At 43.7% G+C, this 87,500-nt stretch carries 69 protein-coding genes, 3 tRNA genes and 2 rRNA genes (1 of these 74 running past the window's edge); 35 read left to right on the forward strand and 39 right to left on the reverse strand.

The features are described 5' to 3' along the window. Both D2V05_RS12625 and D2V05_RS12630 read right to left on the reverse strand, forming a co-directional pair. A partial coding sequence (locus D2V05_RS12625) for a hypothetical protein (RefSeq protein ID WP_147378254.1) occupies nt 1-210 on the reverse strand: 210 nt, incomplete at its 3' end. A gap of 30 nt (nt 211-240) precedes the next feature. Further along, nucleotides 241-1,197, reverse strand: a complete 957-nt coding sequence (locus D2V05_RS12630; protein WP_119647215.1) for a tetratricopeptide repeat protein — start codon at nt 1,195-1,197, stop codon at nt 241-243. Nucleotides 1,198-1,387: 190 nt separating this feature from the next. On the opposite strand from D2V05_RS12630, the gene D2V05_RS12635 reads away from it, so the two are divergent. The 5 genes from D2V05_RS12635 (at nt 1,388) to D2V05_RS12655 (ending at nt 6,447) form a co-directional block, all read left to right on the forward strand. Beyond that, nucleotides 1,388-1,927, forward strand: a complete 540-nt coding sequence (locus D2V05_RS12635) for a hypothetical protein (protein ID WP_119647214.1) — start codon at nt 1,388-1,390, stop codon at nt 1,925-1,927. 18 nt (nt 1,928-1,945) lie between these two features. Next, nucleotides 1,946-2,956 carry a hypothetical protein gene (locus tag D2V05_RS12640; RefSeq protein WP_119647213.1) on the forward strand — a complete coding sequence of 337 codons (1,011 nt, stop codon included), beginning with the start codon at nt 1,946-1,948 and terminating at the stop codon, nt 2,954-2,956. Between the two features lie 66 nt (nt 2,957-3,022). Further along, the gene (locus D2V05_RS12645; RefSeq protein WP_119647212.1) at nt 3,023-3,991 is read left to right on the forward strand and encodes a hypothetical protein; all 969 of its coding nucleotides are present in this window, start codon (nt 3,023-3,025) and stop codon (nt 3,989-3,991) included. Between the two features lie 16 nt (nt 3,992-4,007). Beyond that, complete coding sequence (locus D2V05_RS12650) at nt 4,008-5,195, forward strand: hypothetical protein (RefSeq protein WP_147378253.1); 1,188 nt, start codon at nt 4,008-4,010, stop codon at nt 5,193-5,195. Nucleotides 5,196-5,199: 4 nt separating this feature from the next. Continuing rightward, nucleotides 5,200-6,447 (forward strand): hypothetical protein, encoded by a 1,248-nt coding sequence (locus D2V05_RS12655; protein ID WP_147378276.1) that lies wholly within the window; start codon nt 5,200-5,202, stop codon nt 6,445-6,447. A 907-nt stretch (nt 6,448-7,354) separates the two neighbouring features. Here D2V05_RS12655 and D2V05_RS12660 read toward each other — a convergent pair. After that, nucleotides 7,355-7,427 (reverse strand) — tRNA-Met (locus tag D2V05_RS12660). Between the two features lie 113 nt (nt 7,428-7,540). Here D2V05_RS12660 and D2V05_RS12665 point away from each other — a divergent pair. Both D2V05_RS12665 and era read left to right on the forward strand, forming a co-directional pair. Further along, nucleotides 7,541-8,902, forward strand: coding sequence for an alanine/glycine:cation symporter family protein (locus D2V05_RS12665; protein ID WP_119648017.1), 1,362 nt, complete (start codon nt 7,541-7,543; stop codon nt 8,900-8,902). Then, nucleotides 8,895-9,773 (forward strand): GTPase Era, encoded by an 879-nt coding sequence (gene era, locus D2V05_RS12670; protein ID WP_119648018.1) that lies wholly within the window; start codon nt 8,895-8,897, stop codon nt 9,771-9,773. Before D2V05_RS12665 ends, era begins: the two co-directional genes overlap by 8 nt. Before the next feature lie 6 nt (nt 9,774-9,779). Here the strand turns inward: era and D2V05_RS12675 are convergent, their stop codons facing one another. Then, nucleotides 9,780-10,283 (reverse strand): GTP-binding protein, encoded by a 504-nt coding sequence (locus D2V05_RS12675; RefSeq protein ID WP_119648019.1) that lies wholly within the window; start codon nt 10,281-10,283, stop codon nt 9,780-9,782. Nucleotides 10,284-10,359: 76 nt separating this feature from the next. Here D2V05_RS12675 and der point away from each other — a divergent pair, with 76 nt between their 5' ends. After that, nucleotides 10,360-11,661, forward strand: coding sequence for a ribosome biogenesis GTPase Der (gene der, locus D2V05_RS12680; protein ID WP_119648071.1), 1,302 nt, complete (start codon nt 10,360-10,362; stop codon nt 11,659-11,661). Nucleotides 11,662-11,665: 4 nt separating this feature from the next. Here der and pbpC read toward each other — a convergent pair whose 3' ends face one another. Both pbpC and D2V05_RS12690 read right to left on the reverse strand, forming a co-directional pair. Further along, entirely contained in the window at nt 11,666-14,038 is a 2,373-nt protein-coding gene (gene pbpC, locus D2V05_RS12685; protein WP_119648020.1) for a penicillin-binding protein 1C, read from the reverse strand. 10 nt (nt 14,039-14,048) lie between these two features. Beyond that, the gene (locus tag D2V05_RS12690) at nt 14,049-19,598 is read right to left on the reverse strand and encodes an alpha-2-macroglobulin family protein (RefSeq protein ID WP_119648021.1); all 5,550 of its coding nucleotides are present in this window, start codon (nt 19,596-19,598) and stop codon (nt 14,049-14,051) included. A gap of 270 nt (nt 19,599-19,868) precedes the next feature. On the opposite strand from D2V05_RS12690, the gene D2V05_RS12695 reads away from it, so the two are divergent. Then, nucleotides 19,869-22,658, forward strand: coding sequence for an outer membrane beta-barrel protein (locus D2V05_RS12695; protein ID WP_235855456.1), 2,790 nt, complete (start codon nt 19,869-19,871; stop codon nt 22,656-22,658). Nucleotides 22,659-22,668: 10 nt separating this feature from the next. Here D2V05_RS12695 and D2V05_RS12700 read toward each other — a convergent pair whose 3' ends face one another. The 6 genes from D2V05_RS12700 to D2V05_RS12725 form a co-directional block, all read right to left on the reverse strand. Next, nucleotides 22,669-23,142, reverse strand: a complete 474-nt coding sequence (locus tag D2V05_RS12700; protein WP_119648023.1) for a hypothetical protein — start codon at nt 23,140-23,142, stop codon at nt 22,669-22,671. Nucleotides 23,143-23,206: 64 nt separating this feature from the next. Next, on the reverse strand, nt 23,207-23,995 hold the full coding sequence (locus tag D2V05_RS12705; protein ID WP_119648024.1) for a TPM domain-containing protein: 789 nt from the start codon (nt 23,993-23,995) through the stop codon (nt 23,207-23,209). Continuing rightward, nucleotides 23,976-24,413: a TPM domain-containing protein gene (locus tag D2V05_RS12710; RefSeq protein WP_119648025.1), complete on the reverse strand. Its 438-nt coding sequence runs from the start codon at nt 24,411-24,413 to the stop codon at nt 23,976-23,978. The genes D2V05_RS12705 and D2V05_RS12710 overlap by 20 nt, the downstream gene beginning before the upstream one ends. An 11-nt stretch (nt 24,414-24,424) precedes the next feature. After that, nucleotides 24,425-25,024, reverse strand: a complete 600-nt coding sequence (locus D2V05_RS12715; RefSeq protein ID WP_119648026.1) for a LemA family protein — start codon at nt 25,022-25,024, stop codon at nt 24,425-24,427. A 20-nt stretch (nt 25,025-25,044) separates the two neighbouring features. Next, nucleotides 25,045-25,374 (reverse strand): MerR family transcriptional regulator, encoded by a 330-nt coding sequence (locus tag D2V05_RS12720; protein ID WP_119640027.1) that lies wholly within the window; start codon nt 25,372-25,374, stop codon nt 25,045-25,047. Further along, nucleotides 25,374-26,351 carry a M23 family metallopeptidase gene (locus D2V05_RS12725; RefSeq protein ID WP_119648027.1) on the reverse strand — a complete coding sequence of 326 codons (978 nt, stop codon included), beginning with the start codon at nt 26,349-26,351 and terminating at the stop codon, nt 25,374-25,376. The genes D2V05_RS12720 and D2V05_RS12725 overlap by 1 nt, the downstream gene beginning before the upstream one ends. Before the next feature lie 102 nt (nt 26,352-26,453). Here D2V05_RS12725 and alaS point away from each other — a divergent pair, with 102 nt between their 5' ends. Genes alaS through D2V05_RS12745 form a run of 4 tightly spaced genes read left to right on the forward strand, consistent with a single transcriptional unit; the run spans nt 26,454 to nt 32,378 of the window. Then, on the forward strand, nt 26,454-29,066 hold the full coding sequence (gene alaS, locus D2V05_RS12730) for an alanine--tRNA ligase (RefSeq protein WP_119648028.1): 2,613 nt from the start codon (nt 26,454-26,456) through the stop codon (nt 29,064-29,066). Continuing rightward, nucleotides 29,066-30,025, forward strand: coding sequence for a GSCFA domain-containing protein (locus tag D2V05_RS12735; protein WP_119648029.1), 960 nt, complete (start codon nt 29,066-29,068; stop codon nt 30,023-30,025). The genes alaS and D2V05_RS12735 overlap by 1 nt, the downstream gene beginning before the upstream one ends. After that, entirely contained in the window at nt 30,026-30,640 is a 615-nt protein-coding gene (locus D2V05_RS12740; protein WP_119648030.1) for a DUF4230 domain-containing protein, read from the forward strand. A 55-nt stretch (nt 30,641-30,695) separates the two neighbouring features. Further along, nucleotides 30,696-32,378 carry a M61 metallopeptidase family protein gene (locus D2V05_RS12745; protein ID WP_119648031.1) on the forward strand — a complete coding sequence of 561 codons (1,683 nt, stop codon included), beginning with the start codon at nt 30,696-30,698 and terminating at the stop codon, nt 32,376-32,378. On the opposite strand, the gene D2V05_RS12750 is transcribed toward D2V05_RS12745, so the two are convergent. The 3 genes from D2V05_RS12750 to D2V05_RS19710 form a co-directional block, all read right to left on the reverse strand. Continuing rightward, the gene (locus D2V05_RS12750) at nt 32,375-34,126 is read right to left on the reverse strand and encodes an aromatic amino acid hydroxylase (protein WP_119648032.1); all 1,752 of its coding nucleotides are present in this window, start codon (nt 34,124-34,126) and stop codon (nt 32,375-32,377) included. The two genes, D2V05_RS12745 and D2V05_RS12750, sit on opposite strands and share 4 nt — an antisense overlap. A 194-nt stretch (nt 34,127-34,320) precedes the next feature. Beyond that, nucleotides 34,321-34,887, reverse strand: coding sequence for a DUF4136 domain-containing protein (locus tag D2V05_RS12755; protein ID WP_119648072.1), 567 nt, complete (start codon nt 34,885-34,887; stop codon nt 34,321-34,323). 63 nt (nt 34,888-34,950) lie between these two features. Further along, a complete protein-coding gene (locus D2V05_RS19710; RefSeq protein WP_182859164.1) occupies nt 34,951-35,112 on the reverse strand; it encodes a DUF5522 domain-containing protein in 162 nt (53 codons plus the stop codon). A 174-nt stretch (nt 35,113-35,286) separates the two neighbouring features. Between D2V05_RS19710 and D2V05_RS12760 the strand changes: the two genes are divergently transcribed. The 5 genes from D2V05_RS12760 (at nt 35,287) to D2V05_RS12780 (ending at nt 39,589) form a co-directional block, all read left to right on the forward strand. Further along, entirely contained in the window at nt 35,287-35,616 is a 330-nt protein-coding gene (locus tag D2V05_RS12760) for a hypothetical protein (RefSeq protein ID WP_119648033.1), read from the forward strand. A gap of 9 nt (nt 35,617-35,625) precedes the next feature. Continuing rightward, nucleotides 35,626-36,531 (forward strand): 1-aminocyclopropane-1-carboxylate deaminase/D-cysteine desulfhydrase, encoded by a 906-nt coding sequence (locus D2V05_RS12765; RefSeq protein WP_119648034.1) that lies wholly within the window; start codon nt 35,626-35,628, stop codon nt 36,529-36,531. Then, nucleotides 36,528-37,391, forward strand: coding sequence for a glucosaminidase domain-containing protein (locus D2V05_RS12770; protein ID WP_119648035.1), 864 nt, complete (start codon nt 36,528-36,530; stop codon nt 37,389-37,391). Before D2V05_RS12765 ends, D2V05_RS12770 begins: the two co-directional genes overlap by 4 nt. A 464-nt stretch (nt 37,392-37,855) precedes the next feature. After that, entirely contained in the window at nt 37,856-39,133 is a 1,278-nt protein-coding gene (hemL, locus tag D2V05_RS12775) for a glutamate-1-semialdehyde 2,1-aminomutase (protein ID WP_119648073.1), read from the forward strand. A gap of 156 nt (nt 39,134-39,289) precedes the next feature. Continuing rightward, the gene (locus tag D2V05_RS12780; protein WP_119648036.1) at nt 39,290-39,589 is read left to right on the forward strand and encodes a GIY-YIG nuclease family protein; all 300 of its coding nucleotides are present in this window, start codon (nt 39,290-39,292) and stop codon (nt 39,587-39,589) included. A gap of 185 nt (nt 39,590-39,774) precedes the next feature. Here the strand turns inward: D2V05_RS12780 and D2V05_RS12785 are convergent, their stop codons facing one another. The 8 genes from D2V05_RS12785 to D2V05_RS12820 all read right to left on the reverse strand — a co-directional run bounded on the left by D2V05_RS12785 (nt 39,775) and on the right by D2V05_RS12820 (nt 48,534). Next, nucleotides 39,775-40,650 carry a hypothetical protein gene (locus tag D2V05_RS12785; protein WP_119648037.1) on the reverse strand — a complete coding sequence of 292 codons (876 nt, stop codon included), beginning with the start codon at nt 40,648-40,650 and terminating at the stop codon, nt 39,775-39,777. A gap of 84 nt (nt 40,651-40,734) precedes the next feature. Further along, entirely contained in the window at nt 40,735-41,562 is an 828-nt protein-coding gene (locus D2V05_RS12790; protein WP_119648038.1) for a DUF3800 domain-containing protein, read from the reverse strand. A gap of 296 nt (nt 41,563-41,858) precedes the next feature. Then, nucleotides 41,859-42,173: a hypothetical protein gene (locus D2V05_RS12795; protein ID WP_119648039.1), complete on the reverse strand. Its 315-nt coding sequence runs from the start codon at nt 42,171-42,173 to the stop codon at nt 41,859-41,861. A 291-nt stretch (nt 42,174-42,464) separates the two neighbouring features. Further along, a complete protein-coding gene (locus D2V05_RS12800; protein ID WP_119648040.1) occupies nt 42,465-43,577 on the reverse strand; it encodes a DUF748 domain-containing protein in 1,113 nt (370 codons plus the stop codon). A 2-nt stretch (nt 43,578-43,579) separates the two neighbouring features. After that, nucleotides 43,580-45,121 carry an AsmA family protein gene (locus D2V05_RS12805; protein ID WP_119648041.1) on the reverse strand — a complete coding sequence of 514 codons (1,542 nt, stop codon included), beginning with the start codon at nt 45,119-45,121 and terminating at the stop codon, nt 43,580-43,582. 47 nt (nt 45,122-45,168) lie between these two features. Next, nucleotides 45,169-45,567 (reverse strand): arsenate reductase family protein, encoded by a 399-nt coding sequence (locus D2V05_RS12810; RefSeq protein ID WP_235855457.1) that lies wholly within the window; start codon nt 45,565-45,567, stop codon nt 45,169-45,171. Between the two features lie 208 nt (nt 45,568-45,775). Beyond that, entirely contained in the window at nt 45,776-46,417 is a 642-nt protein-coding gene (locus D2V05_RS12815) for an HmuY family protein (RefSeq protein WP_119648042.1), read from the reverse strand. An 11-nt stretch (nt 46,418-46,428) separates the two neighbouring features. Continuing rightward, nucleotides 46,429-48,534 carry a TonB-dependent receptor plug domain-containing protein gene (locus D2V05_RS12820; protein WP_119648043.1) on the reverse strand — a complete coding sequence of 702 codons (2,106 nt, stop codon included), beginning with the start codon at nt 48,532-48,534 and terminating at the stop codon, nt 46,429-46,431. 102 nt (nt 48,535-48,636) lie between these two features. On the opposite strand from D2V05_RS12820, the gene D2V05_RS12825 reads away from it, so the two are divergent. Next, nucleotides 48,637-49,563: a DUF6607 family protein gene (locus D2V05_RS12825; RefSeq protein WP_119648044.1), complete on the forward strand. Its 927-nt coding sequence runs from the start codon at nt 48,637-48,639 to the stop codon at nt 49,561-49,563. After that, the gene (locus D2V05_RS12830) at nt 49,547-50,101 is read left to right on the forward strand and encodes an FMN-binding protein (protein WP_183114833.1); all 555 of its coding nucleotides are present in this window, start codon (nt 49,547-49,549) and stop codon (nt 50,099-50,101) included. Before D2V05_RS12825 ends, D2V05_RS12830 begins: the two co-directional genes overlap by 17 nt. A gap of 63 nt (nt 50,102-50,164) precedes the next feature. Here D2V05_RS12830 and D2V05_RS12835 read toward each other — a convergent pair whose 3' ends face one another. From D2V05_RS12835 to D2V05_RS12845, 3 genes are all read right to left on the reverse strand, one after another. Continuing rightward, a complete protein-coding gene (locus D2V05_RS12835) occupies nt 50,165-50,890 on the reverse strand; it encodes a DUF3307 domain-containing protein (protein ID WP_119648046.1) in 726 nt (241 codons plus the stop codon). Then, nucleotides 50,887-51,486: a transcriptional regulator gene (locus D2V05_RS12840; RefSeq protein ID WP_119648047.1), complete on the reverse strand. Its 600-nt coding sequence runs from the start codon at nt 51,484-51,486 to the stop codon at nt 50,887-50,889. The genes D2V05_RS12835 and D2V05_RS12840 overlap by 4 nt, the downstream gene beginning before the upstream one ends. A 114-nt stretch (nt 51,487-51,600) precedes the next feature. Further along, entirely contained in the window at nt 51,601-52,407 is an 807-nt protein-coding gene (locus D2V05_RS12845) for an SH3 domain-containing protein (protein ID WP_119648048.1), read from the reverse strand. A 154-nt stretch (nt 52,408-52,561) separates the two neighbouring features. Between D2V05_RS12845 and D2V05_RS12850 the strand changes: the two genes are divergently transcribed. After that, nucleotides 52,562-54,865: a glycoside hydrolase family 3 protein gene (locus tag D2V05_RS12850; RefSeq protein ID WP_119648049.1), complete on the forward strand. Its 2,304-nt coding sequence runs from the start codon at nt 52,562-52,564 to the stop codon at nt 54,863-54,865. A gap of 66 nt (nt 54,866-54,931) precedes the next feature. Here the strand turns inward: D2V05_RS12850 and D2V05_RS12855 are convergent, their stop codons facing one another. From D2V05_RS12855 to D2V05_RS12865, 3 genes are all read right to left on the reverse strand, one after another. Then, a complete protein-coding gene (locus D2V05_RS12855) occupies nt 54,932-55,378 on the reverse strand; it encodes a hypothetical protein (protein WP_119648050.1) in 447 nt (148 codons plus the stop codon). Nucleotides 55,379-55,487: 109 nt separating this feature from the next. Then, nucleotides 55,488-55,676 (reverse strand): hypothetical protein, encoded by a 189-nt coding sequence (locus tag D2V05_RS12860; RefSeq protein WP_147378277.1) that lies wholly within the window; start codon nt 55,674-55,676, stop codon nt 55,488-55,490. A gap of 163 nt (nt 55,677-55,839) precedes the next feature. Further along, nucleotides 55,840-58,338 carry a zinc-dependent metalloprotease gene (locus tag D2V05_RS12865; protein WP_119648052.1) on the reverse strand — a complete coding sequence of 833 codons (2,499 nt, stop codon included), beginning with the start codon at nt 58,336-58,338 and terminating at the stop codon, nt 55,840-55,842. A 266-nt stretch (nt 58,339-58,604) separates the two neighbouring features. On the opposite strand from D2V05_RS12865, the gene D2V05_RS12870 reads away from it, so the two are divergent. After that, nucleotides 58,605-59,339: a hypothetical protein gene (locus D2V05_RS12870; protein ID WP_119648053.1), complete on the forward strand. Its 735-nt coding sequence runs from the start codon at nt 58,605-58,607 to the stop codon at nt 59,337-59,339. Nucleotides 59,340-59,793: 454 nt separating this feature from the next. On the opposite strand, the gene D2V05_RS12875 is transcribed toward D2V05_RS12870, so the two are convergent. Then, nucleotides 59,794-61,224, reverse strand: coding sequence for an SLC13 family permease (locus D2V05_RS12875; protein ID WP_119648054.1), 1,431 nt, complete (start codon nt 61,222-61,224; stop codon nt 59,794-59,796). A 203-nt stretch (nt 61,225-61,427) separates the two neighbouring features. On the opposite strand from D2V05_RS12875, the gene D2V05_RS12880 reads away from it, so the two are divergent. Next, entirely contained in the window at nt 61,428-62,276 is an 849-nt protein-coding gene (locus tag D2V05_RS12880; protein WP_119648055.1) for a tetratricopeptide repeat protein, read from the forward strand. Between the two features lie 31 nt (nt 62,277-62,307). Here the strand turns inward: D2V05_RS12880 and lysS are convergent, their stop codons facing one another. The 4 genes from lysS to D2V05_RS12900 form a co-directional block, all read right to left on the reverse strand. Next, nucleotides 62,308-63,999, reverse strand: a complete 1,692-nt coding sequence (gene lysS, locus D2V05_RS12885) for a lysine--tRNA ligase (protein WP_119648056.1) — start codon at nt 63,997-63,999, stop codon at nt 62,308-62,310. A gap of 64 nt (nt 64,000-64,063) precedes the next feature. Continuing rightward, nucleotides 64,064-64,606: a thioredoxin family protein gene (locus tag D2V05_RS12890; protein ID WP_119648057.1), complete on the reverse strand. Its 543-nt coding sequence runs from the start codon at nt 64,604-64,606 to the stop codon at nt 64,064-64,066. 99 nt (nt 64,607-64,705) lie between these two features. Further along, nucleotides 64,706-64,987, reverse strand: a complete 282-nt coding sequence (locus D2V05_RS12895; RefSeq protein ID WP_147378278.1) for a response regulator transcription factor — start codon at nt 64,985-64,987, stop codon at nt 64,706-64,708. A gap of 96 nt (nt 64,988-65,083) precedes the next feature. Next, entirely contained in the window at nt 65,084-65,752 is a 669-nt protein-coding gene (locus D2V05_RS12900; RefSeq protein WP_119648059.1) for a hypothetical protein, read from the reverse strand. A 90-nt stretch (nt 65,753-65,842) separates the two neighbouring features. Between D2V05_RS12900 and D2V05_RS12905 the strand changes: the two genes are divergently transcribed. From D2V05_RS12905 to D2V05_RS12920, 4 genes are all read left to right on the forward strand, one after another. Beyond that, nucleotides 65,843-65,998 carry a YqaE/Pmp3 family membrane protein gene (locus D2V05_RS12905; RefSeq protein ID WP_119639993.1) on the forward strand — a complete coding sequence of 52 codons (156 nt, stop codon included), beginning with the start codon at nt 65,843-65,845 and terminating at the stop codon, nt 65,996-65,998. 141 nt (nt 65,999-66,139) lie between these two features. Then, nucleotides 66,140-66,880, forward strand: a complete 741-nt coding sequence (locus D2V05_RS12910; protein WP_235855458.1) for a hypothetical protein — start codon at nt 66,140-66,142, stop codon at nt 66,878-66,880. Between the two features lie 32 nt (nt 66,881-66,912). Then, complete coding sequence (gene lipB / locus D2V05_RS12915) at nt 66,913-67,629, forward strand: lipoyl(octanoyl) transferase LipB (RefSeq protein ID WP_119648060.1); 717 nt, start codon at nt 66,913-66,915, stop codon at nt 67,627-67,629. A gap of 169 nt (nt 67,630-67,798) precedes the next feature. Next, nucleotides 67,799-69,292 (forward strand): alpha/beta hydrolase, encoded by a 1,494-nt coding sequence (locus D2V05_RS12920; protein WP_119648061.1) that lies wholly within the window; start codon nt 67,799-67,801, stop codon nt 69,290-69,292. Between the two features lie 237 nt (nt 69,293-69,529). Here the strand turns inward: D2V05_RS12920 and D2V05_RS12925 are convergent, their stop codons facing one another. The 4 genes from D2V05_RS12925 to D2V05_RS12940 all read right to left on the reverse strand — a co-directional run bounded on the left by D2V05_RS12925 (nt 69,530) and on the right by D2V05_RS12940 (nt 74,756). Continuing rightward, nucleotides 69,530-70,222: a TapB family protein gene (locus D2V05_RS12925; RefSeq protein ID WP_119648062.1), complete on the reverse strand. Its 693-nt coding sequence runs from the start codon at nt 70,220-70,222 to the stop codon at nt 69,530-69,532. A 15-nt stretch (nt 70,223-70,237) separates the two neighbouring features. Continuing rightward, complete coding sequence (locus D2V05_RS12930) at nt 70,238-71,554, reverse strand: OmpA family protein (RefSeq protein WP_119648063.1); 1,317 nt, start codon at nt 71,552-71,554, stop codon at nt 70,238-70,240. Between the two features lie 119 nt (nt 71,555-71,673). Then, nucleotides 71,674-74,130, reverse strand: a complete 2,457-nt coding sequence (locus tag D2V05_RS12935; protein WP_119648064.1) for a ribonuclease HII — start codon at nt 74,128-74,130, stop codon at nt 71,674-71,676. 29 nt (nt 74,131-74,159) lie between these two features. After that, nucleotides 74,160-74,756: a ribonuclease HII gene (locus D2V05_RS12940; protein ID WP_119648065.1), complete on the reverse strand. Its 597-nt coding sequence runs from the start codon at nt 74,754-74,756 to the stop codon at nt 74,160-74,162. Between the two features lie 232 nt (nt 74,757-74,988). Here D2V05_RS12940 and D2V05_RS12945 point away from each other — a divergent pair, with 232 nt between their 5' ends. The 3 genes from D2V05_RS12945 to D2V05_RS12955 are packed head-to-tail and all read left to right on the forward strand — an operon-like array spanning nt 74,989 to nt 80,344. Then, a complete protein-coding gene (locus D2V05_RS12945; protein ID WP_119648066.1) occupies nt 74,989-78,033 on the forward strand; it encodes a SusC/RagA family TonB-linked outer membrane protein in 3,045 nt (1,014 codons plus the stop codon). Between the two features lie 13 nt (nt 78,034-78,046). After that, nucleotides 78,047-79,510: a RagB/SusD family nutrient uptake outer membrane protein gene (locus D2V05_RS12950; protein WP_119648067.1), complete on the forward strand. Its 1,464-nt coding sequence runs from the start codon at nt 78,047-78,049 to the stop codon at nt 79,508-79,510. Between the two features lie 18 nt (nt 79,511-79,528). Further along, nucleotides 79,529-80,344, forward strand: coding sequence for a hypothetical protein (locus D2V05_RS12955; protein WP_147378279.1), 816 nt, complete (start codon nt 79,529-79,531; stop codon nt 80,342-80,344). 78 nt (nt 80,345-80,422) lie between these two features. Here D2V05_RS12955 and D2V05_RS12960 read toward each other — a convergent pair whose 3' ends face one another. Beyond that, nucleotides 80,423-81,109 (reverse strand): hypothetical protein, encoded by a 687-nt coding sequence (locus D2V05_RS12960; protein WP_119648069.1) that lies wholly within the window; start codon nt 81,107-81,109, stop codon nt 80,423-80,425. 316 nt (nt 81,110-81,425) lie between these two features. Between D2V05_RS12960 and D2V05_RS12965 the strand changes: the two genes are divergently transcribed. The 5 genes from D2V05_RS12965 to D2V05_RS12985 all read left to right on the forward strand — a co-directional run. Continuing rightward, entirely contained in the window at nt 81,426-83,441 is a 2,016-nt protein-coding gene (locus tag D2V05_RS12965) for a putative porin (RefSeq protein WP_183114834.1), read from the forward strand. Nucleotides 83,442-83,747: 306 nt separating this feature from the next. Beyond that, a 16S ribosomal RNA gene (locus tag D2V05_RS12970) occupies nt 83,748-85,265 on the forward strand. 115 nt (nt 85,266-85,380) lie between these two features. Next, a tRNA-Ile gene (locus tag D2V05_RS12975) sits at nt 85,381-85,454 on the forward strand. A gap of 122 nt (nt 85,455-85,576) precedes the next feature. Beyond that, nucleotides 85,577-85,650 (forward strand) — tRNA-Ala (locus tag D2V05_RS12980). Nucleotides 85,651-85,866: 216 nt separating this feature from the next. After that, nucleotides 85,867-87,500: ribosomal RNA gene (locus D2V05_RS12985) — 23S ribosomal RNA — on the forward strand; it runs 1,186 nt beyond the window's last position. Together the 16S and 23S rRNA genes with 2 tRNA genes alongside form the textbook arrangement of a ribosomal RNA operon.

Here is an 87,500-nt window from a genome sequence, read left to right on the forward strand (position 1 = left end):
GGCCTTGAGTTCTGTCTCGGCTACCTTGGCATTGAATTCGACCACCTTTCTTTTTTCCAAGGCATCACGTCTGCGTTTATATAGAAAATAACTTGCAATTGAGATCAGTGCCAGAAGGATGGCCCCAGCCAAATAACCATTTTTGACGAGATGTTGCCGTTTGATTTCCTCCTCGGCCTCGGCCTGTTGCCTCTCCATTTTGAACTGCATTTCCTTCCGGGTCAGCTCAGATTTTTTTTCTTAGCTCAACACACTGTCCTGAAGACGTACATGCTCTTTGTAAGCATGGAGGGCTTCTGCCATTTCTCCTTCATGTTCGTATACCTCACTCAATACTTTCCAGGAATCCGCTTGCCATTCCACGGCTTCGATCTCTTGGGATAGGTCAAGGGCTTTCCTCCCATTTAAGGCAGCCAAGTCATAGTTTTTCAATATGATATTGACCATTCCTATGCTGTTCAGGGCAGAAGCTTCAATGTATTTGTTCCCGATCTGGTGGGCAAGATCCGCCGCCTCCTGATAATACAAGAGTGCCTTTGGGTAATCTTCGAGTTTTTTGTAAGCTAGGGCCAAGTTATTGGTAATGGCGGCCACAAAGAGGTCATTTTCTTCCTGTTTGGACAATTTTAGGGCCTTTTCAAGATTGGCCACTCCTTCTTCATATTTTTTAGTGTCGTTGTAGATGATTGCAATGTTTGACAGTGCTTTTATTTCATCAGGGACATTGCCCAACTTTTGTGCAGAGGTCAAATAGGCTTCATAATTTTCCAAGGCCCTATCGTACTGTTTTAAATCGGCAAAAATGTTTCCGATATTGCTCAACAACGACGCTTCAAGTGACCTGTCCCCTATGGATTCGGCAAGATGTTGCGCTTTTTGGTAGACATCCAGTGCGGCTAGGTCGTCTCCCATAACATAATGCAGGTTTCCCTTCTGTCTCAATGCGTAACTCTCCCCCTTGATCCAATCTGTTTCGGAGGATATGGCAATGGCCTCATCTACCAAAGGAAAAGCTTCCTTGGGATTGGAATAGGTCATTTCCCCAGCAGTTTTTATCAATAAAGAAACGCGGACAGAATCTTTTGCCGAATGGGTGGCCAATTCCTGTTGTAACGAATCCAATACGCTTTGTTGGGAAATTCCCCAAAGGGGAAAGAGCAATAGGACTAAAAAGATCTTTTTAAAGGAATCTGGCATGGCGGGTGATTGGTCAAAACCAAATTTAAAGGTTTTGACTCAATATGCTGCCCCGTTCATTGTGTATTGCGGTAATTCAACAAAAGACAACGCTCATGTTCATATTTACAACGGTGAATAAGTGGTCGTGGCATAGGCTATGGGGAATATATAGCTTGGTGTTTTCTACGCACCATAACCATTTTATACTATGAAAAAAATGCAGTTGTTTTTCCTTTCCATTTTTACACTTACCATGTTCACAAATTGTAATTCTGACGATGGCGATGAACCAGAGGATGGGAAATCCGGAAAGGTTGAGGGAATCATCCAGTTGTCCGGGGAGGAGACTGGGGTTTTGGGGACTTCTTTGACCGTAGGGAACATTGAGGTCGGAAATGCATCATTGACAGGAACGGACAAATCTGTCATATTACTTTCCGATAATATTACAGTGGTAGATAACGAACTGGTCTATAGTAATGACCAGAGCGGTTTTGTGATCGTGGCTGCGGATTTTTCCACTGGGGGGTCACCCGATATCGACAAGACCATTTCCATGACCATTGTAAAGAACGGGGAAGAATATCCACATGCGTGTTCCTCCCCCTATCAAGGATTCTTTATGGCCTGTGGAGATGGGTTTGAAGTTGATTTCGAAGCCAAAAAAGTCACTTTTGAAGGTACCACGGTAATCAATACCGATGATGACAAGCTTTTGACTATGGATGGAGTGATAACGTGGGAGTAACGGTTCATATTGAAGAAAATGATACATAAGATAAGTTTGGGGGTATTGTTGGCTATCTTGGGGTTGCTTGAATTAGAGGCACAGGCCCCAAGTGCCAACAATCTGATTGTGTTCGATCCACCTTCCGAGAAGTTTGCTCCCGTTAAACTACAGGCCCATATGGGCCTTCCTCGGTTTGGGGCATTTAACAGTCATATGGTTAAGAATACGGGTGCCACGCCCGCGATGAGACCCGCACGGGGAAATGATGGGGCCCATGTGATGGAACAGAACAAAAAGGAAAGAAACGGTCTCTTGAATTTTTCCATTTTGGTGGGGTTGAAATATTTGGAGCCCTTTATGAGTGATCTGGACCGCGGGCGTTTGACCGTGGCCAGTTCCAATACATCACAAGAACAACGGAATTCCGCATTTCTACAGCAGTTTTTACGGACCCAAGTCGGTCCGAATCTTTGTTTGGACAATGCCTGCAACCAAACCAATCAAGGAAAAAACGAGTTTGAGAGGCTTCGCAATTATACCTCTTTTGTTGAGGTATGTTTGGAGCCACTTCAAAGGTGGGGCCAATCGTTTTTCAAAAATGATGAAATGGTAGGATACCATGTATCCACACTTCATGTTGGAAGGGGGTATGACTTTGACAAATTAGGGTATTGGGTAGGACATTATCTTAATCTGAACGATGTTTTTACCCCAAAGCAAGGTGGGGCCAAAAGAGTGGTCTTCGAGCCTGTTGCGGCATATGAGCATGAACTTTTGAAGAAAATCAACGGAAAGAACAATCTTCAATTTTTTCTCAAAATCGACGAACAGACCGCCGAACGGTTCTTGAAGGAAGACATCAACCGGTTGTATTTGGTGAAGAAGATAAAATTGAAACGTTCGGGCAAACCGATGGCCTTTCCTTATGACCCTGTGGAGTTCAACTATTCCCATGTGGACAGCGATGTGGAAATTTATGAGGACGAAGCCCTTACAGAACATTTTATGACGCTTTCCCTTGCCAACCTCACGTTAAAAACCAATTGATCTATGAAGAATTTGCTTTTTGTAATTATAATAATTGTTTGCCAAGGAGTAGGGTGGGGCCAACCAATGGAAAAGGTTTTTGATCCACCCAGTACCGATTTTATTTCCCTATCCTTACAGACCCACAAAGGGAAGCTCCGCTTTGGGGTACAGGATGAATATTTTGTGAAGGCCGATGGCACCTATATAAGCTCTAGGGAAGAAGGGTATTTTGAAATGGACAAACGGTCCAGCCACCATATGGCCAGTAAGCACGCCTTTATGGAGCTTTTGAAGATGAGGTTTAAGGAAGACATGTTTGCGGTAATGGACAAAGATCTTTTTACCGAACGAAAGCAAAATATGTATGAGGAAGAGTTGAAATCCCTCACCGCCCAGCAGCATGTACTGGCCTTGGCAAATGCATTGTGCAATACACAACAGTTGATTCGGTTTTTCTGCAACCCAAAAGAAGAGGATTGTGTTTCCGGGTTTCCACAAGAAGGGTATTACAACGAACCAAGGAACCAAAGGCCATGGGGAGGCAGGGGGGCTTCGGAGTTTCAGAAATTGCGTGCGTATACCGCTTTTGTGAAGGAAAAATTTCCCATGTTAGAAAAGTGGGCAAAGACCCTTTATACAGACAATACCTTGGAGGGATACTATGTGGCCCGAACCAATTTGGGCACCTACGATTTTAAGGATGGGGGTTATTGGTTCAATACCAATCAATTTTACAACACTGGCTTTTTGTTACATTGGTATGGACTTCAACCATCCAACTCCACCGAAAGAAATTTGATGCATCCCAATGGCACTTCTATCCTCTTCAAAATGTCTCCGGAAGAGGCAGAGCACTTTTCTGAAAAGCACCAATACCTCTATTTGGTGTTGGATGTGACCGGCTACCTGAATGGAGTGGAAAATTATCGTGCAGATCAGCTCAAGACCACCTTCAGTTTGAACAGCCCTGTCATAGAACTGTACTCGGATGATGGCCTTACCCAAAAAGTGGGGGAAATAGACATCAATTCCATGGTGTCCAAAACCAGATAAAATCTAAGCTATGAAAATGAAAGATATAAAAACCAAATCCATATTGCTTGTTGCGGTTTTTGGTCTGTTGGCGCCAATCTCGGTCCAAGGACAGTTTTTAAAAAAACTGAAAAAGAATGTGGAGGATAAAATCGTAAATAAGGCCAGTGAAAAAACCGATGAGTTATTGAATGGGGAAGGGGAAAAGACATCGGCTCCAGAAAAAGAGAAACCAAGTCCAAAGACTGGGCCTGCATCAACAAACAAAACATCCCCAAACAGCATACCGATAGGAAATCAAACCCAGAATAAATCGCCTGAAATTAAGGACGATAATATTATCACCTATAAGGCCCCCAACAAGGATTTTATGGATGTGGTCATACAATCTCACAAGGGACTTCCCCGCTATGGAGATGTTTATTATCATAGGGGGGTTACGGCCCCGACCCATAGCAAAGCCTATCGGGCACTCTTGGAACTTAAATTTATGGAAGACCTTTTCAAGGATATGGACCGGTCAAAACTCACTTCATACAATTATGCGGACAATGACCTTAAGGCAAAGAACTCCAATAAGGCCCAACATCATTTGTTGATGCTCGCAAAGGATGTTTTTTCGGATGAAAATATGCAAGAATACTTTTGTGACCCCGAAGCAAAGGCCCCGTGTAATTTTACCAATGCCGTGGGTGAACGAACCATTGTACCTAGCTGGGGAGGGACACGGAACAATGAATTTGCCCAAAATCGCAGTTACTCCAAGTTTATCAAGAATCATTTTGAGACCCTTCGGGATTGGAGTGAAACATTCTATGAAAATGGAAGCCAAGTCGCCTACTTCGTGGCTAGGGGAGCGGTAGCTGAAAAATATGATTTTAAGGATAAAGGCTATTGGATTGGCAATATATTCTCCATAGGAGGGGACTTTATACTTCATAATTCCAATTTTTTGGCCTACTCTGAGAATGAAAAAACCTTGAAGAACACATCAAAAAAGGTTTTTTTGTCCGTAGACCCAACAGCGGCCAAAGAATTTAACCTCCAATCCAGATCACCCGTATTTGTGGTGTTCAAGGTGAAGGTGACACCTCGTATTACAAATCCTACCCATGTGGATTGGGAGTTTGAGTTGGAAAGTACAACAATGGAGTTTTATAAGGATGCCCCCCTAACCAAAAAAATGGGAGAGGTGGATATGAAGACCGTTAAATTTAAAGATTGATCAAATGAAATGTAATCGTACGAAACAAGTTTTATGGATTGTAGGGGTATTGCTGATGACATTGCCTCAGAACATGAACGGTCAGTTTTTTAAAAAATTGAAGCAGCAGGCCGAGGAAAAAATAATTAAAAAGGCCGATAAGAAAGTGGGTGATATTTTGGATGGGAAACAAGATTCGGCGAATGGAACGAATACGCAAACTGAGGCCATAACACTACCCGAGGCCCAAAAAACAGAGCAAAAAGCTACACAACAGAATACCGCCATAGCTTACAATGAGGATGATTACCTGGTTTATAAATCCCCTAACCAAGCCTTTAAGGATATTGTGGTTCAGAAATTCAAGGGCCTTCCCCGATTTGGGGCCATAGATTCCTATATGATGCAGGACAATCCCAAAAAAGTGGACCTTTCCAAGGAAGCCGGTGAAAAAAGGAATCTGACGGGTACCGGGTATGCTGGGTTTGCCCACTTGGTGCGTATCCATAGTTTGAAGGAGCATTTTAAGGTGATGGACAGGACTGCCCTAACGCAGCAGACAAAAGGAAAGATCATTGAGGAAGAAGCAAAGTCGAGCTTGGCCCAAAAAGTATTGAAGGAATTTGCATTTGATATGGGAACCGATGCCCTGAAAAAGGAATATTTTATGAACGATTGGAGCGGAACCGGTAAGAGTGCCTTGGTCCGTGAATGGGGAGGTCACCAAGCGGACGATTTTACGGAGAATGAGCGGTATGTATCTTTTGTAGAAAAGTATCTGGATATCATTTTAAAATGGAGCAAAAGCTTTTTTAGTGATGGAACCGAGGATTTTCAATTGGTCCATGCCATAAAGTTCCAAGGCCAATATGATTTTGACAAAGGAGGTTTTTGGATACGGTTACCTATCAAAAGACCCCCATTTGGGGTTTCCTCAGTGGAATATTTTGGTGAATTCCTACCTAATACGCCATATGGGCAACAGTTTTTCAATAAAACCGAACAAGTGGATTACATCAATGGGGATGTATTGTTCAAAATGGGCCCCGATAAAGCCGAAGCCTTGATTAATGATAAAACTGTGCTGCTACAGATGACCATGAAGGTCAGGTCTGTTTTTAAGGGTTTTGACAAGGCTAATCCTTTTGTCTATAGCGCCAATTATACCTACCATTTTTTAGACCCCATCCTAGAACTGTATTCGGATGCCCAACTGACCAAGAAGATAGGGGAGATTGATTTGGAAAGGTTATATTTCAAAGGCCAAGAATAATAAAGTCTTTTGTGAACTACAGGTAGATGGGGCGGATAATGAGGACCACCAGGAACGGTTAATTTGAACCATCTTAATATTTTACTTTAGATGAAGCGGGACATTTACTTATATGTAATTTCACTGTACTCTATTTTTTCCGGTTTTGGTGGTATACCATGACTGTTTTTTGCATTTTAAATGAACATTGACAATATCCGGTCTATTCCAAATGAATTTTTGCATCCGAAATTTTTACTTTCTGGTATTATACCACATGGTAAAATGAGATTCATGTTCCGTAATGGAAGCTATATGATGCTGTTTCTTTTGGAATCTTAGCTTCGAGTGGAAAAATATAGGAGGGACGTTTTACAATAGGGATTGATGGTACAACCATGTTCATACCATGATTTCCCATTTTTGGGGAGGAAATTCTTCACACTTGGATTACTTAACAAGTATTTTTTTTATTAGTAAGTAAACCCAACACAAACTGAAACAGGATTTTAAAAGAGTTACGAGGATAAAGAAACATTCAAGAACTGTATGCGCTTTTGTATGCGGTATCGTATGCGCTTTTATGACCTGAAATTATTGTTTTCATTCATATATAGTTGATAATAAATTGATTATAGTGTATTCATGTGATTAGGGGTCGTCGGGTCGGGCGAAACGAGGAGGAGTAAGAAGGGGAGTAGTGTTGCTTAGATGTTTTATTAAACATCTGATAATCAATTTATTGATGATTTTCTGAAGAATTGGATTCCTATATCGGACCTTCGGGTTGTGAGCGTGTTATTAAATGATTGAAAATCAGTTAATTGACATGATTTCAATATCAAAACAATACGGTACCGCATACGGAATTTTCTAAAATAAAAAACCTGATTCTAAACATAAAACGCTTAAAATCAGGTTTTTATAGTAGCGGGGACTGGACTCGAACCAGTGACCTTCGGGTTATGAGCCCGACGAGCTACCTACTGCTCTACCCCGCGATGTGGACGGCAAATATACAACGGTTTTCTGATCATTTCCAAACTAAAAGTAATATTCCTGTTTCATTGGGGACTATCCAGCCTAAAATCCATAAATTCGGGATTTTGACTTTATGGAAAGTATCAACGATTTTCTGACCACTATTTTACCCTATACGGAATGGCCCATGTTCATCCTTCTTATAGGTGGTGGACTCTTTTTGGTTTTCTACTCCAAGTTTGTTCCCTATCGCTACTTTGGGCATGCTCTTGCCGTAGTATCGGGAAAGTACGATGATAAAAATGCCAAAGGGGATGTAAGTTCGTTTCAGGCCTTGTCCGCAGCCGTGGCTGCAACAGTTGGTTTGGGCAATATATCTGGAGTGGCCATTGCCATCCATGATGGGGGACCGGGCGTTGTTTTTTGGATTTGGATGACAGCACTTTTGGGTATGGGCATTAAATTTTACTCCGGTAGCTTGGCCATTATGTTCCGTGGAACGGATTCAGAGGGTAAACTACAAGGGGGCCCCATGTTCTACATTACCAAAGGAATGGGAAATTGGGCAAGACCCATGGCCGTATTTTTTAGTATTTGCGGAATGTTCGGGTTTTTGGGAGTGTTTACCGCCAATCAGTTTACCGAAGCGTTTATGGGAGTGGTCAAACCACACGAAACCTTGTTGGTCACCAGCGAATATAATTGGAAGTTGGCCATTGGGTTCTTTTTGGCCATCGTTACCTCCGGGGTCATTTTTGGGGGATTGAACAAAATCGCCAAAGTGGCATCCGCCATTGTGCCCTTTATGGTGGGGGTTTACCTATTGGCCGTAATTTTTGTGATGGCCAGCAATGCAGGTGATATTTTCCCTGCCCTTAAAATGATTTTTGTGGAAGCATGGAATTTTGATACCATGGTAACCGGAGGTTTTTGGGGATTGGTGATCATCGGGGTCCGAAGGGCCATGTTCTCCAATGAGGCGGGGTTGGGTAGCGCACCCATGTACCACGGCCAATCCCGTAATGATGAGCCAACCAAGGAAGGCCTTGTGGCCATGTTGGGCCCGTTTATAGATACCATCATGGTATGTACCTTTACCGCAGTGGTCATTATTTTGAGCGGAGCCTATTTGGAAGATGGTAGCGGCATCACCATGACCATGTCCGCTTTTGAAAAAACATTGTATGGCATTGGGGATACCTTGTTGATGGTCATCGTGGCCGCTTTTGCACTTTCAACCCTGTTTACCTATTCCTATTACGGGGTGAAGAGCCTTTCGTTTTTGACCAACCCTAAAATTGGCAAATGGTATAATGTATTTTTCGTGGTCATGATCGTATTTGCAGCGGTGGCCTCCTTACAACTCGTGAAAAATCTTATCGACCTATCTTATGCCTTAATGGTGATACCGAATATGATCGCGGTGTTGTATCTTTCGCCCAAGGTAAACGCAGCCTCCAAAGAATATTTTCAAAAAATGAAGAAAGGTGCATAGATCGGGCTTTGTAAATATCATCGGAAATCCGAATGTGGGAAAATCCACGTTGATGAATGCCTTTGTAGGAGAGAAACTCTCTATCATCACCTCCAAGGCTCAGACCACCCGACATAGGATTTTGGGTATTGTGAACGGGGAAGATTTTCAAATGATACTTTCCGATACTCCTGGAATCATTAAACCTGCCTACGAGCTACAGACCTCTATGATGGATTTCGTGAAATCCGCTTTTGAGGATGCCGATGTGTTGTTGTATATGGTAGAGATTGGTGAAAAAGCTTTAAAGGACGAAGAATTCTTCAAAAAAATCAAGAACAGCAAAATTCCTGTGTTGTTGCTCCTTAATAAAATTGATACTTCCGATCAACAGGTTTTGGAAGAACAGATCCAATATTGGCAAGAGCAATTGCCCAATGTGGAGATTCATCCGATTTCAGCCCTGGAGAATTTTAATGTAAAGGAAGTGTTCGAACGCATATTGGAATTGCTACCCGAAGGGCCACCCTATTATCCTAAAGATCAGCTAACGGACAAGCCCGAACGTTTTTTTGTGAACGAGACCATCCGCGAAAAAATCCTGCTCCATTATAAAAAGGAGATTCCTTATTCCGTGGAAGTGGAAACCGAGGAGTTTTTAGAAGATGAGGACATCATCCGAATCCGCTCTGTAATTATGGTAGAGCGAGATACCCAAAAGGGAATCATTATCGGTCACAAAGGGAGCGCCCTAAAAAAGGTTGGGGTGGAGTCTAGAAAAGACCTCGAAAAGTTCTTTGCCAAACAGGTACATATAGAACTGTATGTAAAAGTCAACAAAAACTGGAGGAGCAATGCCCAACAGTTAAGACGATTTGGCTACAACGGATAGGTTACCTCAAATTTTTTGAAACCCAGCAATGGTTTCCCTGAACAGCGTTTTAAGTTGTTCCATTTGTCCTTCTCCTTTCGATTTTCCCAATCGCCCAAAAGCGTATAGGGCAAACCAGAGCAACACCAAAAAGAACATTCCCACCATTAAAAAAGTAATGTCCTTGCCCAATGAATGGTTGGAGTAGGCAAAAATGCCCAAGATCACAAACAGGGTGCCCACCCCAAAATGAAGGAACATGAAAAATGTCCAAAGGGTAGGGTTAGGACCAAAAACCCCTCGGATATTGCTCACACCCTGTTCATACGATGAAAGCTCAAGGTGAAGTTGAGGCGTCCAAAAATTGGTATCCGCCTTCCGGAACTTAATAAAAACATGCTCATCGAGCCTATTGATCAAAAAACCATCCTTTTTTAGAGTGTCGTAACTATGTTTCAATGCTTCCACATCGGTCCTCAATGAAACATGGAAACGAGGTCTCAAAACAATCTCATTGGTCAGGTCGCTCATAACAGTTTGAAAATGATAAAAAAAGGTATCATTTTTTCTTCATAATAAATGGTACTTTTGCCAAAATTTAATGCAGATGGGAGCTATTGTAGCTATCGTAGGGAGACCCAATGTGGGCAAATCCACTTTTTTCAACCGATTGATCCGTCGTCGTGAAGCGATCGTGGACGCCGTGAGCGGTGTTACCCGTGACCGTCATTATGGAAAGAGCGATTGGAACGGCAAGGAATTTTCCTTGATCGATACCGGTGGATATATAGTGGGAAGTGATGATGTTTTTGAAAAGGAAATCGATAAACAAGTGGAACTGGCCATCGGGGAAGCAGATGCCATTATTTTTATGGTGGATGTAGAATCGGGCGTGACCGGGATGGACGAGGATGTGGCCAAATTGCTTCGCAAGGTAAATAAGCCTGTCTTTTTGGCCGTAAACAAAGTCGATAATGCCCAACGTATGGCCGATGCCGTAGAATTTTATGCTTTGGGATTGGGCGAATATTTTCCACTTTCTAGTATCAACGGAAGTGGTACAGGGGAGTTGTTGGATGCCTTGGTAGAAGTGTTGCCCGATATCAAGGATGAAGAAAGTGAACTGCCCCGTTTTGCTGTGGTGGGGCGCCCTAATGCAGGGAAGTCCTCCTTTATCAATGCATTGATCGGTGAAGACCGATACATCGTCACCGATATTGCCGGAACCACAAGGGATAGTAACGATACTCGATACAATCAGTTCGGATTTGAATTCAATTTGGTGGATACGGCCGGTATCCGAAAGAAATCCAAGGTGAAGGAAGATCTGGAATTTTACTCCGTGATGCGTTCCGTTCGGGCCATTGAACATTGCGATGTCTGTATTTTGTTGTTGGATGCCACTCGTGGTTTTGACGGACAGGTGGAGAACATTTTTTGGTTGGCCCAACGTAACAATAAAGGAATTGTGATCTTGGTGAACAAATGGGATTTGGTGGAAAAGGATACTAATTCCGTAAAAGAATATACGGCCAAGATCAAAGAAGCCATTTCACCTTTTGAAGATGTACCGATCCTGTTCATATCAGTGTTGAACAAACAGCGCATCTATAAGGCCATCGAGACAGCAGTGGAAGTGTTCAAAAACCGTTCAAAGAAGGTCCCGACCCGAAAGTTGAACGATATCATGTTGCCCATTATTGAGCATACTCCACCCCCGGCGTACAAGGGTAAGTATGTAAAGATCAAGTTCTGTACCCAGCTGCCAACACCGTATCCGCAGTTTGCTTTTTTCTGCAATTTGCCGCAATATGTACGGGATCCCTACAAGCGGTTCTTGGAAAATAAGTTGCGGGAGAATTTCGACTTTACGGGTGTTCCAGTGACTATTTTTATGAGGAAGAAGTAGCGTTTTACTGCTCCGAGGCCAAAAGTACTTCCAGTTTTTGCTGAATCCGGTTCCCTGAGTTGTCAACGGCCGTAAGAATATATTCCCCAGGTTCAATATCCAGAATAAGCTCGTGGAAGTTTTCCGTTTTGCCCATATAGGTATCATCCAAATACCAATACACCGTGGCATTGTTTTGTTGATGTGCCAATTTTAATAGGATGTCCTTGGTTTTGGTTCCCAGGTCTTTTGGGAGCAATACCACTTCATTTGATTTTGGATAGATAAATTCCATCAATTGATTTTCCATTTCCGAACAATTGCCCATATAGGGAGGCAATTCCTTGTAATTGGGGTTGGAAAGCGCATAATAGTACTCGATGGTGGGAGGAAGCACAAACCAGTTTTTGGCCACCATGTTTTCCAAAGGATAGCATTCCGAGTTTACCCGATAGGTTTCCGAAGCATCCAAAAACAATTGTTGGTGGAAAGGGCAAGGGCCGCTTCGGGTTCCATGGGTGGGCACGTATTCTTTTTTTACATCGTCACAAAAGACCGAAGCCCGATAACCACTTTGCGAACAGACTTCCACTTCCACCAAATCATCAAAAGGTTCTTGGAACCATCCACTATGTGGAAGGGCATCCAACACATCGAACAATAGAGGGGCGGCTGCTGTGATTCCGGTCAGGCCGGGCCTTCCTTCACCATCGGCATTGCCAGCCCACACCCCAATGGCATACTTGGGCGTTACCCCAACGGCCCAGGCATCCTTAAAGCCAAAACTGGTCCCGGTTTTCCAGGCAATGGGTTGGGAAGAATCAAAAAAGTGCCAGTTTTCATCTCCTTCTGGGCGGTTCACTTCATACATGGATTGAAAGGTGGAGTAAATGGCCCCGGCCCCAAAAATGGGAGGGTCAAATTGTGGGGTTCCCAAATCGATTTCTGTTTCAGACAGGTATGAAGGTTTTACAAATTCGTTGGTGCGATAGGTGCTGGAATGGGTCACGAAATAGTTCAAAGTGGAAGCCATAGCCGCATAGGATTCGGTTACTTCCCAAAGAGAACTTTCAGCTCCACCCAATATCAAGGAAAGACCATAATAGGAGGATGGCCTGTCCAATGACTCCAACTTCATTTTTTTGAGTTTGTTATAGAATTTTTGAAGACCATATTCCCGTAGCAATCGCACAGCTGGAACATTCAGTGAGCGGGAAAGGGCCCTGCTGGCCGGTACGGCACCCACATGTTTTTTGTCAAAATTTTGGGGATGGTACCCATTGATCACGGTCGGTACGTCTTCAACCAAACTATGCGGCAACAACTGTCCTTCATCCAATAGGGAAGCAAACAAAAATGGTTTTAAGGTACTTCCTGTACTTCGGTTCTTGGTGATGATGTCTACATAATTGGCATGTTCTTTTCCAGAAGGGGAATTCCCCACATAACCCAAAACTTTTCGGGTTTCCACATCGAGCACTAGAATGGCCAAATTGTGTATTTCATTTCCTTTTAATTGGTGGTAGTGTCTTTCGGCCAAGATGTTCAATCGTTGTTGCAAGGCTCTATCAATGGAAGTTGTGATGCGTTCCCCTGAATGTTCGTTTCGGATGCGTTCCGTGAGGTGGGCGGCCACATCTGGCAAGGGAACCGGTTTTTTGGGAAGGGGTTCTGCAATGGCCAGTTCATAGGTAGTCTCATCAATGGTGCCTTTGTCCTTTAATTTTTCCAACAACCGATTTCTTTTTTCAAGAAATGTCCGCTCATTTCTTCCTGGAAAAATAAGAGCCGGTGCATTGGGCAAAACAGCAAGGGCCGCGGCTTGGCCCCAACTCAGTTCGTGCGCAGGAATGCCGAAATAGCGCCAAGCCGCGGTTTCAAGTCCCACTACATTACCACCGTATGGGGTGTGGGAGGCATAAAGGCGTAAAATCTCTTTTTTGGAGTACCTCAATTCCAATCGGGTGGCCATAAAGATTTCGACCACTTTTTCTGCATAGGTCCGTGATTTGTTCTTTCTGCTCAACCGGATGACCTGTTGGGTGATGGTACTGCCACCCCTTCGGGATTTTTTGGTCAGGTTATGACCAATGGCCTTAATAATAGAAACAGGATTGAAACCGGGATGTTGGTAAAAATATTCATCCTCAAAAAGGAGGATACATTCTTCAAAACGTTTGGGAACGGAGTCCATTTCGGGAAACCGCCATTGACCGTCATCTGCAATCCGCGCCCCGATCAAAGCGCCATCGGAACTGTTCACCACGGTTGAGTTGGGGTCATCAAACAAATTTTTGGGCAAACAGAACAACCACAAGACCAAAAAGGCCATAAAAATGGCCAGCTTGATCTTATGTCTATATGCAAACCTTTTTAATCGTTCCCAAAAATTGTTCATTCCAAACACATCACTGTACCACTTTGATCCAATTCCCTTTGTTTCGTGCTTGGTAGTTGTTGTCGTACATGGCTTCTACTTGGGCTCCCGGCAAATAATAATCGCCCAGGAAAGAAGCATTGAGTTTAACGGTAAATGTGGCCGACTTCCGTGCCCCAAGGTTAAAATACAAATGGGTGCGATCGTCACGGGTATCCATATAATCCGCTTTTGTTGCATTCGGATTGTCCCCACCTGCAAAGGAAGTGTCCACAATCTCCCAACCACTGGGCACAATATGCGTCAATGCCAGATTATCGATGTAGTCGTTAGAGCTGTTGAATACCGTAATCTCCGCTTGGAATTCCGTTCCTTGTCGTAATTCGGAAACATCTAATGTATTCCCCAAAGCATCTTTATATACTACATTGAGGTTGAGGTTTTGTTGTTGTGCTAACTCTTGTCCCACTGGCAATTTTCCGGTCTGGGTCAGGGTGGCATAAACAGTATTCCCCTGTTTGTTCGTTACCTGTATTTCATTTTTGAAGGAGGTGATGGTGAGCCCTCTTTGCGCAATTGCTCTATCTGTTTTTACTGAAATTTCCTTTCCGTTGTTGGTATAGGTAAGGTCGATGGATTTCCCTCCGTTTTTCATCACCATTTTGGAAAGGGACAATAAGGCAAATGCTGTTTCCTGCGTACTGTACCAATTCTGGGAAGAAAGGTCCTTGGCAAGGGAAATGGACAAATCCCTTTGTTTGGAATTCCCTAAGATCACCATCGTTTCCAACGCCATGGCCCTACTCCTGAAAACGGAACCATAGGTTCGGTAGTCATAGTTGGTTGGAGTGAAGTTGATATTGGCCTTTTGGGCGATCTCTTGGGCCACTTCTTTTTTCCCGGCCAGTGCATATGCAGCGGCCAAACGCCATTTGGCTTCATTGCTCAAGTTTTTGGCTTCCCGAAGTCGGTTCATTGCAGCCAACTCGGGCTGTTGCGCCAAAGCCAAGGTGTACAGGCGATACGCTTGGGAAATATCATCGTTATAACCAGAGCTTTGATTGCTCCATTGACGGGCTGCCGTCTTTTGATATTTCAACCAATTAGTCAAGAACGTCAACGGTAACTGATAGCCCTGTTGTTTGGCTTCCAGCATAAAATGACCTGCGTACGAGGTGCCCCAATCATCAGCATGGCCATAACCAGGCCAATAGCTGAGTCCCCCGTTCGGGGTTTGGAAATCGCCCAGTTTTTTGATGGCCGCTTTTACGTTTTTCTCAATCTCCTTTTTCTTTTCAAAAGTGATATCCAGCACATCGGCCAAATACAATTGTGGGAAAGCCGCCGAAGTGGTCTGTTCCACACAACCATGGGGATATCTCAACAGGTAATCCAATCGCTTGCTGAAATCCATAGGAGGCAAAGTGGAGAATTCGATAAAGGCTTCATTGGTGCCAGAAGTACCAAACGTTTCAAAAGGAATGGTCATGCTACCATTGGCATCAATGGTATATAAATCACTTTTGGTGGTGATGGGGTTCGGGTTTTCCACATCGATCTCCGTTTTGCTGCTCGCACTTTCCCCGGCACCACTTGCTGTTACGGTAATGGTCTGGAATGAGGAAGCGGGCTTCACCTTAAAGTCGAAATTCACGATCTGTTCCCCAACGGCATTGAACGTGATGTTCTTGGTTGTTTCTCCAATAGCCTCCAAGGCCTTGCCTGCATCGATGGAAACTTTTACATTTTTCACTTTGGGTTCCATGGCAAAAACGGTAACCGGAATGGTCACGGTTTCTCCAGGGGACAATTTTCTGGGGATGGACGTCAACACCATCAAAGGTTTACGCACCGGAGTGGTTTTTTCGGCATTGCCATAAGCACTGTTCAAGTTACCGGCAACGACCATAGTACGTACAGAACCTACATAATTGGGCATTTCAATGGTGTGGGATGCTTTTTCGCCAGCCTTCAAAGTAAAGGGACCCAAATAGGTGACCACAGGCTTGAAACGTTGGGCCTTGCGGTTTTTCGCCCCAGCCCCGATGCCACCCCCACCGATGGCGTAGATATTGTCCACGCTCACGGAGTAGGCACCCATCACATCATCAAAAATATCGAAGGTCTTTACCCCCAATGCTTGTCTTGCATAAAAGGAGGCATGGATATCTGGGGTCCTAAAACGCGTCAGGTCCAAAAGTCCGTCATCCACTACGGCCAAAGAATAGGTCATGGGTTTTTTGTTGGCCTCGGAAACCGTAACTTTAAACGAAGATTCGGGTTCCAGTACTTCGGGCATCGAAATCTGTGGTTCCAGCAACGTGGCCGGGTTCTCCACCAATAAGGGCACGACCCCATACAATCGGATAGGGAGGTCGTTGGTTGCCTGTCCATGCGGTTGCAATAAGGAAATGTTGATGTAAGTATTCGGGGCCATTTCCGCCGTAATGGGAATGGAGGCCTTGGTTTCCTTGGCACTGGTCTCGATCCACTGTTGGGACAATACTTCGGTTCCGTTTTCAATGCTGATCAAAGCCCTTCCGCCTCTATCCGATGGGAAAGTGATAGTAGCCTGTTCACCCAATTTGTAGTTTTCCTTATCCGCAGAAAACACCAAGATTTTGGAACTTTCAGAATCTCCCGATGGTCTTCTCCACCAATTGCGATAGAAATAAGCCGTGCGACCCGTGGCATGTCCTGCTTCGTCGATCACTCGGATGAGAAAACGTCCGCCATCATCATCGGGTACATTTAGGTTGAAGTTGGCCTTGCCATCCGCTCCGGTGGTCACGGTCATTTCCTTGAACGGACTGTGAACAGAAGCATTTTCATATCGGGATAGGTTATCGTACCCACGGTTCCACCACCAACGCCATTCAATTTTGTACACCTGTACTTTCAGTTTTCGGTTACCGGATGGCTTGCCTTGGTCGTCCACGGTAATGACGCCAAAGGTGTTGTTCTCATCGGTCATGAAAGAACCATATTGTTTGGCCTCTGGAGAACGCAATCCCACAAAATAGGGATAGGGTGCCAAATTTTTGGTGAACACGTCAATAGAAAAATCCCCACCACCTTCAAACACCTTGGTAGTGAACGTTGCTTGAAGCATACCGGGGGCATTGCCATTCACATTAATTTTTTCGTTGATGTCCAACTCACCGTTTGCATCCAATTTGGAAGAGATCCATTGCAGTTCGGTATCATAGAAGTCGCGTGCAGGGTCTTGGAACACATAATCCTTCAGCTTTGGGAACGCATTGGAAGCTTTGCTCAAGTTGGCATTGATATCGATTTTGAGATTACGTGCGGGAGCACCGTGCAACCATTGAACAATGGCTTTGCCACGGTTGTTCGTGTTGGCCTTCAACACTTCGTCATCAAAAGAAAAATCCACTTTTAGCCGGTTTGGTTTTACCGTGGCCACTTTCAGGGATTTGTTGAACTGGGCACCGCCCACAATAACTTTGGCCGACCAATTTCCCGTTGGGGCATCGGCTTGAGTCGGAATAGGGAAATAATAGAAATTTTCCTCTTTTTTGGCGAATAATCCTTCCGAAACGGGAAGGGTCCCCTCGGTCAACACATTGCGCTGCACCAACTTTCCGCGGGCATCACTCACTTCTAAAGTAACAGGGTGACCCTTGGGCAATGGGTTTCCTTTATCGTCCAGAGCAAAGGTCAGATGGATCACATCCCCAGGACGGTGAACCCCTCTTTCGGTATACAGAAACCCTTGAAGGCCCCGCTGCAATTCTTCGCCAGAAACGTCAAATGTACTCAAGGACAGTGCATTACCATCAGCCAGTTTGGCATAGGCAAAATTGTTGTTCTTTTCAGCTACGGCGAATGCCACGCTCTTTTCCCCATCGTATACCGCAAATCCAGAGGCATCCGTAGTCACCTCTCCCAACAATTGCTGCTGATAGTTGTAGAGCTTGATGTTGGTATTGGCCTCGGGCTTGGTGGTCAGCAAATTGGTGGCCGCTAAATGGTAGGAACGGTTGTTCCCTTTTTTCACGATTAAGCCAAGGTCGCTGCCCAAAAGATTGGTGGAAACAATCCTGTCATAATTATAATAGGCCTGATGACAAGGATTGTCACGATTCTCCCAGTCGTACTCATAGTCCCTCCAATAATAAATTTCATTGTCCCAATAGCGTTCTTCCAAAGAATCTTCATCCGTACTGGACGTATAGGTTTCCGTTTGATCTTCTGTGGTTTCAGAGCCATCACAGGCGTAGGTGGTATGCTCTTTCTTAAAGCTGAACTCAACGCGGTAAAGGGAGCCGGGGTGGATTTTGATCAAGCTTGACAGATCAAGGGCATGGGCCTTCCAATAGCTGCTGTTTTCCTCCCCATTTTCTGCCAAAGGAATTACTTTGTAGGCCACCCTTCTTCCCACAGGCCGTAGATCGGGGCTATAGCTTTCCGTAAGATTATTGTTCTGCAGGTATTGCAGCATGTTGTTCTCATACACCTGTATCACGCGCACTTCCACCGCGGAAAGGTTTACAGTCTCAAAATAAATAGGGGTGGAAGCTGCATTGGGTAAAATGGTCCCTTTGGAGATCAATCGTACCGCTGGTTTAAGTTGTTCAAAGGAAACCAGTTCAGAAAAGGTGTTCTTGAGGGTAAAGCCATATTCACTTTTGATTCCTTCGAAAGCATTTACCCGTACCTCTCCCAGAATACGGTTGGAGGGGTAGACCTTTAAGACATTACCATTGATCTCGTACCGAAGGCTCTCCGCATTTTCTACGGTCACCAATCCGTTAAGGTTTTGATTTTGTTTTAGGGGTTCCGAGAAATTCAGGGTCAGCACGGCATTGGGTGATGAGGTGGTCTTGGCATCCACTACCACAAATTTGTTCAATCCAGGGATGGTATATTTTTCAGAACCTTCATTATCGATACCGAGCGCCTTTCCGCTCCATTCAATGGTAAGTTCGCTATCATCCGTTTTTCTGGAGATGCTATCGATCTTAAAGCTGAAATATTGGGTATTCTCCGAGGCGTTGTCCCATTTTACGGGAACTTTTTTATCCCCTTGCTTTACGGACAGAATGCCCTCCATTTTTGAAGCGTCCAAAATATCCGAAGCATCCAACGTACCCGTCAAGTATTGCCATTCCTTGCTATAGGACTGTAGGCTTCCCAAGTTGATCTTGAAGTTGGGTGCGATGGTCTTGAAACTGAAGGTGTATTTTTTAAAATCACTGTCAATGTTCTCAAACAATTTGTTGAGGGACAGGGTGACCACATATTCCGTGTTCGGTTTTAAATATTCCGAAGGTTGAAAGGTCAGTTCCCTGCCATTTTCGATGACCAATTTGCCATCCACCTTTGGTGATATCTGCAAATATTCCTTGGGCAGCTCTTGGTTGAGTTCGAACTGCTCCAACTGTTGGGCAAGAGCAATGGTGATAGGGGTCGAAATACTTTGGTTGCCATGGGTGTGGTAACTAATGTAATCCTTGAACTTAAAGAGATTGTCCGTTTCGGGGACTTCTCCCTTTTTTTTACAGGATACGACTAAAATCAGGAAGGAAAACAGGGTAATTTTTAAAAACCGGGACATGGCAAAAAGTGTAATTAATTAAACTATAGAATTGGTACAACAATATAGCCAAAAATAGGTACGGGGACCCGGTAAGTTGATGAATGGGGTGTTAGGATTTACGAATGTTTTTTTAACAATGGATGGCCTCCGGGTTATTTTTATGATTTTTTTAAGCTCTTGGTCAATTTTCATTGAAATTTTCTCAAAGTTTCGTTAAAAGGATCGCTATTAAAATTTCAATGCAATACTTTGGTTCACTGCTAAGTCAATCAAAAAACAAACTGCCATTTGAAAAGATATTACTTCTACCTCGTTTTTGTTTCCCTCTTTTTTTCTTTTTCCTCAATGTCCGGTCAAGAATTTTTGGTCAAGGGTAAAATTGTGGATGCCGCTACGGGAAACCCCATTGAAGCGGCTACGGTATATGCCGAGACCATTAAGGACAGTACCTTGGTCACCTACACCATCACCAATGCGGATGGACTTTTTGCATTGGAAGGAAAGACCGCGTACAAAAGACTCCGGCTGGCCTTTTCGTCCAACGGTTACCAATCCGTGGCCCAGGAAGTGGAACTGAAAACCGAGGTCAACCTTAGTGTTATAAAGCTGGAAGAGCGAGTGGAACAGCTTGCGGGCATCGATGTGATTGGGGAACGGGTTCCCATCACCATTAAAAAAGATACGTTGGAATTTAATGCAGACTCCTTTAAGGTCAGGCCCGATGCAACCGTGGAGGATGTGCTCAAAAAACTGCCGGGAGTGGAAGTGGATAGCGATGGAAAGATTACGGTCAATGGCAAGGAGGTGAACCAGGTGCTGGTGAACGGGCAGGTATTTTTTAGCACAGACCCAAAAGTGGCTACAAAAACCCTGTCCAAGGATGTCATCAGCAAGATTCAGATTACCAACACCAAGACCAAGGAGCAAGAATTTGTGGGGGAAGAAGGTGACGGCGAGACCAAGACCATTAACCTAACCCTCAAGGAGGACAAAAATAAAGGCTATATGGGCCGATTGTCCGGAGGGTATGGTACAGACGACCGTTATCAGGCCAATGGGTTGCTCAATTATTTCAACGATACCCAACGGATCAGTGTCTTGGGAAGCTCCAATAATATCAACAACCCAGGATTCTCGTTCGATGAAATCTATGAGATGGTGGGCAATTCCCGTGGAAGAGGCTTTAGTTTTAATAATAATGGAGGATTTGCCATTGGAAACCTCTCCTTCGGATTTGGACAGGGCATTACCACATCTTCTACCTTGGGGGCAAGCTATGCCGATCAGGATAAGGGCAAGTACAAGACTGATGGCAACTATTTTTATGCCTACAGCGATTCCTATAACAATGAAAAAACGTCTAGGGAGAACATTTTGCCCGATGGAAGTTATTTTACCGATACTGAATCCAGTTTTGTAGGCTCCACCATTTCCAATCAAGGGTCCGCCAATTTGGAATTTGATGTGGACAAGACCACAAGGATCACCATTCAGCCCAGTTTGAGCGTGAACAATACCAGTTCAACGGATTCGGATAATACGGTCTCTACCGATGAAGATGGGAATTTGATCAACAGTAGTACCAGTCTGCAGACCACTGACGGTTTCCAGCGAACCTTTAGCAATCGGCTCGAGATTATGAAAAAACTGGATACCTTGGGCAGTTATGCCCGGGTCTATTTTGATAACAACAATCGGGTGAACGATTCCGAGTCGTTTCTGAATGCACAACGCAGTATTTTTGGGGACAATCCAAGCGAACAGGTACAAGATCAGCAAACCACCATCGATAATGCCAATGATTCCTACGAGTTGGGTGCATCTTACCGACATGCCTTGAACAAGGACCTCTATCTGGATTTTAGATATAGCTACAACAACAATGAACAGAGCAACGAACGATCTGTTTCAGATTTTGATGAGGTAACCGGGGACTACGTCTTCAATTCCTCCTTAAGTTCCGATTTTAATTTCAACGTGGACAAACATGTTCCAGAAGTCGGATTTGGATCCAACGGAAAAAAGTTCCGATTCAACCTTAGGGCAAGGATTGAGCAGATTGGCTTGGACAACGAGGATTTCATTCAATCAACTACCTTTTCAAAGGATTATAGTAATCTTTTGTTCAACTCGTACGCCAACTACGATATTGGAAACGGCAAAAGGTTTAGTGCCCATTATAACACCAATTTGAATGTACCTTCGGTAAACCAATTACAGCCTGTTCCCAATGTGAGCAATCCGTTGAACATTATTGTGGGTAACCCCAACTTGGGCCCTGAGATTACCCATAATCTCTACCTGAACTACAATAATTACAATTGGAAAGACCGTACGGGAATATTTTTGTACTCTGGAATGACCTTTGAAAAGGACAAGATTGTTTCCAGTACAACGACGGATGAGAACTTTATCCGGACGACCAACTATCAAAATGTGGCAGGAAACTATAGAGGATGGGCCGGAATAAGTTATTCGAAACAGATCAAAAAGGATAGCCTATACACTTTGAAGTTTACTATCAATCCATATGCCAATATCAGTAGACAGGTCGGATTTACCAATGGAAGTAGGTTGGAGGCCAAAACACTGAACCTAAATCCTAGGATTGGTCTTATGTTCAATTACAAAGAGATGATAGAATTGGAGCCCGAATACAGATTGGGCATCAACGCTACCCGTTACAATCTCGACAATGTGAGTGATATTGATTACATTACCCATAACCTGGCCTTTAAATTGACGACCTTTTGGCCAGAAAATTTGGTCTGGGGGAATGACATTACCTACAGTTATAACGGTAATTTGGGCGCTGGGTTCGACAAGGATGCCGTTTTTTGGAACATGAGTTTGGGACTTCAAATGTTCAAAAAGAAGGCTACTTTGAAAGTATTGGCCTTTGACCTGCTCAACCAGAACATCAACTCACAACGAACTACGGGACAGGATTTCATCCAAGATTATCAGGGAACCGTGCTAAAACGTTACTTTATGGGAAGCCTTACCATCAAATTTGATTCCTTTGGGGGTAAAGGTGCTCCGGATAAAAAGGGAGGCCCTAGGTTTATAAGGTTTTAATACGCAAAACCTAATCGATATAAAGGACAATATTCAGGGGGAGTGTTCCGTAATGGGAAAAATCGTTGGTATAAGTGGTGATTTCAATATCATCGATTTCAGTAAAAGGTCCGCAGCATTCACCCTCTAAATAACTCGTGTTAAAGGAAATGGTAAATGGTTCCCCACCCTCAAAAGTGATGTCGAAAGATTTGTTGCCATAATTGGCTGGGTTCACATTGAAGTATAAAATTGTTCCCATTTCCGTATTTTCTACGATTGAGTGGGTAATCTCATTGGTACCATCGTTTATCAAAACGGTTTCACTTTGGACATCTCCATTATCTAATAGGTTTTCATCTGTATCGGCATCTAAAAACAGGATATAGACAGTGTTGTCTGCTACATCGCAATCGACTAAGGAACAATCAGGGAGTTCCGTTTTTGAATTGCTGCAGGATAAAATAAATAGGGTAAGGAAGAATAGGGCGGATTTTTGAAGCATCAAAGTTTTTAACCGAAGATGATAAAGTATCCAATGGGTTGCTTTTCAATTGCTTAAAGGAAATTTACCAACCTCCCGAGGCTCCTCCGCCTCCAAAGCCGCCTCCGCCGAAGCCGCCACTAAAACCACCTCCGCTGAAGCCTCCACCGCTGCCAAATCCACCGGAAGAACCAGAACTTCGACCCATATTGCTCAAAATAATCATATCCCAAATATCAAGACCGCCGCCCCTGCGACCACCTTTGCCACCGCCACCTTTGTTTTTTCTACTCCAAAGGATAATCAGAATCACTATAAAAATGATGAATGGAAACAGGGTTTCAAAAGGGAATCGGGTAGAATTGCCAAAGGTGCGGTCCTCGCTGAACTCCCCTGTCAATACTTTAAAAATAGCGTCGGAACCTTTGTCAAGACCGGCATAATAGTCTCCTTTTTTAAACTCGGGGATGATGATGGATTCGATGATACGTTTGGACATCAAGTCGGTAAGGGATCCTTCCACCCCATAACCCGTATTGATGGCAATCCTCCGGTCATCCTTCGCCAAAAGAACCAGAACCCCGTTGTCCTTGTCGGCCTGACCAATACCCCATTTGTGGCCCCATTGGGCTCCAAGATAAGTAATGTCCTCCCCTTCCGTGGAACCTATAATGGCTACCACAATTTGGGTGGAAGTGCTATCGGAATATCGAATAAGTTTTTGTTCCAAAGCCCTTTTTTGGGAATTGGACAGAAGGCTTACATAGTCGTACACACTGGTCTGTACCTTGGGTTTTTCGGGTATGGTAAACTGCCCCCAAGCCAATGAGACACATAAAAATGCCAGTATGAAACTACCCTTTGGAAATGGCATCGCTCAGTTCATTGGTATCGTTCTGGTTCCATGGAAAATGGGACTGCAGTTCCTTGCCCGCCATTAAAACCCCTTCAACGATTCCTTGTTTAAAATTTCCTTTTTTAAAATGGGAAGCCATCACATCTTTGGTAGTGTCCCAAAAACCTTTAGGTACGGCTCTGTCAATGCCTGTATCCCCATAAATGACGAATTTTTTATCGTCCACGGCCACATAGATCAACACACCATTGTTTTCCTTGGTGTTATCCATTTTCAAAAAGTGGAAAATTTGCTGGGCCCTGCTAAAATGGTCTATTTTGGCAGAGGCCTCAATATGGACCCTGATTTCGCCGGAAGTGTTCTTCTCGGCCTCAACAATGGCATTGATGATGTCCTGCTCCTCCTCGGCACTCAAAAATTCCTCTACGTGCGACATGTTCGACATGCTTAATTGAATTCAAAGTTCACATCGGGGGCATTTTCTGCTCCTGGTTTGGAAGCGAAAAGTGCCATAGGGTCAAAATTGCCTAAACTAGCCACAAAATTGGTGGGTATCTGTTGAATCTTGATATTGTACTCCCCGGCCAAATCGTTAAAACGGTTTCGCTCTACATTGATTCTATTTTCAGTGCCTTCCAATTGGGATTGGAGTTCCAGGAAGTTTTGGTTAGCTTTTAGGTCAGGATAGCGTTCCACCGTGACCAATAATCTGGATAAGGCAGAGGAAAGGCCCGCCTGTGCTTCTTGAAATTGAGCCATTTGCTCCGGGGTGATGTTGTTCGCGTCTATAGTGGTGGAAGTGGCTTTTGCTCTTGCCTCGATAACTTCCGACAAGGTAGTACGCTCAAAATCGGCAGCTCCTTGCACGGTTTTGACCAAGTTCCCGATCAGATCGCTTCTGCGTTGATAGGAACTTTCCACATTGGCCCATTGCTTGGTCGCTTGGCCTTTCATATTCACAAGTTTATTGTTGGTGCTTACGTACCAACCGCCAATAAGCACTGCGATAACAATCAGTACTATAATGGCGATGATGCCTTTTTTCATTTTCGTATGGTTTTAGTGTTTTATAGTTGTTCCTTAATTTTCAGGAGTTCTGCCTTTACTTTTTCCAGTTTTTGGATGACTTCAAAAGTGGAAAGCGCCTTTTGCTTTTCTTCTTTCAGATGGGTCTTGGCCCCTTCCAGGGTAAACCCACGTTCCTTCACCAGATGGTAGATCATTTGAAGGTTCTTGATGTCCTCAGGTGTAAATTTTCGGTTACCCTTCGCGTTTTTTTTGGGTTGTAGCACATCAAACTCCTTTTCCCAAAAACGGATCAGGGAGGTGTTCACCCCAAAGGCGTTGGCTACTTCACCAATGCCATAATATCTTTTTTCAGGAAGCTCTATGTGCATTAATCCAAGGATTGGTTCTCTTGATTGGCATGTTTGAGCATGTTCTCAAACTCTTCTGCTGTCAAACTTCCGTAGTAGAAGTTAATGGGGTTGATGCGTTCCCCGTCCTTAAAGATCTCGTAGTGCAAATGCGGTGCTTCGGAACGACCGGTGCTGCCCACAAACCCGATGAGGTCACCACGTTTTACCTTTTGGCCCACGGTAACATTGTACTTGCTCAAGTGGCCGTACAAGGAAATATAACCGTACCCATGATCGATTCGGATATGTTTGCCATAACCCGAAGATTTGTTGTCGGCACGTGTGATCTTCCCGTCTCCAGAGGCATAAATAGGAGTACCCCTTGGTGCGGTAAAGTCCATGCCCCAGTGCATTTTACGTGCCTTGGTAAAAGGGTCGGAACGCCAACCGTAACCTGATGCCATTCTTGTAAGATCTTCGTTGTTAATGGGTTGTATGGCCGGAATGGCCGCCAATAATTTTTCTTTCTCTTCGGCCAGTTTAGCGATTTCGTCCAACGACTTGGATTGGATTACCATTTGTTTTTGAATGATATCCAACCGTTTGGTGGCATCAATGATGATTTCCGAATTGTTGAAACCTTCCAGGGATTTATATCGGTTGATTCCCCCGAAACCAGCCCTGCGCTGTTCCTCGGGAATCGGATTGGCTTCAAAATACAATCGGTAAATATTGTTGTCCCGGTCTTCGATATTGGCTAAAACCTGCTCCATCTGTTGCATCTTCTTACTCAAAATATCGAACTGGAGTTCATAATTCCTCACCTCGCGCTCCAAGGAAAGTTCCTTGGGGGTGTTCACCCATCGGGTGTTCAACAGGATGATGAGTCCAAGAAAGCCGAACAGTGCGGAACCCAATACAAATAGCAGGACATTCCTGTATCTTTTGGATTTCTTCGGTTCGATCTTTCGATAGGAAAGGGTGTCCGGGTCGTAATAGTACTTAACTTTAGACATGAATGGATTTTATCCTATTTTTGCTCACTCTTTTATCAAAACAGACAAATATAGAAATTGTTTTGCTTTAAGTGTTAAATTTAAGAAAACCCTAGGAATTCAATGACATCCCAAGAAGTTAGAGCCCAGTTTTTAAACTTTTTCAAAGAGAAGAACCACAAGATCGTTCCATCGGCCCCCATGGTCATGAAGGACGATCCCACCTTGATGTTCACCAATGCGGGCATGAACCAGTTCAAGGAATATTTCTTGGGAAATTCCGTGGCCAAGCACAAGCGTTTGGCCGATACCCAAAAGTGTCTACGCGTAAGTGGCAAGCACAACGATTTGGAAGAAGTGGGGAAGGATACCTACCACCATACCATGTTCGAGATGTTGGGCAACTGGAGTATCGGGGATTATTTTAAAAAAGAAGCCATTCAGTGGGCATGGGAATTGCTCACCGAAGTATACAAAATAGACAAGGAAAGCCTATATGTTTCCATTTTTGAGGGCAGTGAGGACGATGGTTTGCCATTGGACCAAGAAGCCTATGATCTTTGGAAGGCCATTGTGCCCGAGGACCGTATCATCAAAGGGAACAAAAAGGATAATTTTTGGGAAATGGGCGATCAGGGACCTTGCGGACCTTGTTCCGAAATCCACGTGGACATTCGTTCCAAGGCCGAAAAAGCAAAAATTCCGGGAGCCTCTTTGGTGAACCAAGACCATCCACAGGTAGTGGAAATCTGGAACCTCGTTTTTATGCAGTTCAACCGAAAGGCCAACGGAAGTCTGGAACCTCTCCCTGAAAAGCATATTGATACGGGAATGGGCTTTGAGCGTTTGTGCATGGTGTTGCAGGGGGTACAATCCAATTATGATACCGATGTATTCACGCCATTGATCCGAGAGATTGAAATCATTACAGGACACAAATACGGCAAGGATGAAAAAACGGATATCGCCATTCGGGTGATTGCCGATCACGTTCGCGCGGTTTCGTTTTCCATTGCTGATGGACAATTGCCCAGCAATACAGGAGCTGGTTATGTGATCCGAAGGATTTTACGACGCGCCATCCGATATGGTTTCACGTTTTTGGATACCAACCAACCTTTTATCCATCGATTGGTGAAGGTATTGGGCGAACAAATGGGTGCAGCCTTCCCAGAGTTGAAGGAGCAAAAACAGCTGATTGAGAATGTGATCAAGGAAGAGGAAAGTTCCTTCCTGAGCACTTTGGAGCAAGGTCTTGTACTTTTGGATTCGGTCATCAAATCGGCCAAGGAAAAGACCATTGATGGCGAAAAAGCTTTCGAATTATATGATACTTTTGGTTTTCCTATCGACTTGACCTCCCTGATTTTGGAGGAAAAAGGATATACGTTGGATGTGCAAGGTTTTAACAAGGCATTGAAGGCGCAAAAAGACCGTTCCCGTGCTGCATCCGAGGTTTCTAAGGATGATTGGACCGTGTTGATGACGGATTCAGAACAGGAATTCATCGGCTATGATAGTCTTGAAGCTAATGTGAAGTTGGTGAAATACCGAAAGATCAGTAGCAAAAAAGAAGGAGATCAATACCAGTTGGTGTTCAACCTCACGCCCTTTTATGCCGAAGGCGGAGGCCAAGTGGGGGATAAAGGCTATTTGGAAGCACCCAATGGTGATGTCACCTATATTGTGGACACCAAAAGGGAAAACAACGAGATCGTACATTTTGCGGAATCACTTCCTGATAACGTAAACGAGACTTTCAAGGCGGTAGTGGACCATAAGCAACGTTGGAGAACAGCTTGCAACCATACCGCCACGCATTTGTTGCACCAAGCCCTTCGAGAAATTCTGGGTCCCCACGTGGAGCAAAAAGGCTCTGCGGTACATTCCAAATACCTGCGTTTCGATTTTTCGCACTTTGCCAAATTATCTGTTGAAGAGTTGCGAAAAGTGGAAAACTTCGTCAACGCCCGTATTGATGGACATTTGCCTTTGGAGGAACACCGGAATGTACCCATCAAACAAGCCATGGAAGATGGTGCTATGGCCCTTTTTGGCGAAAAATACGGCGATACCGTACGTACGATCCGGTTTGGACAATCCATAGAACTTTGCGGGGGTACCCATGTGAAGAACACGGGTGATATCTGGTATTTCAAAATTGTGTCCGAAGGTGCCGTGGCAGCGGGTATCCGAAGGATCGAGGCCATCACTTCCGATGCAGTGAAAGAATTTTACTTTACGAACAACCGCATGTTGTTCGAGATCAAAGATCTTTTGCACAATACACCAGACCCAGTCAAAGCCGTGGCGAGTTTGCAAGATGAAAATACGGCGCTTAAAAAACAAGTGGAGCAGTTGTTGAAGGACAAGGCCAAAGGGTTGAAAAATGACCTGATTGCCGAGTTGAAAGAGATCAACGGAATCCAATTCCTTTCCAAAAAAGTGGATTTGGATGCCGCGGGTATCAAGGATTTGTCCTTTGAGATAGGAGGACAAATAGATAACCTCTTCCTATTGCTTGCTTCCGAAAATGAGGGCAAGGCCTTGTTGAGCTGTTATATTTCCAAAGAATTGGTAGCTTCCAAAAACTTGAACGCGGGAACCATTGTCCGTGAATTGGGCAAATACATCCAAGGCGGTGGTGGAGGCCAACCCTTCTTTGCAACCGCAGGGGGTAAAAACCCTGCTGGAATCCCGGAAGCTTTAGATAAAGTGAAGGCATATATCTCTTGATGGAGCTACAGACCAAAGTACCCTTACAACCCGCAGATCATCCCATCGATTATCAGGGAAAAGTGTTGTTGTTGGGTTCTTGTTTTGTGGAAAACATGGGGGACAAGCTGGAGTATTTTCAGTTTCCCCAATACCAAAATCCTTTCGGGGTGTTGTTCCAGCCTTTGGCTTTGGAAAATTTGGTAAAGCGTGCTTTGGAAGGTACTTATTACCATCCAGATGAGGTGTTTTGCCAAGAAGGTATCTGGCGTTGTTTCGATGCGCATTCCGAGGTCCGTTCCGATGACCAAAAAACCTTGGTGGAACTGCTCAACCAAAGGTTGCGACTTACCAGACAATGGGTGGAAAGTGCTTCACATATCATTATAACACTCGGGACGGCTTGGGTATACGAGCATAATGCTTCCCAAAAAATAGTGGCCAACTGCCACAAGGTGCCCCAAAGGGGATTCACTAAAAAACTGATTTCAGTAGATGCCATCCAATCTAGTTTGGAAAATCTGGTGAGTTTGATTGGCAAGGCAAATCCAATGGCAAACCTCATTTTTACGATTTCCCCGGTTCGGCACCTGAAGGATGGCTTTATGGAAAACCAACAGAGCAAATCACATCTGATTGCGGCATTGCATCAAATCGTGTCATCTCGAGCGCAGTCGAGAGGTGTGTCCTACTTTCCGGCTTACGAGATCATGATGGACGAACTTCGTGACTATCGTTTTTATGCCGAGGATATGGTACATCCCAATGACCTGGCCGTGGATTACATCTGGGAAAAGTTCAAAGCGGTCTGGATTTCTTCCGAAGTTCACCCCATTATGGATGAAGTGGAAAGCGTTCGAAAAGGGTTGCAGCACCGCCCTTTTAACCCAGGATCGGAGGCGCACCAGAAGTTCAAGACATCGCTCCGGTCAAAAATTACGTATCTTCAAGAAAGGTATCCTTTCATGAAATTCGAATAAATGAAGAAAATATTCATTGGCGCTGTAATTGCTTTGGCTTCGGTTTTGATCTATAGATCGTGCACCGACGATAGGCAACAAAAGACCATTCTGCAGGAGAATTCCATGCTGATCCAGCAGGAACTCAAAAACGTTTCCAAGCTGATCGTCACAGAAGGTCATTTTGCCGAAGTCTACAATTATAAGGACTCTCGGGAACTTTTTGGACCGCTGGTTACCGCCCAGAAAAAAGCGTTGGTGGTGGTGAATGCAGAGGTAATGGTGATGTATGACCTTTCCCAGGTCACCTATGATCTGGATGAGGAAAACAAGATCGTTAAGATCACGAACATTCCGGAACCTGAGATCAAGATCAACCCCGATTTTGAATATTATGATGTCACCGCGGATTACCTCAATCCTTTCAATGCGGAAGATTACAATTTGATCAAGCGCAATGTAAACGCTTCCTTGATGAAAAAAATTGATGCCTCCACACTGCGATCCAATGCCGAAAACCGCTTGGTAAGCGAACTTTCCCGAATTTTGGTGCTTACCCATTCCATGGGTTGGACCTTAGTTTTTGAGGATACTCCGGTACAGAATATGGAAGAATTGGATCAAATTTTGGATTGAGTTGTCACATTTTCCATTTTTTTGCGTCTTTATATTTCATCAATCAATACAACCAATGTTTAAAAGAGCACTACTAACCGTCCTTTTAGCCACTTTTCTCTTTTCCTGTAATCAAAAACCCGAAGCCGATATCTGCTACACCATAACCCCGGTTAAGGTAGATAGTGTGTCTCAATTGAAAATACACATGAGTATTCCCGCGGACACCAGTGGGGTGACCACCTTGTCCTTTCCCAATGAGGCTTGGGGGGAAGAAAACCTATACAATACCTTGGGCGAGATGCGTTTGCTGAATGTGGAGGGTGTGGTGGAAAAGGATGCCGACAGTAGCCGCATCGTTTTGATGCACCCCAAGGATACTGAACAACTGGAATTCGAGTACTTTTTGAAGCAGGATTTTGAAGGGGAACTCTCTACCCGTGCAGTATACCGACCTGTCATCAACCAGAATTATTTTCACCTGTTCTCGCACAACATGTTCATGGTGCCGGAAAATACCAAAGATCAGTTGGATATTTCCTTGGATTGGACCGGTTTCCCTAAAGAGTATACCATCCACAATAGTTTTGGAAGTCAGGAACGGGAACAGTTGTTAAAACATGTGGACAAGGAACTTTTTGGGAGCGCTATTTTTGTGGGAGGAGACTTTAGGGTGCTTTCTGGGGAGATCCAAGGCAACCAAATCAGTTTGGCAACCCGCGGGGAATGGATTCCGTTCCAAGAAGAGGATGTGTTCCAGGTGCTGGAACAGACCTTGACCTGTCAGCGCAATTTCTGGAACGACCATTCACAAGAATACTTCACAGTGACCATGCAGCCTTTTCCACAGGAAACTGGCAGCAGTTTTCAAGGGACGGGTCTCACCAATTCCTTTGCCACCTCTATTTCCAACAACGATTTTACGGATATTGAACAGTTGGTGTACCTGTTCAACCATGAGCTGATGCATAATTGGATCGGCCATACCATCAAAAATGAAAATGAAGAGGAACAGTACTGGTTCAGCGAAGGATTTACCGAATACTATACTTTCAAGAATATCGCCGCCAACAAAATCCATGGTCTGTCCGGAGGTTTTTATATCCACGAGATCAACCGCACCATTCGAGATCTATATGCTTCCCCAGTGGTGGAAGCGCCCAATGCCGATATTAATTATGAGAATTTTTGGGGGAATCGGGATTATTCCAAACTGCCTTATTGGCGAGGGGCAGTGTTTGCCTTTTATCTGGACCAGAAAATCCGTGAAACTTCAGAAGGAAAACAAAGCTTGGATGATGTGATGCATCAGATTTATAAGGATGTAAAGTCAAAAGACCAGAAATTGACCCATGCCTATTTCATCAAAGTGATGCAGGGTTTTTTGGGTGATGATTTTGAAGCCTTTTTTCAAACACATATTGAAGAAGGGGGCAAATTGGACCTTTACGGATTGTCTGATGAGTTGGGATTGGAGTATGACCCCATGAACGACATCTACGAGTTGGGTTTTACATTTACTGAAGACCGAAAAGGTATCCAAAGTGTGGTGGAAGGCAGTGCGGCCTGGAATGCAGGTTTGCGTGAAGGGGATGAGGTGTTTTCTCGCAGCATTTGGCAAGGTAGCATTGACCACCAAGTGGAACTCGGGGTAAAACGTAATGGAAAAACCTTGAAATTGGCTTTCTATCCCATCAAAAAGGCTATGGTGCCCCAACTGAAGGAAACCGAATCCAATATCAAAAAACTTGGCTTTTAGCTTACCAAGCTAGCATCCGCCAATTTGATACCGTCATCAATCAAATGGCCCACTTTCGGATTGTTGCGTTTGATGCTTTCCAAATGGTCCAATATCTCTTTTTGAAAATGGTGGTCGTTGCTTTGTTTGGCCAGTTCGTATAATTCTACAGGCAATAACCAATCCTCTGGAAATTCACTTTTGATGACCTGGAACACCTTGTTACGGGAAATGGTGGTGTTTGTACCTTCCCTAAAGTCGCGAACTTGCTGGTAGTATTGTTCCAATTGCAACCTTTTAGCACTTTTCTTTTGTTTGATAGTGGTTTCGGTCAATTGATGGGTGATGAGGTCGAAACTATTGAGGTCGGCCGGACCGTTGTAGGCAGAAACCACACTTTGGCCAACGGCCATGTCGTACAATCCCCATTCAGGTTGGAACAGTATCTTGCCTTCATGGGTCACGGTGCAATCCTTAAAGGTGATAAGGATGATCTTGCCCATTAGGTTACGGGTACCGGTGATGATAGTTCCTTCCACTTTGATGCCCCCTTCAAACTCCAAGGAAATTTGCTCCCCTTCGTAAATTTTATAAGCCTTTAAATCTCGCGGTCCCATATCTTCAATGGCAATGTTGATGCCCTTCAATTTGCCAATGGGCGACCCAAAACCTTCCGCATGGTAAGCGGTGCTGTGTCCCACGAGTTCTTTTTCCCGATACGCCAAGGCTGTCGGACCTTTGGTTTGGATATAAATAGGTTTGCCATCGTGCTCGATCACATTATGGAACTCCCCTGAAATTTGGAGTCCCGTGCTCAGCTCGATGGTACCCAACGCTTGGGAAGTAATCAATTTTTTGATACCCAAGAGTCCACCTTTGCGCACGGCCATGGTATTGGCAAAATCTTCCAACACTTGGCTCAGAAAAGCAAAATCAGGCGTTACGAACAATTGGGGTTGTGGTTTGGTAATGTCAAACTCCGTATGTGCCGCCTCGTTGGAGTAGGGAATTTTTTTCACCTGGTCTGTCATGCACCAAGCACTTTCCCCAATGGAAGAAAGCAATCCCGCGCCATAGATCTTGGGATGTTCCACAGTGCCTATCAAGCCATATTCCACGGTCCACCAGTGTAGGTTTCGGATGAGGGCCATTTCACTGGGTTCTCCCATGTTTTCTTGCAGGTATTCAATGTGCTTTTCTGCTTTGTCAATTTCTTCTTGGGGTGTTCCATGGGCCTCTTTGATAATGGATAGATGGCGTACCGCATCGTACAGTTCGTAATCCTTGGCACTGGAAATGGCCTTGCAGCCAATCTCCCCAAAGCGTCTTAAATATTCGGCATATTCGGGATTGGCAATGATGGGGGCGTGTCCGGCCCCTTCGTGGATGATATCCGGGGCAGGGGTGTACTCGATATTTTCAAGCTGGCGAATATCCGAAGCGATCACCAACACATTGTAGGCTTGGAATTCCATAAAAGCCGAAGGGGGAATAAATCCATCAACCGCCACGGCGGCCCAACCAATTTCCTTCAGGATGCGGTTCATGCCGTACATATTCGGGATTTGGTCTATGGAAATACCTGTTTTCTTCAATCCATCCACATACGAACTGTGTGCCACTTGGCTCAAATAATCCACATTTTTCCGCATCACATAGCGCCAAACGGCTTGGTCAATTGCCGTGTAATCTTCATAGTTCTGCGGTTTGATGAACTGTTTGAGGTGCTTGGGCAGTTTGTCCAGTATGGGATTGGATTCGTAACTCATTTGTGCATTTTTATCGGACTTAAAGATACGAAATCGTTATCGGTTTCCCTTTAGGGAAAAGTTGAAGCAAAAAAAGAAGCTTTCCAAAAGGAATTCATTTCGTCAACCTGAACTTGTTTCAGGTTCCCATCATAAGATTCTGAAATAAATTCAGAATGACGTTAATTTGCCCTCGGAAAGCTTCCTAATATTTTTTAGTTAACGGCGACTGCCGTTTGGGGAGGATATTCCTTCAAGATCTGGGAAACAAATTCTTGGATGCGTTCCTCTTTCTTTTCAATGCTCTTGGTGTTGCTCAAGGTGCCTACACCACGACCTTGCCATACCAATTCTTTTTTGTTGGCGTCGATCACATCAATGTACAATGACCCTTCAGTGCGGGTGCTCACATTGTTGCCCCAACCCCAGCCCCATCCGGGACCCCAAACATAGGGATTGTAGAATCCGCCCCAACCCCAACCGTAGTTGTTGTAGACATCAACACGTTCACGTTCCTTGGTGAAGATGCTGATCAAGACATCGGGGTTGTCCGATTTTACAAATCCGCGGGAAGCCAGTTCGGTTTCGATGGCACGCAAGATGCGTTTTTTGTCCAAATCGGAAATTTGGGCCTTGTCAATACCTGTTTTGTAGAAAGCATAGCTTTGATACGTGTTAAAATCGGCCTGTTTGTCGTAATCGGAAACTACCTGAACGGTGCTACAGGAAACGAACAGACCTAGGGTGAAGGCGACCAGTGCAATACGTTTTAAACTTTTCATAGTACTTTTTTTAAATTCTTGAGATTGGTAAAACATGCACAAATATTATGCCGAATGAGGCATTTACGACCTCGAATTAGTTTTAGGATTATACCCATACGGGCAGTGCCTGCAACCACTTTCGCAACAATAGCCCCGTTTTAAAAGGTACTGCTCCGTAAAAACCCTATATCCCTCTTCCGAAAAGTAAAAATCGCCCTCTTCCAAGGGAATGTGCTCTTTCATGTATGAAATTACCCTATCGTTACTTAAAGTTACGGCTTTCCGATCAAAGCAACCAAGGTTTTAAGATTTTGAAAACAGGGTTATTCACCGAAATTGTTACTATTATTATCGGGATGGGCTTATTTTCTGGATGCTATGCCGTTATATTTGTAGGAAAGCTTTGATACATTTCAGGTGATACTCGTTTTTAAACATGTCTTCTATAAAAATTATGTGGGCCTTTCCCTTTGGCCGTTCATCATCTTGAAGGAGGATTCCCTGAAGACCGATGAGGTCCTCATCAACCACGAGCGCATCCATTTACGCCAACAGCGCGAACTGTTGATTTTACCTTTTTACCTCCTCTATATTTCGGAATGGTTGCTGCGTACGGTGCTTTATCTGGACAGTTACCGGGCGTATCAGAACATCAGCTTTGAACGCGAGGCCTATGCCCATGAAAAGGATATGCAGTATCTTTCCAAACGGAAAACTTTTGGTTTTTTAAAATACCTGACGCGTTAATTTTTTGGATTGAACATCCCCAATCAGCATATAGACCATCCCCTTTTGAAAGAAAAGGGCGTGACCTTGTACATTAAACGGGAAGATACCATCCATCCGTTGATTTCCGGGAACAAATACCGCAAACTCAAATACAATCTAGAGGAAGCCAAAAAACAGGGACATTCCACCTTGCTCACCTTTGGTGGGGCCTTTTCCAACCACATTGCGGCCGTGGCCTGTGCGGGTAAGGAACACGGTTTTAAAACCATTGGGGTCATCCGGGGTGAAGAATTACAAGATCAATGGCAACATAATCCCACCTTGGCCTTGGCCCATGCACAAGGAATGCGATTTCATTTTGTGTCGAGGGAGGATTATCGTCAAAAGAAAGAGTCGTCCTTCCTTCAATCCTTAAAAAAAACCTTTGGGAATTTTTATCTCCTTCCCGAAGGCGGTACCAACGATTTGGCCGTAAAAGGCTGTACCGAAATCTTAACGGAATCCGATGCAACTTTTGACGTGGTCTGCTGCGCCGTGGGTACAGGTGGAACTATTGCCGGACTCATCAATGCTTCCCAAAAACATCAGAAGGTACTGGGTTTTCCTGCCTTGAAAGGGGACTTTTTGAACGAGTCCATTAGCCGCTTCGCACGCAATGATCGTTGGCAATTGGTAACCGATTATCATTTTGGTGGATATGCAAAAGTGACCGAGGAACTCATCCATTTCATCAACGACTTTAAAAGCAAAACTGGAATTCCTTTAGATCCAATTTACACAGGAAAGATGCTTTTTGGTATTTTTGACCTTGTAAACCAGGAAGTTTTCCCCCGAAATACCCAAATCTTGGCCATTCATACCGGTGGATTACAGGGCATACAGGGCATGAACCTGGTATTGAAAAAGAAGAATTTACCCTTATTGGACGTATGATCAAGCGAATCGGATTTGCACTTTTGGTAGTACTGCTGTTCTCCAGTTGTGGGGCCAAAAAAAGAAGATCCACCCACCGAAATGGAGCTCCAACAGTGAGCAGGACGGAGACCAAACAACCCACGGCAATCCCAAATGGTAGTGCCGAAGGTTCAGCATTGTATCCCATGCCGGAAGACCCTGGCAGGTTTGAAAAATTCCCGATTTCCAGTACTGAAGAATACATCAAGACCTTTGCCGAGATTGCCCAATACGAAATGCGTGCCTTTGGCATTCCCGCCAGTATCACGTTGGCCCAAGGCATTTTGGAAAGCGGTTCCGGTCGCGGGGAGCTTACCTTGAAAACCAACAACCACTTTGGGATCAAATGCCATACGGGTTGGGAAGGGGAGTTCGATTTTCATGATGATGATGCCAAGGGGGAATGTTTTAGAAAATACAATCACCCCATGTTTTCGTTCCGGGATCACAGTCTTTTCTTGACTTCGCGTTCCCGTTATGCCTTTTTGTTCGATTACCGACGGGACGATTACAAAAAATGGGCTCATGGACTCCGACAGGCGGGCTATGCCACGGACAAGCAATATCCACAAAAGTTGATCGCCCTGATCGAGCGGTACAACCTGCATCAATATGACGAGGCCGTGGTGGATACGCCCATGGAAACCGTGCGTCAACCTTCAACGGATGAAGTTCCCGTGGTTCAAGAAGTGGTGACCCATACGGTGGAAAAAGGGGAAACGCTATATGCCATCTCCAGAAAGTATGACATTTCTGTGGACGAGATCAAACGCCTGAACCATCTGAACGATAACATCATCTCCATCGGGCAGGTGCTTAATATTCGAAGGGCGCAGTAGTCTCAAAATGGTCATCCTGAGCGGAGCGAAGGATCTGACTATACTTCTATGTAAAACTATGGGACGCTGAGCGAAGTCGAAGCACGATGCGGAATCCACAGGGAATATATGGATTCCTGCGTTCGCAGGAATGACAGTCAACTCATTCTCGATTGCGCTCGAACTTACATTTACCGCGTCAACCTGTACTGGTTTTAGGTTCTCACTAGCATCTTTTTACAGCTTTTGATGGGATGCCGAAACAAGTTCGGCATGACGGTGCATTGTAGTCAAAATCCGTTTCCATGAAATGGGAAGGATATGTACCTTTGTCTTCGATTTGTCATTCCGCACGGATGCTGAGCGGAGTCGAAGCACGATGCGGAATCCAAAAGCCAAAAAATGGATTCCTGCGTTCACAGGAATGACACATTGAAAATGCATTAAAATAGATTCCTGTTTTCACAGGAATGACAGAATACGATATGATCTACCAACGAAGCAGTGCCTTGTTCGCAGAGGCCAAAAAATACATTCCAGGAGGCGTTAACTCACCCGTTCGGGCGTTTAAAGCGGTAGGGGGCGACCCCATTTTTGTAAAGGAGGCCAAAGGTGCCTACCTCTATGATGTGGATGGCAACCAACTCATCGACTATATTGCCTCGTGGGGTCCACTGATCTTGGGTCATGCATACGAACCTGTGATCAATGCGGTCATCGAAAAGGCCAAAAAAGGCACTTCTTTTGGGATGCCCACCGAAATTGAGACCGAACTGGCCCAATTGGCCGTTTCCATGGTGCCTAACATTGACAAAATCCGTTTTGTGAACAGCGGTACCGAAGCCTGTATGAGTGCCGTACGCCTCGCGCGCGGGTACACGGGCAAGGACAAAATCATCAAGTTTGCTGGGTGCTACCACGGTCATTCCGACTCGTTTTTGATTCAGGCGGGGAGTGGAGCCGTTACCTTTGGGAGTCCCAATAGCCCTGGGGTAACGCAGGGGACGGCCAAAGATACGTTGCTGGCCAATTTTAATGATCTGGAAAGTGTAAAAGCTTTGGTGGAAGCGAACAAGGGTGAGATTGCGGCCATTATTTTGGAACCCGTACCGGGCAATATGGGCTGTATTATTCCCCAAGAAGGGTTTATGGCCGACTTACGTGCTTTGTGTACGCAAGAAGGTATTTTGTTGTTGTTCGATGAGGTAATGACCGGCTTTCGATTGGGTAAAGGTGGAGCGCAGGAAGCCTTGGGCATTGATGCCGATATCGTGATGTTCGGAAAGGTGATCGGGGGTGGACTGCCTGTTGGGGCGTTTGCGGCCCGTGCCGAGATCATGTCGCACTTGGCGCCCGAAGGACCCGTGTACCAAGCAGGTACGTTGAGCGGAAACCCATTGGCCATGAGTGCCGGACTCGCCATGCTTACCGAACTGAACAACCACCCCAAAGTGTTTACCAGTTTGGCGGACAAAACAGCCTATTTGCACAAGGGCATTGCCGAAACCTTGACCGAAAAAGGAGTGGCCCACCAGATCAACCGTTTTGGTAGTATGATCTCCGTACATTTTACGGAAGAACTGGTGGTGGATTTTGCCAGTGCGGCCAAGGGCAACAACGACACCTTTAAAAAGTATTTCCACGGGATGTTGAACAATGGGGTGTACTTACCACCCTCTGCCTTTGAAAGCTACTTTTTAAATGATGCCCTCAGCTATGCCGATTTGGACAAGACTATTGAAGCGGTAAAAAAAGTATTTTAGTCACTACATGTCATTTCGAAATGAGGAACGTAGTGACGATTGAGAAATCTATTTTGAAGTTGAGATTTCTCACGCTCCCTTTGGTCGGTTCGAAATGACAAACTAATCGTCATTTCGAAGGAGTGAAACGACTGAGAAATCTAATTGAATTTAAATATGCTGTCACCTTATTTCATTTACATCACTACAAATGAAAAAAGGACTGTCCTGTACATTGGTGTGACCAACAATATTCAACAAAGACTTTCTCAGCATCAGTTTGATACTCAACACGCAAAGAAGTCGTTCGCTGGAAGATACAATTGTTTTTATTTGGTTTATTATGAGAGATTTGATTCCATTGAAATGGCAATTGCACGAGAAAAGGAACTAAAAAAGTGGCGAAGGGAAAAGAAAGATAGATTGATTTTTTCCTTTAATCCTGATTGGGAATTTTTGAACGAGCAGTTGGTTTAGATTTCTCCCGTTTGGTCGAAATGACTAAAAGGGTTCAATGTCATTTCGAAATGAGGAACGTAGTGACGATTGAGAAATCTATTTTGACGTTGGGATTTCTCACGCTCCCCTCGGTCGGTTCGAAATGACATCGTGGATGGACATGATGATTGAGGTGATAGGAAAATCAATAACTTTTGGGATAATTAACCATCATATTTTTCTTTCAGTTCCAACTTGTCAATTCTAGACCTTATTGCTCCATTGTTGCGACCAAAGTGTTCACTCAGTTCCCTTATTGTCTTTCCTTCACAATATAAAATTTCGAGTTTTTCATCATCTTGCTCTGTCCATTTTAGATAGGCATTGGGATGATTAATTCTTTTTTCTGCTAATGTGTATGATTTCTCTTTAACACCTGTATGTTTAGCAAAGGTTTCTTCAATAAATCCAAATCCTTTTGTGGTGAAACTTAGGGGAATTCGATAACACTCTCCAACATCACTTCGATGATGAGTTTCAAGTTGACTGTTTTTTAGGTCATTTATTGAAAAAAAGTACACATCAGTATCTCTAGGTTTGCTGTTTACATTTTCATACACAGCAATTAATATTGGGGTTTTTGTAAAGGTCTGCATGTTAAAATGCTTGTCTGTGTCTTCGCATTTGAAGTCAAAACATGTTTCTCCGTTATATTTTCTGAACCCTCTACATTTAACATCAATCTCAATATTTGCATAATTCCTAACAAGAAAATCACCTCTTTTTATGGATACTTTTTTGGCATTACTAGTGTATAATTTAAAGCTTTTTTGATCTTGATTTAATTCCTCCAAAATTAACCCAAAGGCCATGGCTTGCTCTTTAAAAAGTTCTTGAGCTCGTATCCCCGCTCTATACCAACCTTTTGCAAAATGACAGTATTTTTCGGACTCCGAGATTTTGAATGGTTTCCAGTGTTCTTCACCTTGATAGATTACAGAATCCTCAGTGATAAAATCAATATAGGATAACTCTTCAAAAGAAACTACAAAATCATGCTTTAAACGGCCATTCTCTATGTTGATGATATGAAATCCCATTTTTTATGTGTTAAATAATCAAGTCGACAACTTCAAAATTCCATTGGAATTTGGATTTAGTATAATCCGCCGAAATCGATTTTACTACACTGCATTATTTTTTAACTCGCTCTCTATCAATGTGTAATTATTATTTTTCGGACTATAATTCAAACCTCGTTCAATTATTTTGTTTGGAAATCCATTATATTTATTCAAAATAAGTTTGGTAAGGTCATATCCCAAAGAATAATCATGACCATAAATTGTTTTTAGTACAAAATCTTTTGCTGCCCCAATCACTAGGTCTGAAAACTGTAAAACAGCAGAGTGTGTACATTTTGTGAAATAAACAGATTGGTTAAAACCAAGATTCTTCAAAGGACCACAAAGATATTTTATTCCTTTTGCTGATTCGCCACGATTAAATGCATAGTAATATTCACGATTGAATGGTTTAGGGTTACTACCTTCAGGCCAATCTAAAATAATTTCAATTCTTTGAGTCCAATCTTGATATTTAGCATAAAGGCCTACTCGCATAAGAGATTGCGCAAATGAAATATTGATAAGTTCGTCTTTAACTTCTTTTAGTTTCTTTTGTGATTCATATCTTTCTAAACAAGCTATGATTACTCTATAATTTATATTCTTGGACTCTTTGAATATTTTAGTTCTCCATTCATTTGACCTGTTCAATAGAAGGTTATAATCATCCTCCTTTCCAAATTCCTGATAAGTTTTTTTTAAATCTTTAAAATTCCATTTTACTGGTAGATCGGGAAATGTATATTCATTTTTTACCTTATGGAAAAGATCTATCAGTTCTTGTTCGGCTTTTGTATCAACGATTACACCTCCAAAAAGTAATACATTATTCTCGTCTCCTTTTTTGGTTGAGAGTTTTGTGTCATCAGCAAACCATTTAATCATTTTGTTTTCTCAGATTAGTATTAGAGTGCGGTACAATGTGTTTAAAGCAACAAAAATCACATCAATATTAACCAAAAGCTGGTTGGTGTCGATGTATTTTCCATTCTTTTGTCAAGTAAAATTTGGTTTAGTATGCAAAAGGGGAGCTGTCCGCAAAATACTAATTCCCAAACATTTGGCCTTACGGAAAACCGTAAAAAATTAAGGTTTTTCCATAAATTGATTTGGGCCTTAGAAGGTTTGCTATAAAAAAGCCATGCTTTAAGAGTACCAACCGCTAGGTATAAAATGCATCTTTAGGGACTCTTCAAGAATAACAATTTCTTGTTCAAGGTACTGTCCATTTTAATTTGGATAGTATAGTTTGGGTCCAAGGTGTCCAGAATCTTTTTGAGATGTGCGATGGGATATTCTTTTTCATTTACCCATAATTCGTAAAGTTCGTTTGGGTTTGGATAATTCATGATCGTCCTCAAAACTTCATTTTGGGTGCCATGTTCATAGGCAGGCATCTCAATTGTATTGAATTCCGTTTGTTTGGATGATGTACAGGAAATGCATCCAAAAAGGAACAATAGACTAATGGACAGGAAAAGGGGATTTTTTTTCATGGTAGTATCGGTTAAGCTATATTGCTCCAGCCACAATCCTTCATTAATGGATGTGCGGTTTCATGTGCTGGAATAAATAGACAGACAAAGGGGTTAATCCCATGACGTTGGGTCATAGGTTTGAAATCTGTGTTGATAAATTAAAAGGAGGTTGATCTGCAAATTAAACATTCTTGATGTAACATCATTGGTTGGAGATTAAAAACTAGCGTTTTTCTACAATGAACAATTTACAATGACCAATAAACAATAAGCAGAAGTCAGAGGTCAGAAATCGGAAGTCAGAAACCCTTAACCCTTTTTACCTTTTGAGCTTTTTTCTTTGGCGGTTTCCTGTACCTTTTCATACTCGATGTCGTTGTCCACGATCCCTTTGAACGCCTTGATCCAGGCATTTTTAAAGATGTTGGTCACCGTGGGCCAGGTCTTGGTCTTCACATCGTTCAGGTTGCCCTCAATAGGGACTTTGGTAGCGAGGGTGTTTTCCTTGTGGTTCTTCAACACAAACTTAAAAAAGCCCACAAATCCTTCCCACAGCGTTTCCAAAAAGGCATCTTCCTTGCCAATGAGCTTGGTGTCCTTTAAAATGGGTTTGAGGTAGCCTTTCAGATAACCATCGGCAATGGCAAGTTCGCTGTACAGGTTAAAGGAGCCCTTGTCAAAATCGAGTCCCGCATAGTGGTCGGTAAAGTCGTTGAGGGCAGTGGCGTTCGCATTTTCCAAGGACAGGGCGAGGTCCATATCGGGAATTTGCTTTACAAGGTCCATCCGGCCTTCCAAATGCAGGTTGCCTCCACCAATACTGATGGCATCGGCAGATAGGTTACTGGGCAAACGGGCCTCTTTGCGTACCACATTGCGGAGGTTGGTGGCATACAGTTCAATTTTTTCGAGATGGAGGTCAATATTGGGGTCTGCCGATAGTTGCACAAAGGCCATTTTACCTCCGTGGATTTCCAGTTTGTTGATGTCGATGGGCACCAGGTCCGTCAACGCCTTGGTCCAATCGTCGATATCGGCATCGTCCTCGCCTTCCTTTTGTTGGTCCTCAAACACATAGATCATTGTGGGGCGGGTCATATTGATCTCGCTCACCACCTTACCCTTCAAAAGGGAACTCCATTCCACGGAAATGTTCGTTTTTTCAAAGTCGAGAAAGGGAATCTGGGAACCGGCGTTCACCTTGTTCAGGTACAGCCGATCTATGGTGTACGACCCAGTGATGAGCGACAAATCAATGTCCTCCACATGGCCATAATAGCCGGGAATGTCGGCCAGTACCTTGTTCACATAGTTTTTTACGATGTAGGGCAACACCATCCGGAACGCGAGGAGCAACACGATCAGGATCGTGGGCAGTACATACCGTTTGCGCTTGTATATTTTTTTTCTTTGCTTCGCCATGGTTATTTTTTACGTTGTTTTCCCTTGCCCGTCATGGTGTCAACTAACCCGTTCTTTACGTTTAGCCACAGGTAGTTGAAGAATGATTTATCGGGTTGGCGTTTCACTTTGAAATCGCCGTGCCTGAACCCGTCGCCATCGGCCTTGGAACTTTCCTTGGCAAAGATGTTCACGATGGCGGTGAGCAGTTTGTTCACGCCCAATTTGTCCTTTTTCAGCACCACGAACTCAAATTGATCATAGGCCATTTTCATATCGCCCTGTGATTCCGTTTCATTACCACTGATGGTAAAATACATTTGATCGATGGTGCCCTTTACCTCGGCATTGAGGTTGGTTCGCAAAAACGGACTGATATTTTCCGTTCGGAACTGTTTCAAGGAACCTGAAGCCAAAAAGTCGTTGCTCCGGCTTTGGGGGTCGAAGGACCAATCCAAGGTCAGTTGCCCGTCGCCCATCAATTGGGATTGGGCGGACACGGAAACCATGCCACTGCCTTTGCTATGCAGGTTGCGGATGGTGGCCGAAATATCCGTAAACCGAAGACTTTCAGGTTCTACGTCGACCTCCAACCGTTCTTCGTAGGCGACCATTCCTTCGAAAATGTGGATAGTGTTCACGAGCAAATCAAAATCAAGGTCGCGCAAGGCTTGGTTGTACAATTTTTTGTGCGTGGTGTCGTCTGGCAACAACTTATCCCGATACACCTGAAAAATCGGGTGGTATAGTTCCAAATCTTCCAAATGGAATTTGGGCGAGTGATCTGCTAGGCCAAAATCAGGTTGTTTTAACAGGACGGAGTCGATGACCAAATCGTAATGATCGTGCTCCACGGTCAGTTTTTTGGAGAGTTCTTCCCGACTGTATTTGGTGTGCAATTCCAGTTTTTGAATGCTACCTTCTGCAGTATTGAGTTTAGCGGATTGCCATTGCAGGTTTTCCAAAGGGCCCAAATCGTAGTACCCTTTTTGTGTTTCAATTTCATAGGCACCATAGGTGAAGGGCAATGATTGGGAAGCAGTTTCTGTGTTATGGGTGATATCGGTTAGCAAGACATCTACTCCATCAAGTTGCACCAAGGTGCTATCGGAATCGTGTTGAAGCACTTTCAATTGTCCGTTTCGGATGCGAAAGTTTTGGATGCTGATATTTTTTGGCTCCCCTTGATTCCGTTTAGTAGAAAGAGAATCGTTTTCCAGGTTTTTCTTTTGATAAGTGACTTGTGGCGATTCCACGGTCAGGTCCGAAATGGCAATAGCTCCTTTTTGAAGCAGGGGGAAATATTTCAACCCGGAGAGCGTAACCGATTCAGCTTTTAAATCCAAAGATGTGGTGCTATCCTGAAACGCAACTTTTTGTAGGCCGATTTTCCCCAAAAGTACATTGGTGGTCAATCGTTCATAGGAAAGGGTTATATGGGAGGGGAAATCTTTGGACAAAAGCACCTTTACCCTTTGGGTAAACCAGAGCTGGGCCGTGACCCCAATGGCCAATAAGGCCACTAGCATCCATAGCGCTATTTTTACTTTTTTGGGTTGCGACATATTTTTCGGTGTTGATCCGTAGTGTATCTACGAGACAGGTTTGGGGTTCAGCTTTCTTCGTCCAGAAAAACCATGACATCGGATGGGGTGTTCACCTGCATGGCCCTGTTGCCATTGACCAGTATGGGTTGGGTGACGACACTTGGATTTTTTTGCAGCACTTTGATCCAATCGTCATCACTTGCCAAGTCATTATTCTTGCCATATAGTTTGATGAAATCGGGGTGTTCCGTATTGATGAGGTCCTTGATGGATATACCCAAAAGATCGGCCAATTCGGCCCATTGGGTTCCCGTGACCTTGGTCTTGGACAAATCCACGGCCAACACCTTTTTCTTGGAGGCCTGAACAAAGGCCAAGGTTTGCATGCCGATACTGCTGTCGGCATTATAGTACAAATTCAATTCCCGGTTGTTCGTTGCGATGACTCCCATATCGTTCTCCATTTACTGTGTTTTAACAGCAAGGTACCGCAGATGGGTAGGAAGAGTTGACGCAATCGGTTTTAATCGTATCGTAAAAAAGAAAAAAGCGGGGCAATTGCCCCGCTTCTCACACAAACTAACTCAAAATAACCGCGAGAATGGATTTGATAACAAAGGGAATTGCGGTTATTCCATGAGCTTCCGAATAAATGATTTTATCCTATTTTGATCAGTTGATGGTCAAAGAGGTTTCCCCTTCATTGGGGTTGTACACATAATTGAAGGTGTAGTATCGTGCCTCATCCGACATGGCATCAATTTCTGCTGGGGCATCCTTGTAATAACTTAGGATTTCCACTTTGGCATATTTTCCGTCATGGGTACGGAACACCAATATTTTTCCGGGAATAGGAGTAATAGTGAAAGTAGCCGGATTGTAGTTGTACCAGCCATTATCACTTCCACTGGCAATGGCAAAGGCACCGTCTGCATCCTGTGCAAAAGTAAGTCCCTCTGCGGTGGTAATATCGGCAAAAGTGCCACTCTCAATGGAAACTCCGGCGTCCCCGTTTCTCTCGGGTTCGTCGTCGGTTCCGGTAACGACTCCCCCATTTACGGCTATACTGGTACCTCTAAAGGCAATGTCCCATTCGGTATCGCTGGTGGTCACCGCACCCGTTGAAAAGCTGAATTTGGTAAAAGGTCCGCCTACAGGCTCACCCTGACCACCGGTTTGGGGGGCAGGAACATTGGTAGCGGTACTACTCTCCACGGCAATCAGGTCGGGACCATTGTCATCATCATCACTGCAGGCAACAAATGCAGTGAATATAAATAGGTAGGTGAAAAAGTTTGCTGTTTTTTTGATCATGGTATTACTTTTTAAAATTGAATATTGATTTTGGTAAATAATTGAATTCCTGGGTTTAAGAGCACTTCGTTGTCTTGGGTAGCCAAGGGATTGTTCCCCTTGAAATCCAATAGATTGTTGGCTCCCAATTGAAGTTGGTAGTGTTCAAAAAAGGTCTTGCCAAACGTTAGGTTCACCAAGGCGTATCCTTTGGCGAAGGTGCCATCATACACATCCAAAAGGTCATTTCCGTTTTGGTCCGTCAAGCCAAATTGGCTGCGATAGGTGACCCGGATATTGGCGTTGGCATCCCATTCTGGGACTTCATAAAAGATTTTAGCATTCAAGGTGTGTCGTGAGCGGTTTTCCAATCCAAAATAGTCGGATGTGGACAGCCGGACGGTTTGTAGGGTTTCCGGGTCTCGAGCAAAGACCTCCCCATTTTTCACGGCTTCCCTCTTGTCTTTGTCATAGGCATAGAGCAATTGATAGCCGGCAGAGAGGTTAAGGTCTTTCCAAGGTTTGTATCTGATATCCATTTCGAGGCCTTGGGTATAGACCCGGTCACGGTTGATGTACCCAAAAACATTCTGACCATTCGTCTTGGACGCCAAGATTCGGGTATCGATAAGGTTTTTAAAGTCGTTTCGGAAAAAGTTGAGCTCTGTGGATAGTTTCCCTTTTTTTACTACGAAACCTAGATTGTACCCGATGGAACTTTCTGCATCCAAAGGTTCACCCAATTCGGAAGCATCTACTTGAAGGGTGGCAATTTCGTCATTTTCCTGAAGGCGCTCAATTCCGGCCTGTTCCACTTCCTTTCCAAAAACAGAGTATCCGCCACCGGCAGCGTTGGTAAAATCCAGATACAATTGCCTAAAATCCGGGGCCTTGAAACCGCTGCCCACTGACCCTTTAATGGCAAAGTTTGGAGACAAATCGTAGCGACCGGAAATTTTGGGACTAAGTTGGGAATGATACTCGCTGTGGTTATCAAAGCGGGCTCCGATAATAATGTTGAAGTCGTCAAGTGGCTTAAAATCGAATTGGGAATAGAGGTATTGGGATTCAAAGGTTACATCACCGGCAAATAGGGACCGCTCCAAATGTTCAAAGTTGTAACCGGCACCAATGGTCAGGATATTTTGGGGTGAAAAGGTATGGTTGAAACGGATTTCCGGTCGGAACAGCCTTTGGTCAAAATCATTGGCGATTAGTAGTTCATTGTCAATGGGGTCTATACTCTTTTCATCCGTTACATAATTGGTGTAGTAGAGTTCATATTGCAACTGACTTTTGGATGTCGCTTTGTGGTTCACCTTAAGGTGAAGGTTCAAATCTTGCTCTTCACTGGTACTTGGGGCAACATCAAATTCCTGATAAAAATATCTGCCCGAGGCGAAGACGTTCCAGGTATCGGAAACATCTACATATAAGCGTCCATTAAGGGTGTAATTATAAAAAGGATTGATAGTTTGGCCCTCTTGGGTGGGGGCAAGGTCGTAACCATCGGTACTTAAGCGATCGGCAAATAGGGAATATCCCAGTTTTTTCCATTTTTGGTTGATGGTGAGGTTGGTATTCTGGTTGTTGAAACTGGCCATTCGGTGAGAAACCTGCCCATTGATTTTTTCCGAGGATGGTTTTTCCGTGATAATGTTGATAACGCCACCCAAGGCTTCGGAACCGAAAAGGCTGGAAGATGGCCCTTTCACTACTTCGACCTGTTTGATATTGCCAATGGCAAAGCGGCTAAGATCTAGATTTCCAGAGCTGCGGCCCACGACGGGAACTCCATCAATAAGTACCAGAACATAGTCGGAGGCAATTCCTTGAATTTGAACACCTTCACCACCACCGATGGTGGCATCTGGGGTCATGATGATACCGGTTTGTTCGTTCAGGATCTCGTTCAGGCGGGTAAATCCGGTTTGTTGCAACTGCTTTTTTGCAATCAGGGTAACGGGCAAGGGCAAGGAAGACAATTGTCTGATGGTTCGAGTGGCCGTGACCACTACTTCATCCAAATTTTCGGTTAGAATGGAATCTTTTTGGGAAGGACTGTTTTCCTGGCCTATAACATGCAAACAAGCAATTAGGGATAAAAACAGGCTTAATCGACACTTATTTAGATTCATTCTAATTTATTTTGGGACAAATATATATTTTATTTTTATTCAATCTAAATAAGTTTAGTATTTTTGTCCAGAACAATTTGACAAGATCTAACTGATACCATTATGAAAAAATCAATCATCTTCCTGATGCTCATGGCTATAGGCACTTCCATGGGCTATTCCCAAAAAAAGAAAGATTTGGACCGCCAGGCCATTCTGGATATGTGCGGATGTTATGAGGTGACCTTTAAGTACACGGAAACCTTCGCTCCAGAAATCGACTACGAAAAGAAACTGGATTATACTTCAAAAGCTTTGGAATTGGCTTTGCCCATCATTGATGAGGACAATAAAATTTCCCTTCAACATTTATTAGTAATCAATGACAGCACCGTGATCAAACACTGGAGGCAGGATTGGTTGTTCGAAAACCAGAAAGTATACCATTATAATAAAGACAATAGCTGGACCTTTACCCAATTACCTACCAGTGAGGTAAAGGGTCAGTGGACTCAAAAGGTATATCAGGTGGATGATAGCCCTAGATATTCCGGATCTTCCACTTGGGTGCATTTTGATGGCAAGCATTATTGGGAGAACCGCAGCGATTCACCACTTCCCCGAAGGGAATACTCCAAGCGTAGTGATTATAATGTGATGAGCCGTGGTAATAGACAAGAGATTACTTCGACCGGGTGGGTGCACGAACAGGACAATGACAAGATTATCCGAAAAGATGGTGAAACCGATGTGTTGTTGGCCCAGGAAAAGGGATACAATATCTACAAAAAAGTAGCCGATTCCGACTGTAAGGTGGCTGCCGATTGGTGGGCAACCCATAAAGATTTTTGGGCCGTGGCCCGCGACGCTTGGGATGAGGTGTACAACAGGGAAGGAGACCTAACACTTCTAAAACAAGTGGATGGCCAACCCCTTTTTATGCATTTTTATCAGTTGGAGGAACAAGGAGCCAATAAGGCTCAGGTTCTGGAAACCATCAACAAGTTTATCACGGATAAAAAACAAGCTAAAAATGCTGAGGGAAAATAGGTTTAAGGCCCTTGGCGGGGCCGTGTTATGCATGGCCTTTTTTCTTGTAGCTTTCCAAATGCCCAAGATTTCCCCCAAGCTTCAGGAAAAAGTGGATAATGCCGTGCAGACAACTTTTGAGTTGGAGGATTTTTCTTTGGAACCGGTTGTTGTGGATGCTGCCCTGAACCAAAAAACGCCTTCGGAATTGGGCGGTGAGAACCTTTTCAGGATCAAAACAGGGGAATCGGCAGTGGGTTATGTGTACTTGGGAGAGGCCCCTAGTTTAAAAAATGTTTTTGACTATGTGGTATTGTTCACCCCGGAACTGGCCGTTAAAAAATCAAAAATCCTGATTTATCGTGAAGATCATGGCCGGCAAGTGGGCAGCCAACGTTGGTTGAAGCAGTTCATTGGGAAAAAATCAGGGGAAACCCTTGTTTATGGTGAGGATATCGATGGTATTTCCGGCGCCACCATTTCGGCAAAGTCCATGACCTTGGCCGTGAGCAATATATTGGAAAGTATGAAGGTGCTGAATGATCAGCACATTTTATGATTAAGTAGTGCCCATTATTTATTTCAGTGAGAGCCGTCCCTTAGGGGACGGTTTTTTGTTGAATCAGAGATTTTCGACCAGATAGGCGTAGCCCATCCCCGAAAGGATGGCCAGCCCAAAACTGAGCAAGGTGCCTATCAAGACATATTCGGTCAATTTTCGGTTTTTCCCCTTGTTGAGGTCCCCGAACCGGAATACGGACTTGGCTGCTATCAGCAATCCTATGGCCGCCCATTGCTGCATCAAAATAAATCCAAATACAAAGAGGCGTTCCAGCATACCGATATAGGTTCCGGCATTTTTTAATGAGCCACCCTCACCCGATTCGTCATCCTTGGCGATTTCATCAATGTAAGGGGCCAACAACATCCGCATGATGATACCAGAGACAAATGTTACGAATACCAAAAAGGTAGTCAGTAGTAAGTTTTTTTCTTGAAACAGGTCAGAGAAGGGAATCTGGAAGGGTTCAATCCAGTATAGGATGGCGGCCAAGACCAAAAGGTGCAGTATTTGGTCCACCACAAAAAGCCAACGATAGTTTTTGGGATTGGTAAGGGACAGTTTCCCCAGGTCGATCAAATAGTGTGAGACCACAATCAGGGCAACGGCTCCCAAATGTTGGAACTGTAAAAGGAGCAACAGCAGCAACAAATGTACTCCAATATGAAAGTACAAGTATTTGGATCTTCCCTTTTTTTGGAGCTTGTCCTCTACCCATTTACCGGGTTGCAGCACAAAATCCCCTATAAAATGGGCCAATATCAGTTTTAGGGCTAACAGTGTCATAGTTGGGCGAGTTGGGTTCTGTAAAAATGGATCATTTTTTGCACTTCGTCAAATCCTGCACGGATCAATGCCTCGCTAATGGTACTTTGTGATTTGTCCAATAGGGTGGCAATCTCCTTTTGGTTGGCTTCGGGGTTTTCCATGGCCGTGCAAACGATTTTTGCAGTGGCCGGTAGCCAATTGTCCATGGTCAAGGTTGCCAATTGCAGTATGAGGTTCATGGTGGTATCAAATGCCTCGTTATTGGAATGGAGGGCCAATGTCTGTTTTTTAAGACCATCAAAGCATTCACCCGAACGTACAAAGGCCGTACCGTTGGATTCGGTAATCTTTTCGGCCACATAATCCTTTTCACCCAGTCCGATGCCCACACGAACATCCAAATGCCGTATTTGTTTAAGGTGCGCCTTGATATAAAGAGCGGCTTCCAGAGCCTCTTCTGGGGTAGTCTCCAATTGAAAACTATCTCCCCGGTAAATTTCCCATGTAAGAGGCTCCGGGCCATACTTGCTCAAAGCCTGCTTTAATAAAGGCAACCATTTACTGGCTTTATGGTCCTTGGAGTTGATGATATCCCCCGTGAGAATCGCTGTCATATATCGGTTAATTAAACGATTAAATCAAATATCGGTAAAAAAAACGATAAATAAAAATATCGGTTATATAAACGATAAAAATATGAAATTATTGGTCAAACCTTATGGCAGTCTTCATTTTTCCCGAATATTTGGCGAAAGGGTTCCATCGGTCCAGGTCAAAATACGGGTTTCCACAGAAGTTTGGAGCCATTGTGTAGCCACATCCAAGTTTTTTCCCTTCTCCATTTTGTAGAGTACCTTATTCGGAATCCCGCCTTTGTCATCCGGGAAAATGAATTTTTCGGAATGATAATATACCCCAGCATCGGTAATTTGTGAAAGTTCAATGGCCTGACATAGGTTAAAATGGTTGAGGAACAGATAGATGCCACCATCCTCATCATTGGATGCATCCGCCAGATAATCGATATAGAGAATCCCATCAAGGTTGGGAACACCCTTGTCACCCAAGATCCTGATGGAAAAATGGGGATTTTTAAGGGGAACCTTCTTTTCCATATAAGAACCATGCACTATAGTTCTAATGTTCAAAAGGGTATTTTCCCCTTCACGCGAATAGGTGAAAAAGTAGTTTTGTCCGGCCACGGTTTTTCGGTCCAAGGATAATAACCCACCAAGGATGTAACCTGTCATGCCATTGTATTTTACTTTGTAAAACGGGGAGTCGAATCCTTTATAGGGCCAGGAGAATGGTGTTTTTTCAAGGATTTTGACCCATTCCCCGATTTTCAGTTCTTCCAGCACTGAGGAGGTAGTATTGGGCTCGGTCCTTAATTTGATCTTGTGTCCAAAGGCGTAGGCCTGGTCACCCGGTTGAAATTCACATTCCGAAGGTGGGCAATGCAATTTCTCTTGCGCAAAATTGGTGGTCAATACAAAAAGGGTGGTTATAACGGTAAACAAGAAACGTGCTTTCATCTTTATTGGATTTTAAGGGTTAAGATTTAGGCAGTTCTTAGGGCAGTTGTAGTATATACGCCAGAAATTGCCAAAAAGGATTTCCGTACTCGACCATCATTCCGTAAATTCAATGGATTAATTTCTCAACTACAGTTAACTAACAAACTTTACAATGAAAAAAGTAACGAAACACCTTTTGGCCGCGACCTTGCCATTTTTGGTAGTGGCCTGTGGCCCCAAGTGGAAGGAGGCCGAAAAGGAAGGTTATAGCCTTGTTGAAAATGCCGAAGGCGCCACTTTGGGTTATACACCTGGATCGGGGATTCAAATTTTGACGGTAGATCGATTTGCTTTTAAGGACCTGAACAAGAACGGTACCTTGGATCCCTATGAGGATTGGAGGCTTTCCATAGAGGAAAGGGCAACCGATTTGGCTTCCAAAATGAGTGTGGAGCAAATTGCAGGACTCATGCTGTACAGTGCCCATCAATCGATACCTGGTGGAGGAAACAGCTTTTTTGGTCCTGTGACCTATAATGGAAAACCCTTTGCAGAAAGTGGTGCCAAGGCCAGTGATCTTTCCGATGCACAGAAAATATTTTTAAAGGATGATAACCTCAGGCATGTACTGATCACCAGTGTACAGACTCCCGGAGTTGCTGCACAATGGAACAACAATGCACAGGCTTTTGTGGAAGGAATAGGTATGGGAATCCCAATCAATACCAGCTCCGATCCAAGGCATGGCAGTGATTCCTATGCCGAGTTCAATGCCGGCGCGGGTGGCCGCATTTCTATGTGGCCCAGTAGTTTGGGTATTGCGGCCAGTTTTGATCCGGGACTCATGCAACAATTCGGGGACATTGCATCCAGAGAATATCGCGCACTGGGTATTGCCACGGCACTTTCGCCCCAAATTGATTTGGCCACGGAACCCCGTTGGTCCCGTTTTGATGGAACCATGGGCGAGGACCCCAAATTGGCCACCGATATGGCCAGGGCCTATGTGGATGGATTTCAATCTTCCGATGATGGTGGTTGGGGTTATCAGAGTGTGAATGCGATGGTAAAACACTGGCCTGGGGGTGGTCCGGAAGAAGGGGGGCGTGACGCCCATTTTGGTTATGGAGCCTATGCCGTTTATCCAGGAAACAATTTGAAGGACCATCTCAAACCGTTCACCGAAGGGGCCTTTAAATTGAATGGCGCCACAGGAATGGCTTCTGCGGTGATGCCGTACTATACCATTTCCACAGGAAGGGATACCGTTAATGGTGAAAACGTGGGTAACTCCTATAATGAATATTTGATTACCAATTTATTGCGAGAAAAGTATGGCTATGATGGAGTGGTATGCACCGATTGGGCCATCACCCGAGATGTAAGTTCTGTATATGTTTTTGAAGGAAAACCATGGGGTGTCGAGAATTTGAGTGTTGCAGAAAGGCACTACAAGATCATTGAAGCAGGTTGTGATCAGTTCGGTGGCAACAATGATATGGATCCAGTAATCGAAGCCTATCAGATGGGGGTGAAGGAACATGGAGAGGAATATATGCGCAAACGGTTTGAAGTATCCGCGGTGCGACTGCTAAAAAATATTTTTAGGACGGGACTTTTTGAAAATCCGTATTTGGATGTACCCGAAACCGAGGCAACCGTGGGCAAACCTGAATTTATGGAGGCTGGTTACCAAGCACAATTACGTTCCGTGGTCATGTTGAAAAACCAGGGAAATGCCCTACCCATGAAAGACAAGAAAAAAGTCTTTGTGCCCAAACGATATGTGGCACCCAGTCGTAATTGGTTTGGTATGGAAACCCCAGAACGTTTGGATTATCCCTTCAATATGGAAGTGGTGGCCAAATATTTTGAAGTGGTGGAAAACCCAGATGAGGCCGATTTTGCCTTAGTAGGTATAGAAAATCCCAACGGTGGAGTTGGTTATGACGTTTCGGACACTGAAAAAGGAGGCAACGGATATGTTCCCATCAGTTTGCAATATAGCACCTACACTGCAACCTATGCAAGGGATAGCAGCTTGGCAGGAGGTAGTCCTATGGAAGATTTCACCAACCGAACCTATAAAGGGAAAACCTTTTTGGCCTCCAACACCACCGATATGGATTTGGTGAAGGAGACCAAGAAAAAAATGGGCGAAAAACCTGTTGTGGTAATTGTGAGAGTATCCAAACCTATGGTTTTTGTGGAGATTGAACCCTATGCTTCGGCCATATTGGTACAAATGGGCGTCCAAGATCAAGCTTTGATGGATTTGGTTTCAGGCAAGGTGGAACCATCAGCACTATTGCCGTTCCAGATGCCAGCGGACATGAAAACAGTGGAACTCCAGTTCGAGGACGTGCCCAGGGATATGGAACCCTATATCGACTCGGAAGGCAATGCCTATGATTTTGCCTACGGGCTCAATTGGAGTGGTGTGATCAATGATGACCGGGTGAAGAACTACAAATAGAAGATGATTTAAACAAAAGAAGCCGCGACCATGGCAGGCGCGGCTTCTTAAAATCAACAAAAAACACTATCCTCTTCTCCCTCTCTCCTGCATTTTCTTTTTGCCATGCATGGCTTTGTGTTTTCTCATATCTTTCCAAGATTGGTATTGCTCATCGTTCAATACTTCTTTCATTTTGGCTTGGAAAGCAATTTGCTGGTCCAATCGGGCATTTTCCCTTTCAAATTTTTCTTCCGGTGTTGGTTTTTTCCACTCACCACTTTCTTTCAAGGCCTTCATCTCATCCCACTTTTCTTTTCTAAGCTGGGCTTCTTCCAAATTCAGCTTCATCACCTTGTCCTGTTGTGCCTTGGTCAAATCGAGGGCCAAAGTCATGTGTTTGGTCTGTAAAGTGGCCATCTCCTCAGCCGTCATGTCCATTTTGGGGTCTTTTGGCATTCTTGGGCCATCATTTTTTTGGGCCGCTACACCGATAGTGGCGAGCAGGACCAATACTACTGCTAATCGTTTCATATGCTTAAATTTTTAATGATTTTGAACCTTGGACAATGGCAATGCCCGTTGGTTTAACCATCAACACAACAATTATGAAGCTTTTAACAATAAATGGGAATGGGAGGATTTACGGTTGTACTTCCTCTTGGTCTTCTTTGGGTTGTTCCAAGGAATTGGCATCGTGGAAGTTCGCTTCCACATAAGATTTGTTTGCCATTTGTTCTTGGAATTGATCGTGCTGATCTACCATATAGTAGATAAGGGAAGCCAGCACAAAACAGGAGAAATAGATGAGGCTCTTGATTTTGTAGGTCATGATGTTGAGATTTGGGATAACTAAGATAATCAAACCATAATTCAATCACCACGATATGTTGCGAAATTATCCTATAGAGATGTGAAGGGGTAAAAAAACAAGGTGTAACCAGTAGATATCTCGGTTACACCTTGTAAAAGTAAAATCCTATAAGAGGATGTCCCTATTTGGGATCTAAGATTATGTCGATGCGCTCCAAGGCATCCTGAAGGTGATAACGGCTCATGGGATCTGAAATTCGGGATAGACCAGATCGGATATCTCCTTTCAAATTATTGAGTTCTGCCCTTGCCACTGAACGGATATCGGACTGACTACTATTGACAGCGGTAGACTTGCGATATCCCCCAAAATCTGGAAGTTTTGCTTCGTTATCGGCAGTCATTAAATAGGCCAAACGATCAATATGCGCTTTCTGAAGGTTTCTTCTATAGGTATCGATGGTTTTACCGCTTCGGGTTTCGGACCAGATACCCCTGCGAAGGTCTCTCATCATTTCCAACAAACCATAGGCTTTATCCCCATTGATAGTTTCGTTTTCGATGACCCTGGCCAATTTACCCAATTGCAACATGGTGTTTAGGTAACGCTCTTGCAAAGCACGAATACGCTCCACAGAACCGGAGTATTGAATTTTGTTGAAGATGTTTTGGTCGATCATCCATTCGGGAGTGGCGAACAATTGCTCCTGTAAGAAGTTCATACAATCTTTTTGATGTTGCTTACTTACATGAGTGTACACAGCACCTTCTTGATCGGAAGTTTTATGGTATTCATATACGCCACCAATGTTGTTGGCCACGTGGCCCATGTATCTTGCAAATTGGGAAACTACATGGCCGTACATGGTTTCCAAATCGGCATAGTTTTCCCCATCTTCGGTGGTCCAGGCCATCAGGTTGGGCATGATTCGTTTTAGGTTGGCGATACCATATAAGCTGGCTTTGATGGCATCATCACCCAAATCCTCGGTTTGTGAGCTTGGATCGTGAATGTCGCCCACTTGTTGGTGTCCGAATCGGTACATGGGGTCATCGGCATGTTCAGTGATCCAACTGTTCAAAATCGGTTTTTCTTCTTTGGCTGTCTTGTCCAAAATAGGACGGTATCCCCAACTAATGGCATACTTGTCGTACACACCGATGTTCGGCATCAAGGCAACCCCTTCATCGCCCGGTTGGGCCACATAGTTGAAACGTGCATAATCCATGATGGATGGTGCCGTACCATATTTTTGGGTAAAGACCTTGGAACGCAAAGAATCTACAGGATAGGCAACGCTACTCCCCATATTGTGTGGCAAACCTAGGGTGTGACCTACTTCGTGGGAAGATACAAAACGGATTAAACGACCCATGATCTCTTCTTTGAACTGGGTTTTTTGAGCTTCTGGATTAATGGCCGCAGTCTGTACAAAATACCATCCACGTAGCAAGCTCATTACATTGTGGTACCAGTTAATATCCGATTCCAAAATCTCACCACTACGAGGGTCACTCACGTGAGGCCCATTGGCGTTTGGAATTGGGGAAGCCAAATAGCGTACCACGGAATATCGTACATCCTCAGGGGACCATTCTGGGTCTTCTTCAGGAGTGGGAGGGTCCTTGGCAAGGATGGCATTTTTAAAACCGGCAGCCTCAAAGGCAACCTGCCAATCCTCTATACCTTGTTTAATAAAAGGCACCCACTCTTTTGGGGTGGCCCGGTCTACATAATAGATGATGGGTTTTTTAGGTTCTACCAGTTCCCCGGCCTTAAATTTTTCAATGTCCTCGTCCTTTACTTCCAACCTCCATCGGTCCAAATAGGTGACGGTCTTACTCTCTTGGGCATCCAGACCATAATCCACTTGACCTCTGGCAAACCATCCTACGCGTTCGTCAAAATAACGACGTTTCATGGGTTCTTTGGGCAACAAAATCATGGAATTGTTGATTTCCAGAGAAATGGAGCCCAAACTTTCATTACTGGGTGGATCGTTGGAAATATAGGTCTTTACATGACGCGCTTCAATGTTCAGCGGATAACTTTTTACGGATTCGATATAGCTTCGGTCACTGTCCAACCGGGTAACCTTATATCTTTTACGAATGCCTTCGGGTAGGCCAAGGGCATTCACATCTTTGGTAAACATGGGGTCCACCTCGATGACCGTTGCCGGGTTCAGGCTATCCTTTTTATTGAAGGCCTTGATCTCAAAAGCATACAGCACAGGTTCAAAGTTGGAGTTCACCACCGCTTCATGAATCGGCAGCGAATCGGCAGCCACGTTTTCATAGGAGGCCACGCGAAGCAACACCTGTTTGGGTTTTTTCTCCCAACGGAGTACTTGGGTGTTGATCTTACCACCACCAAAACCAATTCCGGTAGCGGTTTTAGAGATTCGGCTTACCATCAACATTTCCCTGTTGAAAAGGGAATCCGGAATTTCATAGTAATATTTGTCGTCCACCGTGTGCACGCTAAAAAGCCCAGCATCGGTTTTGGCGTCCTTGGTGATTACCTTATCATAAGGTTGGATCTCTCCAGGTTTGGGTTTCGACTCTTTTTTTTCCTCGGTTGCTTTTTTCTTCTTTTTGAAAAGTTGGGCTTCGGCTGGTTGGTAGAAACCCAATAAAAGGAACAATACGATTAGTTTAGGTAGATTTTTTTTGATCATTAGATGTCAGTTTGGATAACTATAAGCTTTCAAAGAACCTAAAAATCATTAAAAGTTACTGTTAAATAAATATTAACGCACACTTTTTTCGTGTGATATACGAATCTTTCGCAGTCCTGCGTTTTACTGATGGTTTCGGCTGAAACGCCTTGTTTTGCTGGGCTTAAGCGGCATCTGTTTTTTGTAAAAAAATCATAATTGCTGTAACAATTTAAAATCTGCATAGTCTTATAAGCATAACATCAATCAAAAAATTCAATCAAAAAATGAACAAGTTATTAATGGTCTATGGATGTGTCCTTTTAAGTAGTGCCGCCATAGCAAACGAACAGCAGAACGCCGTTACTCATCAGTCCAAAACTGATAGTCAGGGCACATTAGAAAACAGTTATACTGCATTGAACCTCAATGCGGAAGGTGGTGAATCAACTTTGGATCTGAGTCATAAATCAGATTGGTCCTATGAGTTGGATCTGAATGAAATAGTATATGTAGAAGACGATATGGAGGTCGATCTTGGTTTTGATACCTCGGATTACCTTCCCGAAGGTTTCAACCCCTATAAAAACTATTTTGATCTGAATTCCATCATATACCTCGAGAACGAAGTTGAACCCAACCTAGGTTTTGATACCCAAAAGTATTTGCCTGCGGATTTTGATCCTTACACCGATGTGGTGGAAGTGAGTTCCATCAACTACATCGAGGAAGAAGATATGGATCTTGGATTCAATACCGAGGATTATCTGCCTGAAGGATTCTCCCCTTACGAGGCTTATGTAGACCTTAAATCCTTTACCTATATAGAGGATGATGAAGTGGAATTGGAATTGGGTATCAATAGCAAATATCTACTTCCTGCGAATTTTGATCCGTACACCAATGTGGTGGCAATCGGTTCTATCAACTATATGGAAGAGGATGAAAAAATAGATTTGGGTTTTGATACCTCTGTGTATCTCCCAGAAAATTTTGACCCCTACGCCGGGGCAATCTGGTAAAATGTTTTAGTTTTCATTTTACAAAATTTTTGAGTTAGTTAGCTATGAAAGGCCCTCGCAAGAGGGCTTTTTATTTGTGGTAAGATGTGTTAAGGAAATCCCTATAAAAACTTGATTAACAAAAAAATAACACCTTTGAGGAAATCGTTGTGAAATGCATCAAATAAGGAAGTTCCCCATAAAAAAGTCAAATTTTGAAAGTATGGACTGCAGGTTTGTCAAGATATGTGCAAAATCACTGAAAAAGCTATTTTGGTAAGCCAGCCGTTAACCGTTAACAAAAGGCTAATTATAAAAATCTTCACTTTATTCAGTCATACATTTGTATCAAAGAATCAAAGGGCAGAAGCCCAATACACATAATTGAGTAAAGTAAGGTTGAGTTAGTTTCTTACATTTTTTTGAGTTAGTTAGTTTGTGAATGGCCCTTCCGCCCGGAAGGGCCATTTATTATTTAAAACAATACGGGAACCACAAACTTAAAGACTAAAACCAGCAACACCACCGCTATCAGATTCAATATAAAACCTACACGTGCCATTTGAGGAATCTTTACATACCCACTGGCAAATACAATGGCATTTGGGGGAGTGGCCATCGGCAGCATAAAGGCACAGCTGCTGGCAATGGTCACCGGAATCAATAAATAAAGGATTGGAATGTTCAACCCGATAGCAATACCTGCAACCACAGGAGCTAGAACAGCCACCAATGCCACGTTGCTCATCAGTTCCGTCATAAAAAGCATCAAGAAAATAAGCAGGGCGGCCGTAAGCAATACACTGATTTGACTCTCCGCAATGGCATTGGCCACCATATCCACAATACCACTGGTGGACATACCTTGGGCCAACGCTAAACCACCCCCAAATAGGATCAAAATACCCCAAGCCAAGCGGGAGGTATCTTTCCATTCGATGATGAAGTCCCCTTTCTTAATATTGTAGGGAATGGCAAAGAGTGCAATGGCTGCAAAAATACTGATCATGGTATCCGTCAGCCCCAATTTGGGGAAAATGGCATTGATCAAGGTCCTAAAGATCCAAAGGAACACGGTGACCCCAAAAATGGCCAAAACCATTTTTTCTTTACCAGACGTTGGCCCTAATTTTTCCAGTTCGGCATGGATAACATCCTTGGAGGCATTGAACTTGAGATCTCTATTGGGGAACATCCATTTGACGAGCACTAAATAAGAAACACCGATCATGATGATGGCGAAGGGAAGGCCGATACTCATCCATTTTATGAACGAGATTTCCGTATTGTATTCATTTTCCAAAAGACCGATTAATACCGAATTGGGTGGTGTGCCTATAACGGTGGCGATTCCCCCTGCATTGGCGGAAAAAGCGATACCGAGCATCACACTAAGGGCGAAATTCTGGTCGTTCTTCGTAAAGCCATCAGCGTCATCCACCAAAAGATTGATCACGGAAAGGGCGATAGGTAGCATCACCACGGTACTGGCCGTGTTACTGATCCACATGCTCAGCGACCCCGTAGCGATCATAAAACCGAGCACCACTTTGTTGGGAGTGGTTCCCGTAAGCCGAATGATGTTAAGGGCAATGCGTCTGTGCAGGTTTACTTTTTCCAAGGCAAGGGCCATGACAAAGCCTCCGAAGAACAGGAACACAATGGGACTGCCATAATTGGCACCTACTTCGGCAATGGGCAAAATCTTTAAAATAGGCAAAAGTAGCAGTGGTAAAAGCGCCGTAACCGATATGGATACTGCTTCCGTGATCCACCAGATCAACATCCAAGAAGCAACGGCAATTACGGGATCTCCTTTGGCTGATACCAACTCAAAGGGCAAATTGTTCAAGATCAAAAAGGCGGTGGGCCCTAAAACGAGCCCTATTTTCTTGCTTAGTTCCATTTGGGATTCTAAGCTATGCTTTTTTGTTAAATTTTGAAAATCATCAAACTAATATCTTATTAGTTTTTCAAGTAAAATTTATTTCAGATTTCCAGTTCACTCATTGTTACGCTTTAGTTACTCATTTAAAGCAATGACTTCCTCAAATTCATTGGTTTGATAAACTTTCAATTTAGAAATTGATTATATAAACTATATTAATTATGAGAAAGATAGTAGTGTTTTTTCTAGGTTTTAACTTGATGATTTTCGCCCAAAACAATAAAGGTGATGCGGAATTGGAATGGTTTGAAGAATTATCTGAAATCACTTATGAAGGAGATTACATGACTGCTTATTTGGGTTTTGGTCAATTCTTGGAGAAGTTTCCGGATTCAGAGCTAGCTCCAAGAGCCCTTTTCAATCAGGGTTATCTATTAAGAGAGCTGGGTAGAGGACAAGAGGCCAAACGGATCTTCGAGCGAATTATAGAGGAGGAATATAATGAATATGAAAATTATGGTGGGATAATGGAACAGTATACATTATACAAGAATAGGAGCGCCAAACACCTTGCTGAAATTTTTATAGAGGAAGAAAACTTTGTGGAGGCCCTAAAATATATCAAGATGTTTGACAATATCTATCCATACAAGCATTTTTGTGGAAATGAATTGGAGGCCGATGCTATTTATACCGATGTTATGTATGCCAAAACCTATCACGGTTTGGGTAAATTGGATAAAGCCATAAAAAAGTTGCTGCCGCATCTTTTTTACAATGGATTGGCCAGTAATAATGAGGTAATGGAACTTTTAAGCCAATATTTACCTCAATTATACTCAAATGACGAAGTAAAGCAGTTTTTACAAGAGGGTATCCAGAATTTCAAGGTTAAGGACAAAAACTACGGAACATTTCAATTATTGGGAGTGAAGATTCCAGTATACACCTATCAATTTTATGGTGAAGGCGAAATTGAATTTGTTTCCGACGAAGGCACAAAAAATGCTCAGGCCATTGATGAAATAATCAAGAGCCATCCTATTTTTGAAGGTTACTTTAATAATTGAGTTTTAGAATAACCGTTTATTAAATAAAGGTTTATCTTTTATCGATAGCAAAAAGCCCCTCATCCGTTTTGGAGACCTCAAAAATGCCAAGCTTAGCCAAGTTTTTGGTGCTCTTGTCCCATTTTTTGCCGCTCAAACCACTTTTGTCCTTTAGTTCGCCCAATGGCATTTGGCCAACAGGTTTCAATAGGTCCATGATGATTTTTTCTTCTTCGGAGAGTTCTACTTTTTTCTTCTCAGGTCGCATTTGCGGGAAGAACAACACTTCTTGAATGGAAGAATTGTTGGTCATCAGCATCACCAAACGGTCTATGCCAATACCGATACCGGAAGTTGGAGGCATTCCGTATTCTAAGGCCCGAAGGAAATCTTGGTCGATGAACATGGCCTCATCGTCCCCTTTTTCGGAAAGTTTCAATTGGTCCTCAAAACGTTCCCTTTGATCAATGGGATCGTTGAGCTCGGAATAGGCATTGGCCAGTTCCTTCCCGTTCACCATCAACTCAAAACGTTCGGTCAACCTTGGATTTTCCCTGTGTTCCTTGGTCAAAGGGCTCATCTCCTTTGGATAATCGATGATGAAGGTGGGCTGAATGTAGTGGTGCTCACATTTTTCACCGAAAATTTCGTCGATCAATTTACCTACACCCATGGTTTCATTCACTTCGATGCCCAGTTTTTGGGCCACTTCACGAAGTTGGTCCTCATCCATGTCGGCCACATCATACCCTGTATGAATTTTGATGGCCTCTAAAATAGGAACCCTTGGATACGGTGCCTTGAACTCAATTTCGTGCTCGCCAACCTTTACTTTGGTACTGCCTGTGGCATCAATGGCCACTTTTTCCAACAGTTTTTCGGTGGTGTCCATCATCCAGTTGTAGTCCTTATAAGCTACATAAAGTTCCATTACGGTAAACTCTGGATTGTGGGTGCGGTCCATCCCTTCATTGCGGAAATCCTTGGCGAACTCATACACGCCATCAAATCCACCAACGATCAATCTTTTCAGATAGAGTTCATTGGCTATGCGTAGGTACAAAGGAATGTTCAACGCATTGTGGTGTGTTAAGAACGGACGTGCCGCTGCACCACCGGGAATGGGTTGCAAAATAGGGGTCTCCACTTCCAAATATCCTTTTTGGTTGTAGAATTCCCGAATACTACTGGTAATCTTGGTCCTTTTGATGAAAGTATCCTTCACATGGGGATTCACGATCAGGTCCACATACCTTTGGCGGTAGCGCAATTCGGCATCGTTGAACTCATCATACACTTTTCCTTCGGCATCTGCCTTTGGTAGGGGAAGGGGTCGCAAGGATTTGCTAAGCAGGGTGAAATTTTTCACCATTACTGTTTTTTCACCCACTTGGGTAGTGAACAGTTCGCCTTCCACACCAATGATGTCCCCAATGTCCAACAGTTTTTTATAGACTTCGTTATACAGGTCTTTGTCATCACCGGGACAAATTTCATCACGGTTAAAATACACCTGTATACGGCCTTCACTATCCTGAAGTTCCGCAAAGGATGCCTTACCCTGGATTCTGCGCGACATCAACCTACCGGAAATCACCACCTTCTTACCTTCCTCAAAATCATTCTTGATGCTCTTGGAAGTGGCATCAACAGGATACAATGCTGCGGGGTATGGGTTGATGCCCATCTCCCTGAGTTTGGTCAATTTTTCCCTTCGAACGATTTCTTGTTCCGATAGTTGCATAGTCTATAAAAAATTAAAGCGCAAAATTACACTTTTGCGCTTTAATTCCTTGCCTCGGCTTGCTTTAATATGCATAATGGGGCGTGTAAGGCTTGTTGAGGATGATCTGGGCCATGTCTTCCTCAAGCGATTCCAACGGACTTTCCACAATCCGGTTGACCTCTTTTCCGTCCTTGAAAAAGATGATGGTAGGTACTTTGATGATGTTCAGACCTTTCTCTTCGCCAGTCGGACTTTTCTTGTATTGCTCCTTTCTTCTGTCCAGTGCCACGATTTCCAATTGCTCCATGGGAAAATCGGCCGCTTCCAGAATTTTGATGATTCTTGGGGTTTCCCGCCTGCTATCACCACACCAAGTGCCCAAAAAAAGTTGGATATGGTAGGTTTTGAGGTCTTTTTTGAAAAGGTCGACCAAGGTTTGGTCCACGGCGTAGTCTTCCATACCTTTTTGGAACCATTGGGCATAGGGAGCAGTGGACAAGCCATCCAAATTGATTTTGCCCACCATAAAGGTTTGGTCGTTTTCCATTTTGATTTCCTTATTGAATTCCTGCGAAAAACTTGCAAGCGAAGTAAGGACCAACAAAAGGTTGCATGCGTGTTTCATGATGTTCCAGATTTATGATTTGACTGGAAAATTCATCAAAATGAAGGGGTTATGCCGATTTGATAAGATGGAAATGGGGACTAGACCCAGGGTTGAATTTTATTTTTGGAAAAGTAATATGATTTCTTCCCTGGATGAAATGTCTAGCTTTTTGTACAGGTTGTTGATGTGTGTCTTCACAGTACTGAGGCTCACAAAAAGAGCACTGGCAATCTCTTTGTTGCTTTTGTCCAACAAGATGTAGTGCACAATTTTTTGCTCTTGGGGTGTGAGTTTCTGTAAAAGGTCATCACTGTGGTTTTTAAGCTTGGCGCTTCGGTTGACAAAAAAGTACAGGTTCCCCAAAAGTGATAAGATCAATACCGAAAGTGTCACCCACATCCACTTGGCTATTTTGGGTTGGTTGAAACTGGCCAAGTCTTTGTCCGTGCTAATTTCGGCCTCATATTCTTGGGTAAAACCGGCTTCGGGATAGGTTTATTGTAACCGGTTGGACAATTCTTCATAATATGGGTTAACACTTACATCCTGAAGATAATGGGAATAGGTTTCGTTCCTTTTGTCCGATAAAAAATCGAAGATCAAGAGCTCAACCAAAGGTTCGTTGGCCTTTTCTCCAAAATTTTGTAGCTCGGAGAACCATTTTTTCATGTTGAGTTTTTTACTTGCCTCACTGGGGTAATCCACAAAATCATAGGCCATTTGCTCCTTCAAAATTTCCCATTCCAACAATAGGGAAGATTTTGGATTGGTGGAGTTTATGGTGCAGAGCGATTGTTCCTCGAACGAGGTGGGGAACTCAACCGTATCCGTATTGTTCGCAATGAACAGCACACTCTTGCTGTTGTTGCATTGGCCTAAAAAGTGGGCCCCAGAGGATTCTTCCGAACAGCCATCCAAATGGATGCGGTACATGCGGTTTTCAATATTGAGGTTATCGCCTTCAAAAAGAAACCTTCCCAAAGAATCCACTTCTACCTTTTTCACAATTTGGTCCAGATACACCCGTGATGATTTTCTGTAGTCCTCCACTAAGGATAAATAGATGGTGTTACCGGCATTTTCAGGCGATACTTCCCCTAAAAATCGATACTGCGCCGATAGGAATGATATTTGGAAAAGGAAGACAAAAAAACAAAACCTCATAATACAGGGATGGATGTTAAAAATAGTAGTTTTGTGTAACAAAATGCGTCATTTAGCTACCAATAAGTATCATCAATCAAAATCAAAAAAATGAGTTTCTGGAGAGTTTTGTTGGCCATACTTTTCCCTCCCCTTTCCGTAATCGGTAAAGGCTGCGGGTCAGTTCTGATTGTCCTTCTGTTGACGTTTTGTGGTTGGGTGCCCGGCGTTATCGCGGCATTGATCATTTTGAACAATCCCAACTAAAAAGCTTAATTGATTCTTGTCAACAAGGTTCCACATAGTGCAATTACTTTGGTTGCTTTATTGTGGAAGAAGGGCTATTGTGCTATTTTTAGCCCGAAAGAAGGTATGTCTGCAGTACGATATGCCATTAAACACTAACCCATGATCAGAAAAATCCAGTTGTTTGTTGGTCTTTTGGCCATTGCCCTAATCAGTTCGTGCAATTTTACTGAGGAAATCCATTTGCAGGAAAACGGCTCCGGAAAGCTTTCCATCAAATTTGATGGCTCAGATATGATGGAAATGGGAGGTGAGGAACTGGCCAAAACGGATGAGAAGGCGGTGGACAGTATCATTTCCTTCAAGGATTTTTTGGAGGAGCATAAGGACAGTATTGCTCAATTGGCACCTGAAGAACAGGCTAAATTAAAACGTTTGGAACCCTTCAACCTACACATGGTGATGAATCCCGAAAAAAAGGAAATGCTGTTCGACCTGTTCAGCGATTTTAAGGATATCAGTGAGGTGAACAATGCTTTCAATACCTTTCAGGAAGCCAGTATTCTGGGGCCGAACAGCCAAAAGGCACCTGCTTCCATGCCAGCTTCAGATCAGGCCACGGAGGTAAGCTACTCTTTTTCCAAAAACAAGTTTAGCAGAACCGCCAAGATTGTCAATGAAGAACTTTTTCAAAAACAATTGGATAGTATGCAGGGGGCGGAAATGTTCCTTTCGGGTTCTTCCTATACCCTCAAATATCACTTTCCCAAAAAAGTTAAGTCTACCACGGCCGAAGGTGCCACGTTCAGTGCAGATGGCAAGACCATGATCTACCAAGTGGACTTCTTAGATCTCATGAAAAATCCGGCATTGCTTGACCTAGAGGTAGAACTGGAAAAATAGGTTCTCAACCTTTGTCTTTGTACCTTTGTGGTATGAACAAGATAGTTGCGGTACAGGATTTGGGCTACAAGGACTATAAAGAGACCTGGGACTACCAAGAAGCTCTTTTTAAGGATGTTGTGGACACCAAGGTGAGGAACCGAAGGGAGGACACAAACGTGGAAACCCCTAATCATTTTTTGTACGTGGAGCACCCCCATGTGTATACCTTGGGCAAGAGTGGAGATATTGACAATTTGTTGGTAGATGAAAAGGTACTCGCGACTAAGGGAGCTACTTTTTACAAGATCAATCGCGGTGGGGATATTACCTATCATGGACCCGGACAGATTGTGGGCTACCCAATATTAGATCTGGATAACTTCTTCACGGACATCCACAAATACCTGCGTTTTTTGGAGGAAATGGTGATTCTAACCTTGGCCGAATATGGTATTAAAGCCGAACGCTCTCAAGGCGAAACAGGTGTTTGGTTGGATGTGGGAACACCCTTTGCCCGAAAGATTTGCGCCATGGGCATACGCGCCAGCCGCTGGGTGACCATGCACGGTTTTGCCCTGAACGTAAATGCCGATCTGGGCTATTTTGATATGATGATTCCCTGTGGCATCAAAGGCAAGGCGGTAACTTCCCTAAATGTGGAGCTCGGTAAAAAAGAAGTGGATGTAGAGGAAGTGAAAGCAAAACTCCTGAAACATTTTGCCGCTTTGTTTGAAGCGGAATTGGTGCGAACACAAGTAGGGGTATAACCTTCTGAAAATACATAACTTCACTAACTTGTGCTGAACATGATTCGGTATCTGCCGATATATTCATTTAAAAACAAGTCATACCTTTAACGGGACCTGCAATATTGTAAATTCATTCACTTTGTGGTATTTGACAATCTGAACGTTTTGTTTAACCGATAAATGAATTATGAAACTAAAATTTGTTCTAATATTCTTGCTTTTTCTGAATCAAATCAAGGCACAGCAAAGAAATCCACAGGATAGTGGCAGGCAAAATTACTTTTCAGAACTAAAGACGGCAGGAAAGTTATTTGCTGACGACTTTTATCCTAATTATGCTAAGTTTTATGCTTTGACGGAAAAAAAATTTGTTATCAAAATTGATTCTGTCAGAGAAGGGTTCAATGCAATCTTAAACAAATTTGAGCATGCCCTTGCACCTGATTTTGTCAGCGTACAACGATCGGAGATTAAATACTATTTTGATAAACTCCTTATAGATTATCCGTTGACCCATTATATTTATACTGGAAAAAAATCAAAGAAAAAATCATCAATCCATGAAATAATGAAGGGCAATCTTATCGCTCTTAACAAACCTGAGCTTTTAGGAAATTCGGATTATTTCAATTATGTCAAATCATTTTTTTCTTACGAAACTCATATTGAGCTGAAGCACCCCATATACAGAAGTCTTGATAATCAACACCTGAATGCTGTATGGAAGCTGATACCACAATTCATATCCAACCCTAAATGTCAAGACTTTTGGAAGGCCGAATATTTGTATAACCATATTGACAATAATGGAATCAAAAACATACAGAGTATTTATGAAGATTTTATATCGACTTGCGAGGACAGTGTTCTTTTGAAAAAGGTTGCTGACGTATATTCCGAAGATTTTGAAGGTAGGCGCGGACATTTAATTAAAACGTATAAAACTGTCGGGGATTTTGATTTGGACATGCATATTTTTTTGCCGGAGAGCTTAATGAAAGACAAAAAAAGGCAAGTAATTGTCTATTTTCACGGTGGAAGCTGGTCAGAAGGGAAACCAGATTGGTTTTTTTCTGCATGTGAAAGCTATGCAAAAAAAGGTTGGGTTGCTTGTGCAGTAGAATATAGAACTTACGGAAGACACGGAACATTACCTTTTGCCTCTGTTATGGATGCAAAATCGGCCATACGCTGGTTAAGGAAACACTCAATGGAATATAATATTGACCCTGATAAAATTGTAGCATCTGGGAACTCTGCTGGTGGACACTTAGTATTATGTGCGGCGTTGGCTGACAAATGGAATGAAAAAACAGATGATTTAAAATTTAGTCCCGTACCAAATGTTTTAATGATCAATTCGGGCGTTTACGATTTAACGGACCAAAATACTGCATGGATTAGAAAAGATTTAAAAAACAAAGATCTTGTAAGAGAAATTTCCCCAAACTATCTTGTTAAAAAAACCATGCCACCCACATTAATTATTCATGGGTCCGAAGATAGAAACGTCCCCTATTCAACTGCCCAAAAATTTGTAGAGGAAATGACAAAGGCGGGCAACACTACAATTGATTTTCATACATTGAAAGGAGCGGAACATTTTATTTGGTTTGACCCGAAATATTCTTCAGAAGTTTCAAAACTAAGAACTGAATTTTTAAACAGATTAGAATATTGACACAAAAATACGACGGGCAACATTAGTTGGACGTTATAGTTGGCTGACGTGCATAATTTAAGTAGATTGCCATTATTGACTTTTCTAATGAATTTGTGCCGATATTCAATGACTGCCATAACAATTCCATACTTTGAACCCATAATGCCATTTGAGCAAACCTTTAAAATCCCGATGTGCCAAATATAAAAAAACCGAGGCATTGCCTCGGTTTTTTGTTTTGCTTATGAGATAAAATTATTTGCTGAACTGCGTTAACATGGAGCTGGCCATCAGTTTGCCGCTTTTGTTGTAGGATTCTTGTTTTATCATGCCCACACCTTCGGCCAACCATACACGTGAAGGTGAGGTCTGGTTGTTCATCATCATTTTGGTTTTCGTTTCACTGTAGATCACATAACAGTCAAAAGTGCCCGCTGGTGTGGTCACGCTTTCCTTTTTTTCTACTTTGCGGTTAATGGTCTCCACGTTCATGTTCATGTTGATGGCTCCGCCCATTTTCATTTTCACGTTTACGTTGCCGTCGGGAAGAGCCTGTCCTATACTCAAATTGTTGGGCCATTCCACATCCGTTCCGGTTATATCGACTTCCATTTGGCCAAGTTGGTTTAACATCTGTTCGTTCATCAACGATTTAAAATCGACCTTTACGGCATTGCCATCACAAGTAATGTTGTATTCCGAAGAATAGGTGTTGCCCTTTTTGTCGGCGATGTCCATCACCATGGTGGCGGAAATGTTGTCCCCAGATCCATTTACGTTGGTGACCTTATAATTGATCTTTCCTTCCTCATTGCCTTTTTTGTCGTAACTGGTGTACTCAAAATTGGCACCATCTACCATGGGATAATATTGACTGCAAGAGGTTTGACCAAAGGATAGGTTCAGGGCAAAAAAGGTGGTCAGGATAAATAAAAATTTCGATTTCATGATATAGTGTCTTGGTTATAGTTTAATGAATTCCACTCGGCGGTTCTGCGATTTGCCTTCTGGCGTGCTATTGTCGCCCACAGGCTCGCTTTCCCCTTTTCCTTCGGAAACCAATCGGTCCGCACCAATACCATATACAGAGACCAAGCTATTTTTAACGGCTTCGGCCCGATCTTTGGAAAGTTTCAGGTTGTTTTCATCCGAACCATCGGCATCGGTATGCCCCACGATTTTTAATTTGATGGCCGCATCCTGTTGAAGCACTTGTGAAATCTGACGGATGATACCCATGGATTGGGGCAAAATGGTAGCCGATCCCGAATTAAATAGAATGCCATTGGTGGAGATTTTTCCTTCCGCCAATAACTTTCGACGAAGGTCTACACCACCCTCATTAATTTTAAGATTGCTGATCAGCAATCGCTCTCCATTCCCTTGTTCGTCAACCCCATTGACTTTAAACTTGAGATAGTTGATCAGTTCGGGTCTTACCACAAATTGAGGGAGATCCACAATCTTGGTCTCGTTGAGCCAAAGGCGGTAGCGGTTCTTGTTCACGGCAATAGAAACGTGTACGATGTCTTGGAATACCTCTCGCAGATCACGTTGCAGGGTATTGGTAATGGGGGAGGGATCCTTGTCAAAATCATTGTCAACTTTCACTCCCACCGCAATGTACTGACAGAAATTTAAGGTTGCCATCACGTTACTTTCACTAGTAGTCAAGTTTGGGGTTTCGGAAAGATAGATTTCTAAGGTGGCCAAGGAACTGGTATTCCGGCTCAGGTTGGTTGCCTTAAGGTCAAATTCCACTGTATAATCTTCCGGCAGTTTTCGAGGTAGGTTGGGTATGGTCAGGCTCTTGTTGGCAATGGCATACCATTTGTCGGATGAACCTTCCAGATTGACTACCTCACCAGAGCCATTGGTGTTCCATTTTGCAGGGAAATCACCGATAAAATCCTGGTTGAAATCATCGTAATAAAGGGGTTTGTCACCTGGAACAAAATCAAACTTGCTGTATACTTCCAAGGTTTTGGGGCCTGCGGAAACTTTAGTTCCTGCCACAGGTGCTTCATCGGAGCCAGGATTGTTGTTTCCGGTATTTTTATTGGTGTTGGGTGCCTGTCCTTGGCCGGAGCCTGGTTCCAAAATACTGTCTAGGGCCTGATCGGTCTTTTTGGAAGCTTCTTTGTCCACCCGTTGTTCCACGGTGCGCTCCGCCGCATTTTGGGCTTTTTTGGCCAGTTTTTTAAGAAACTGCGCCTGCGTCCCGGAACCGATAAGCAAGAATAGGGTCAAACAATAGAATAGTTTGTTGGAGGTTTTCATTTTAGTGTGTTTTGGTTTGTATCGAAAAAGCAATGCTATCGAAACTATCAAAACAATGTATTCCTACTAACCGAAAATGTATGGCCTGCTCAAAGAATTGTATAGGTCGTAAACGAAGGTCAATTCATCTTGTACACAATCAAGGAATTATCCTGATCCTTGGCCACCAATTCCAAATTTTTGTCGTTGTCCATGTCGGTAAGGTCGATCAAGGAGCTTCCAAATACCGGGAAATTGGAAATAGGTTTGGCTTGACTGTCAAAAAGATAGATTTTTTGGTTCTGGATATCGGTTACACTTACATAGATTTTGTCGTAGATATAAAAAATCTTGGGCTTGGTGTAGACCCCAAGATCCAGTTCCACTTTTCTGCCTTTTATGGTCAGAATATTGTCGTCCATGAAAACCAAGGTGTTGCTCGTGGCATACATGCCATGATCTTTGTTCATGTTAAAATTGGTGGCCGTCAATTTCCCCTTGGTATCTATTTGATGGAGCACACCTGTTTTGTTGGTCACGGAGAATTTGTTCTTATATAGGAAGACCTCATTGTTTGAAAAATCGATTTTTTCGGCCACCTTGATTCGGTCGCTTCCGGTTCTGTGCAATATTTTAAGGGTATTGTCCTCCAGTTTGAAGACTAGATAGTCCTTATTGGCCACCCTAAAATGCTGGGGAACCCCTAAAATGTTGCTCGGAGCCTCGGTGAACTTGAATCCGCCCACAATCTTTGCCTGGTTGTTGTACATGAACACCTTGCGGCCTTGTGTGATCACAAAACGGTAATCTTTTTTGCCTTCGTAATCAAAAATGGCCAAGGGATTGAGGTTGCCACCCTCAAAATCAATCTTGAAAGGAGGTACGTCCTCACCGTTCCGATCCACGATCATAAATTGGTCGTTCGTGCAAAAAGCCAACTGTAACCTTCCATTTTTGTAAATGTCCACCTGTTGGATAGGGGGTTGGATCCTGCCTTCTAGTTGTTTGGTCCATAACACTTTTCCATCTGTGGAGATAAGATACAGAACATTGTTGCGGTCCTGCACCACAATTTCTTTCTTGTTGGTCCTGTGATTGGTTACAAATTGTGGGTCTATGGCCAAGTCGGTGTCCAATTCCAAGGTAAAGAGTGGGGTAACCGTATTGCTTTCCTGTGTTTTTCCAATTTTGGAAACCAAAATATTGAAATGTGCAAAATCACTGTCTGCTACCAATTGCGATGCAAAGCTGTGTTCATCCAAGTCAACTTTTTTAATGGACTCGAACACTTCCGGGGCAAGGTCTTTCTCCGCAAAATAATCGATGCCCGAGGCGTCGGAGACAAAAAGTACACTGGACTCACTCGCCAGTGGAGCCTTCGCAGTCTTATATACGGGTGCATTGGCAAAGGATGATGTGCTTTTATAGTTGCTGATGATGGTCTGGAGTGTTTCTTTATCCTGTGCATAGATAAAGCTGTTTTCCAGAATAGTACAATAGTTGGATGCAAAGTCACGAACCAAAGGCGTAAAACTGTTTTCTATGAATTTCTTGTCGGGGAGTTCCATGATTTCGCTTCCTTGGTAGGTTTCAGCACCCGTTTTATTGGCATCCATATAATTGTAAAGACTTTCGGTGCCATAAGAACTCAAGAGCACGGCTTTTTGGTTGTTCAGATACATGACCCCAATCTCTTCTATGGTGTTGAATAGAGTGTCCACGGGTTTTATCCTATCCAAATAGGTGTTTTGGTTCTTGGCGAAAACTTGATAATCATCAAAAGTATACGAGACAATGGCTTGGGCGTTAAGAGGTGAAAATAGTGGAGTCTTGTTGGTCAACGGGGAAGTGCCCTTGAACAGGTTGATGAAATTTTTGGTGGAATCAGGTGTCATGGCGATGCCTGTGAGGCTGACCTGGTCGGAATTCGCGGTAAAATCGAGGGAAACCCATTCGGCCAGAGGACTTGGGTTTTCGTTAAGCTCTTTGGTCATGGATAGCACAGATGGCGTGGTTGCCAGATTGATGAACAAAGAGGCCGATTTGTTTCCGGAAGAAGCTTCGTACAATTTCTTTAAAGTGGGATCTATGGGATTGGCCTCTTTAGTACGGACCATGTTTTCCACAAGCAGATTGGACGAGCTAAAAACGATTTCTTTTTCCCGGGATAGACTGAACACGGAAATATCATCCAAACTGTACTTGGTAATTTGGGCATTCTGATAGGTCAAGGTTTCAACCGTCTTATTGGCGATATCTTCCACATTGAAAAGACCTGGGGATTTTTTGGCGATCAGAACAAAGTCGTAGTTGTCCTTTCCAACCTCGTAAAGGGCCAACAAACAAATGGATTCCGTTGAAAGGGATTCAAGCCCATTCAGCTTATTAAGGACATCCTTTAGATTGGAAAGCCCCTTCATTTTTTCCAAAAAGGTGTTGTTTTTCAACTCGCTTTTAAAATTGGTGAGGTTGTTGATCTTAACAATGAGTGAGGGGTTGGGTGGCAGTTGGTCCAATAAGGTGGCCTTGGTCTTTACCTCTTTGGTACACGATACAATTAAAAGGGTGAGCAAACAGAACAGGATCTTGTATCTCATTGTTGAAGTTTGAAACAAAGTTAGGATTTTTAAATATCCAGTGTCAATTGTTCGGGGAGTTGCCTAAAGCTTTTTCTGTGGTATTTGGTCAAACCGTATTGTTTAATGGCCTCCCGGTGCTCCTTGGTGGGGTATCCCTTGTTCTTTTTCCAGTTATACATGGGAAACTCCTCATGGATTTTTGCCATGTACTCGTCCCTATGGGTTTTGGCCAATACAGATGCTGCGGCTATGCTCATGTATTTTGAATCACCTTTTACAATGCATTCATGGTCGATGTTCAGATAAGGTTTAAAACGATTGCCGTCAACCAATATAAAATTAGGAGGCTGTGTCATGGAATCCAAGGCACGATGCATGGCCAGAATGGAGGCGTTCAAGATGTTGATTTCGTCAATTTCATCTTGGAAAACATGGCAGACGCCAAAGGCAATAGATTCTTTTTCAAGGATTGGTCTAAGAAAATCCCTTTTGGTTTCGGATAACTGCTTGGAGTCATTCAAGATAGGATTTTCGAAACCTTCAGGCAGTATGATGGCGGCAGCGGTAACTGGGCCAGCGAGGCATCCACGGCCCGCTTCGTCCGTTCCAGCCTCAAAAATGTCCCGATAACAAGACTTTAACATAGGGGTTAAAAATTTAACACACAGGCTGTTAAAATTGAATTTTAAGTTAAATAAATGTGAAATAATTTCTTACATAAAACATAATCAGAAGGTTACATTTTTAATAGATGTTAAAGTTAACAAAACTTAACCTAACGGACTGTTAATTTAGGCCATTCGTCGCTTGTTAATTTTTTTGTTTCTCAACTTTTTATCTAGATTTTTAGCCTTGCTAATTCAAAAAAAGTAGTACATGAGAACTAAATTTCTGTACATGCTGGTGCCTTTGTTGGTGTTATGCATGTCTTTCTCTTTTGCACAAGAGAAAACCATTTCAGGTAATGTAACAGATCAACAAGGTTTGCCATTACCTGGGGTTTCCATTGTTATTGTTGGAACGACAAATGGGACCCAAACCGATTTTGATGGTAATTATACCATTTCAGCTTCCGTTGGGCAGGTGTTGCGTTATAGCTATATCGGTCAGAAGACGGTTGAGAGCACCGTGGGTGCATCTAATACCATCAATGTTCAGATGGAAGAGGACGCCCAAGCATTGGCCGAAGTTGTGGTCACCGGTTATGGCTCAAGATCAAGAGAGCTGTCAACTTCTGCAATTTCAACCGTTTCCACTGAAAAAATTGAAGCCTTTGTTCCTTCAACCAGTGTTGATAACATACTACAGGGTCAAGCTGCCGGTGTTCAGGTAACCGCTGCCAATGGTAGACCAGGTCAAACGGCTTTTGTTACCATTAGGGGTGTGGGGTCCATTAATGCCAGTACAACACCATTATATGTTGTGGACGGAATTCCTGTCAATTCTGATTTCATCAACAATTTGAACCCAAATGACATTGAATCTTTTTCCATTCTAAAAGATGCTGCCACAGTATCCAAATATGGTTCTCGTGGTGCAAACGGTGTTGTTTTGATTACTACCAAAAAAGGTAAATCGGGAGATGCAAGAATAACCTTCAGGTCTTCATATGGTTTTGGAGAAAAGATTCCAGATCCTTTCGATTTGATGAACACATCTCAAAAGTTAGAATTGGAAAGACAATTTGCCGAATTGGGAGTGAATGCAGCTCAATCTCTTCCTGGGGCGACTGCCGATGATGCAGAAAGAAGGAGACTGATTTCTTTGGATACCAATTGGGAAGAGGAATTGCTGAGAAAGTCGCAAATACAATCAAACTCCCTGTCCGTTTCTGGAGGTGATGAAAGACTTACCTATTTCTTGTCATTGGGATATGACAAGAACACAGGTATTATTGATAGAATTGATGGTTTTGAAAGGATTACCGCCCGTTTAAATACTTCTTATCAAGCAAAGGATTGGTTGAACATAGGTGCGAACATATCCTTGTCAAGAAGCACTACGGATCTTCCTAGGGATAGGAACAATGTGCAAAACCCATTCAGGGCTATGTACGATTACAACCCTTGGGACCCATTATATTTAAGAGATGCGAACGGTGGAATTGTGACCGATGACCAAGGAGATCCGGTGTATAATCCAACAACCTCCGGTTTCCCAATTGCATTGGCTTTGCAAACAGAGCCAGAAGACAATAGAAACTTCTTGATTACAGGGAGCTTGTCCGCAGACATGAAGTTTTCCGATAAATTCTCGAACAGGTTTTCTGTGGGTGCCACAAACAATAGATACAACAGGACTGCTCGATCAATAGCTGGTGGTGTATTGAATAGTATTGTAGGGGATGCCAATTTTCCGGGAACTCAGACGGACAATTTTGCCAATACATTGCAATACAACGTGAACAACCTTTTCACGTATTCTGACACCTATGGTGAGTACCATAACTTCTCTGCCAGCTTTTTGTTGGAATATAACGAGAATATTTATACGGATCTTTTTGCCAGTAGCAGAGGGTTCCCTTCTCCAGAAATACCATATCAGGATGTTGCTGCTGAAGCGACAAGTGCGGGTTCAAGCGAAGCTAGGAGGATATTGTTCTCTCAAGGACTTTTCCTAGATTATGACTATGATAGCAAGTACATCCTTTCCGCATCCGTCAGAAGGGATGGTTCTTCAAGGTTTGGACCAGACAACAAGTATGGATATTTCTATAGTGGTAGTGCCGCATGGAACATAGCCAAAGAATCTTTCATGGAAGGCTCTTTCGTGAACGACCTTAAGCTTAGGGCTTCATATGGTACTTCCGGTAACCAGAACATTGGGGATTTTAACTACTTGGACCTTTTACAGTTTGGGACCTATAATGGTAACACAACGGCAATTCCGATCGGGGTGGGTAACCCAGAAATCCAATGGGAGTCCCAAGCTATTTTGGACGTAGGTGTTGAATTTGGATTGTTCAACAACAGAATCAGCGGGGTTGTGGATTATTATAAAAAGAACTCCAAAGACCTCTTGTTGAACCAACCTTTGTCCCAAACAGTAGGTGATGAGGATAATTCCATCGTGGCCAACATTGGAGAGATCGAGAACAGTGGTTTGGAGGTTTCTTTGAATGCAGATGTGATAAGAGGTAAGGACTTCATCTGGAGAGTTGGGGGTAACGTTGCATTTATGGACAATAAAGTGGTATCACTTGTTAATGGAGAGGATATCATCAACGGGACATTCGGCTACAATATCTTGAGTGAAGGTGAGGAAATCAACTCATTCTACACAGTGAAGTATGCCGGTGTTAACCCTGCAAACGGAGAGCCTTTGTACTATGATTTGGATGGTAACATTACCAATGAGTACAGTGCCAGCTTTAATACTATTTTAAAAGGTAAATCACCATATGCCAATATTGAAGGAGGATTCTTTACTTCTGTGAGATGGCATGGTTTTGGACTTAGAGCGGATTTTGTAGGTAAAGGAGGCAACTACATCCTTAACTTCCAGAGACAATCGGGTATTTCAATTGGGAACATTGACAGCAACCAACGAGTGGAAGCATTCAATTACTGGAAACAACCAGGAGACACCAATGTACTGCCAAGTCCATTGTACCAAGGTACCGCGGACCAAGATAGTGATAGATGGTTGGAGAGAGGTGACTATATCAGATTAAGGACCCTGACATTTGACTACAGTTTACCTAACAAGTTTTTGGATGGTACCGGTTTGGATGCCGTTAGGTTCTTTGCCACTGGTCAGAATCTTTTCACCATTACCGAATATAACGGAGATCCTGAAATTGGTATTGGATCCAACGAAAGTTCCGCCGCTGGTAGCCAAGGATTCATTCCTGGAGCATTTTCGTTGTTCAGCTATCCACAGACCAGATCATACACCTTTGGAGTAGAAATAGGATTTTAAAAAAGAAATTGATATGAAAAATAAGTTATATACATATGGTTTGTTATTGTTCACGTCAGCTACTTTGTTGGTGTCGTGTGATGATGAACTGAACGATTTGCAGCCTTTTACCGAAGGTAACCCCGAAACATTTTTTAATAGTGTTTCCAGCTTCCAGAATGGGGTTGATGGGATTTACAGCCAGTTTTGGAACTATTATTCAAGTCCTGGTTCAGGATTACAGGGTATCCCGGATATCCTTTCTGATAACGTGGTCCTTGCCCAAACAGGTCGTAGATCCAATGAGGTATACTATGATTTTAGGTATAACCCGAACACAGGTGGTGCCATTTCACTTTATTGGAGCGAGGCTTATGAGGCGGTTAATGCAGCCAACTTGATTATTGGTCAAATTGACAATTTGACGGATGGACCTGAGAAAGATAATATTTTGGGTCAGGCTTTGGCCGCTCGTGCCATTGCACATTTCGATTTGGTCAGGATTTTTGGGAAGATACCTACCCAGAGTGCTGATGCCAACGATTCTCCGGGTATTGTTTACGTTAAGGTAGAGGATGGCGATACAGGTGATCCCTTTGCACAACCTGCAAGGGAGACTGTGGCTAGTAACTATGCCGAGATTATCGGAGACTTGGAGGCTGCAAGTCAGTTGATTGCGGATAGCAATGGAGAAGGTCGCTTGGATAGGGATGCCGTATATGGTATGCTTTCAAGGGTTTATCTATACAATGGTGAATACCAAAAAGTGATCAATGCCGCCAATGAGGTGACCACAGCTGTGGTAGATGCCAATGAGGCCGGTGCCTTGTTGGATGTTTATGAAGATACCGATAATGATGGTGTCATCATGGAATGGTCCGTAAATACTTCGTCAGAATCTGGATTCAATAATGTGGGGGTACTATATAGTCAAACGACTCCTCCTAACACCGTTTTGGAGTATGCCGTTGAGTATGATTTCTTCAATAATTTGGATGCCAATGATTTGAGAAGGGAAGTGATCCAGTATGATGCTACCAATCAAGGAAACAGCTATAATGCCATTAGAAAGTTCTTGGGTGAGACCGGTCAGGTTAATGGCAGGGTAGACATCAAAGTGCTTAGGGCGGCTGAGGTATTGTTGAACAAGGCCGAAGCCCAGTTCGAATTGAACCAGCCAGGAAATGCACTGGCAACCTTGGATCTTTTGAGGGCCAAGCGTTACAGCTCCTTCACGGGAGGTGAAAGCGGACAAGCCTTGGAAGATGCAATCCAATATGAAAGAAGGGTTGAGCTTTGTTTTGAGGGCCACAGGTTTTTCGATATTAAACGTAGAGGGGAGTCCATGGTTCGTTCCAATAACGGAGATTTGCAGGATGGAACAGGTACCCCAGCGGAAGTGTTGACCTTGCCTGCTGGTGATTACAGGTTCCAGTTCCCTATCCCAACAGCAGAGATCAATGCTAACCCTAACATGGTTCAGAACCCTAACTACTAACAGATAATGACATATAAAATGAAAAATATATTCAGAACATTGGGAATCCTTTTTGTGGGGTTTCTTTTGGTCACGTCTTGTGAAAAGAACGAGGATCCTACCATTGACTTTGGTGAAGGGTATGTGCAGTTGAACTCTACAACTGGTTCAATCCCTGAGAATAGTTCAAGTCCGATTGTAACAACAGTTTTGTTGGGTAATGATGGGACCAATCCAAATGGTGTTACGGTAAATTTTACCGTAACATCTTCGGATGATTCTAGATTTACAGTTACCCCTTCAAATGGGACTGTTGAGATTCCGGCCGGAGAGTTTTCTGCTGATATCCTTGTTCAACCATTGGATAATCTAGATGCTGACGGTGATGTTGAAATTACTATTGAGTTATCAACTAGTTCGGATCTGCCTATTGGAATAGCAGGTCAAGGATTGGTAGCAACATCTAGGGACATAGTAATCACGGATAACGATTGTCCTACTGTGTATTCTTCTAAATATGCTGTAAATGTTTATGCATTTGATGAAGAGGCTCCATCTCATAGTGTTGATTTGGTTCCGGTTCCAGGAACTGATAATCAATTTACGATTGAGTCTTCTTGGGGACCAAGCTTTGTGGCTTGGGCTACAGGAAGTGCAAGCTATGAAGGACTATACCTTTATTCCGGGACTATTACTGTGAATGATGACTTTACGGTCGACTTCGTAGGAGATGATTCATGGGGAACTGGAGGCAGTGGTACCTATACTGCATGTGGTGATAGGTTTGAAATAACTTTAACACAAGCACTGTTCTCAGGAGGTTTTACCGTAGACATAGTTATGGTCGGACAGTAATTGCAGAATCTTACTCATGAAAATAAAAAGGCACCTGTAATAAAACAGGTGCCTTTTTAATTTTTCCGTGTTTCATAACTAAAGCTTGGAAATGATATTTTCGTTGTAATAATCCATCAGTTTTATGGCATCATCCACATGGTTCAATTTTAAATTGTTTGTTTTTACAAAATCCTGCACTTTATCCTTTCCAAGGATTTTGTAGAATTCATTTTTTCTTAAATAAATTTTTGTTGCAGGTTCCTCATCAATCTGAATATAATAGGCACTTACGTCAATGTATCTAGGGGGGACCAACCGATCGTAACTTGTGGAGGGAGTCCTTCCTCTTCTTAGCTTTTTCTCAGGTTTAAAGAGTAAGGTGGCCCTGCCGTTGTTCATGGCAATAAAATACCCCGTTCTTACAGATTCATTGTCGTCATCCTTGTATGGCAGCAATTTGTAAAGTTTGTTTCCTATGCTTACCGATATATTTTTCCGTTTAAGTACAGAAGTGTACTCAGAATTGCCCCTTTGCAATTCTATTTCACTATTGGAAGCATTATATCGTAGGTTGCCCACTATTTTTTCCTGGCCATTCATATATATTTTGCCACGCTTGAATTCTTCCTCAAAATAGGGAGACCCTTCCGTTTTGACCTTTGAAAGGTCAATTTCCTTTGTTTGATAGGAAACCACCGCAGTTTCGTCTGGATTGGTGAAATTAACTTGGGCCAATCCAGTTGAAAATATTAATAAAGTCAGTGCATTTAGTTTGTAATTCATTCTTTTAAGTCCTTGATTTTATTGATTGTTCATGAAAGCAAATTATCTCGCAATAAGCAATTTTTACCTGAGGTTCATTGTTATAGTCTTCTTAATGTTATCCTAAAATTACATCTACCTGGATCAGTTCTGCTAACGAGTGGTTTAATATTGATTCTTGATGAGCCCTATCCATGGCTTTTGCAGGTAAGGTTTGGTATTTTGATATAAGGTTCGGGGACATTCGTTTATTTATCGCCTATCGTTTCAGTGCCAATTAAAATTCACATTTCTTTAGAAACAAAACTTTTTACCTTTGCCAGACCAAAACTGTGGAATGAGATTTTTATTTTTTGTACTACTCTTTTTTCTTGGCAATGCCATTTTTGCGCAACAGGATTCGGTCCCACCATCTAGAAAGTCTGTTGATACTGGGGTGCTCTCAAGGAATGTTTCAATGTCCAGTGATACATTGAGAAAAAATTCTTCACTAAGAGGATTTAAAAAAAACGATTCCATTACTGTAAAGAATTACAAGATTGTTTCGTATCTCAGGGATACCACGTATTTGGATACCACACTTACCATACGAAAGGAATATAAGTACAACTATTTGCGGACGGATGATTTTGAACTGATGCCCTTTGCCAACATGGGGCAGCAGTATAATGAACTGGGAAAGGATTTTTCACATGTGCCCTACTATCCACGGATCGGTGCTACGGCAAAGAATTATGGGTATGCCGAAAAAGAGGATATCAAATATTACAATGTGCCCACCCCGATGACAGAACTTATGTTCAAGACTACCATGGAACAGGGTCAGTTTTTGGATGCCCTGCTTACGTTCAACCTATCAAGGAGGTTCAATGCTTCTGTTGCCTATACCGGATTTAGGTCATTGGGAAAATATAGGTACGAACAAGCTCAGGACGGAAAGTTTCGGGTAACCTTCAATTATGTTACCGAAAATGGAAGGTATGACATCCGCGGTCATATCGCTGCACAGGAACTGGAAGATGAAGAAAGTGGTGGGTTGGAAGACAGAAGTCAATTTGAGGACGATGTGACGGGAGATTTTCAGGATAGGGCCAAAATAGACCTCTTGTACACCAATGCTGGTAATAGAATCTTAGGGAAACGTTATTTTTTGGATCAACGCTTTAAATTGGTCAACCATAAAAAGGATTCCACGGATCTAGATCCCACTTCGTTGGCTATTGGTCATGAATTCAGTTATGAGACCAAAATGTACGACTTTGAGCAATTGAAACAGAACGATGCTTTAGGGGAAGACCCATTTTTGGTGCCCATAGAAGATAGGGCCCGATTGAAGACCATGTTCAATAAAGGGAGTATTGAGTTTTCCAATAGGACTTTGGGGCGATTAACGGGGAATGTGAGCCTGTTCAATTACGATTACTATTTCAATAGTATTTTGATTACCGAAGAAGGTACCATCCAGAATAGGTTGCAAGGGGAAGAAATTTCCGTTGGAGGATCCTATTACAATAAGATCGGTCCCCTTTCCCTCAAGGGAAACATCAACTATACCGTTTCAGGGGACCTTACCGGTAACAATTTTGATGCCATGGCAAGTTATAGGCTCAATGAAAGCAATACGGTTATAGGGGCCATACACGCATCTTCCCGCATGCCGGATTTTAACTACCTGCTCTACCAAAGTGATTACAGGAACTTTAATTGGCAGAACAATGACACTTTTGAAAACATAAGGACCCAGAACATCAAATTCGGATTCGACTCCAAATGGTTGGGACTATTGGAAGCCGAATATAGTGCCATTGACAATTATACCTATTTCGCTTCCACGGCCACCCAGGAGCAGATAGACAATGCACAGGAAACAGCATTTGTGAAGCCTTTCCAAGAGTCGTCAACGATCAATCATTTAAAGGTAAAATATACAAAGGAACTGAAATGGCGTAAATGGGCCCTCATGAATACCGTAATGTATCAGGATGTTACCCAGGACAACCAAGTGCTTAATTTACCGCAAGTGGTCACTAGGAATACGCTATACTTTTCAAGTGATGTATTCAAAAAAGCCATGTTCTTGCAGACAGGTGTAACCTTTAAATATTTTACGTCTTATAATATGAATGCCTACAACCCATTGCTGGGGGAATTCTACATTCAGAACAATGAAGAATTGGGCGGATATCCCTTGTTGGATGTTTTTATCAATGCCAAAGTGAGACAAACACGGATTTATTTTAAGGCGGAACATTTAAATTCCATCTTTTCACAGCCCAATTACTACTCGGCGCCGAACTATCCTTATCGCGATTTTGTGATTAGGTTTGGACTCGTTTGGAATTTTTTCTCATAATTTTTTCGGGAATTTTTTTTGAATGGATATTGAAAAACAAGCGGTTAAGATTTTGATGTTTTTTTTTCAAAAAAAATATCCGAAAACATTTTGTGGAGTCGGAATAACGTTCTTATATTTGCACCCGCTTAGCTGATGAGGCAGGGCGTTTTCGAGAGGGGGATTGGTCGGGATGGCCGATTTTTTTTTCGGGAAAAACAAGAAGAAGTTCATATGCATATTGTAACGACAGCGTAAAGAGAATAAGAACCATTTTGATGCGGGGGCCCGGATATTTCCGGGTGTCGGACAGACATTCAAGGAAATACAATGAAGAGTTTGATCCTGGCTCAGGATGAACGCTAGCGGCAGGCCTAACACATGCAAGTCGAGGGGTAGAGGGTGCTTGCACCCTTGAGACCGGCGCACGGGTGCGGAACGCGTATGGAACCTGCCCCTGTCAGGGGAATAGCCCAGGGAAACTTGGATTAATGCCCCATGGTATCCATGTATCGCATGATATGTGGATTAAAGATTTATCGGACAGGGATGGCCATGCGTACCATTAGCTGGTTGGTGAGGTAACGGCTTACCAAGGCAACGATGGTTAGGGGCCCTGAGAGGGGGATCCCCCACACTGGTACTGAGACACGGACCAGACTCCTACGGGAGGCAGCAGTGAGGAATATTGGACAATGGTCGGAAGACTGATCCAGCCATGCCGCGTGCAGGATGACGGCCCTATGGGTTGTAAACTGCTTTTATACGGGAAGAAACCCACCTACGTGTAGGTGGCTGACGGTACCGTAAGAATAAGGACCGGCTAACTCCGTGCCAGCAGCCGCGGTAATACGGAGGGTCCGAGCGTTATCCGGAATCATTGGGTTTAAAGGGTCCGTAGGCGGGCCTGTAAGTCAGGGGTGAAAGTTTGTGGCTCAACCATAAAATTGCCTTTGATACTGCAGGTCTTGAGTCATGGTGGGGTTGCCGGAACATGTGGTGTAGCGGTGAAATGCATAGATATCACATAGAACACCGATCGCGAAGGCAGGTGACCAACCATGTACTGACGCTGATGGACGAAAGCGTGGGTAGCGAACGGGATTAGATACCCCGGTAGTCCACGCCGTAAACGATGGATACTAGCTGTGGGGCATTCGTGCTCCGTGGCCAAGCGAAAGTGATAAGTATCCCACCTGGGGAGTACGTTCGCAAGAATGAAACTCAAAGGAATTGACGGGGGCCCGCACAAGCGGTGGAGCATGTGGTTTAATTCGATGATACGCGAGGAACCTTACCAGGGCTTAAATGCAGGCTGCATGGGGTGGAGACATCCCTTTCTTCGGACTGCCTGCAAGGTGCTGCATGGTTGTCGTCAGCTCGTGCCGTGAGGTGTCAGGTTAAGTCCTATAACGAGCGCAACCCCTGCCGTTAGTTGCCAGCATGTAAAGATGGGGACTCTAACGGGACTGCCGGTGCAAACCGTGAGGAAGGTGGGGACGACGTCAAATCATCACGGCCCTTACGTCCTGGGCCACACACGTGCTACAATGGCCGGTACAGAGGGAAGCCACCCCGCAAGGGGGCGCGGATCTATAAAACCGGTCACAGTTCGGATCGGGGTCTGCAACTCGACCCCGTGAAGCTGGAATCGCTAGTAATCGGATATCAGCCATGATCCGGTGAATACGTTCCCGGGCCTTGTACACACCGCCCGTCAAGCCATGGAAGCCGGGAGTGCCTGAAGTCCGTCACCGCAAGGAGCGGCCTAGGGCAAAATCGGTAACTAGGGCTAAGTCGTAACAAGGTAGCCGTACCGGAAGGTGCGGCTGGAACACCTCCTTTCTAGAGAAAGAGACGCCCGGAGGTTGTTCGGGCCCCGCACGAGGTGGTCCTTTACCTTTATGCTGTCGTTTTACAATGTGTTTTTTGATATACTGGCAAATTTTTAGGCCAAGACAGTCTCATAGCTCAGCTGGTTAGAGCGCTACACTGATAATGTAGAGGTCGGCAGTTCGAGTCTGCCTGAGACTACGATGAAAGGTTCATTGAGTATTGAAAGGAAATTCTGGAAGTTGAGACACCAGTTGTTGGTTCTTGGTTGATGGTTGATGGAAATTACGATCAACGAACAACGAACAACAATCAACTAGACTGGGGAATTAGCTCAGCTGGCTAGAGCGCCTGCCTTGCACGCAGGAGGTCAAGGGTTCGACTCCCTTATTCTCCACATTTTCCCCGCGGATGCGGGGATCCCGAAGGGGCGACACCGATCAAGGTCGGTAATTTCCCGGAGGGATGCCAAATCAAGTTTGGCACAAAAGTTCATTGACATATTGGGACGGAGCGTGATGATTAGGTTCATCATGGCGAAGTCAAAAGAAGAAACACGAAGTAGAATAGAATATATAAGGATTACGAGAGGGCATCCGTACTTGGTACGGGTGCGACAAGCAAAAGAAGGGCGTATGGGGGATGCCTAGGCTCTCAGAGGCGACGAAGGACGCGATAAGCTGCGAAAATCCACGGGGAGCTGCACATGAGCTTTGATCCGTGGGTGTCCGAATGGGGCAACCCGGCAGGTTGAAGGCCTGTCACACCGCAAGGTGGGCGAACCCGCTGAACTGAAACATCTAAGTAGGCGGAGGAAGAGAAAACAAGAGTGATTCCGAGAGTAGTGGCGAGCGAAATCGGAACAGCCCAAACCAACGTTGTCTCGGCAATGTTGGGGTTGTAGGACCACGATGTTCTTTGCGCGACGAACTGGAACCCTTTGGAAAGAGGGGCCGTAGACGGTGATAGCCCGGTACAGGCAAGGAGCGTTAAAGATAGTGGTATCCTGAGTAGCGCGGGGCACGTGAAACCCTGTGTGAATCCGGCGGGACCATCCGCCAAGGCTAAATACTCCTGGGAGACCGATAGTGAACCAGTACCGTGAGGGAAAGGTGAAAAGAACCGTGAACAACGGAGTGAAAAAGACCCTGAAACCATACGCCTACAAGCGGTCGGAGTCCCGTTTACGGGATGACGGCGTGCCTTTTGCATAATGAGCCTACGAGTTACTTTTACCGGCAAGGTTAAGCACTTATGGTGCGCAGCCGCAGCGAAAGCGAGTCTGAACAGGGCGCTCTAGTCGGTAGTAGTAGACGCGAAACCGTGCGATCTACCCATGGGCAGGTTGAAGCTGTGGTAACACATAGTGGAGGACCGAACCCGTTGACGTTGAAAAGTCTTGGGATGACCTGTGGGTAGGGGTGAAAGGCCAATCAAGCTCGGAAATAGCTCGTACTCCCCGAAATGCATTTAGGTGCAGCGTCCTGATAGTTATATAGAGGTAGAGCTACTGATTGGATGCGGGGGCTTCACCGCCTACCAATTCCTGACAAACTCCGAATGCTATATAATGTTTCAGGGCAGTGAGGGCATGGGTGCTAAGGTCCATGTCCGAGAGGGAAAGAACCCGGACCATCAGCTAAGGTCCCCAAATATGTGCTAAGTTGACAAAACGCGGTGGGACTGCATTGACAGCCAGGATGTTGGCTTGGAAGCAGCCATCCATTTAAAGAGTGCGTAACAGCTCACTGGTCGAGCGGTCCCGCATGGATAATGATCGGGCATAAGCACATTACCGAAGCTATGGACTCCAAGGAGTGGTAGGGGAGCATTCCGTTCTGCGTTGAAGCGGGCCTGCGAGGTCCCGTGGAGCGTACGGAAACGAAAATGTAGGCATAAGTAACGATAATGCGGGCGAGAAACCCGCACGCCGAAAGACCAAGGTTTCCCCGGCCATGCTAATCAGCCGGGGGTCAGTCGGGACCTAACACGAACCCGGAAGGGGCAGTGGATGGACAAGCGGTTAATATTCCGCTACCCGCAATGCGACAAAAGTGACGGGGCGCCATAGTTGGTGCGTGCTGACGGAATAGCACGTTGAACCTTCGGGGATAGTACACCAAGGCCACGGCCGCGGTGATAATCCAGCGGAGGCGCCTCCAAGAAAAGCGAGCATTGCGGCCCGTACCGTAAACCGACACAGGTGGTCGGGATGAGAATTCTAAGGCGCTCGAGAGATTCATGGTT

This window comes from Flagellimonas pelagia, from assembly GCF_003584135.1.
GTDB classification, from domain to species: domain Bacteria; phylum Bacteroidota; class Bacteroidia; order Flavobacteriales; family Flavobacteriaceae; genus Flagellimonas; species Flagellimonas pelagia.

Bases quoted from the DNA above. Each gene is read 5' to 3' on its own strand.
- D2V05_RS12630 (WP_119647215.1), bottom strand. From the start codon at position 1,197: ATGCCAGATTCCTTTAAAAAGATCTTTTTAGTCCTATTGCTCTTTCCC.
- D2V05_RS12635 (WP_119647214.1), top strand. From the start codon at position 1,388: ATGAAAAAAATGCAGTTGTTTTTCCTTTCCATTTTTACACTTACCATG.
- D2V05_RS12640 (WP_119647213.1), top strand. From the start codon at position 1,946: ATGATACATAAGATAAGTTTGGGGGTATTGTTGGCTATCTTGGGGTTG.
- D2V05_RS12645 (WP_119647212.1), top strand. From the start codon at position 3,023: ATGGAAAAGGTTTTTGATCCACCCAGTACCGATTTTATTTCCCTATCC.
- D2V05_RS12650 (WP_147378253.1), top strand. From the start codon at position 4,008: ATGAAAGATATAAAAACCAAATCCATATTGCTTGTTGCGGTTTTTGGT.
- D2V05_RS12655 (WP_147378276.1), top strand. From the start codon at position 5,200: ATGAAATGTAATCGTACGAAACAAGTTTTATGGATTGTAGGGGTATTG.
- D2V05_RS12665 (WP_119648017.1), top strand. From the start codon at position 7,541: ATGGAAAGTATCAACGATTTTCTGACCACTATTTTACCCTATACGGAA.
- D2V05_RS12675 (WP_119648019.1), bottom strand. From the start codon at position 10,283: ATGAGCGACCTGACCAATGAGATTGTTTTGAGACCTCGTTTCCATGTT.
- der (WP_119648071.1), top strand. From the start codon at position 10,360: ATGGGAGCTATTGTAGCTATCGTAGGGAGACCCAATGTGGGCAAATCC.
- pbpC (WP_119648020.1), bottom strand. From the start codon at position 14,038: ATGAACAATTTTTGGGAACGATTAAAAAGGTTTGCATATAGACATAAG.
- D2V05_RS12690 (WP_119648021.1), bottom strand. From the start codon at position 19,598: ATGTCCCGGTTTTTAAAAATTACCCTGTTTTCCTTCCTGATTTTAGTC.
- D2V05_RS12700 (WP_119648023.1), bottom strand. From the start codon at position 23,142: ATGCTTCAAAAATCCGCCCTATTCTTCCTTACCCTATTTATTTTATCC.
- D2V05_RS12705 (WP_119648024.1), bottom strand. From the start codon at position 23,995: ATGCCATTTCCAAAGGGTAGTTTCATACTGGCATTTTTATGTGTCTCA.
- D2V05_RS12710 (WP_119648025.1), bottom strand. From the start codon at position 24,413: ATGTCGCACGTAGAGGAATTTTTGAGTGCCGAGGAGGAGCAGGACATC.
- D2V05_RS12715 (WP_119648026.1), bottom strand. From the start codon at position 25,024: ATGAAAAAAGGCATCATCGCCATTATAGTACTGATTGTTATCGCAGTG.
- D2V05_RS12720 (WP_119640027.1), bottom strand. From the start codon at position 25,374: ATGCACATAGAGCTTCCTGAAAAAAGATATTATGGCATTGGTGAAGTA.
- D2V05_RS12725 (WP_119648027.1), bottom strand. From the start codon at position 26,351: ATGTCTAAAGTTAAGTACTATTACGACCCGGACACCCTTTCCTATCGA.
- alaS (WP_119648028.1), top strand. From the start codon at position 26,454: ATGACATCCCAAGAAGTTAGAGCCCAGTTTTTAAACTTTTTCAAAGAG.
- D2V05_RS12735 (WP_119648029.1), top strand. From the start codon at position 29,066: ATGGAGCTACAGACCAAAGTACCCTTACAACCCGCAGATCATCCCATC.
- D2V05_RS12740 (WP_119648030.1), top strand. From the start codon at position 30,026: ATGAAGAAAATATTCATTGGCGCTGTAATTGCTTTGGCTTCGGTTTTG.
- D2V05_RS12745 (WP_119648031.1), top strand. From the start codon at position 30,696: ATGTTTAAAAGAGCACTACTAACCGTCCTTTTAGCCACTTTTCTCTTT.
- D2V05_RS12750 (WP_119648032.1), bottom strand. From the start codon at position 34,126: ATGAGTTACGAATCCAATCCCATACTGGACAAACTGCCCAAGCACCTC.
- D2V05_RS12755 (WP_119648072.1), bottom strand. From the start codon at position 34,887: ATGAAAAGTTTAAAACGTATTGCACTGGTCGCCTTCACCCTAGGTCTG.
- D2V05_RS19710 (WP_182859164.1), bottom strand. From the start codon at position 35,112: ATGAAAGAGCACATTCCCTTGGAAGAGGGCGATTTTTACTTTTCGGAA.
- D2V05_RS12770 (WP_119648035.1), top strand. From the start codon at position 36,528: ATGATCAAGCGAATCGGATTTGCACTTTTGGTAGTACTGCTGTTCTCC.
- hemL (WP_119648073.1), top strand. From the start codon at position 37,856: ATGATCTACCAACGAAGCAGTGCCTTGTTCGCAGAGGCCAAAAAATAC.
- D2V05_RS12780 (WP_119648036.1), top strand. From the start codon at position 39,290: ATGCTGTCACCTTATTTCATTTACATCACTACAAATGAAAAAAGGACT.
- D2V05_RS12785 (WP_119648037.1), bottom strand. From the start codon at position 40,650: ATGGGATTTCATATCATCAACATAGAGAATGGCCGTTTAAAGCATGAT.
- D2V05_RS12790 (WP_119648038.1), bottom strand. From the start codon at position 41,562: ATGATTAAATGGTTTGCTGATGACACAAAACTCTCAACCAAAAAAGGA.
- D2V05_RS12795 (WP_119648039.1), bottom strand. From the start codon at position 42,173: ATGAAAAAAAATCCCCTTTTCCTGTCCATTAGTCTATTGTTCCTTTTT.
- D2V05_RS12800 (WP_119648040.1), bottom strand. From the start codon at position 43,577: ATGGCGAAGCAAAGAAAAAAAATATACAAGCGCAAACGGTATGTACTG.
- D2V05_RS12805 (WP_119648041.1), bottom strand. From the start codon at position 45,121: ATGTCGCAACCCAAAAAAGTAAAAATAGCGCTATGGATGCTAGTGGCC.
- D2V05_RS12810 (WP_235855457.1), bottom strand. From the start codon at position 45,567: ATGGAGAACGATATGGGAGTCATCGCAACGAACAACCGGGAATTGAAT.
- D2V05_RS12815 (WP_119648042.1), bottom strand. From the start codon at position 46,417: ATGATCAAAAAAACAGCAAACTTTTTCACCTACCTATTTATATTCACT.
- D2V05_RS12820 (WP_119648043.1), bottom strand. From the start codon at position 48,534: ATGAATCTAAATAAGTGTCGATTAAGCCTGTTTTTATCCCTAATTGCT.
- D2V05_RS12825 (WP_119648044.1), top strand. From the start codon at position 48,637: ATGAAAAAATCAATCATCTTCCTGATGCTCATGGCTATAGGCACTTCC.
- D2V05_RS12830 (WP_183114833.1), top strand. From the start codon at position 49,547: ATGCTGAGGGAAAATAGGTTTAAGGCCCTTGGCGGGGCCGTGTTATGC.
- D2V05_RS12835 (WP_119648046.1), bottom strand. From the start codon at position 50,890: ATGACACTGTTAGCCCTAAAACTGATATTGGCCCATTTTATAGGGGAT.
- D2V05_RS12840 (WP_119648047.1), bottom strand. From the start codon at position 51,486: ATGACAGCGATTCTCACGGGGGATATCATCAACTCCAAGGACCATAAA.
- D2V05_RS12845 (WP_119648048.1), bottom strand. From the start codon at position 52,407: ATGAAAGCACGTTTCTTGTTTACCGTTATAACCACCCTTTTTGTATTG.
- D2V05_RS12850 (WP_119648049.1), top strand. From the start codon at position 52,562: ATGAAAAAAGTAACGAAACACCTTTTGGCCGCGACCTTGCCATTTTTG.
- D2V05_RS12855 (WP_119648050.1), bottom strand. From the start codon at position 55,378: ATGAAACGATTAGCAGTAGTATTGGTCCTGCTCGCCACTATCGGTGTA.
- D2V05_RS12860 (WP_147378277.1), bottom strand. From the start codon at position 55,676: ATGACCTACAAAATCAAGAGCCTCATCTATTTCTCCTGTTTTGTGCTG.
- D2V05_RS12865 (WP_119648052.1), bottom strand. From the start codon at position 58,338: ATGATCAAAAAAAATCTACCTAAACTAATCGTATTGTTCCTTTTATTG.
- D2V05_RS12870 (WP_119648053.1), top strand. From the start codon at position 58,605: ATGAACAAGTTATTAATGGTCTATGGATGTGTCCTTTTAAGTAGTGCC.
- D2V05_RS12875 (WP_119648054.1), bottom strand. From the start codon at position 61,224: ATGGAACTAAGCAAGAAAATAGGGCTCGTTTTAGGGCCCACCGCCTTT.
- D2V05_RS12880 (WP_119648055.1), top strand. From the start codon at position 61,428: ATGAGAAAGATAGTAGTGTTTTTTCTAGGTTTTAACTTGATGATTTTC.
- lysS (WP_119648056.1), bottom strand. From the start codon at position 63,999: ATGCAACTATCGGAACAAGAAATCGTTCGAAGGGAAAAATTGACCAAA.
- D2V05_RS12890 (WP_119648057.1), bottom strand. From the start codon at position 64,606: ATGAAACACGCATGCAACCTTTTGTTGGTCCTTACTTCGCTTGCAAGT.
- D2V05_RS12895 (WP_147378278.1), bottom strand. From the start codon at position 64,987: ATGTGGGTGACACTTTCGGTATTGATCTTATCACTTTTGGGGAACCTG.
- D2V05_RS12900 (WP_119648059.1), bottom strand. From the start codon at position 65,752: ATGAGGTTTTGTTTTTTTGTCTTCCTTTTCCAAATATCATTCCTATCG.
- D2V05_RS12905 (WP_119639993.1), top strand. From the start codon at position 65,843: ATGAGTTTCTGGAGAGTTTTGTTGGCCATACTTTTCCCTCCCCTTTCC.
- D2V05_RS12910 (WP_235855458.1), top strand. From the start codon at position 66,140: ATGATCAGAAAAATCCAGTTGTTTGTTGGTCTTTTGGCCATTGCCCTA.
- lipB (WP_119648060.1), top strand. From the start codon at position 66,913: ATGAACAAGATAGTTGCGGTACAGGATTTGGGCTACAAGGACTATAAA.
- D2V05_RS12920 (WP_119648061.1), top strand. From the start codon at position 67,799: ATGAAACTAAAATTTGTTCTAATATTCTTGCTTTTTCTGAATCAAATC.
- D2V05_RS12925 (WP_119648062.1), bottom strand. From the start codon at position 70,222: ATGAAATCGAAATTTTTATTTATCCTGACCACCTTTTTTGCCCTGAAC.
- D2V05_RS12930 (WP_119648063.1), bottom strand. From the start codon at position 71,554: ATGAAAACCTCCAACAAACTATTCTATTGTTTGACCCTATTCTTGCTT.
- D2V05_RS12935 (WP_119648064.1), bottom strand. From the start codon at position 74,130: ATGAGATACAAGATCCTGTTCTGTTTGCTCACCCTTTTAATTGTATCG.
- D2V05_RS12940 (WP_119648065.1), bottom strand. From the start codon at position 74,756: ATGTTAAAGTCTTGTTATCGGGACATTTTTGAGGCTGGAACGGACGAA.
- D2V05_RS12945 (WP_119648066.1), top strand. From the start codon at position 74,989: ATGAGAACTAAATTTCTGTACATGCTGGTGCCTTTGTTGGTGTTATGC.
- D2V05_RS12950 (WP_119648067.1), top strand. From the start codon at position 78,047: ATGAAAAATAAGTTATATACATATGGTTTGTTATTGTTCACGTCAGCT.
- D2V05_RS12955 (WP_147378279.1), top strand. From the start codon at position 79,529: ATGAAAAATATATTCAGAACATTGGGAATCCTTTTTGTGGGGTTTCTT.
- D2V05_RS12960 (WP_119648069.1), bottom strand. From the start codon at position 81,109: ATGAATTACAAACTAAATGCACTGACTTTATTAATATTTTCAACTGGA.
- D2V05_RS12965 (WP_183114834.1), top strand. From the start codon at position 81,426: ATGAGATTTTTATTTTTTGTACTACTCTTTTTTCTTGGCAATGCCATT.